Source organism: Roseovarius sp. D22-M7 (genome assembly GCF_037083785.1).
Lineage (GTDB): Bacteria > Pseudomonadota > Alphaproteobacteria > Rhodobacterales > Rhodobacteraceae > Roseovarius.
Genome location: NZ_JBAPKY010000001.1, coordinates 57672 through 170994 on the forward strand (window position 1 = coordinate 57672; position 113323 = coordinate 170994).

The window sequence follows — 113323 nt, forward strand, 5'->3', positions numbered from 1 at the left end:
CGGCCTGTTTCAGCACCGCCACCGTCTCGCGCACCGCCTCGGCCTCGTCCACGCCCGAGGCATAGACCATCAGCGCCGCGCCGGTGGCTTTCTTGGGCAGACCGTCGCCCGCCTTGCGGCCGATCTCGACGACGAGGGTATAGACCTGCTGGGGACGCTTGTCGGTGCTCATGCGCGGGCAATGCGCCGCCACGGGGTACAAAGTCAAGACGGGCGCGCGAACCGGGCCGCAACCGCGCGTCTTCTCAGCCCTGCGCGAAGACTTGGATGACGACGGCTCCGATATAGATCGCGAAAAGCAGCACGGATTCGATCCCGATCCCGCCCGGGCCGTCCTTCTGGCGCAGGATGAGCCCCCCGAGCAGGACCGAGGTCATCAGCAGCCCGACGGCGATCCAGAACACGTCGTCGGGCTGCATCGCGTGATAGATCGACCCGTCGCGATAGGCGATATCCGACAGCACCAGAAACAGCACGTCGAAGGTGTTGCCGCCGATGATCCCGCCCACGGCCAGTTGCAGCGCGCCGCGCCGGATCGCGGCCAGCGTCGTGACAAGCTCGGGCAGCGAGGTGACGACGGCGGTGATCAGCGCCCCCACGAGGCTGGAGCCGAGCTGATAGCGCTGGATCAGTTCCGCGCCGACCTGACTGATCGCGTAGCCCCCGGCCCCCATCAGGCATACCAGCGCGGCGAAGATCATCAGCGGCCCGGCAGCGGAACGGTGGCGCTCCGCGCCATCCTCGGGCTCGTCGTGCCGCGTCTGGCTGGTCTGCGTGGGCTTCCACATCGGCGTCTCGCGCATCTGCGCGCTTATTCGCACCGAGGTCGCGTAGACCAGGAACAACACCACCGAGACCGGGTGCAGCCCGGCGATCGCCACCTCCGGCCCGGTCATCGCCGCCAGCGGCAGGCTCAGCATGCCGATCAGCACCACGCATTGGAAAAGGTTCGCAGGCTCGGCCACCGCATGTTCGAGGTTGCCGCGGCGGTAGAGCAGATCGCCGAAGGCCAGGAACAGCGTCTGCGCCGCGATGCCGCCGATGGCGTTCGAGATCGCGAAGCTCGCATCGCCCTGGCTGGCCGCGGTGACCGAGACCACGGTGCCCGACAGCGACGTCGCCGCCCCAAGCAGCGTGCCGCCGATGATCGCCTCGCCCAGCCGGGTCCGGTCGGCGATGACATCGGCCAGCCCGGTCGCCCGCAGCGAGCAGACGATCACCACGCCCGCCGCGACGGCGAAGACCGCCATCAGCGGCGCGAAGGGCAGGGACGAGATCATGTGCAAACCCCGCGGCGGTATGAAGGATCAGCGCGTCCGGGCATGCCACGTCAACTGTCGCGGACTGCCCGGCTTTCAATTCAATCCCGAAGCAACTCGTTGATGCCGGTCTTCGAGCGGGTCTGCGCGTCCACGCGCTTGACGATCACCGCGCAGTAGAGGTTGAGGTTGTTCTTGGTGGGCATGCTGCCCGACACGACGACCGAGTAGGGTGGCACCTCGCCCATGAAGACCTCGCCGGTCTCGCGGTCGATGATCTTAGTGGACTTGCCGATATAGACGCCCATCCCCAACACCGATCCCTCGCGGATGATGCAGCCCTCGACCACCTCGGACCGCGCGCCGATGAAGCAGCCATCCTCGATGATCGTGGGGCCGGCCTGCATCGGTTCCAGCACGCCGCCGATGCCGACGCCGCCCGACAGGTGCACACCGCGACCGATCTGCGCGCAGGATCCGACCGTCGCCCAAGTGTCGACCATCGTGCCCTCGTCCACGTAGGCCCCGAGATTGACGAAGGACGGCATCAGCACAACGCCGGGTGCGATATAGGCCGAGCGGCGCACGACGCAGTTGGGGACAGCGCGAAAGCCCGCATTGCGCCATTCCTCGTCGCCCCAGCCCTTGAACTTGCTGTCGACCTTGTCCCACCAGCCTGCGCCTTGCGGCCCGCCGGGCTGGATCTCCATGTCCTTGATCCGGAAACCCAGAAGCACGGCTTTCTTGGCCCACTGGTTGACGTGCCAGTCGCCGTTTTCCTGCCGCTCGGCCACGCGCAGCTCACCGCTGTCTAGCGCGTCGAGCGTGGCCTCGATGGCCTCGCGCGTCTCGCCGCCGGTGGCGGGGGTGATCTGGTCGCGCGCCTCCCAGGCGGCTTCGATGGCGGTCTCAAGGGCGGTGTTCGACATTGGGGCGGTCCTTCCCTGCATGGTCTGCTTTCGGCATTGCCTATAGGGACAAGATGCGGCGGGATCAATGCGCAGGGCTTACCCTGCGCGGGTGTCAGCCGTCCGTGTCGCCGTGGACCGCAAACTGGTCCAGCGCCGCGTCCGTGGGCGCAATAAACCGGTATTGCTCGCGCACGCCCGCATCGGTCAATTCGCGCATGACCGTCAGGATGGTGTTGGGCGCGTGATCGGCGCAGATCTCCAGCATCTGCGCGATCTCTTCCTCGGCGACGGGGCGGGCGGCCTCGGGCGAGGGCGCGCCGTAGATCTCGACGAAATGCCGCGCGAGGGCTTGCGTCAGCGTCTCGACTTCGGCGGGCTCGACCCTCGTCACCGCGACGCAACTGACGCGTCCGAAAGTCTCCAGCCCCAGCCAGCCATTGGCGAAGGCCTGACGCGGCTTGCCGGTCAGATCGCCGTCGGTCCAGTTGGAAAACTCGAACCCGCCGGAGATGCACCACTCGCCGGTGCGCGCCGGGCTATGATACACACGCTGGTCGCTTTCGTCGAAATGGATCGCGCGGGCGAGCATCATTGCGGGGCCTCCAATCGGCTGCTGAGCGGGATGAGATGCGTGGCCTCGGCGTCGCGCAACAGCATGCCGAAACGGTCGTCGACCCCCAGAAAGGTGCCGGTGCGCCCGCCTTCGGTAACCCCAGACCCGATGCCGTGCGCAAGGCCTTCCCATGCGGCATGCAGCGCGCGCGGCCCCTCGTCTTCCCACCGGCTGATCCAGACAAGGGTGTGCCGCGCCCAGGCCTCCAGCAGGTCGGTCGCGTCCACCTCGGCGCAGCCTTCCTCGTATAGTGCGGTTCGGTCGGGCGTGTCGCCGGGGCTGTCGCCGACCGGCATCAGGTCGAGATCGAGCGCGACGACCAGCCAGCCCGGCATCGCCGCGGGATCGCTACCGCCGGCGGCGACGCGCAGCTGCCCGCAGATGGCGCCGTTGATCCGCAGCCCGCCATCCCATTGCAGATGCACCGCGACCTCGGGCGGGGACAGCGCGCCGAGCGCGTTCTGGAACCCCACCCCGCAGGCCGGCAGCATCGCCATTGCGTCCTCCAGCGGCACCTCCGGCGCCATCACCAGGGCCGCCATCAGCCTGTCGGCGGTGATGTTGTGCATGATCAGCCCCGCGTCGCAGCCCGCTTCGGCCTGCCTGCAGGCCTCGTCGAACGGGTGGGCGGTGCCAGTGACGGCCCGCCCCGACATCAGCGGCGGAAAGCGCGGCGCGTTCATGCCACGCCTTGCGCGATCATCTGGCGTGCCACGTCGCGAAAGGCCTGCGCCTGCGGACTGTCGGGCTTTGAGACGACGATCGGCGCGCCCCCGTCCGAGGCCATCCGGATATCGAGATGCAGCGGGATCTCGGCCATCAGCGGCACGCCCAGCTTTGCGGCCTCGGCCTGCACGCCGCCATGGCCGAAGATGTGCTCCTCGTGCCCGCAATTGGAGCAGATATGCGTGCTCATGTTCTCGATCATGCCCAGAACCGGCACCTTCAACTGCGTGAACATGTCGATCCCCTTGCGCGCGTCCAGAAGGGCGACGTCCTGCGGGGTCGACACGATGATCGCGCCATCCACCTGCGCCTTCTGCGCCAGCGTCATCGACACGTCGCCGGTGCCGGGCGGCAGATCGACCAGCAGGCAATCGAGCGCGCCCCATTGCACCTGCATCAGCATCTGCTGCAGCGCGCCCATCAGCATCGGCCCGCGCCAGACGACGGCCTGATCCTCGTTGGTCATCAGCCCGATCGACATCATCGTCACGCCGTGATTGCGCATCGGTAGGATCGTCTTGCCGTCGGGACTTGCCGGACGGCCCGAGACGCCCAGCATCCGCGGCTGCGAGGGCCCGTAGACATCCGCATCCAGCAGCCCCACGCGGCGGCCTTCGGCAGCGAGCGCACAGGCGAGGTTCGCCGACACCGTGGATTTGCCGACCCCGCCCTTGCCGGAGGCGATGGCGATCAGGTGATCGATGCCGGGCACGCGCTCGGGCCCCTTCGGCTCTGACGGGCGCGAGGGCTTCAGATCGGGCGGCGCCTTGGCGGCATGACCAGTCAGCACGACCGACACCGCCTCGGCGCCGGGCAGCGCCTTTACCGCCGCTTCGGCGGCGTCGCGCACGGGGGCGTAGGCCTCGGCCTTGCCCGGGTCGATTTCCAGCACGAAGCGCACCGCGCCGTCCTCGACCGACAGCGCGCGGGTCACGCCCGCGGCCACGATATCGGACCCGCTGGCCGGGTCGGTGATGCCCTTGAGCGCCGCGAGGACCGCGTCCCTGGTCAGTGCCACGTCAGTCCTGTCCCTTGATCGTGCCGGTGACCACGTGTTCGATGTCCAGCCCTTCCACGGTCAGCACCACCTTGGCCTCGAATTCCTGCCCGGCGGTCGCGCCTTTCTGGCGCAGCCCCTCCTCGATGGCCTGCTGCGAGGTGACGCCCACCTGCTTGAGGAACTTGCGCATCGACATGTTGAACTCTTCGATCATGGTGCCCTCCTGCTTTCATTGGATCGCGCGACGCAAGGCGTCATGCCGGCGCCGGCGATCCGCCCTCAGTGATCCTTGCGGCCGTTCAGGTAATCCTCGGTGGTGCGCACCCGCGGCCGGTCGCCCGCGGCAAAGGGATTGTCCGCGGAGTTGAACTGCGCGTTGATCCGGCAATCCTCGCACATCTGGATGGTGCGGGCGGCCTCCGAGGTGGTGAACATCGAATGCTTGCCGGCCAGCTTTTCGGTGATCCTTTGAATTGTGGATTTCGACCCGAAAAGCGTGCCGCATTCGATGCAGGCGAACGGCTCTTCCTCGTGCAGCACCACCTGGCTCAGCGCGCTGTCGGCCAGCGTCATGCGCGGCTCCAGCGTGATCGCGTTCTCGGGGCAGATGTTGGCGCAGATCCCGCATTGCAGGCACGCATCCTCCTGGAAACGCAGTTGCGGCTGATCGGCATTGTCCATCAGCGCGCCCGACGGGCACAGCGACACGCAGGACAGGCACAGCGTGCAGGCCTCGGTGTCGACATGCACCGCACCGTAAGGCGCGGCGTCGGGCAGCGGCAGCGTCGCGCCCTCGGGGTTGAGCGCCTTCGCGGAGAGGCGCGCGACCTGCCGGCGGCTGCCCATGGGCAGCACGGGCTCGGCCACCCCCTTTTCCGGCGCGGCACCGTATAGTGCATCGCACAGCGCATCCGGCTCCGCCGGCTCAAGCATCTCGATCGGGGCCTCGCCGGCCATCGCGCGGGCCAGCGGGATCTCGAGGTCCAGCGCGTCCCGCTCGGTGCGCGGCGCCAGCAGGATCGATACTGCCCCGAAGCCCGAGGCGAGCGCGGCGAGGATCTCGGCATTGCCGAATCCCGACAGCGCCGGAACTTCCAGCGGGATCACGTCGGCCGGCAAACCTGCCCCGTGGCGCGCGGCCAGCCGGATCATCTCGGCGCCGTGATCCGCGTCATGCACCAGCAGGCGCGGCGTGCTCCCGCCCGCGCGCAGATAGGCCGAGGCCAGCGTCTGGATGCGGCGGAATGTCATGTCCGGGGGCGGGGCGTCATAGCTGATCGCGCCCGACGGGCACACCGCGGCACAGGCCCCGCAGCCCGCGCAGATCATCGGGTCGACACTGACATGATCGCCGTCGGGAACGATCGCGCCCGTCGGGCACAGGTCGAGGCACTTGCTGCACCCACTCTGACCGGCCCGCGAATGCGCGCAAAGATGCGTGTCCAGCGCCACGTAAAGCGGCTTCTCGAACGTGCCGATCAGCTGTGCGGCCTCGAAGACCGCGTCCGCGACCGCCGGCAGGCTTCCGGGATCGGCGCGCAGGTAGCCCTCGCGCTTTTGCGGCGCGGGAAACATCGGCGTGCCGCCCGACAGATCGAGGATGATGTCGCACGCAGTTCGCCCGCCGTCGCGTGGCGCGGTCCAGCGCAGGGCACCGCGCCCCGCGGGATTGACCTGTTGCAACGCATCAATACGCAGATCGAACCCGCCGAGTGCACCCGTGGCCTGAACGATACGCCCCCGTATTGCGTCGAAGGTGCGGCTTTCGGGTGGGTCGACATCGTCGGTCAGCAGCACCGTGACGCCAAGCGTCCGTGCGAGCCTTTCGGCGGCGGGCACGGCCACCTCGGCTGCCCCGATGATCAGGCACACCCCCTCCGAAACCACGTCGCGGGTCTTCTCGGATGGCACGGGCAGGCTGGCCTCGGCCAACAACGCCGCCATCTTGGGGTGCTTCGACCTGGGGTCGTCGGACCAGCCGGCGCGGTCGCGCAGATCGATGCAGGCGGGGCTGTCGGCCCCAAGTTCAACCGCCAGATCCTCGAAGGTGCGCGCCTCCTGCGCGCAGCAGACGATCGCCTCGCCGTCCTCGATCGCCTTGGCTGCCGCGCCGATCTCGTCGGTGCAAAGCGCGCTGTGCAGCCTCGAGCACGCCAGTCCGGTGGCCGCCTCGAGCCCGTCGGCATCGACGCTCTGGGACGCGGCACAGTCGCATAACAGCAGTTTTGTAGACATGCACACTCCGGGATCTCGTCGCGGAAAAACGAGCGCATCGCCCTCGTTCAACAACCCGAACAGTAGACCCGATTGCAGGGTCGCGTAAACCGCCATTCGACCTGACCAATTCACGACTCTAACCGGGCCGGGCAGAGCCGCAATCCCGATTGATTCTGTTGGAAATCAGCGGGATGCATCGCCGCAGCGCAGCATGGTTTTCGATGAGTGGCCGGATTTTCCTTGCCTTTCTTGGGCCTGCAATTGGTGCAGGTGCAGCAATATCGGCCCGCGCGGGCACGGGGTCGCAGGCGCAAAAAAGGCTTTGTTTTGGTCACAAAATTGGACCACAATGAACTCACAAAGAGCAGGATTGGTAATCGCTTGACCGTTTCGCATGACAAAGAAGCGACGATGCCGCTCGGTATCGTGATCCGTAAGGCACCGGGAGGGACCCGGTGGGCGGCGTGGACGTGGCGGGCGGTGGCGGTTCTTCCCGGCGCCCCGGATGCGCACTGGCAGGAGTTGCGCCGCGACGGCGAGGTGATGGAATATCATGCCGCAACCGTGCCCCTGCACCTGCACCACACCCAGACAGAAGCATACCTGCAAGGACTGTCGGCGCGCGTGCCGTCGGTCTATGTCATCATGCGCCGTGGCGACGCGGCCAACCGCGACGGCGCGCCGCTCGATGTCGTTCTGGTCACCGCCTCGCCCTTCGAGGCGCAGGATTACGCCGATACTGGCGAGGAAATCGTCGAGAAGGTGCCGATGCCTGGCGGGTTGATCGCTTGGGTGCGCGACTTTGCCGCGGCGCATCACGAGCATGAAGATTTCAAGAAGCGCCGCCGCGACACGCACACGATCGGCGACGCGCAGGACGGGATCGGAGATCCGCGCATCCCGCAGATGCGCGACGTCTACCGCGCCCCCGGCCCGGCCCGTCGCGGAGGAGTGCAATGAGCCCGGTCCGCGATTTCTGGTCGCGCCGCCGCGCGCAGGTCGAGGCCGAAGCCCAAGAGCAGGCACGCGCAGCCGAGGCCGAGGCGCGCGCCGCACAAGAGGCCGAGCTGGCGGAAAGGACCGATGCCGAGCTTTGCGAGGATCTAGGGCTGCCCGATCCCGATGCGCTGCAGCAAGGCGACGATTTCAGCGCCTTCATGTCGAAGGCCGTGCCCGACCGGTTGCGCCGGCGCGCGCTGCGTCGCTTGTGGCGCAGCAATCCGGTGCTGGCCAATGTCGACGGGCTGGTGGATTACGGCGGGGATTTCACCGACAGCGCCACGGTGATCGAGAACATGCAGACCGCCTACCAGGTGGGCCGCGGCATGACCGCCCATGTCGACGAGATGGCCCGGCAGGCGGAGGCCGAAGCCGAAGAACGGATCGCTGCACAAAACGCGCCGAACTCCGAGGATGCCGACGGGGACGAGGCCGAACTGGCGGCGGCAGAAGAGCCCGCGCCCGAAACCGCGCAGCCCCATGTCTGGGACGACACGGCCCCATCCGAGTCCGACCTGCCGCCCCGCCGCCGCATGCGCTTTGCCTTCGATGATAGCGGGGTTCCGGCATGACCCGACAAGAGGCCCTCATGGATCAGCCCGCCGCCGCGCCGCGGATCGCCGAAGAGGACGCGCTGCGCGCCGATCTCTACGATTTTCTCGCGGCCCTCCTCGCGCGCCCGCCCGGCGCCGACCTGCTGCGCAAGACGGCGGCCCTGCACGGCGACGAGTCCGATCTGGGGCAGGCCATCGCGGCGCTCGCCCGGGTGGCTGCGGTCACCCGGGCCAGGGCGGCCGAGTCCGAGTTCAACGCGCTTTTCATCGGTCTGGGCCGCGGCGAGCTTCTGCCCTATGCCAGCTATTACCTGACCGGGTTCCTCAACGAGAAACCGCTGGCCGCGCTGCGCCGCGACATGGCGGCGCGCGGCATGACCCGCGCCGAGACCGTCTACGAGCCAGAGGACAACATCGCCTCGACAATGGAGATGATGGCGGGCCTTGTCCGCGGGCGCTTCGGCGCGCCGGCGCCGCTCGACGATCAGAAGCTGTTCTTCGGCAAGCATGTCGGCCCCTGGGCCGGGCATTTCTTCGCCGACCTCGAGGGCGCGCGGAACTCGGTCCTTTACGCCTCGGTCGGCGCCGTCGGCCGGATCTTCATGGAGATCGAGGCGCAGGGCTTTCGCATGAGCGCGGGATGATCCCGCACCACGACGGGCGGGGCCCCACCCGCCACCACAACAGGAGGGAAGTCGTCATGACACACAAACCCAAGGAGACCGCCACGCGACGGGATTTCCTGCGACTCGCCGCTACCGGCGCACCCGCGGTCGCAGTCGCCACCGCAATGACCGGGCGCGCCGCCGAGGCCGCCGAGCCGGACCTTGCATCCGACAAGATTCAGGACACGGCGCATACCCGCGCCTATCTCGACAGCGCCCGGTTCTAGAGCCCGGACGCGGTAACCGCCGCCGACGCAAGCGGGCACGAGGCCCGATCGTCTGCGGAGATCCCAGTACCCAGCCCGTGTTCGGGGCCGAGGGAGGAGACAAGAGACATGCTTAGGAAAAAGACCAACGGGGTTGCGCGACGCCCCCAGCGGACCGGGATCCTGTCCGAAACCGACGGGGCCTCGGTCGACCGGCGCGCCTTTCTGCGCGGCAGTGGCCTCGCCATCGGCGGGCTTGCGACGATGGGCGCCATGGGCGGCACCGTGACCCGCGCCACCGCCCAGAGCGCCGCCGGCGAGGCGGTGCAGACCGTGAAATCGGTGTGCACGCATTGCTCGGTCGGCTGCACGGTGGTGGCCGAGGTGCAGAACGGTGTCTGGACCGGGCAGGAACCCGGCTGGGACAGCCCCTTCAACCTCGGGGCGCATTGCGCCAAGGGCGCCTCGGTGCGCGAGCACGCGCATGGCGAGCGGCGCCTCAAGTATCCGATGAAGAAGGAAGGCGGCGAGTGGAAGCGCATCAGTTGGGAGCAGGCGATCGACGAGATCGGCGACGGCATGATGCAGATCCGCGAGGAAAGCGGCCCGGACAGCGTTTACTGGCTGGGCAGCGCCAAGCACAATAACGAGCAGGCCTATCTTTTCCGCAAGTTCGCGGCCTACTGGGGCACCAACAACGTCGACCACCAGGCGCGGATCTGTCACTCGACCACCGTGGCGGGCGTGGCCAACACATGGGGCTACGGCGCCATGACCAACAGCTACAACGACATCCACAATTCCAAGGCGATCTTCATCATCGGCGGCAACCCCGCCGAGGCGCATCCCGTCTCGCTGCTGCATGTGCTCAAGGCCAAGGAACAGAACAACGCGCCGCTGATCGTGTGCGACCCGCGCTTCACCCGCACGGCGGCGCATGCCGATGAATTCGTGCGCCTGCGGCCGGGCAGCGACGTGGCGCTCGTCTGGGGCATTCTGTGGCACATCTTCGAGAACGGTTGGGAGGATGAGCAGTTCATCCGCACCCGCGTCTGGGGCATGGACCAGATCCGCGACGAGGTCGACAAATGGACCCCCGAAGAGGTCGAACGCGTGACCGGCGCGCCGGGCAGCCAGCTGCGCCGCGTGGCGCGCACGCTGGCCAACAACCGCCCCGGCACGGTGATCTGGTGCATGGGCGGCACGCAGCACACCAACGGCAACAACAACACGCGCGCCTATTGCGTGCTGCAACTGGCGCTCGGCAACATGGGCACCGCGGGCGGCGGCACCAACATATTCCGCGGCCATGACAACGTGCAGGGCGCGACGGATCTCGGCGTGCTGTCGCACACGCTGCCGGGATATTACGGCCTGTCGAAAGGTGCCTGGGATCACTGGGCCCGCGTCTGGGGCGAGGACCCGCAATGGCTTGCCGACCGCTTCATCAAGGCGACCACCACCGACGGCGAGGATCAGCCGCTGCAATATCTCAGCGGGATCCCGGTCAGCCGCTGGATCGACGGCGTCCTCGAAGACCCCGAGAACATGGACCAGCCCAACAAGGTGCGGGCCATGGTGCTCTGGGGGCATGCGCCCAACAGCCAGACCCGTGGCCGCGAAATGAAGACGGCGATGGAACAGCTCGACATGCTGGTCGTGGTCGATCCCTATCCGACCGTCTCGGCGGTCATGCAGGACCGCACCGATGGCGTCTATCTTCTGCCGGCCTGCACGCAGTTCGAGACGCGCGGCTCGGTCACCGCCTCGAACCGCTCGCTGCAATGGCGCGACCGCGTGGTCGAACCGCTGTTCGAGAGCGTGCCCGACGAGGTCATCATCGCCAAGTTCGCCAACAAGTTCGGCTTCGCGGATCGCCTGTTCCGCAATATCGAGATGGACGACGCCGAGACCCCGAATGTCGAAAGCATCACCCGCGAATTCAACCGCGGCATGTGGACGATCGGCTATACCGGGCAGTCCCCCGAGCGGATGAAGCTGCACATGGCCAACCAGCACACCTTCGATCGCACGACGCTGCGCGCCAATGGCGGGCCGGCGGATGGCGAGACCTACGGTCTGCCCTGGCCGTGCTGGGGCCCGCCCGAGATGGGGCATCCGGGCACGCATATCCTCTATGACATGTCCAAGCCCGTCTCCGAGGGCGGCCTGACGTTCCGCGCGCGCTTCGGCGTGGAACGCGACGGCGACAACCTTCTGGCCGAGGGCGTGTATTCCGCCGGCTCGGACATCGAGGACGGCTACCCGGAATTCACCATGCAGATGCTGATGGATCTGGGCTGGGACGGCGAGCTTACCGACGAGGAACGCGAGATCATCGACGGCATCGCCGGGCCCGATACCAACTGGAAGACCGACCTTTCGGGTGGGATTCAGAGGGTGGCCATCGCGCATGAATGCGCCCCCTTCGGCAATGCCAAGGCGCGCGCAGTGGTCTGGACCTTCCCCGACCCGGTGCCGATCCACCGAGAGCCGCTTTACACCAACCGGCGCGATCTGGTGGCGGATTACCCGACCTACGAGGACCGGCACGCCTACCGCCTGCCGACAATGTACGCCTCGATCCAGAAGAACGACTTCTCGAAGGACTACCCGATCATCCTCACCTCCGGCCGGTTGGTCGAATACGAGGGCGGCGGCGACGAGACCCGGTCGAACCCGTGGCTCGCCGAGCTTCAGCAGGACATGTTCGTCGAGGTGAACCCGCGCGACGCCAACAATATCGGCATCCGCGACGGCGCGCAGGTTTGGGTCGAAGGCCCCGAAGGCGGGCGCGTCAAGGTGATGGCGATGGTGACCGAACGGGTGGGCGCGGGCGTGGCCTTTATGCCCTTCCACTTCGGCGGCCATTTCGAGGGGCGCGACCTGCGCGACAAGTATCCCGACGGCGCCGATCCCTACGTTCTGGGCGAGGCGAGCAACACCGCCCAGACCTACGGCTACGATTCCGTCACCCAGATGCAGGAGACCAAGGCGACTCTCTGCAAGATCGTTGCGGCATAAGGAGATCAAGACATGGCAAGAGCAAAGTTTCTGTGCGACGCCGAACGCTGCATCGAATGCAACGCCTGCGTCACCGCCTGCAAGAACGAGCACGAGGTGCCCTGGGGGATCAACCGCCGCCGGGTGGTGACCATCAACGATGGCAGCCCCGGTGAACGCTCGATCTCGGTGGCCTGCATGCACTGTTCGGACGCGCCCTGCATGGCGGTGTGCCCGACCGACTGCTTCTATCAGGACGAGGAAGGCGTGGTCCTGCATTCCAAGGACCTGTGCATCGGCTGCGGCTACTGCTTCTACGCCTGCCCGTTCGGGGCGCCGCAATTCCCACAGGCGGGCAATTTCGGCAGCCGCGGCAAGATGGACAAATGCACCTTCTGCAAGGGCGGTCCCGAGGAAAACCACAGCCAGGCCGAGTTCCAGAAATACGGCCGCAACCGGATCGCCGAGGGCAAGCTGCCGATCTGTGCCGAGATGTGCTCGACCAAGGCGCTTCTGGCCGGTGACGGCGATACCGTCGCCGACATCTACCGCGAACGTGTCGTGGCGCGCGGCTTCGGCTCGGGTGCGTGGGGCTGGGGCAGCGCCTACGGCCAGCAAAGCGGCGGCTGAAACGCGGATGCCGATGCCGGGTGCGCCGATGGCCGCCCGGCATCGGAAACTTTCAAAGTTTCCGATCCGATTCCCGTGACGGAAATCGGTCCCGGCCACGAACGACGACCACAATTTTCGAGGACATCATGCGCGCATTTCTCAGCCTCGCCTTGTGTTTCCTGCTCGCCTTGCCGGCCCTCGCGCAGGAGACGCCGGAGTCGTCCGGTCCGGACAGCGCCGCCACCGGCGGTGCGCAGACGCTCGAGGACATCCTCGCCCGCCAGCGGGGCGAGACGGTGGATGACCCGGCCCGTCGCGCTGCCACCGGCACTCCCGACGACGCGGCGGGTATGGCCGGACAACTGGGCACGCTCGGCGGTGCCTCGGATGCCGAGGTCTGGCGCGCGCTGCGCTACGGGCTCGACGACGTGACGGTGTCCTCGGGCGGGCCCGAGGCGCGGGTGCTCATCCAGGATGCCGGCATGTCATGGCTGGAATTCCGCAAGGGTCCGCTTTCGACCTACGGGGCGTGGCTTCTGGGGATCACGATTGCGCTTCTGGCGGTCTTTTACCTGCTGCGCGGCAAGATCCGCATCGACGGTAAAAAGACCGGCCGCACCGTGACCCGCTTCCAGGCGGTCGAACGCTTCGGCCACTGGCTGATGGCGGGGTCCTTCGTGGTGCTGGCGATCACTGGGCTGGTGGTGCTGTTCGGCCGGACGGTGGTGATCCCGCTTCTGGGACACGAGGCCTTCTCGACCGTCGCCGTGGGCTCGAAATGGGTGCATAACAACATTTCGTGGGCCTTCATGCTGGGCCTCTTGATGGTGTTCTTCATGTGGGTGCTGCACAACATCCCCAACCGGACAGACCTGAAATGGCTGGCCGTCGGCGGTGGCATGTTCAAGAAGGGCGTGCACCCGCCGGCGAAGAAATTCAACGCCGGGCAAAAGATGATCTTCTGGGCGACGATCATCTTCGGTGCGTCGATCTCGGCCTCTGGCCTGTCGTTGCTTTTCCCGTTCGAGCTGCCGATGTTCGCCAAGACGTTTCAGGCGCTCAACGACACCGGCCTGCCACAGCTCGTGGGCTACGGCGCGCTGCCCGAAACGCTCGCCCCGCACGAGGAGATGCAGCTTTCCACGCTCTGGCACAGCATCATGGCCTTCGTGCTGACCGCGATCATCATAGCGCATATCTATATCGGCTCTGTCGGGATGGAGGGCGCGTTCGACGCCATGGGCACGGGCGAGGTCGAGGAGCAATGGGCGCGCGAGCATCACGGGCTCTGGCTCGAAGAGCTGCAGGACAAGGGCCACGCCGCCGATCCCGCCAGGGCCCGCACGCCCGCGGAATAGCCATGCGCGCGGTGACACTCGGCCTGTGCATCCTCGGGCTCGCCGCGGCTGACAAGCTTTCGGCGCAGGGTTTCACCACGCTCAAGGGGCATGGCGGCCCGGTCATGGGCCTCAGCGTTCTGCCCGACAACGGCGCTGTCGTTTCGGCCAGCTTCGACAATTCCGTGGGCCTCTGGCAGGGGCGTGTCCCGCGCTGGTTCGAGGGGCACCGCGCGGCGGTCATCGCCGTGCACCCGCTGGGGCATGACCGGCTGGTCTCGGGCGGCGACGATCACGCGGTCATCATCTGGGATCGCGGCACCGGAACGGGCCGGCGGCTGGAAGGGCACCGCGGCAAGATCGCGGCGCTCGACGTGTCACCAGGCGGGAAATGGATCGCCTCGGCAAGCTGGGACGGCGCCATCGGTCTCTGGCCGACAGGCGACGGTGCCGCGCGCTTTCTCGACGGGCATGACGGCCCGGTGAGCGATGTGGCCTTCAGCGCCGAAGGCGACCTGCTCTATTCGGCCTCCGCCGATGGCACGCTGCGGGAATGGCGCTGGCGCGATGCGGATGCCGCGCCGCGCGTGCTGCTCGATCAGGGATTCGGCATCAACCGGTTGGTGCCTGGGCCGGACGACGCTTGGCTCGCCTATGGTGGCGTCGATGGCGCGACGCGGGTGATCGACCCCGAGACCGGGCGCGAGATCGCCGATTTCACGCTCGACCGCCGCCCGGTCCTGTCCATGGCCCATCATGCCGGGACCGGGCAGTTGGCGGTCGGCGACGGGCACGGCCACATCATGGTGATCGATACCGGCACCTGGCGGATCACCAGAGATTTCCGGGCCATGGCGCGCGGGCCGGTCTGGGCACTGGCATTCTCGCCCGATGGGGACGTGATCCATGCCGGGGGGCTCGACGAGGTCGTCTTCACGTGGCCCGTAGATCTTCTGGAAGACGCCGGACCCGCGGGCGAGACAGAGCATTCCTTCCTGCGTCCCGTCGAGGAGATGGGCAACGGCGAGCGTCAGTTCATGCGCAAATGCTCGATCTGCCACGCGCTGACACCGCCGCCTTCGCGCAAGGCCGGGCCGACGCTGCACGGGCTCTTCGGCCGCCGCGCCGGCACGGTTCCGGGCTATGCCTATTCCGAGACGCTGGACGGCGCCGAACTCGTCTGGACGGTGGACACGATAGATGCGCTGTTCGATATTGGCCCGGATCATTACATTCCCGGCTCCAAGATGCCGATGCAGAGAATCACCGCCACGCAGGACCGGCAGGACATGATAGACTATCTTCGCCGGGCCACAGAAACGGAAGGTAATTGAGACCATGAAAGCGATGATTGCGGCCTTCGTCGCCTGCGGCGTGATCGCGGCAGCCGCCCCCACTGTGTTGCACGAACTGGGCTACACGACCGCGGCGAAACGCGCCGGCGACGCCGTGCGCCTGGGGGACGCGACGCGCTGATCGTGCGGCCCCGCAGGGCCGCGTTCCCCCTGGATAAAAGGCAGGTTGAAAAGGCCGACCGGAAAGGGTCTGTTCCTGCCCATCTCGTCCCGAACTGAGTCGCGGAGGTTGTCATGCGCTCGATCCGTTTTCTTCTTGCCCTTGTGCTGGCCAGCCTACTCGCGATGCCCGCCGCGGCGTTCGAGACCAGCGCTCGCGCGGCCTATGTCATGGATATGACCACCGGCACCGTTCTGCTCGACAAGAACGGCGACACGCCCTTGCCGCCGGCCTCGATGTCGAAGCTGATGACGCTTTACGTCGCGTTCGAGGCGGTCCGCGAGGGCCAGCTTTCGCTCGACGAACGCCTGCCCGTGTCACAACACGCAATGAGCTATGGCGGCTCGACGATGTTCCTCGACACCACCGACCGCGTCCGGGTCGAGGATCTTCTGCGCGGCATCGTCGTGCTCAGCGGCAACGATGCCTGCGCCGTGATCGCCGAGGCGCTCAGCCCCGACGGCACCGAGGCCGGCTTCGCGCGCTTCATGACACAGCGCGGTCAGCGCATGGGCCTGACCGGTTCGGTGTTCAAGAATGCCAGCGGCTGGCCGGCCGAGGGCCATGTCATGAGCATGCGCGACCTCGTGGTCCTGTCGCAGCGGATCATCGAGGACTTCCCCGAATTCTACGAGATGTTCGCCGAACGCGAGTTCCGGTTCGACGGGCGTGCGCCCAGCAACATCTACAACCGCAACCCGCTTCTGAGCCTCGATATCGGCGTGGACGGGCTCAAGACCGGGCACACGCAAGAGGCCGGGTACGGGCTGACCGCCTCGGCCAGGCAGGGCGACCGGCGCGTGATCTTCGCGATCTCCGGGCTCGACTCGGCAAACGCCCGCGCCCGCGAGGGCGAATCGATCGTCAACTGGGCCTTCCGGCAGTTCACCCGCAGATCGGTCGCCAAGGCCGGCGCGGAAGTGGCTCGCGTCCCGGTCTTCATGGGCGAGGCGCGCAGCGTCGGGCTGGCCCCGAAAGAGGATATCGACACGCTTCTGCCGGTGCTCGGCGAGGAGACCGTCGCGGCCGAGGTGGTCTATACCGGGCCGGTGCACGCGCCGGTGACCGAAGGCGACAGGCTGGCCGAGCTGGTGCTCAAGCCCGAAGGCCTGCCCGAGACCCGCGTGCCGCTCTTTGCCGCCGAGGCCGTCGCGCAGGGCGGTTTCCTGCAGCGCCTCGGTATCGTGTCGGGCCGTCTGGCGCAGCGCCTGTGGAGCAATATCGAGGGGACGCTTTGAGCCGGCCCGGCCTTTTCGTCAGCTTCGAGGGGATCGACGGATCCGGCAAGTCCACCCAGGCCCGGCGCCTTGCCGCGGCGCTCATCGATGCGGGCCGCAAGGTCGTGCTGACGCGCGAGCCCGGCGGCAGCCCCGGGGCAGAAGAGATCCGCGCCTTGCTGCTCGAAGGGGCCACCGACCGCTGGTCGCCCGAGACCGAGCTTCTGCTTTTCACCGCCGCGCGCCGCGACCATGTCGAGCGGGTGATCGATCCCGCGCTCGCGGCCGGCGAGGTGGTGATCTGTGACCGCTTCGTCGACAGCACCCGCATCTACCAGGGGCTGGGGCGCGCCGATCTTCGCGTGCTCGTGGACCGCTTGCACGCCCTGATGATCGGGCGCGAGCCGGACCTGACCGTGCTCATCGACATCGCCCCCGATCTGGGGCTGGGCCGCGCGCTGGCCCGGTCCGGCGGCGAGGCGCGGTTCGAGTCCTTCGGCGAGGACCTTCAGACCCGGATGCGCGCCGGCTTCCTCGCGCTCGCCGAGGAATTCGCGCCCCGCTTTGCGGTGATCGACGGCGGCCGCGACATCGAGACGGTCGCGGCGGATGTCGCGCGCACGGTCGACGCAGCGCTGCCATGAGCGACGACGCCCTGCCAGGCCCCGACCGCGTCGAGGGCGCGCCGCATCCGCGCGAGACCGCGCGGCTGATCGGGCAGGGCGCCGCAGAGGCGGCGTTCCTCGACGCCGTCAACACCGGCCGGCTGCACCATGCGTGGCTTCTGACCGGGCCGCGCGGCGTCGGCAAAGCGACGCTGGCGTGGCGCATCGCGCGCTTCCTGCTGGCCCATCAGGAGGGACAGGACGACGGGCTCCTTGGTGCGCCGCCGCCGCCCGACACGCTGGACGTGGATCCCGAACACCCCGTCGCGCGCCGGGTGACTGCGATGTCGGAGCCGGGGATTTTCCTGCTGCGGCGCGGCGGCGTGGGCAGCACCGACAGCGACCGCGCAAGGGCCTTCGCCGAAGGCCGGTTCTCCAGCGATATCCGCGTGGACGAGGTCCGCGGGCTGGGACGGTTCATTCATCTCTCCTCGGCCGATGGCGGGCGGCGCGTGGTGATCGTGGACAGTGCCGACGATCTCAACACGCAAGCCGCCAACGCGCTTTTGAAGATGCTCGAAGAGCCGCCCGCGCGCACCGTGATGCTGCTGGTTTCGCACCAGCCCTCGGGGCTGTTGCCGACCATCCGGTCGCGCTGTCGCGTGGTGCGGCTGACCCCGCTGGGACCCGAGGACATGGCCGCGGCGTTGGAGCAGGCCGGGGTCACGCTCGAAGGCGATCCCCTGGCGCTGGCGGAACTGTCGGGCGGGTCGGTCGGCGCGGGGGTGCGGCTTCTGAACCTCGGCGGGCTTGGCACCTATGCCGAACTGGTGGGACTGCTCGACAGCCTGCCGCGGCTCGACCAGGCCCGCGCGCTGAAGCTCGCCGACAGTGCCGCCTCGCGCGGCGCCGAAGAGCGGCGCGACCTGCTCTTTTCGCTCGTCGATCTCTTCATGACGCGGCTGGCGCGCACCGGCGCGCTCGGCGCGCCGCCGGTCGTCGAGGCCGCGCCGGGCGAGGCGGCGCTGCTGGCGCGGCTTGCGCCAGACGCGGGCCGCGCGCGGGGCTGGGCCGACTGCGCGCAGGAGGTGGGTGCGCGCGCCCGGCATGGCCGGGCGGTCAACCTTGACCCTGCCAGCCTCGTCCTAGATACGGTGTTCAGGATTCAGCAAACCGCGAGGGGATAACCCCTGCGAGGGAGAGGCATGGACACCGGCATCCGCATCACAGACAGTCATTGCCATCTCGACTTTCCCGATTTCGACGACGACCGCGCGGACGTGCTACAGCGCGCCCACGACGCCGGCGTGCAGCGCATGGTGACGATCTGCACCAAGCTGCGGCAGGAGCCGCAGGTGCGCGCCATCGCCGAGGCGCATAGCGGGGTCTTCTACGCCGCCGGCACGCATCCGATGTCCGCGGCCACCGAGCCGATGGTCACCGTGGACGAGCTGGTGAAGCTGGCCGATCACCCGAAATTCGTGGGCATCGGAGAATCGGGGCTCGATTACCACTACACGGCCGAGACCGCCGAGGTGCAGCGGGACAGCCTGCGCGTGCATATCGCCGCCGCCCGCGAAACCGGCCTGCCGCTGATCATCCATGCGCGCGACGCCGACGAGGACATGGCGCGCATCCTGTCCGAGGAATACCGTCAGGGCGGCGCCTATACCTGCGTCATGCACTGCTTTTCCTCGGGGCCGGACCTCGCGCATGCCGCGCTCGACCTCGGGTTCTACCTGTCGATGTCGGGCATCGCGACCTTCCCCAAAAGCCAAGCGTTGCGCGACATCTTCTCCGCCGCCCCGGTGGACCGCATCCTTGTCGAGACAGATGCGCCCTATCTCGCCCCGCCCCCGCATCGCGGCCGCCGGAACGAGCCCGCCTACACCCTGCACACCGCCCGGAAGGGCGCCGAGATGTTCGGCATGGACTGGCCCGATTTCGCCGCCCAGACCGAGGCCAATTTCGAGCGGCTGTTTTCCAAGGCGGTGCTCTGATGGGCGAGATGCGGTTCACCATCCTCGGCTGTGGCTCGTCGGGCGGGGTGCCGCGGCTTGGCGGGCATTGGGGCGACTGCGACCCAGACGATCCGCGCAACGCGCGCCGCCGCTGCTCGATGCTGATTGAGCGCGAGACGAACGACGGGGTCACCCGCGTCCTGATCGACACCTCGCCGGACCTGCGCGCCCAGCTTCTGGATGCCGGGATCGGCGCGCTCGACGCGGTGGTCTACACGCATTCGCATGCCGATCACGTGCACGGCATCGACGATCTGCGGATGATCGTGTTCAACATGCGCGCCCGCCTGCCGGTCTGGGCCGATGGCGACACGCAGAACGCGCTTTATTCGCGTTTCGGCTACGCCTTCATGCAACCCGACGACAGCCCCTATCCCCCGATCCTCGACATGCACACCATCACCGGTCCGTTCGAGATCGAGGGCGCGGGCGGGGTGATCAGCCTCGATCCGTTCAAGGTCGCGCATGGCTCGATCGACGCGCTCGGCTTCCGGATCGGCGACCTGGCCTACCTGCCGGATGTCAACGAGATCCCCGAAGATGTGTGGCCCAAGCTGCAGGGCCTCGATTGCTGGGTGCTCGACGCGCTGCGGCGCACGCCGCACCCCACGCATGCGCATCTCGATCTGGCGCTCGAATGGATCGCGCGCGCAGCACCCCGCCGCGCCGTGCTGACGAACATGCATATCGACCTGGACCACCGGACCGTCGCCGACGAGACGCCCGCACATATCACCCCGGCCCATGACGGGATGACGCTGCACTACACGGTCTGACACGGTGCAGGCGCTGGTCGAGGTGATCCTGCCGGTCTTTCTGGTGATCGGGTTCGGATACCTCGCCGTCTGGCGCGGCTGGTTCAGCGATGCGGGCGTCGAGGGTCTGATGACCTTCACCCAGAAATTCGCCATCCCCTGCCTGCTTTTCGCGGCCATCGCGCGGCTCGATCTCGGGCAGAACTTCGAATGGCGGCTGCTGTCGAGCTTTTACGCCGGCGCCGTGTCGGGCTTCGTGCTGGGGCTTCTGGGCGGGCGGTACCTCTTTGGCCGCTCGTGGGAGGATGCGGTCGCCATCGGGTTCTGCGGGCTCTTTTCCAACTCGGTCCTGCTGGGGCTGCCGATCATGGAACGCGCTTATGGCGCGGATGCGCTGTCGCCCAGTTTCGCCATCATCGCGATCCATTCGCCGGTCTGCTACGGCATCGGGATCACCGTGATGGAGGTCGTCAAGGCGCGCGGGCAGGCGGGGCGGCACCTGCCGGGCAAGGTCGCGCGGGCAATGTTCTCCAACACGCTGATCATGGGCATCGCCGCGGGCTTCGCGGTCAACCTCTCGGGGCTGCCTCTGCCCGGGCCGTTCAACGCCGCGGTGGACCTGATGGTGCGCGCGGCGCTGCCTGCGGCGCTGTTCGGGTTGGGCGGCGTGCTGGTGCGCTACCGCCCCGAAGGCGACATGCGCACGATCCTCTATGTCTGTGCGGTGTCGCTGGTGGCGCATCCGTTGATCACCTACGGGCTGGGCCGCAGCCTCGGGCTGTCGGTCGACGCGCTGCGCGCGGCGGTGGTGACGGCGGCGATGGCGCCCGGCATCAATGCCTATATCTTCGCCAATATCTACGGCCATGCACGGCGCGTCGCGGCCTCCAGCGTGCTGATCGCCACCGGTCTGACGGTGATCTCGGCCTGGCTGTGGCTGCAGATCCTGCCCTGACCGCCAGCCCCCGCGCCGTCCTTCCTCAGACGCCCAGATACCGGTCGGCGAGCCGCGGGTCGTCTCGCAGGGTGTCGACGCCGATCACCGGGCCGTTGCGCCCGTTTTCCAGAAACGCCACCCGGTCCGCGACCGACAGCACGGCATCCACCCGGTGCTCGACCAGCAGAACCGCGACGCCGCGCGCGCGCATCGCGCGGATCACCTCGTGGATCGCGTCGACCATCGACGGCTGCAACCCTTCGGTCGGCTCGTCCAGCAGCAGCACGCGGGGCGCGAGACACAGCGCGCGCGCCATGGCGAGCATTTGCTGCTCGCCGCCCGACAGGCTTTGCGCGCGTTGCCGCAGGCGGTCACGCAGTCGCGGGAACAGATCGAGCACGTCGTCGCGCGAGGCGGCCCCCGCGCCGCCGGCCATCAGCCCGATCTCGAGGTTCTCCGCCACGCTGAGATCGGCGAACAGCCGGCGCCCCTGCGGCACGTAGCCGATGCCGGCGCGCGGCACCCTGTGCGCGGGCAGATCGCTCAAGCTCGTGTTCTCCAGCCGCACCGCGCCCGCGATCAGCGGCAACAGCCCCATGATCGCGCGCATCAGCGTCGTCTTGCCCGCGCCGTTGCGCCCCATCAGGCACAGGATCTCGCCGAAGCCCACCCGGATCGAGACGTCGCGCAGCACTTGCGCGCGCCCGTAGCCCGCGCCGACGCTATCGACGTGCAGCATCGCGCGACCCTCCCAGATAGGCGGCCTGCACGGCGGCGTCGGCATGGATCTCGTCCGGCGTCCCCTCTGCCAGCACGCGGCCCCGGTCAAGCACCGTGATTCGCTGCGCAAGCGCTGTGACCACGCGCATGTTGTGCTCGATCAGCAGGATCGTGGTGGTCCGCGCGAGTTCGCGGATCAGCGTCTCGAACCCGGCGATCTCGCCATCGGATAAGCCTTGCGTCGGCTCGTCGAGGATCAGCAGGCGCGGGCGCTGCGCGATCCCCATGGCCAGTTCCAGCAGCCGCTGGTGCCCGTAGGCCAGATCGCCCGCCTCGGCCCCGGCTTGCGCACTCAGCCCCACGCGCTCCAGTGCGTCCTCGACCTCTTGCCGCGCCGCGGCGCCGCGTCGGTGGCGGCGCGCGGCGAGGCCCACGTTCTCGGCCACGCTCAGCCGCCCGAAGACAGAGGTGATCTGGAACGTGTAGCCCATGCCAAGCGCGATCCGGCGATGCGCGGGCAGGCGGGTGACGTCGCGCCCGTCGAAGGTGACGCGCCCCGCGTCGGGGGAAACCCGCCCGGAGATCAGCCCGACCAGCGTGGTCTTGCCGGCGCCATTGGGGCCGATCAGCGCGCGGATCTCGCCCTCGGGCAGGTCGAGATCGACGCCCTGCACGGCATGCAGCCCCTCGAACCGCCTGGTCAGCCCGCGCGCCTGCAGCAGCATCACGGCATCCCTGTCCACAGCCGCCGCCGCACCTCGCCCATGATCCCCTGCGGGGCGAACAACGTCAGCAGCACCAGCGCGACCCCCGCGATCAGCATGTGCGCGGTGGTGATGTCGGAGCTCAGATCGATCAGGTAGAACATGAAGAGCGTCCCGATGAAGGGCCCCAGCACCGTGCCCGCGCCGCCCAGAAGAACGTAAAGCAGCGGCAGGATCGAATACTGCACCTCGGCGAAGCTCGCGCCCACGTAGCCGAAGAGCACGCCGTAGGCCGCCCCGGCCGCTGCCGCCATCGTGCCCGAGATCACCAGCGCGCCGTATTTGTGCGCGAAGGGGTCGTAGCCCAGCATCCGCACCCGCTCCTCGTTCTCGCGTATGGCGATCAGCACCCGTCCGAAGGGAGTACGCACCAGCCACAGGCTCAGGCTCAGGCAGACCGAGAACAGCACCAGCGCCGCGAGGTAGCGGATATCCGCATCGCTGAGGTCCAGCCCCCACAGCATGCGCCCGGCCTGCGGCATCACGAAGCCCTCGTCGCCACCCGTCCATTCGGAAAAATGCAAGATGGTCAGCGCGCCGGCCTGCGCGAACATCAGCGTCACGATCATGAAGGCGACGCCGCTGGTGCGCAGCGCGAGGAAGGCCAGCCCGCCCGAGACCCCGGCGCCCGCCGCCACGCCCAGGGCAAGTGCCGGCCCGGCGCCCCAGCCGAGATGCTCCACGGCCATCCCGGTGCCGTACATCCCGGCCGCGAAATAAAGCGCATGCCCAAGGCTCAGCAGGCCCGTGTAGCCGAACAGGATGTTGTAGCCCATGGCGAAGGACGCCAACACCAGGATCCGCGCTAGGTTGCCGTGATGGTAGTCGGGCAGCACGAAATGCAGCCCTAGCAGCGCCGCAAGCAGCGCCAGATGCAGCAGCCCGGCTCTCATGCCGGACGCTTTCCGAACAGCCCCTGCGGGCGGAAGACCAGCACCAGCGCGACCAGCAGCGTGGCCAGGATCTTGGCCAGCGTGGGTGAGAAGAACACCGAGATGATCCCGTCCGACAGACCGATCAGCACCGCCGCCAGCACCGTGCCGGGCAGGCTGCCAAGGCCGCCGATGATCACCACGATGAACGACAGAAGCAGCGGGTCGGCCCCCATCAGGTAATGCGCCTGCTGAATGGGCACGATCAGCACGCCCGCGAGCGCCGCAAGGCCCGCGCCCAGCCCGAAGGTCAGCGCGTAAACCCGTGCGACGGGGATGCCGAAGGCCGTGGCCATCTCGCGATCGGCTTGCGTGGCGCGCATCACGAGGCCGAACCGGGTGCGCGCCATCACCGCCCATATCGCGCACAGGATCGCCGTGGCCGCCCCGATCACCGCCAGCTTGTAGGACGTGGTGCCGAGCCCCCAGGGCCAGACGATCTGCCAGCCGTCGGGGCCGTGTTCCGGCCACGGGATCGCGAGACGCGTGTCGAACGGCGCCTCGACCGGGCGGGCCTCGGGGCCGAACCCCATGAGCGTCAGTTGCTGCAGGATGTAGAGCAGGCCGATGGTGGCGACGATGGTCCGTTCCGGGTCGTGATGCAGGCGTTTGAGGATCGTCACGTCGGCGGCCATCGCCAGCGCGCCGACGATCAGCGGCGCTCCGATCAGGGCGGCGGCGAAACCCCATGCGGCATGTCCGCCCACCATCTGCGCGATCCACCAGGCCAGCACCGCGCCCAGCATGAAGAACTCGCCATGCGCGATGTTGACCACCCGCATCACCCCGAACACCAGGCTGAGCCCCACGGCGGTCAGCGCCAGCACCGCCGCGGTCACGGCGCCCTCCAGCGTCGCGAGCATCAGGTAGGGGCCAAGATCCATCAGGCGGGCCGGATCATTGCGGCACGTATTCCCGCCCGGCCACCAGCAGGCGCTGATCATCGGTCACGGTCACGGTCTGGCCATGCGCGCGTTCCAGCTTGCGGGCCATTACGGCGCTGCGCGCTTCCCAGTCATACTCGTCGTCCTGCGCAGTGGGCACCCATGTCAGCCGCCCGCCCTCGCGCCAAGGATCGAGTACGATGCCCTTGTTGAAGCTGTCACCCTGCGCGCTGATGATGGCGGTGCTGTGTTCCAGCAGAAGGGCGTTGTCGGGATCGGCGATGGCGCGGTGCATCTCGAGCGTCTGGAACTCCTCGGCCTTCAGACGGTCCTCGATGTCGCGCGCCCAGTGCCAGCACAGACCGCGCGGCTTCAGCCCCATGTTGACCTTGGTGTTGTGCACGATCGGCGGGTCGGTGATCCGGTACTGGCGGGCCAGCGTTGCGGTATGGGTGTAGGTCACGCGCGCGGCGCGTGCGGCTTCCTCTGCGTCGACCTCCGGCCCGAGGGCGCGGATCGCAGCGGCAAGCCTGCTGACCTCGTCCGGCTGCGGCGGGGGCGGCGGCGCACCGCACGCCGCCAGCAGCAGCGCCGCGACAAGTGCGATACACCGCATGTCAGAACGGCCGCTGCGTGTAATCGACCGCATCGGGATAGATCGACGCGTCGATGGGGGTCGTGTGCACGCGCTTCAGATACCCGTCCTGCAACTGCGTGATGAACTGCCGCCCGAAGACCTGGTGCGTCCGGCCGTTGAACCGCTTGGGGCCCTGCGGATGATCGAGGCTTTCGGGGATCTCCTCCATCGCCTCGACCGCTTCGATCAGCGCCGCGCGGTCCTCTGGCCCGCGATACCCTGCGGCCTCCATGCCGGCCTTGATGACGTGCAGCGTCTCCCAGCAGCCGAACATGTGCCCGTAGGTCGACACATCCGCAGGATCGTTCACCGACGCGCCGCGGTCGTCCACGCCGACGGCGGCGCGGTACGTGGTCTCGTGCGGGCTTTCATCGGCCTGCTGGTGGCGGCACATGCCTTCCCAGAAATGGCTGCCCTCGAGGAATTCCAGCCCCGGGCTGTCGATCGCCACCGCCTCGAGACTGTCGATGAAGCCGAAAAGCTCGGGCCCGCGCCCGCCGAAGAACTCGCCCAGCTCCTTGACGAAGGTCAGCACCGCCGGCCCGACCATCACGTGATAGAGCACCTCTGTGTCGCGCGGGATCTTCGGGAAATAGCGGGTGAACGAGGTCTCCGAGGGCGGGATGGCGATCTTCGCCAGGATCTCGCCGCCCTGCGCCTCGATCGCCGGGCCAAGCGCGTCGCGGTGATCGTAGCCGAACCCGTAATCGGGAAAGATCATCGTCACCTTCTTGCCGAGCGTGCCGGTGATGAACGGCGCCATGGCGATGACCTGGCTTTTGACGTCGGTGATGCCGGGCTGCAGCGTGTAGCGGTTGAGCGCGCCCGAGGACACATGCGTGCCTTCCGAGACCACGAAATAGGGCATCTTCAACTCGCCCGCGCGCGGGGCCGATCCGGTCACGACATTGGAAAAAAGCGGCCCCAGCACGACGTCGCAGTTGTGGCGGTTGGCGAATTTCTCGACCACCTCGGCGCCGCGCTTGGGGTCGGTGCCGTCATCCTCGGCGATGATCTCGACGGGCCGGCCGCCTATGCCACCCTCGGCGTTGATCTTCTCCAGCGCGGCGTCGGTCGCGCGACCGTACCAACGCCCGTAGGCGGCGCCGATGCCGGTGCGGTGCTGCTGAAATCCGATCCGTATCGGGGCGGCACTCTGGGCATGGGTATAGCGCGCCGAAAGCGGCAGCGCGGCGGCCGCGGCGCCACCGGCCAGCGTCCCGAGAACGGCGCGCCGGGTCGGGGTTTTGAACTGCGTCATGACATGATCCTCCGATCGGTCAGGCGGGGCCCTTCTGGCCCGGTCGCGCGCAACTTGCGCAACAGGGGGGCGCATGTCCAGCCCCTTGACGCTCAGGCACCGCGCGGCGCGGCCAGAAGCCACAGTCCCAGCACGGTGTAGCCGATCATGAATACCGCCAGCGGCGCCTGCGACAGCGTGGCGCGCCAAGTGCCCCGGCCCGTGCGCACGGCGATGGCATGCGCCAGCAGGATGGCGATCACGTGGCCCGCGACCACGACCCCGGCCTGCGTCATCCAGATCGCCCGCACGGTTCCGGGCGTGGCGAGAAATCCCGCGCTGACATGCACATGGCCGGCACCAAGCGTGTCGGCCAGCCAGGCCAGCACGTATTGCCCGTCCATAAGGAAACTCGTGAGGTAATGCGAAATGTGATAGGCCAGAGAGATGGGCAGCATCGTCGGCGCATACCGGCATAGCAGCACCCGCAGCGGCACATGGCCGCCGGCCAGCCGGTCCCCCATCCACAGGAACCCCGCCAGCACCGCGACCAGCGCCGCGTTCGCCGCCATGAGGCCCAGCAGGTTGGGCCAGATCACCGCCGAGCGGCCGGGAAATTCCAGCGGGTTGTGGCCCAGCAGGCCGATCCACAGGAAGGTCTCGTTGAGGCCGTCGAAACTGCCGCTGGCAAGAAGCGCCAGCATCAGCACCGCCAATCCCAACGACGGAACCGGTGCCGCAAGGATCCGCCAGCCCGGCAGCCCGACCGCCAGCCGCCCGCGCGCGCGCCCGAAGACCCCCATCCGCGCATAGCTGCGCATCAGAAGCGTGATCCCCTCGGCGCGAACCAGCCACGGCGCGCCGAACAGCAGCACCGCGCCCATGGTAAGCGCCCAGTACCCGCCGACCGCCGCTGCCAGACGCGCAGGGTCGGCAGGCGCGGGATCGGCCAGCAGGAACCCTGCGAAGGCGAGGAATCCCCCCACGCCGGGCCAGTGTCCAAGGGCGCGCGGGTAGCGCAGCGGCGCGCGCCACCCGGTCATCCGGCGCACAAGCGCCGCGGCGCCGGTCCACGGGTTGAGGCTGCGCCAGAGATCGCCGAAGATCCCCTGCAGGCTGACCAGCGCGATCCAGAACACCACCCAGACCGACAGCGTCATCGGGTTGGCCATCGGATCGCGCGACGCGGCGAGGCCGCGCCAGATCAGCCAGAGAAGGATCGCGGTGACCAAAAGGCTGGTCGCGTGCCGCGGCGAGGCCGGACGGCGCGTCAACATGGCGGGCCGGAACAGCGCGCGCGCGACACCGGCAGGCAGCACTGCCAGCAGCGCCACGGTCAGCGCCACGGTGATCCCGCCGGCGGCGATGTAGACATCCGTCGGCAAAAGCAAGACGAAGCCCTGGTCGGCGGCATGCGCCCACGCGGCGCCTGCCGTCAGGGCCAGGAAGATGGCACCAATCCCCAGCCTTTGCATGTGATCGCCCCCGCCTTGCCGAACTGCGCGCAGCATGCCCCGGCATGACATCACGGAAAAGCCGCAATTCGTCGCGCAGGCAGGGCGTCGGGCGTCAGGGCAGGGCGCCCGGGTATCAGATGTCCAGCGCGTCCGGCGTGTCGAGCGGCAGCCGCATATGCGCCAGCGGCCCGAAATCGCGCGGCGCGTCGACATGCGGGAAAAGGCCCAGGAACTGCTCCAGCGTGGCCTTGTCGAGCCCGCGCTCGAAACCGGCCCCGGGGTGGAAGCTCTCGGTCTGCATGCCGTTGGCGCTGACGATCCCGTGGGTCTCGAGGCACAGGTGATAAAGCGTCACGGGATGCCGCGGGAAGACGTCGATGATCTGCATCCCGTCCTTCATCGCATGCGCCGGCGTCAGAACGGGATCGTTCCCGAACCGGGCGCGCAGATGGCGCGGATACGACAGGAACCGCGCCCCCGGCCCCACCATCAGGTCCGAGATCGGCCGCATCGCGTCGAAGGCATCCGTCATGATCCGCGTGAGGCGGCAGGGGCCGTCGGCCTGCCCCGTGGAGGCGGCCAGCGTCATCGACCCGATCCAGAGTACCGATTGCGCTCCGTGCTCGGCAGTGACCACCCGGTCGCCGGGCAGCAGGTCCTCGATGGCGATCGGCCCGCTTGCGGTGGTGATCAGCGTGCCGCGCGCGAAGGCCGAGTGTGCCGCGTCGAACAGAACGCTGGCCGGCGCGGTCTGCTCGGCCTCGTGGACATCGCCACGACTGTCGAGCCAGAGCGCGCGGAACTTGCGCGTCGGACCAAAGGACGGGATCTGCAGGACATCCCTGCGCAGCGATGTAGCCCGGCGTGGTGCGAAGCGTTCACTCGTCATGATATGTACCCCTTAAATTTCCGCATTCAAAACCTCGGCGGTGTGCGCCGGCAGCGACAGGTCGAACAGATCCCGCCGTTAGTGGTTCGAGAATCGCAGAAGGATCGCTATTGCGTCAAATTTTAGAGGATATTTGATCTATCCGGCGGATAATCACGGGTCGCCCCCGGTATCATGCGCCCGGCTCGAACAATCACGCCACAATCGCGCGCGTCCTGAATGCGCGGCATGCGGGCCGGATGACGATTCGATCCTGCCCCCGCCGCGTCACAGCCGAATGGCCGAGATCTGCCGCCCGTAATCGGCTTCGCCCGCATGGGTGGTGCGCCGGTAGGAATAGAACCGCGCCGCGTCCTCGTAGGTGCAATGGCGCGTCCACTCGGCCAGTCCCACCCCGGCCTGCCGCAAACGGTGCAGCCCGAAGGCGGGCAGATCGAACTGGTAGCGCCCGTCGCGGCCATTGGCGAAGAACCGCGCATTGTCGGGATCCGCGTCGAGGAACGCCTCGATGAACTCGGGGCCCACCTCGTAGGCCGCCTGGCTGATCGACGGGCCGATCACCGCGGTGATGTCGCCGCGAACCGCGCCCAGCCCCTCCATCGCCGCCACCATCGTCTCGAGCACGCCGTCGAGCGCCCCGCGCCAGCCGGCATGCGCGGCGCCGATGACCTGCGCGCGGGCATCGGCGAACAGCACCGGCTGGCAGTCGGCCGTCAACACACCAAGGGCCAGCCCCGGCGTCGCGGTGACCATCCCGTCGCAGCGCGGCCGCTCGGCCACCGGCCCGGTGAGGTGCACGACCTCGGCCGAATGCACTTGGTGCACGGTGACGATGTTGTCGGCGGCGACCTCCATGGCGCGGGCCACGCGGGCGCGGTTGATCATCACGATCTCGGTCTGGTCCGAGGATCCGAGCCCGCAATTCAGACCCGCGAACACCCCCGACGACGCCCCGCCGCGGCGGGTGAAAAAGCCATGACGCAGCGGCGCGAGGCTGTCAGAGGTCAGGATTTCCAGCGTCATGGGTCCGTTCCGGGCGGCGGTGCGGCCGCCGAGGGGTGAAGCGCGAGCACCTTGAAGAGCGTCCCCATTTCCGCCGGGTCGGTCAAGCGTCGAAACGCGGCGAGGTGGCTTTCGCGCGCCGCCCCGTCCAGGTTGCGCGCCAGCGCCTCGGCGCGCGCCGCGATCCCCAGCCGCGCCAGAAGCGCGCCCTGCGCGATCGGCGGCGCATGCGCGGCGGGTGCGGCGGCCTGCGCCAGCGCCTCGAAATCCACATGCGCGGTCAGGTCTGCCTCGCCCGGGCTCTCCAGCGGATCGGCGGGCGCCTGCTGCCGCACCGCCTGCAACGTATCGCCAAGCGACCGCCAGCCGCCGTAATCGACGATCAGCGCCGCGCCGCCATGCGCCGCGATGCGTCCGCCGATCTCGGCGGCGATGGCACAGCCCGGCGCACAGGTCTCGACGATGTCGCCGGGCTTCGTGTCGGCCACCCGATGGGCCAGGTCCGGCGGCGCCACCGGCGCGCCAAGCGCGAAGGTCAGGGCACCCTCGCGCAGCGCCACGAGGCGCTCGCGCCAGCCGTCGCCATCGCGCTGGAATTGGCGGATCGGCAACGCGTCGAAGAATTCGTTGGCGATCAGGTAAAGCGGCGCGTCGGGCAGATCCCCGACCGTGTCGTGCCATGTCACGTCGTCCCGTCCCAATGTCCGCGCCTGCACCGCGCGCAGGGCGCTCGACGTCTCGACCAGGTGCACGTGCGCCGCGGCGTGAAAGCCCGGCACGCCCTTCGTGGCGCGCAGGATATCGGCCATCAGCGTGCCGCGCCCCGGCCCCGGTTCCGCCAGCAGGAACGGCGCGGGCTGGCCCTGGTCCAGCCAGGTCTGCGCCAGGCACAGGCCGATCAGTTCACCGAACATCTGGCTGATCTCGGGCGCGGTGGTGAAATCGCCCTGCGCGCCGAACGGATCGCGCGTCGCGTAATACCCCATCTCGGGATGCATCAGGCAGGTCGCCATGTAGTCGGCGACGGTCATCGGCCCGGTGGCGGCGATCCGCGCCGCGATATGACGCCGAAGGGCGCTCACGCCGGTCGCGCCCGCCGCGCCCATGCGATCATCCCGATCCCGAACACGATCATCGGCAACGACAGGATCTGCCCCATGGTCAGCCCCCAGCCGCCGACATGCCACGCCAGCCCCAGCGGGTTGCCGGGGCCGATGAACTGCGCATCGGGCTGGCGCACGAATTCCACCGCGAAGCGCGCGACCCCGTAGCCGGCGAAGAACACGCCGGTCAGCGTGCCCGGAACCCGCAGCGCCCCGCGCCGCCAGCCCAGCCAGAGCAGCACCGCGCCCAGGATCAGCCCTTCAAGCGCCGCCTCGTATAGCTGCGAGGGATGGCGCGCGCACAGCCCCGCCACGCCGGGGCAATCCTGCGCCGCGGCTCCGGGAAACACCACGCCCCAGGGCAGGTCCGTTGGCCGGCCCCAAAGCTCTGCGTTGATGAAATTGGCGATCCGGCCCAGCAGCAGCCCGACGGGGGTGACCATGCACAGCACGTCGGCCACGCTCAGCCAGCGGATGCCGCGCCGCCACGAGAACGCGATCACCGCCAGCACAACGCCCAGAAGCCCGCCGTGAAACGCCATGCCGCCCTGCCAGACGGCCAGGATCTGGCCCGGATTGGCAAGGTAATAGCCCGGCTGGTAGAACGCCACATAGCCCAGCCGGCCCCCCAGGATCACGCCGACGATCACCCAGGTCAGCAGATCCTCGACCGCCCGTGCGTCCATCGGCGCGGTCTGGCGGGGCCACAGCACGGGACGGCGGACGCTTGCGGTCACCAGCCGCCAGCCGATGACGATGCCCACGATATAGGCCAGCGCGTACCAGCGCAACGCGAATTCCATGCCGAACAGCGAGATCGAGAAGATCTCGGGGGTCATCTCGGGAAAGGGGATCGCGGCCTGCATCGCCGCCTCTCTGCCCGTGCGCCGCGCGGAAAGTCAACCTTGTGAATCCCCGCCCCGACGCCATATGTTGGGACGTGAACCAATGACAGAGGCGACGCCATGCAGACCCGCAACAAGATGTTCGACGATATCAGCCAGTTGATGACCAATGCCATGGGCGTGGCGCAGGGCGCGCGCGACGAGGCCGAGACCGCGATGAAGTCGATGATCGACCGCTGGCTTGCCGATCGCGACTTCGTCACGCGCGAGGAATTCGACGCGGTGCGGGCGATGGCCCAGAAGGCGCGCGAGGAAAACGAGGCCCTCAAGGCGCGGATCGATGCGCTGGAAAAGGGCGCGTCCTGAACGCGACCCCGGCCTGATCCCCCGGGCCGTCCCGGGGCCATCCCGGGCTTTGCTCCGATAGAAAACGGCCCGCCGACGGTACCGTCGGCGGGCCGTTCTTTTCGTTTTTTTGCGCAATCAGTTCCCGTTGCCGCCCATCACCGACAGGCCGCGCAGGATATCCACGGCATAGGCCAGTTGGTAATCCTCTTCACGCAGCTTCGCCGCTTCCTCGGCCTGCTTTCGGTCCTCCTCGATCTGGCGCCGTTCCTCCTCGCTGAGGCTGTCGTTGCTCAGACGTCCGCGCAGATCGTTCTCGGACCGTCCGGGGCGCGGCGTCGTCTCTTCGTCTTCGGCGGTGTCGTCGCTGCGCGAGGGCTGCGTGACAAGGATGTCCGGGCTGACCCCGAGCGCCTGGATCGACCGGCCCGACGGCGTGTAGTACCGCGCCGTGGTCAGCCGGATCGCACCGTTGCCGCGCAGCGGCATGACCGTCTGCACCGATCCCTTGCCGAAGCTCTTGGTGCCCACGACGATGGCGCGATTGTGGTCCTGAAGCGCGCCCGCCACGATCTCCGACGCGCTGGCAGAGCCGCCATTGATCAACACCACGATGGGCTTGCCCTCGGCGAGGTCGCCGGGCGTGGCGTTGAACCGGTCGCCGTCCTGCGGCTCGCGGCCGCGGGTGCTGACGATCTCGCCCTTGTCGAGGAACGCGTCCGCGACCTTGATCGCCTGCGACAGAAGACCGCCCGGGTTGTTGCGCAGGTCAAGAACGACGCCGCTGACCTGGTCCATGCCGCCGATCTTCTCGACCTGCTCTTCAAGGCTCGATTCCAGGTTTGGATAGGTGTTGTCGTTGAACGTGGTGACGCGCAGCACGACCGTGTCGCGCTCGGTGCGCGCGCGCACCGCCGTCAGCTCGATCGTGTCGCGGATGATCGACACGTCGAACGGCTCGGCCCGGCCCTCGCGGACCACGGTGATCACGATCTCGCTGCCCACCGGCCCGCGCATCAGGTCGACCGCGTCGTTGAGGGTCAGGCCCAGCACGCTTTCGCCATCGACATGGGTGATGTAATCGCCCGCCTCGATCCCGGCCTGATCGGCGGGGGTGCCGTCCATCGGCGACACCACCTTGACGAAGCCGTCCTCCTGCGTCACCTCGATCCCGAGGCCGCCGAACTCGCCGCGGGTCTGCACCTGCATGTTCTCGGCGTCATCCGGCGACAGGTAGCTCGAATGCGGATCGAGCGAGGTCAGCATGCCGTTGATCGCCGCCTCGATCAGTTCGTCGGTCTCGACCTCCTCGACATATTGCGCGCGGATCCGCTCGAAGATGTCGCCGAACAGATCGAGCTGCTCGTAGACGCTGCTCGAGTCGTCGTTCTGCTGGGCAAGCAGCGGGGCCGCCACCTGCGTCGTCGCGACCGCCCCGGTCACGATGCCGATCGCTGCGGCCATCAGGAATTTCTTCATGTCTCACTCTTCCTTGTCGGGTGTCTTTTGGTCGGGCGTGAACCGTCTCGGGCCGGTCCACCGGTGAATCGACGCTTCCACGCGTGATATAGCACGTCCGGCGCTTTTGGGCACCCGCCGCCGGTGCGAGGGCGATCACCAATCGGGCCGTGCCGTCGTCGCCACCTTGCAAAGGGTATCGCGGCAATGCAAGCACCACCTCACGACAGCAGGCTCTCGCCGGTCATTTCCTCGGGCTGCGGCAGTCCCATCAGCGCCAGCAGGGTCGGCGCCAGATCGGCAAGCCGGCCGCCCGTCCGCAGCCGCGCGCCCGCGGGCCCGCCCACAAGGATGACCGGCACCGGATTCAGCGTGTGCGCGGTATGCGGCCCGCCGGTCTCGGGATCGACCATCACCTCGCAATTGCCGTGATCGGCGGTGACGATCATCGCCCCGCCCGCGTCCTCCAGCGCCTCCAGCGCCCGGCCGAGACCGGCATCCACCGCCTCGCAGGCGGCGATGGCGGCCTCCAGGTCGCCGGTATGGCCGACCATGTCGGGATTGGCGTAGTTCACCACGATCAGGTCGTAGCCGTCGGCGATCGCGGCGACCAGTTGATCGGTGACCTCGGCGGCCGACATCTCGGGCTGCAGATCGTAGGTCGCGACATCGGGCGAGGCGGCCATGTAGCGCGCCTCGCCCTCCTCGGGGGGCTCCTTGCCGCCATTCAGGAAGAAGGTCACATGCGGGTATTTCTCGGTCTCGGCGAGGTGGAACTGCCTCAGCCCGTGCCGCGCCACCCACGCCCCCAGCGTGTTGACGATGTCGCGCGGCGGAAACACCGTGTCGAACCACACGTCATGCGCGTCCGAATATTGCACCATGCCAAGCGTCGCGGCCCAGTCGGGCACCACGTCGCGCGCGAAGGCGTCGAAATCGGGATCGGCCATCGCCTGCAGGATCTCGCGCGACCGGTCGGCGCGGAAATTCAGGCAGAAGAGGCCATCGCCCGCCGCCACGCCGTCGTAATCTCCGATCACCGTGGCGGCGATGAACTCGTCACTTTCCGACCGCGCATAGGCGTTGGTCACAGCACTTCGGGCATCGCGGGCGCGCAGCCCTTTGCCGGCGACCATCGCCTCATAGGCCTCCTGCACGCGCGACCAGCGATTGTCGCGATCCATCGCGAAATAGCGCCCGGTCACGGTCACGATGCGCACGTCGTCGGGCAACGCCTCGATCAGCCCCGCGAGGTGGCTGCGCGCGGATCGCGGCGCGACGTCGCGCCCGTCGGTGATCGCGTGCAGCACCACCGGGACGCCGGCCGCGCGGATCTCCTTTGCGGCGGCGACGATATGCGCGACATGCCCGTGCACCCCGCCATCCGAGACCAGCCCCATCAGGTGCGCGCGCCCGCCGCTGTGCTGCAACTGCGCGATGAAGCGCTGCAGCGCGTCGCTGTCGGCAAAGCTGCCATCCTCGATCGCGAGGTCGATCTGGCCCAGGTCCATCGCCACCACCCGGCCCGCGCCGATATTGGTGTGGCCGACCTCGGAATTGCCCATCTGCCCGCGCGGCAGCCCGACATCGGGGCCGTGCGTGGTCAGCGTCGCCTGCGGGCAGGTCCGCATCAGCCGGTCGACATTCGGGGTCCGCGCCAGGTGCGGCGCGTTCGCCTCGCCGCGCTCGCTCAGGCCCCAGCCATCGAGGATGCAAAGGACAACGGGTTCGGGCATGGTCTCTCCTGCTTGCGGATGCGGCACGTGTAGCGCGTCGAACGCCAAGGGTGAAGCCGTCGCGGCCCCCCTCAGGGTGCCAGCACCCGGACACCGTCGATCCGCCGGATCTCGCCTATGTCGGCATCGTAGATCCCGGTCAGCCGGTCGATCACCGCGGCATCCCAGCCGGGCACGTCCAGCTCGATCTCGACCGCGTTCGCGTCCGCGTACTTGTCGAGAAAGGCGGCGATCACGCGCTGATCCTGCGCCTCGGTCATCCCGGGATGCGCGGTGCGGTATTCTTCGAGCCGCCGGAACCCTGCCGGCGTCATGATCTCCGACAGCAGCGCATCCGCGCCCTCGAGCCCCAAGGAGGCGTCGACCCCGGCGATCTCGCGCAGGATGCGGGCCCAGATCACCGGCGTGTCCTCGTTGCACCAGACGGTGATGTCCATGTCGGGAAACGCATCGCGGATCCGCGCCACGAGGTCCGACCAGCGCAGATCCTCCGGCGCGCCGCCGCGCATCAGCCCGTCGACATTGGCGAAGGGCGTGCCTTCCAGCAGCGCGGGCAGGAACATCGCCGGGTCGCGCAGCCCCAGAAACAGCGCCACCTCGTCGCCTTCGAAGACCTGCCGCAGAAGCCCCAGCCGCGCCTCGGCCGCGGGATAAAGCCGCGCCCCCGACAGCGCCATCTTCTCGGTGCCGAAGAAGCCTGGGTTCGACAGCACCAGCCGCGCCACGCCATCGGTTTCGCCGATCGCGTCGAGCACCATCTCGCGGGCCCCCGGCGCCAGCCCCGCCTCGCCGGCGCTGTTGAGAATGTCGCGCAACAGCTTGCGGTAGCTCGCCGGCGGCGGCACCCCGACCCCGGCGCGCGCCAGCGCGGACGTGTTCCTGCGCAGGCAGGCGATCAGCCTGTCCTCGTCGGTCGCGTGGGCCCCTGCGTGAAGTGCGATCTGCATGCCATTCCTGCGTTTTCATCCACCTATAGTCACCCCGCGCCCCCCGGCACAAGGCCGGCACCGTCGCGCGGCGCGGGCCCCGGCGGAGCGGATCGGCGATCTTTCACCGCCACACGCCGAATTGATGCCGCGGGCTGGTGAATTCCCGCGGGTGACGTCATATCTGAAAGTCATGAACATGATGCGAATCCTGACGGTCCCCGTGCTTCTGGCGGCGATGACCGTGCCGGCCGCGGCGCAAAAGCTGTCACTGGCCGAAATCTCGAATTATCTCAATGACCTCGAGACCGCCAAGGGCGAATTCACGCAGGTCAACGATGACGGCTCGCTCAGCACCGGGCAGATCCTGCTCAAGCGGCCGGGCCGCGTGCGGTTCGAATACGATCCGCCCAACGACGCGCTTGTCGTGGCCGATGGCGACACGGTGGGGATCATCGACCCGCGCTCGAACGAAAAGCAGGGCTACCCGCTGCACCGCACGCCGCTGAAGATCATCCTCGCGCGCAACGTGGACCTGACGCGAGAGCGGATGGTCGTCGGCCATGGCAGCGACGCCACCTCGACCACGGTGCGCGCGCAGGATCCCGACAACCCGGACTACGGCAGCATCGACCTGGTGTTCACCCGCGACCCGGTGGAGTTGCGGCAATGGGTGATTCATGACGGCAATGGCAGCAGCACGACCGTGATCCTCGGCGATCTGCAAACCGGCATGCAACTGTCGAACGACCTGTTCGAGATCCCCGGCAGGAATACCAGTCCGATCGACCGTTGATCCGACACGCAAGGTGCAGGCCGCGCGCGCCTTATTGCGGCTCGGGCACCAGCACCTCGCGCTTGCCGACATGGTTGGCGGCGCTGACGACGCCTTCGTCCTCCATCTGCTCGACCAGCCGCGCGGCCTTGTTGTAGCCGATGGCGAGCTTGCGCTGCACGTAGGAGGTCGAGCATTTGCGATCCTTGACGACGATCGCCACCGCCTGATCGTAAAGCGCGTCCTCGCCATCGGTGTTGCCGCCCGTCGACAGGCCCAGAACGGCGTCGACATTGCCGGCGTCGCCCTCCTTGGGGCCTTCCTGCACGCGATGCTCGTAAGAGGGCGGTCCGTAGGCCTTGAGGTGGCGCACCACGTCCTCGACCTCGTCGTCGCTGACGAACGGGCCGTGGCACCGCGTGATCTTGCCGCCCCCGGCCATATACAGCATGTCGCCCATGCCCAGTAGCTGCTCGGCGCCCATTTCACCCAGGATCGTGCGGCTGTCGATCTTCGAGGTCACCTGAAAGCTGATCCGCGTCGGGAAGTTCGCCTTGATCGTGCCGGTGATGACATCCACCGACGGGCGCTGCGTCGCCATGATCAGGTGGATGCCGGAGGCCCGCGCCATCTGCGCGAGGCGCTGGATGCAGGCCTCGATCTCCTTGCCGGCGACCATCATCAGGTCGGCCATCTCGTCGACGATGACCACGATGTAGGGCATCTTCTCGGGCGCGAATTCTTCCGTCTCGAAGACCGGCTCGCCGGTGTCGTCGTCAAAACCCGTCTGCACCGTGCGGCTGAACATCTCGTCCTTCTTCAGCGCCTCGGCGACCCGGCCATTGTAGCCGTCGATGTTGCGCACGCCCATCTTCGACATCTTGCGGTAGCGGTCCTCCATCTCGGCGACCACCCATTTCAGCGCGACCACGGCCTTCTTGGGGTCTGTCACGACCGGCGACAGCAGATGCGGGATTCCGTCATAGACCGAAAGTTCCAGCATCTTGGGGTCGATCATGATCAGCCGGCACTCGTCGGGCGTCAGCTTGTAAAGCAGCGACAGGATCATCGTGTTGATCGCCACCGACTTGCCCGAGCCGGTGGTCCCCGCGATCAGCAGATGCGGCATCTTGGCAAGGTTGGTGACCATCGGGTCGCCACCGATATCCTTGCCGAGCGCCAGCGGCAGTTTCTGCATGCCGTCACCATAGGCGCGGCTCGACAGGATCTCGCGAAAGCCGACCGTTTCGCGCTCGTCATTGGGCAGCTCGATCCCGATGATCGACCGCCCCGGCACGGTCGAGACGCGCGCCGACAGCGCCGCCATGGACCGCGCGATGTCATCGGCCAGCCCGATCACGCGCGACGCTTTCAGGCCCGGCGCGGGCTCCAGCTCGTACATGGTCACCACCGGGCCGGGGCGCACGCTGACGATCTCGCCCTTGACGCCGTAATCCTCGAGGACGTTTTCCAGCATCCGCGCGTTCTGCTCCAGCGCCTCGTCGCTCAGGTGATGGCGGGTGATATTGGCCGGATCGGCCAGCAGGGACAGCGGCGGCAACTCGTAGTCCGGCCCGTCATCCTCGGCAAATTTCAGGTCTGGCTGCGCCTCGGCCCGCGCGCGGGCCGAGGGCTGCGCCGGCTTGCGCGGCGGGTTCTGGACGACCTTGCGCGGCTCGGCGACGGGGGGCCGGATCTGCCCGGTCTCGGCCGGCGGGGCGTCCATGTCGTCCATGACCATGTCATCCTCGGCCTCGGGCTGCCACGGCGACACCTCGGCCACGTTCGCGGTCAGCGGCGGCTCGGGCGGCAGCGCATCATGCGCCGCACCGCCGAGGATCGTTGGATCGGGCCCGCGGCCGCGCCCCTTGGTCAGCGGTGCGATCTCCTCGGTGCGCAGGGCGGGGTTCTGCCGCGCCCGCGTGCGGATCACGTCCGATATCCGCGCCTTGATGCGGTCGGCCTCGGGCGGATCGGTCTCGCCCATGTACTCCCCGGTCTCGACCAGTTCCGGCTCTGGCAGGGGCTTGCGAAGCAGCCCCGGCATCCGCGACAGGAAGCCGCCGCGCTCGGCGTCGTCGTCCTGCGGGGCGGGCGCGCCGCCGGCGGCGGTGGTGCCGCGCAGGCTCGGCTCGGCGCGGCGCACGCGCGGGGCGTCGACCACGTCGTCGTCGAACACCGCATCTGCGGCCTGCGCGCGCCGCGCGGCGCGGCGGTCGCGCAGCTTCTGACCGACCCGCAAGGTGCCCTTCGCGCCAAGGCCAAGTCCCCGCAGCAGCCCGGCATAGGCGACCACCACCCCCAGCAGCAGGAACCGCCCGATGCGCTGCAGCTCGGGGCGGGTGAAGCCCAGCACGAAAGCGCCGAAGCCCACGACCGCGACGCCCATGATCCCCGACAAAAGCTTCAGCCCAAGGCCCGCGCCCACCGGCAGCACCCCCAGCACGGTACCCAGCACGGTATCCCCGAAGAGGCCCCCCAGCCCGAAACTGTGGCTCGCGGCCCACTCCGGCCCCGGGGCCAGCGTCGCGGCATACATCGACAGCAGCGCCAGCCAGATCGGCGCGAAGATCAGCCGGCCGGTGACCCGCGCCTCGCCCAGATGCGCGGCCAGCCGTAGCCCCCAGACCGCCGGCACCACCGCGAGGCCCCACGCCCCCCAGCCGAGGATCATGAAGAGAGGCGCCGCGATCGCGGCCCCGATGCGGCCCGTCAGGTTCTGCACGGGCGCGTCGGTCGCCGACATCCAGCTCGGATCCTCGGGCGTGTAGGACATCACCATCGCCGCTGCCGCCGCGCCGAGCGCGATCAGCACGAGGCCCAGCAATTCCTTGCCGCGCCTCTCGATCATCTGCGCGGTGCCGGGGTCCAGAAACGGGTCACGCCCGCGGGTCTGATATGCCATGTCGTCCCTCGTCCTCGCTCATCGGTAGAGACAGTCGCGCAAGGCGGTCAGCCCGCGCGCCATCTCGTCTTTCGGAGCCACCATCGCCACGCGGATATACCCGGCGCCGGGATTGACGCCCTCGACCGGCTGGCCAAGATATGCGCCGGGCAGCACCCGCACGCCGGTCTCTTGCCACAGCCGCAGCGCCGCCGCCTCGCCATCCGCGACCGGCAACCACAGGAAGAACCCCGCCTCGGGGCTCAGGTAGCCGGGAACGCCGCCCAGGATCTCGTCGGCCACCGCGTATTTCTCGGCATATAGCCGGCGGTTCTCGACCACGTGATCCTCGTCGGCCCAGACCGCGGCCGCGGCATGTTGCAGCGGCATCGGCAGCGGGCTGCCTGCGTAATTGCGCAGCTGCCTCAAAGCCGCGATGCTCTTGGGACCCGCCGCCACGAAGCCCGACCGCAACCCCGGCAGGTTCGACCGCTTCGACAGGCTGTGAAACGCCACGATCCGCTCGGGGTCGGCGCCCATCTCCTCGGCCACCTGCATGACACCCACGGGCGGCGTCTCGCGGTAGATCTCGGAATAGCATTCATCCGCGAAGATGCGGAAATCGTGGCGCTCGGCCAGCCCGATCAGATGCGCCCAGTAGGCGCGGCTGGCCACCGCCCCCTGCGGGTTCGAGGGCGAGCACAGGTAGACCACGCCCGTGCGGTCCAGCACATCCGCCGGCACCGCGTCGAAATCCGGCAGATGCCCGGTCGTCTCGGTGGCGTTCAAAAAGACCGGCGTCGCGCCCACGCTGAGGGCGGCTACCATGTAGACCTGGTAGAACGGGTTCGGCACCAGCACCAGCGGCGCCTGCCCGTTCTTCGTTTCGGGACAAAGCGCCATCATGGCGTTGTACAGCCCCTCGCGCGTCCCGTTCAGCGCCATCACCCGGCTTCCCGGATCCAGCGTCACGCCGTAGCGCCGTGCGATCCAGTCGGTGGCAGCCTCCAGCAGCGCCGGCATCCCCTCGTTGACGGGGTACTTGCCGAATCCTTCGGCGTTGCGGGCGATGATCTCGGTGATCCAGGGCGGGAAGGCGTGACGCGGCTCGCCGATGGTCATGTGCACGACATCGCCGCCGGGCACATGCGCGTCCAGCAGGGCGCGCAGGCGCGGAAACGCATAGGCCGGTAGGTTCGCAAACCGCTCGGGAAACATGTGATACTGCCTCTGGGTCGGGATCGTTGACGCCCCGTTTGGGACAAAGAGTACCCAAGCCCCCCTCTCGGGTCCAGTGAAACGAGGCCCTTGACAGGGACTATGTTGTATTTTTGACATTTTTTCGCGGGCTTGCAAGCCTGTGGGCGGCGGTCAGGCCAGGTCGGCGCGCCGGATGCGCCGACGATTTCTGCCCCACCGGGACACGCCACGTCTTTTCGCGGCGCCGGTCGCGCGCTATCTCGGCATTATGTTTCCGATCCGCGATCACAATCCATCCGGCACCACACCCTTCGTGACCTACGGGCTCATCGCGGTCAATATCGCGGTCTTCGCGGCGTACTGGCCGCTCTTCGGCAACGAGCGCGCGATCGCGATCTTCTTCCACAACTGGGCGATGATCCCCGCGCAGGTGACGCAGCAGGGCATCTATTCGGGCCTTCTGACCTCGCTTTTCCTGCATGGCGGCATCATGCACCTCGCAGGCAACATGCTGTTTTTGTGGATCTTCGGTGACAACATGGAGGACCGGATGGGCCATCTGCCCTATCTAGGGTTCTACCTCGCCTCGGGGCTGGCGGCGGGCGTGGCGCAGATCCTCGGCGCGCCCTTGTCCGGGGTGCCGATGGTTGGCGCGTCGGGGGCCATCGCCGGCGTGATGGGCGGGTACCTGTTGCTGTTTCCGCGGGCGCGGGTCGACGTGCTGCTGATCTTCATCGTGTTCTTCCGGGTGATCACCATCCCCGCGGCGCTGGTGCTGGTGCTGTGGTTCGCCTTCCAGGTCCTCGCCGGGCTGGGCAGCGACCCGGACATGGGCGGCGTCGCCTACTGGGCGCATGCGGGCGGCTTCGTGGCCGGCGGCGTGATGACCCTGCCGCTGTTCCTGCGCCTCGGCGGGCCGCGCTTCTGGGCGCTTCAGCCCGCCGTGCTGGACGGCACGGGCCGGGCGACCGGGGTGCGCCGCACCCCGATCCCGCGCGTCAGGCGGCGGCGATGACCTCGGTTCGGGTCACCTGCCATTGCGGCGCTGTCGAGCTGCGCGTGACGCTGCCCCGCGGCCTCGACACCGCGAGGCGCTGCGATTGCTCGTTCTGCCGCCGCCGCGGGGCCGCCGCGGTCTCGGCCCCGCTCGCCGATCTGGAGGTGCTGCGCGGGGCAGGGGACCTGACGCTCTACCAATGGGGCACCGGCACGGCGCAGCATTATTTCTGCCGGATCTGCGGCATCTACACCCACCACCGCCGCCGCTCGAACCCCGACGAGTACGGCGTCAATCTCGGCGCGATTGAGGGCGTCAACCCGCGCGACTGCGAGCCGATCGCGTGGGTCGACGGCGTCAATCACCCCTCGGATCGGTGACACTGGGGCGGCGTCCTGAAGTCGCGAGTTGTACGGATCACACAGATCGAATTCGGGAACCGGTTTTGAGCAGCGGGTTTGCACTGGGCAGCTTTCGGACGTTCCAGCCTTTCGATGCAAATGCAGCATGGGCTGACCTGAACTGCATTGGTGCGCGGAAGAAGTATTTTTCACACGATCGCGCATTTCCCCAAGACAACCAGTCCAGCCAAAACATCAGTCGGCGGCTTCAAGCCTGTTCTGTTGAAAAACTCGACGCTTCGGGCCAAGCAACTCGATGCTGGGAAAATTGCTACGGGCGACCGCTTCTCGGCGACTTTTGTTTGCCAAGACGGCCATGTCCAGAAAATGATCCCAAGCTATCAAGGCGATTTTTCCAGATCGCCTAAGCCGCGTTGCCATGACGATGACCGCCAATTTCTAGCGCATTGAACAGAATTCTTCGCATCCAATCCTTCTACTCGGGCGAAGACTCCCCGAAACACAGCCTTCGCCCGAGTTTTGTCACGCAATCAGGATTGCCGGCGCCGCAAACCAAGAAGCGCCCCAATAGCGCCCAGCAATAGCCACGCCGCAGCCGGGAGAGGAATGACGCTGGGGCCGGGCGGCGGCGGCGGCGCGATGAAGCCGTCGACCCGCACGACACGATCCCCGCCACCGAATGTCGAGAACAGGAAGTCCCCGGTCACGGGATCTATGAACGCACCCTCTGCGCCGCTAAGCCCGGTCAGAAAATCGCGTCGCGTCGGCACGAGCGGGTTACCGTCTCCATCCAGCTCGTAGGCAGACACGCGGTTTGCCGAGAAATCCGAGACCAGCATGCTATCGACGAAGAAGCCTGCATTCGAGTCGTCGATATAGACAAAACCCTCTGGCCCGCCCGGCAGGCTTTGCACGCCCGCATTATCGGGATCGAGATCGATCTGGGTCGCGCCGTCTATGTCGAACGTGCCGCTGCCGTCCGGGCTCAGCCCAATATCGTAGAAATTGCCCGAGGACCAACTGACGATCTTCGCCTTCCCGGCGCCCGCGAATTCCGGTGGAACGAAGGTGATCGCGGCAATCGAGGATCCGCCAACCCCGAAAGGGGCAAGGTCGTCGACCCGGTCCTCATCGGTGCTTCCCGGTCTGGTCTGTCCCAGATTGTTCACGTTCCATTGGGCCGTGAAAAGAACGCCGCCCGGGCCGTATGTCACGCCGCCGTCATTGTATTCTCCGACGTCACCGAATTGCAGCGCCGTGCCGTTGAAGCCCGTGATCGAATTTGTCGTGGCGTCGCGGTTTACACCAATTGAATAGAGCCGACCGGAGGACCTATTGGCATTGCCGCCGATCAGCAGCGTGTCGGTTGTTCCCGCAAGCAGGGTCAGACCCCCGTAAGGTCTCGGAAGGCCGGGCACCGCACCGAGATCGGTCACCGAGTAGTCGGGCGCGAAATCTGCGCCAAGTGTCAGGGCCTGCACGTCATTGGCAACCAGTGTTCCCCCGATCGTAAGGGCCAGCACCGCGCCCACGGAAAATCTATCGTTCATTCTATATCCTCCCAGTTTGATTGAGCCCGAGGTTACAAAAGGATTAATAGTCGACAAAGACAGAATTTATCTTCCCCCACAAAATTTTTTTGATGGGGCGCTTCCGCGGGACCAATCCGCTTTGCGCGCCAGCATTGTAAGCTGACATTCCCCAATTGGCCTGCCGAATGAGGGCACGGTTTGCTTATTTTTCTGCCGAAAAAGGTTTTTACCCTGCACGCCTCCTCTGTGATCGCGCGAATGATCTGCGTAGGATGGGTAGGGCCGTGAACCCGCATCAGTCTGTTTCGCCAGCGATGTCTTGCGCGCGGCAGGCAGAGTTTGGCTCTTTCGTTCAATTTGCTCCCGGATCCCGGTCGGGAGGAGTGGTATTGTCTGTAGACGCCGAGCCGTCATCAGACCTTTTCCGTCCGGCACGGCGCCGCGCGGCTCGGCCCGGGAGGTCATCCGTCTCGGCGCAACCCTACCCGATGATCTCGAACTGCGCGGCCCCCTGCGGCGTGGCGTCGGTCAGCGTGACCTCGCGGACCACCGCCGTCGGCGGCCCCTTGTGCAGCGCCGTGACCATGTCGTCGACGGCCTCGGACGCGCCCTCGAGATGGGCGGTGACGGTGCCGTCGGTCTCGTTGCGAACCCAGCCGGCAAGGCCGCGGCCCTGCGCCTCGACCTGCGTCCAGGCCCGGAAATTCACACCCTGTACCCGGCCCGAGATCCGGGCCTTCAGCGCCTTGCTCTGTGACATGCCGTTCTCCATCGCATATCGCCATTTGCGGGCGCGGCCCCGCGCCGCGACCGGCCCGACCGGCCGGAAGATGCCACCTTGACCACCCACCCAAACCCGGCCATATCCCCCGATCATGACACCACTTTCGCATATCCGCAATTTCTCGATCGTGGCGCATATCGACCACGGCAAATCCACGCTGGCCGATCGCCTGATCCAGATGACCGACACGGTGGCCGAACGCGACATGAAAGAGCAGATGCTCGACGCCATGGATATCGAGCGCGAGCGGGGCATCACCATCAAGGCCAACACGGTGCGCATCGACTACACCGCGCGCGATGGCCAGCAATACGTGCTCAACCTGATCGACACGCCGGGCCATGTCGACTTCGCCTACGAGGTCTCGCGCTCGATGCGCGCGGTCGAGGGCTCGCTGCTGGTGGTCGACAGCACCCAAGGCGTCGAGGCGCAGACGCTGGCCAACGTCTATCAGGCCATCGACGCCAATCACGAACTGGTCCCGGTGCTCAACAAGATCGACCTGCCGGCCTCGGACCTCGCCCGCACCGCCGAGCAGATCGAAGAGGTGATCGGCATCGACGCCTCGGGCGCCATCCCCGTCTCGGCCAAGACCGGCGAGGGCATCGTCGACACGCTCGAGGCGATCATCGAACACCTGCCCCCGCCCGAGGGCGACCGCGACGCACCCCTCAAGGCGATGCTGGTCGACAGCAAATACGACCTCTATCTCGGCGTCGTCGTGCTGGTGCGCATCATGGACGGCGTCATGAAGAAGGGCGACCGCATCCACATGATGCAGACCGACGCCACCTACAACGTCGAACGCATCGGCGTCTTCCGCCCCGCCATGACCGTGGTCGACGAGCTGGGCCCGGGCGAGATCGGCTTCATCACCGCCTCGATCAAGCAGGTCCGCGACACCCGCGTCGGCGACACCATCACCCATGACAAACGCCCCTGCGCCAAGGCCCTGCCGGGGTTCAAACCCTCGGTCCCGGTGGTCTTCTGCGGCCTCTTCCCGGTCGATTCCTCGCAATTCGGCGACCTGCGCGATTCGATCGAGAAACTCGCGCTCAACGACGCCTCCTTCAGCTACGAGATGGAAAGCTCGGCCGCCCTCGGCTTCGGCTTCCGCTGCGGCTTTCTCGGGCTGCTGCATCTCGAGGTGATCCGCGACCGGGTGGAGCGGGAATACGATATCGAGCTTATCACCACCGCGCCGTCGGTGATCTATCACCTCTACATGAAATCGGGCGACCGGATCGACCTGCACAACCCCGCCGACATGCCCGATCCCTCGACCGTCGACCATGTCGAGGAACCGCGCATCAAGGCCACGATCCTTGTCCCGGACGAGTTCCTCGGCGATGTCCTGAAACTTTGCCAGGACCGGCGCGGGCTGCAGCTTGACCTCACCTATGCGGGGTCCCGCGCGATGGTGGTCTACGACCTGCCGCTGAACGAGGTGGTGTTCGACTTCTACGACCGGCTGAAATCGGTGACGCGGGGCTATGCGTCCTTCGACTACCAGCTCGAAGGCTACCGCCCCGACAACCTCGCCAAGATGTCGATTCTGGTCAATGACGAGCCCGTGGACGCATTGGCGATGATGGTCCACCGCGACCGGGCAGAGGCGCGGGGCCGCGCCATGGTCGAAAAGCTGAAAGATCTCATTCCCCGCCACATGTTCAAGATCCCGATCCAGGCGGCGATCGGCGGCAAGGTCATCGCCCGCGAGACCCTGTCGGCGATGCGCAAGGACGTGACCGCCAAATGCTACGGCGGCGACGCCTCGCGCAAGAAGAAGCTGCTGGAAAAGCAGAAAGCCGGCAAGAAGAAGATGCGCCAGTTCGGCCGCGTCGAAATCCCGCAGGAGGCTTTCATCTCGGCATTGAAGATGGACGATTGAGACCGGTGGCCGCCCTGCCGCGACGTGCGCAACGTCACTTAGCTTGCCGCATGCTCCAGAAGTTACCGATGCTCTTGCGTCAGACGCGGTGACTTTCGGCATTTTGGACATCCATTACCGTTCGCTTAAGTTTCGAGCAAACGGGTTTGGCTTTCAGATCATTATCGGTTGCATGTAGTTTCAACGCAAAGTTAGCTAAAAAATGAGCCAATGACAGTATTCATAGATGGGGTGGCGGTCCAGTTCTACAGAGGGATTGGGTCAGAAATCCAATATATCGCGCCTTTTGCGCGAATGAACTTTTTTATAGGTGTGAACAACTCAGGAAAATCCATTGTTCTGAACCTTCTTGCGACCCGAGTGGCGTCAACGGCGAAGAGTCAACTAATGATTCAACTTACGGGATCGGAAGTCTATCGAGGGGAAAAGACTGGGCAGTTTCTTCTTGCGCTTGGAAGTAAAACTGAAGACGTTGCTGCACTAATTAAGGAAAAAATATCTGAGAAGGTAGGTAGACCGAGAGATCGTCTGCAGGGTACTTTAGAAGAAGACGTCGAGAAAGTCTGCGAAGGCTTATCAATAGAGGGAATCATTTGGTCTATCAAAAATGAGCGCACATGCGAATTATTAAATCCCGGCTTAGATTCTGAAACCGCGAGGACGTGGCTTCACAATTGGCAGAGGCTTTGGTCTTCTCTGACTAACCAACAATCCGGTGGTTACGAGGCACACTGGTACCCTGAAACACTTAGGTATGTTGCCAATAACTCATTTCCAAATGTTCCTGATATTCACTTAATTCCGGCGAAACGAGAGTTTGGCAAATCCGGTGAGGATTTTGACGATCTGAGTGGTAAGGGGTTGCTTAACCACCTGCAATCGCTACAAAATCCTGATTTTGACAAGCGTGACGACGAGAGCAAATTCGCGAGGATTAACAAGTTTCTGCAATCGGTTACCGACAAACCCGATGCACGATTGGAAGTCCCTAGCAACCTTGCTCATTTATTGATTCATATGGATAATAAAGTGTTGCCACTCGCGGCGCTTGGCACTGGCATCCATGAGGTCGTACTCATAGCTGCTTTTTGCACTATTCATGATGGAAGCATCATGTGCATTGAGGAACCGGAAATCCATCTGCATCCAGTTTTGCAACGGAAGTTAGTTCTGTATCTCTTGGAAAATACGAAAAGCCAATACTTCATTGCTACGCACTCGGCGGCGTTCATTGATACGCCGAATGCGAATGTATTTCACGTTGAGAATGATGGAGTTCAGACGCGTGTGAAATCGGCTTTGACAAAAAATTCACAGCGCAGGGTCTTGGATGATCTCGGATATCATGCATCAGACTTATTGCAGACGAATGCTGTGGTTTGGGTTGAGGGGCCATCAGACCGGATTTACCTAAACCATTGGATCAAGGCTATGGACAGCCGTTTGGTGGAAGGAGTTCACTATTCTGTTTTGTTTTACGGAGGGGCTTTGATTGCGCACCTTTCGGCTTCAGATGATGCTGTTACTGATTTCATCAAGTTACGAGACTTGAATCGCAATATGGCAATCCTCATGGATAGCGATCGTGCGAACAAAGACGCGGAGTTGAAACCTCACGTAAAGCGGATCTTAGATGAATTGCGCGATAGCAAGAGTGTTGCGTGGGTAACCCAGGGGCGCGAGGCGGAAAACTATTTGGATGGCCAAGAGTTGCAGAGTGCTCTCAAGAAATCACACCCGCGTATTTACGATGAACCATGTAGAACTGGGCCATATGATCACGCTTTCCACTTTATGCGCAAAATGGGGGGTGGACGCCGTGAAACCTACAAGCTTGGTGACAAAGTAGCCGCAGCCAACGTCCTATGCCAACAGCCTGCCAATCTGGATATCTTAGATTTGCGTGATCGGCTCTCAGAGCTGACAGCGATGATCTGTCAAGCAAACAATCTTGAAAGCAATTAGCGCATTTTGGATATGATCTCACGGCATCACTTGAGAACCATGCATTGAAAAAGATATGTTCCTGACGTTCGGGGTCGAGAACATCCCCCAAAGATTTCAACAAGCCATCGCTGAATTTTTTACTCAAAGCGCGCGCCACGGCTGGACCACGCGCCGGCCGGGTAGTCCTCCTGGCCTGCGGTGCGTCGCCGGATCAGTCCTCGAGCTTGAGGGACACCTTCAGCTTGGTGCGGTAAAGGCTGACCTTGCCGTTCTCGATTACCAGATCCTGTTCGACGACTTCGGCGATTCGCAGATCACGCAGCGTCCCTGACGCGCGCTCGATCGCGACCGCCGCCGCCTTATCCCAGGAGTCCGGGCTGGTTCCGACGATCTCGGTCACCTTGTAGACGCTATTATCAGCCATGTCTTTGCTCCCTTTTACGTGAACCTTGACCATAACGTGAAAGCGCGGCCCTGTCATCCGCAGTGCCGATCAACGCGTCGTCACCTGCTCGCGCGCCGCATGGCGGGCAGGCTCGGGAAGCTAGATCATGCATATGGAAAGGCTTGGCCGGACCCAAGTGGGCTTGGCCTCATGGATGCGTACATAACGCGCGTACAAAACGTACACCCTGTACGCAAACGCCCGGCCCGACCCCTTTCACAGGGCCGGTGCCGGGCGGTATCTGGTTACCCTTTTGCCGGGCCGATGGCTCAGGTGATCTCGACCACTTCGATGGCAAAGGTCAGGTCCTTGCCCGCCAGCGGGTGGTTGGCATCCAGCACTACCTGCTCGTCGGTCACCTCGACCACCGTCACCGGCATCACCTGCCCCTGCGGCGTCTGCACCTGCAATTGCGTACCCAGATCCAGCGGGATATCCTCGGGAATATCGCCCCGCGGCACCGCCTGCTGCGCGTTCGGATCGGGCTGGCCATAGGCCTGATCGACCGGCACCTCGACGGTTTTCTTGTCGCCGACGGCCATGCCCTCGACCGCCGTTTCCAGCCCGGGGATGATCTGGCCCGACCCGACGGTGAACTCCAGCGGGTCCTTTCCTTCACTGGAATCAAAGGTTTGGCCGTCGGTCAGCGTGCCCTTGTAATGTACGCGGACGGTGTCGCCCGATTTGACTTGCGTCATGAGATGTCCAATCTGTGTGGCAGCGTTTGAGTTTGCGAGGCCACGCTATCCGCGCGCGGGTGCTCGTGTGACTGTGGCAAATGTAATTCTCCGTGCCGGTATTTGCAAACCGATCATTGGCCGGCCGTGGCCCCTCTTGCGTCAAGGGGCTTTAACACCCGCGGGTTCCATGCCAGTCTTTGCCGCACCCCATCCAGGAGAGGTTTCATGGCGATCACAACTTGCGTCTTCGATGCGTACGGCACCCTCTTCGACGTCGCCGCCGCCGCCCGCCGCGCCGCGTCAGAACCGGGCCGCGACGCCTTCGCCGCCCACTGGCCCGCCATCGCCGAGAAGTGGCGCCAAAAACAGTTGCAATACACATGGTTACGCGCCCTCACAGGCGATCACGTGGGCTTCTGGCAGGTCACGCAGGACGGCCTCGACTGGGCGCTCGAGGCCGAGGGGCTGTCGGATGACACCGAGCTGCGCGCGCGGCTGTTGCAGTTGTACTGGGAACTGGACGCCTTCCCCGAGGTGAGCGACGTGCTTGCCGCGCTCCGGCAGACCGGCAAATCCACCGCGATCCTGTCCAACGGATCGCCCGACATGCTGGACGCGGCGGTACGGTCGGCGGGCTTGGGCGCGCTGCTCGACGATGTGCTGTCGGTCGAGAGCGTCGGCATCTTCAAGCCGGCCCGCGTCGTCTATGACCTTGTCGGCCAACGCTTCGGCTGCGCGCCCGAGGAGGTGCTCTTCGTGTCGTCCAACGGCTGGGATGCCTGCGCCGCGGCGGGCTACGGTTTCCAGACCGTCTGGGTCAACCGCGCGGGCGACCCCGTGGACCGCCTGCCCGCCGCCCCCCACCGGCAGATGTCCGACCTGCGCGGTCTCGTGGAGTTTTGCACCTGATGGCGCGCTTCACCACGTCCGACGGGCTGTCGCTCTACTACACCGATGCCGGCGAAGGCCCGGCCGTGCTGTGTCTGGCCGGTCTAACCCGCAACAGCGCCGATTTCAGCTTTCTGGCCCCGCATCTGACCGGGTATCGCATGATCTGCATGGATTATCGCGGCCGCGGGCAATCCGATAACGCACCCGATTTCATGTCCTACAATATCCTGCACGAGGGACACGACGCGATCGAGCTTCTGGATCACCTGCGCCTCGATCGGGTCACGCTGATCGGCACATCGCGTGGCGGGCTGATCGCCATGGCGCTCGCGCACGGGCATCCGGGCAGGCTGGTGGGGGTCGTGCTCAACGATATCGGCCCCGAGGTCGCCGACGAGGGTATCGCGCGGATCATGGATTATGTGGGCCGCACGCCGGACCTGCCCGATCTCGACGCGGCGGCGGGCGCCCTTGCGCATGTCAATGCATTGGCGTTTCACGGGGTTCCGCTGGCGCGGTGGCGCGCGCAGGCCGAATTCATGTTTCATGAGACCCCCGGCCGCGGGCTCGGCCTGCGCTATGATCCAAAGCTGCGCGACGCGCTGGTCGGACAGGCGGGGGCCGGCGAGGCGCCCGAGCTGTGGCAGATGTTCGACGCGCTGCGCGACATCCCCACGGCGGTGATTCGCGGTGAAAACTCCGATCTGCTCAGCGTCGAGACGCTCGCGGCGATGAAGGCCCGCAACCCCGACCTGATCACCACCACCGTGCCGAACCGGGGCCATGTGCCGTTCCTCGACGAGCCAGAGGCGTTGTCGGCGATCCGTACCGTGCTGGGCCGGGCGCAATGACCGACATCACCCTGATACGTGCCGCCGCCTCGCGCCTTGCCGGTCATGCGCGGCGCACGCCGCTTCTGTCGTCGCCGTTTCTCGACGAGATCGCCGGACGGCACGTGCTGGTCAAGCCCGAATGCCTGCAGCATACCGGCAGTTTCAAGTATCGCGGCGCGCGGTCTGCCCTTTCGGCGCTCGATCCCGATACGCGCGCAAACGGGGTTATCGCCTTTTCCTCGGGCAACCACGCGCAGGGTGTGGCGCTCGCCGCGCGAGAGTTCGGCGTGCCGAGCGTCATTATCATGCCTGCCGACGCGCCGCGCATGAAGATCGACAACACTCGCGCGCTCGGTGCCGAGGTGGTGCTTTACGACCGCACGGGCGAGGATCGCGACGCCATTGGCGCGCGGCTGAGCGCCGAGCGTGGCCTTATGCTGATAAAGCCCTTCGATGACCGCCAGGTGATCGCGGGGCAGGGCACGTCCGGGCTCGAGATCGCCGAGGATGCCGTGGCCCGCGGAATCGATACCGCTGACGTGCTGATCTGTTGCGGGGGCGGGGGCCTGACCTCGGGTATCGCGCTTGCGCTCGAGGCCGACGCGCCCGGCCTGCGCGCCCGGCCATGCGAGCCCGAGGGCTTCGACGACGTGGCCCGGTCGCTGGCGTCCGGCCGGATCATCCGCAACGCGCAAGGCGCGGGTGGGCTCTGCGATGCCATCGTCACGCCCCAGCCGGGCAAGATCACCTTTCCCATCATGCAGCGCCTGTGTGGTCCCGGCGTGGTGGTCACCGAGCACGAGGCGCTGCGTGCCATGGCGCTCGCCTTCTCTCGGCTCAAGCTGGTGGCCGAACCCGGTGGCGCGGTCGCCTTGGCCGCCGCCCTTTTTCACGGCGACGAGATCGAGGGCGAGACGGTGATCTGCACCATCTCGGGCGGCAATGTCGATGCTCGGGTCTTCGGCGACGGGCTGCGCCGGTTCGGCCAGTAATGCGCCCCCAACGCCCGGGCCCGCGACACACTTGCCACCCCGCGAGGAACCGGCTTGCACTCGCGCTCGAATCCGCCTCATCTGCCAACGAAATCCGGAGGTCCGAATGCGCACCATAAAAGCCGCCGTCTGCCACGAATTCGGCGCCCCCCTGGTGGTCGAGGACGTGCACCTTGCGGACCCGAAGGCCGGCGAAGTCGAGGTAGAGATCGCCGCCGTCGCGATCTGCCATTCCGACATCACCTATGCCGACGGGGGCTGGGGCGGCACGCTGCCGGCGGTCTACGGCCACGAGGCGGCGGGCCGGGTGCACGGCATCGGTGCCGGTGTCACCGGCCTGGCCGAGGGCGAGCCGGTGGTCGTCACCCTGATCCGCGCTTGCGGGCAGTGCCCCTCCTGCGCCGGCGGCAGGCCCACGGCATGCGAAACTCCGAGCGACGGCGATCATGGCCCGCTCAGCACGCGCAATGGCGGCACGCTCCATCAGGCGATGGACTGCGGTGCTTTCGCCGAGCGCGTCGTCGTGCATCACAGCCAGATCGTGAAGATCCCCGAAGGTATCGACATGGCTGCGGCCTCGCTGCTGGCCTGCGGCGTGATCACCGGCGTCGGGGCTGTGGTCAATGCCGCGGGATTACGCGCGGGACAGGACGTCGTGGTGATCGGCGCGGGCGGCGTGGGCCTTAACGCCATCCAGGGCGCACGCATCGCCGGCGCGCGGCGCATCGTGGCGGTGGACGTCACCGAGGAAAAGCTGGGCGTGGCGCGTGAATTCGGCGCGACGGATGGCATTCTCGCGACCGGGGAAAAACCGTGGCGCGCCGCCAAGGCGGTGATGGGGCGCGGCGCCGATGCCGTTCTGGTGACCGTCGGCGCGGCGCGCGTCTACGATTCCGCGCCGCGATACCTTGCCCCGGGAGGCCGGATGATCATGGTGGGCATGCCGCATGCCGGGGCAGAGAGCCGCTACGAGGCGGGCAGCTTCGCCGCCGCGGGACAGTCCATGATCGGCTCCAAGATGGGCGACGCCGTCATCCGCCGCGATATCCCCTGGATGATTGACCTCTATGCACAAGGCAGGCTGAAGCTGGACGAACTGATCTCGGGCCGCTGGCCGCTCGACCGGATCAACGCGGCGATTGCCGATACCAGATCAGGCGCGGCGCGGCGCAACGTCATCACCTTCCCATGAGCCTGCCCGCTTCATCTTTCCGCAAATACTCCGGGGAGCGCGAGGGGCAGCGCCCCTCGCCCCGGTCGGATCGCGCAGCGATCCGAACCCCCTGCACGGAGCGAACGGAATGAAACTGCAGGACCTCGACATCATCGTGACATCGCCCCCCGCGCCGGGCTGGGGCGGGCAGTACTGGATCCTCGTCAAGCTGACTACCGATGACGGTATCACCGGCTGGGGCGAATGCTACGGCACCAGCATCGGCCCGCAGGCGATGCGCGGCGTGATCGAGGATGTCTTCACGCGGCACATGCAGAACGAGACTCCCGAGGACATCGAGCTGATGTTTCGCCGCGCCTATTCCTCGGGGTTCACGCAACGCCCGGACCTGACCTTGATGGGCGCGTTCTCGGGGCTCGAGATCGCCTGCTGGGACATCCTCGGCAAGGCGCGGGGCCGGCCCGTCTGGGCCCTGCTGGGCGGACGGATGAACGATCGGATCCGCGCCTATACCTATCTCTACCCGCTGCCGCATCACGACCTCGCCGAGTTCTGGACCTCGCCCCAGATGGCCGCCGAAAGCGCGATCGACTGCGTGGCGCGCGGCTATACGGCCGTGAAGGTCGACCCCGCCGGGCCCTACACGATGCGCGGCGGTCACATGCCGGCGATGTCGGATATCTCGCTGTCGGTCGCGTTCTGCCGGGCGATCCGCGAGGCCGTGGGCGACCGCGCCGATCTCCTGTTCGGCACGCATGGCCAGTTCACCACCGCGGGCGCGATCCGCCTCGGCCAGGCGATCGAAGAGTTCTCGCCGCTCTGGTACGAGGAGCCGATCCCCCCCGATAACATTCCCGAGATGGCCCGCGTGGTATCTGCGGTGCGCATCCCCGTGGCCACCGGCGAGCGTCTGACCACCAAGGCCGAGTTCGCGGCGATCCTGCAGGCGGGCGCGGCGGCGATATTGCAACCCGCGCTCGGACGGTCCGGGGGCCTGTGGGAGACCAAGAAGATCGCCGCGATCGCAGAGGCGTATAACGCCCAGGTGGCGCCCCATCTTTACGCCGGGCCCGTCGAATGGGCCGCCAACATCCACCTCGCGGCCTCGATCCCCAACATCCTGATGGCCGAGACCATAGAGACGCCCTTTCACGACGCCCTCATCAAGGGCGGCATCCGGGCCGAGGCGGGGTTTGTCACGCCGCCCGAAACACCGGGTCTGGGCATCGAGGTGGACGAGGCTCTGGCGCGCGCGCACCCCTATCACGGCACCGGGTTGCACCTTGAAATGCAGGACGCGCCCTGTGATTACGTGCACGGCAACAGTTTCGCCGGGGGCGCCCCGCTCAAGACCTGAGCGCCTCCGGGGCGGGGTGGACTAGCGCGTGTACTTGATGAACGGTGTCAGCGTCCCGATCCGGTCGTAGAGCCGGCGTGCGGTCGTGTTGAAGTCCTGTGTCGTCCAGTAGACCGAGGGGCAGCCATCGCGATCCGCCCGCGCGTAGACCGCCTCGATCAGCGCGCGCCCCGCGCCGCAGCCGCGGGCCTCCGGTGCGACGTAGAGGTCCTGAAGGTAGCAGACCGGTTCGATCCGCCAGTTATGCGGATGATAGATGAAGTGCACGAGGCCCGCGGCCTGTCCGTCTTGCACGGCCAGCAACCCGTTCTGCGCGGGATGCTCGGGTGAGGTGAGCCGCGCGAAGGTCGTGTCCTGCACCGCATCGGGCACGCTCGTTTCGTAGAACACGAGGTAGTCGCGCCAGAGCGGTACCCATTCGCGCTTGTCGCCGGTCTCGATGGGGCGGATCTTCAGGGTCATCTGCGTCCTTTCGTAGCCGATATCACGCCTCTCGGCATCAAATCATCTTTCCCGTCATGCCCGACCGACCACGTGGCCTCCGGCATTTTTCGGCCGACGGGGTTGCCAGCCTTGCGCAACTTGCCCATTTGATGGGCTCGTTTATTGCAAAAGACCAACAGGAGTCGGACCTGATGACCTTCAAAACCACCCTCGCCGCGATCCTCGGCGCTGCCGCCCTCGCATTCGCCGCGCCCGTCATGGCGCAAGAGGGGCAGCCGGCGCAAATCGCCGCCGAGGATGTGACCGACGCACAGGTCGAGGCCTTCGTCGATGCCATCCTCGCGGTCGAAGAAGTCCGTGACGAATACGGTCCCACCATCGAGGCCGCCGAGGACGAAGCGGCCCAGCAGAAGCTGGTGCAAGAGGCCAACGAGGCCGCCTTTGCCGCCGTCGACGAGGTCGAGAACATGGATGTCGACACCTATGTTGCCATCGCCAACGCGGCCAGCGAGAACGAAGACCTGAACGAGCGCGTGATCGCGCGCCTCACCGAGATGCGCGAAGAGTGACAAGTCCCTCATCCTCGGCGGGCCATGACGCGATGAGGCCCGCCGCAAATGCGGCGCGCGCAGTTATTCTGCCGCGACGGCCCGTGTATCGGCGAGTGCGACGATATCCATCATGATGGTGTTCAGCTCGAAATCCTTCGGCGTGTAGACCCGCGCGACCCCCATCTGGCGCAGGCGCTTCGCATCATCCTCGGGGATGATGCCGCCCACGATCACCGGAACATCGCCGAGACCTGCTTCGCGCATCCGCTGCATCAGATCTTCCATCAGCGACATGTGGCTGCCCGACAGGATCGACAGGCCGACCACGTGAGCGCCTTCCTCGGCGGCGGCGCGAACGATTTCGTCGGGTGTCAGGCGGATGCCCTGATAGCCGATATCCATGCCGCAATCGCGCGCGCGGAACACGATCTGTTCGGCGCCGTTGGAATGGCCGTCGAGGCCGGGCTTTCCCAGCACGAATTTCAGGCGCCGGCCAAGCCGGTCGCTCACCGCATCGACCGCCGCGCGGATCTCCTCGAGGCCCTCGGTCATGTTCGAGGGGTTCGGTGACACGCCGGTCGGGCCGCGATATTCGCCGTACATCGCACGCATCTGCTCGGCCCATTCGCCGGTGGTCACCCCGGCGCGCGCGCAGTCGATCGAGGCGGGCATGATGTTGCGCCCCTCCTGCGCGGCGGCGCGCAATTCCGCCAGTGCAGCCGTCACGGCCGCGCCGTCGCGCGTCGCGCGCCATGCCTCCAGCCGCCCGATCTGCTCGGCCTCGACCTTGGGGTCGACGACCATGATGCCGCCATCCTCGGATTGCAGCGGCGACGGCTCGCCGGCCTGCCACTTGTTCACGCCGACCACGATGGTCTCGTTGCGCTCTATCCGGCCGAGGCGTTCGGCATTGCTGTCGACCAGCCGTGCCTTCATGTACTCGATCGCCGAGACCGCGCCGCCCATCCCGTCAAGCTTCGCCAGCTCGTGCCGCGCCTCGTCCTTCAGCGTCTCGACCTTCGCGTCGACGGCAGGGTTGCCGTCGAAGAGGTCGTCGAATTCCAGCAGGTCGGTCTCGTAGGCGAGGATCTGCTGCATGCGCATCGACCATTGCTGGTCCCACGGGCGCGGCAGGCCAAGCGCCTCGTTCCACGCCGGCAGTTGCACGGCGCGCGCGCGGGCCTTCTTCGACAGCGTCACGGCCAGCATCTCGATCAGGATGCGGTAGACGTTGTTCTCGGGCTGCTGCTCGGTCAGGCCGAGGCTGTTGACCTGTACGCCGTAGCGAAAGCGGCGGTATTTCGGGTCCTCTATGCCGTAGCGGTCCTGCAGGATCTCGTCCCAGAGGTCGACGAAGGCGCGCATCTTGCACATCTCGGTGACAAAGCGGATGCCCGCATTGACGAAGAAGGAGATCCTACCTGCGAGCACGGGGAAATCCTCGGCCGGGACGCGCGGCTGCAACTCGTCCAGAACCGCGACGGCCGTGGCAAGCGCGAAGGCCAGTTCCTGCTCGGGCGTCGCGCCGGCCTCTTGGAGGTGGTAGGAACAGACGTTCATCGGGTTCCATTTCGGCACGTGCTTGTAGCAGTATTCTGCCACGTCGCCGATCATCTTGAGGCTCGGCGCGGGCGGGCAGATATAGGTGCCGCGGCTGAGGTATTCCTTGATCAGGTCGTTCTGCACGGTGCCCTGCAGTTGCGTCGTGTCCGCGCCCTGTTCCTCGGCGACCGCGATATACAGCGCCAGAAGCCACGGCGCGGTGGCGTTGATCGTCATCGAGGTGTTCATCTGATCCAGCGGGATCTGGTCGAAAAGCGTGCGCATGTCGCCCAGGTGGCAGACCGGTACGCCAACCTTGCCGACCTCGCCGCGTGCGAGGACGTGATCGCTGTCATAACCCGTCTGCGTCGGCAGATCGAACGCGACCGACAGGCCCGTCTGCCCCTTGGCAAGGTTGCCCCGGTAAAGCGCGTTTGACGCCTCGGCGGTCGAATGACCCGCATAGGTCCGGATAAGCCATGGACGATCGGCCTGCCGACCGGTCGGACCGACCTGCGTGTCTTTCTGCGTCTGCGACATGAGCGAGCCTCGTGAATCGTTTGGCGTAATTTTGTTACGTTCGCTGCACATTACAAGTAACAAACTGGCGCTGTCAATTCGCCGCAATGCGGCGTCGCGCAGGAGGTTGTCTTGCCGGAGTCCGGACGATAGGTTTCACGCTTGATTGTTTACTAAGGAGGTTCATCGATGAAATCGAGCTTTCCAGTTATCGCTGTGGCAGTTTTCGTCTCGCTTGGCGCCTGCACAACCGAGCAGGTCACGGAAAATACCGGCGACGTCGTGTGGGGCGCCGGGCGCCTTGCCGCGAACACCGCCGTCGGCGCGACCAAGCTGGTCTACAAGGGCGCGCGCGGTACCTACCGCGCCGTGCAAGACGCCCGCAACCCCGAGGGCGAGCCGTTCCCGCCCGGCACCTTCCTGTGCACCGTCGGCGAGGGCGTCTTCGTCGAGGCCGAGCAGCGGACGGATGGCAGCTATACCTGCGACCACGTCTCCAAGTCGGGCGCGTAACCCCTAGCCGCCACACCAGATAGCCCAGAAGGGAGTTGGCATGTTTCAAACCGTCGAACTTCCGCTCTGGGCGCTGGTGCTGCTCATCGGATTCGCGACGGTCACCTTCGCCTCGCATTTCCTGTTCCCGTCTGTTCGTTGGTTCTTCCGGCGCCGGGTGGAACGGGCGGTCAGGAAGCTGAACGAGCGATTGCAACGCCCGATAGAGCCGTTCAAGCTGGCGCGGCGCTACGACATGATCCAGCGGCTGATCTACGATCCCGAGGTCAGCCGCGCCATCGTCGACCACGCCAAGGCGCAAGGCGTGCCCGAGAACGTGGCGTTCGCGCGGGCGCGCGGCTACGCGCGCGAGATCGTGCCCAGTTTTTCGGCCAGCGTGTATTTCGGTCTGGCGATACGCGTGGCGAAGTGGGTGAGCGAGGCACTCTACCGCGTGCGGCTGGGGCATTTCGACGATGACGCCCTGTCCGGGATCGATCGCGACGCGACGGTGGTTTTCGTTATGAACCACCGCTCCAACATGGATTACGTGCTGGTGACGTGGCTGGCCGCCGAACGCTCCGCGCTTAGCTATGCCGTGGGCGAATGGGCGCGCGTTTGGCCGCTGTCGCGGCTGATCAAGGCGATGGGGGCCTATTTCATCCGCCGCCGCGAGCGCGATGACCTCTACAGGCGCGTCCTCGCGCGCTATGTCGGCATGGCCACGGATGGCGGCGTGACGCAGGCCGTGTTCCCCGAGGGTGGGCTCAGCCTGACGGGCGCGCCGCAGCCGCCCAAGCACGGGTTGATCAAGTACATCGTCGAGGAACGCGAACCGCAGGCCCGCGATGTCGTCTTCGTCCCCGTGGCGCTGAATTACGACCGGGTGTTCGAGGACCGTCTGTTGATCGCCGCCGGTGAAAACGGAGGCCGCAAGTTTCCCGCACGGATCAGCGTGATCGCGCGATTCGTTGTCTGGCAGGCGTATCTGAAGCTGCGCGGGCGCTACCACAGGCATGGCCACGCGGCGGTCAGTTTCGGGGCCCCGATGTCGTTGCGCGCCTTTCAGGCCGATCATCCGGCCGCGGATGCGCGCGGGCTGACAAGGGCGCTGATGGCACGGATCCGCGCCGAGGTGCCGGTGCTTCCGGTGCCGCTCGTGGCGCGCGGGCTATTGTCGGCGGATCGCCCGCTTGACCACGATGCGCTCACCGTAGAGGTCGGGCGCATGATCGACGGGCTCTCTAAGGCCGAACATTACCTGCCGCTGGAGGACCCGGAAGAGGCCACGCGATTCGGCGTGCAGATCCTGCAGGGGCGCGGCCTGATCGAGGATCGCGGCGGCAGCCTCGCAGTGGTCGAGGCGGAACGTCCGATCCTCGCCTATTACGCGGCCTCGATCGCACATCTCTTTCGCGCGCGCAGCGGGGTTTGAACGGCCTTTCTGCACTTGCTCGGTCATAAAGTTACAATAATGCAGCCGAAGCTATTGCAATATTACCCCTCTGTTACTATCCCATACCGGATAAGCGCAATTTCTGCGGTGCGGCAACAAGGAACAGGAGGCTCACGATGGCACTGGATAAAGACACGGGCATCGCGCCCTATGACGCGCCTGAAAAGGATCTGTACGAGGTCGGCGAGATGCCGCCGCTGGGATATGTCCCCAAGCAGATGTATGCGTGGGCGATCCGCCGCGAGCGGCATGGCGAGCCGGAAAAGTCGTTCCAGCAGGAAGTTGTCGACACCTGGGAGATCGACAGCCACGAGGTGCTGGTCCTGGTGATGGCCGCGGGCGTGAACTACAACGGTGTCTGGGCCGGCCTCGGAGAGCCGATCAGCCCCTTCGACGGCCATGGCGCCCCCTATCACATCGCCGGGTCGGACGCGTCGGGGATCGTCTGGAAGGTTGGCGACAAGGTCAAGCGCTGGAAGGTCGGCGACGAGGTCGTGATCCACTGCAATCAGGATGACGGCGACGACGAGGACTGCAACGGAGGCGATCCGATGTTCTCGCCCTCGCAGCGCATCTGGGGCTATGAGACGCCTGACGGGTCCTTCGCGCAATTCGCGCGCGTGCAGGCGCAGCAGCTGATGCCACGCCCCGCGCACCTCACTTGGGAGGAAAGCGCGTGCTACACGCTGACGCTGGCCACCGCCTACCGGATGCTGTTCGGCCATGCGCCGCATGATCTGAAGCCCGGCCAGAACGTGCTGGTCTGGGGCGCGTCGGGGGGCCTCGGATCCTACGCGATCCAGCTTGCCAATACCGCCGGGGCCAACGCCATCGGCGTGATCTCCGACGAAAGCAAGCGGCAATTCGTGCTGGACCAGGGCGCCAAGGGCGTCATCAACCGCAAGGAGTTCGATTGCTGGGGGCAGTTGCCCAAGGTGAATACCCCCGAATACAACACCTGGCTGAAAGAGGCGCGCAAGTTCGGCAAGGCGATCTGGGAGATCACCGGCAAGGGCGTGAGCGTCGACATGGTGTTCGAGCATCCGGGCGAGGCGACGTTTCCGGTCTCGACGCTGGTCTGCAAGAAGGGCGGCATGGTAGTGATCTGCGCCGGCACCAGCGGGTTCAACTGCACCTTCGACGTACGCTACATGTGGATGCACCAGAAGCGCCTGCAGGGCAGCCATTTCGCGCATCTCAAGCAGGCGTCGGCGGCCAACAAGCTGATGGTCGAGCGGCGGCTGGACCCGTGCATGTCTGAGGTGTTCCCGTGGAACGAGATCCCGCAGGCGCACACCAAGATGCTGCGCAACGAGCACAAGCCGGGCAACATGGCGGTGCTCGTGCAGGCGCCGCGCACCGGTTTGCGCACCGTCGAGGACGTGATCGAGGCCGGCAAGTAACCCGCGCCCCGATCAATGCGAAGGCCCGCGGCAAGTGTCCCGCCCGCGGGCCTTCTTTTGCCGTTCCGGCCCGACCGGATCAGAGCGCGAGGTTGGGGATGATCTGTTTCTTGCGGCTCATCACGCCGGGCAGCACGACCGTGTCGCCGGCCACGCTGGCACCGAAACTTTTCTCGGCCAGGGTCTTGACCAGGTCGTTGGGCACCAGCAACGTCGCGTCCTCGCGAAGGATGTCGACGACGAACAGCAGAACCTGATCGACGCCGTCCTCGGCCGCCACCGTCGTCATCGCGCTCATCAGGCTGGCCTTGCGGTCGAGCACCATCCCGGGCGCCGTGGTCTCCAGCACGCTGACGCGGAACTTGGTGCCGCCGACCTCGTATTCCTTTGAATCCATCCGCAGCAATTCGGCGTCGGAAAAGGCCGACACGTCGGATTTCGCGGCGAACATCTCGGCCGCATAGTCCGGAATCGAGACGCCGAGATCCGCGGCGAGGCGCTCGGCCACGGCGGTGTCATGCGCGGTGGTGGTGGGCGAGCGGAATTCCAGCGTGTCGCTGAGAATGCATGTCAGCGCGGCCCCCTTCATCGCCTTGGGCATCTTCGCGGCGTCGTCGCCCATCAGGTCCAGCAGGATCGTCGCGGTGCAGGCCAGTGGGCGCACCGTGATGTCGATCGGGCCCTTGGTTTCCAGCCCGCCGACCAGCTTGTGATGGTCGATGATCGCCTGGACGTCGGCCTCGTTGATCGCCTCGGGCAGCTCGGCCGGGTTGTTGGTGTCGACGATGACGCAAGGCTGACCGGCCTCGACGCCGTCGATGATGCGCGGCTTGGGCAGGTCCCACTTTTCGAGCATGAACGCGGCCTCGCTGCTCGGTTCGCCCAGAAGCACGGGCTCGGCGTCGCTGCCCTTTACCTCGCTCAGATACCACGCCCAGAGGATCGGCGAGCCGGTGGAGTCGGTGTCCGGGGATTTGTGGCCAAAAACAAGAGTGCTCATGATCTGTGTCCTGTGTCGTGATGCGGTGTTTCGGCACATGCTATAGGGGCCGACAAGGCCGTTGTCACCCGTTGATGCCGCGTTGCCGCGAAAACCGGCGGCTATCCGAACAGGGCGACCGCTTGCACCACCAGTGCGGCCCCGGCCGCCACGAGCATGTAGCCCACCAGCATGAACAGCCCGTCACGTGCGAACAGCCCGATGGCGAACAGGGTCATCGCCGAGGCCAGCGTCGAGGTCAGGAAGGGCACGAACTCGATCAGCGGCATCAGGAACGACACCGCGCAGAAGATCAGCAACGCCGGCACGCTCGCCGGTTTGCTCGCCAGCCAGGTCATCCGCTCGTTGATCCACGGGTCGATCAGCGCGACCGGCCGCCGCAGGTAGCGGACCGCCCGGCGCAGGCGTTTCGCGTCGATCGCGCGGTCCAGCAGGAACCTCGGCAGCCAGATGCGCGTCTGGCCGAACAGCATCTGCACCGCGACGAGACCCACGAGCAGCGACAGGAAGCTTGGCACGCCCGGCACCGCCGAAACCGGCGAGACGAGCGCGAGGCACGGCACCAGAAGCATCGGGGTAAAGGCGCGGGGCCCCAGAAGCGCCAGCACGTCGCGGACCGACACCTGCTCGTCGCCCGTCTCACGCTCCAATTGATCCAGCAGGCGCATCAGATTGTCCCGCCGCGTCGCGGGCATCGATGGGGCAGGCTTGGCGTTGTTGCGTATTTGACTCACGCGCTAGGACTTAGGGCAGTCAGCGGGCGATTGCCATGCCGCAGAACATGACATTCCGGTGACGCTTGCGGGCCTGCCATAATGTGTCTCGGGCGTCATGCTAGCGCCTTGACATCAACTTTGGGCGTACATATTACAGTGGCTGTTAGCACTCACTATGTACGAGTGATAACGATCCCCGGGTCGGGGATTACCAAGGGAAACTTTGAGCCAAGGAGCCTCAGAGATGGCATTTAAACCGCTGCATGACCGCGTGCTTGTTCGCCGCGTTGAAAGCGAAGAGAAAACCGCCGGGGGTCTGATCATCCCCGAAACCGCCAAGGAAAAGCCGCAGCATGGCGAGGTCGTCGCCGTGGGCGACGGTGCGCGCAAGGAGAACGGCGAACGGATCGAGATGGCCGTCAGCGCCGGCGATACCGTTCTGTTCGGCAAGTGGTCCGGCACCGAGGTCACGATCGACGGCGAAGAGCTGCTGATCATGAAGGAAAGCGACATCCTCGGGATCATCGACGACGCCAAGGAAGTGAAAGCTGCCTGAAGCCGCGTCCCGTCTGAGATCCCGGAAACCATAACAAGGAGCATCTGAACATGGCTGCCAAAGACGTACGTTTCGATACCGACGCCCGCAACCGCATGATGAAGGGTGTCAACATCCTTGCCGACGCGGTGAAGGTGACGCTTGGCCCCAAGGGCCGCAATGTGGTGCTGGAAAAGAGCTTCGGCTCGCCGCGCATCACCAAGGACGGTGTGTCTGTCGCCAAGGAAATCGAACTGGAAGACAAGTTCGAGAACATGGGCGCGCAGATGGTGAAAGAAGTCGCCAACCGCACCAATGACGAGGCCGGCGACGGCACCAGCACCGCAACCGTTCTTGCGCAAGCCATCGTTCGCGAGGGCATCAAGGCCGTGTCCGCGGGCATGAACCCGATGGACCTCAAGCGCGGCATCGACCTGGCCACCACCAAGGTCGTCGCGCACATCAGGGCCGCGGCCCGCAAGGTCGAGAATTCCGACGAGATCGCACAGGTCGGCACCATCTCGGCCAACGGCGAAGCGGAAATCGGCCGTCAGATCGCCGACGCGATGCAGAAGGTCGGCAACGAGGGTGTCATCACCGTCGAGGAGAACAAGGGCCTCGAGACCGAGACCGACGTGGTCGAGGGCATGCAGTTCGACCGCGGCTATCTCAGCCCCTACTTCGTGACCAACTCCGACAAGATGATCGCGGAGCTTGATGACTGCCTCATCCTGCTCCACGAGAAGAAACTGTCGAGCCTTCAGCCGATGGTGCCGCTGCTCGAGCAGGTGATCCAGTCGCAGAAGCCGCTGCTGATCATTTCCGAGGATGTCGAAGGCGAAGCCCTGGCAACCCTCGTGGTCAACAAGCTGCGTGGCGGTCTCAAGATCGCGGCCGTCAAGGCGCCGGGCTTTGGCGATCGGCGCAAGGCCATGCTGCAGGACATCGCCGTCCTGACCGGCGGTCAGGTGATCTCCGAAGACCTCGGCATGAAGCTCGAATCCGTGACGATGGACATGCTCGGCTCGGCCAAGACCGTGAATATCACGAAAGACGAGACCACCATCGTCGACGGCCACGGTGACAGCGCCGAGATCGAGGCACGGGTCGCCCAGATCCGCACCCAGATCGAGGACACCACGTCCGACTACGATCGCGAGAAGCTGCAGGAACGCGTCGCCAAGCTGGCCGGCGGTGTGGCTGTCATCCGCGTCGGCGGCATGACCGAAACCGAGGTGAAAGAGCGTAAGGACCGCGTCGATGACGCGCTGAACGCCACTCGGGCTGCCGTGCAGGAAGGCATCGTCGTCGGCGGTGGCGTCTCGCTCGTGCAGGGGGCCAAGTCGCTCGAAGGTCTGACCGGCGAGAACACCGATCAGAACGCCGGCATCATGATCGTGCGCAAGGCGCTCGAGACGCCGCTGCGCCAGATCGCCGAGAATGCCGGTGTCGACGGCTCGGTCGTGGCGGGCAAGATCCGCGAAAGCGACGATCTGAAGTACGGCTACAACGCGCAGACCGACGAATATGGCGACATGTTCAAGTTCGGCGTGATCGACCCGGCCAAAGTCGTGCGCACCGCACTCGAGGATGCATCCTCGATCGCCGGCCTGCTGATCACCACCGAAGCGATGGTCGCCGACAAGCCTCAGAAAGAGGGTTCCGGCGGCGGTGGCGGCGGCATGCCCGACATGGGCGGCATGGGCGGCATGATGTAATCTGCCGGCACATTCGCCGAACCACTTGGAGGGCCGCGTTTTTCGCGGCCCTTTTCTTTTGGTGCGCCTCGGACGCGCGGAGGTTCCGGAATAGCAGCGCCGGCCTCAGCCCTCTTCGGCCAGAAGCGCGCGCAACCCGCTGCGATAGTCGGGATGTTCGAGTTCGACGCCAAGCCGGTCGCGGATGCGCCGGTTCGAGATGCGTTTGGATTCCGAGTAGAACGAGCGCGCCATCGGCGACAGGTCGGCCGCGTCGAACGCGACTTCCTCGGGCACGGGCAGCCCCAGCAGTTCCGCGGCGTACGCTATCACGTCCTGCGGCGGGGCGGGATCGTCATCGCAGACGTTATACACGGTGCCGGGGCAGGGCGCGTTGATCGAGGCGTCGAGCACCTGCGCGATATCATCCACGTGAATGCGGCTGAATACCTGTCCCGGCTTGATGATCCGGCGCGCCGTGCCGTTGCGCACCTTCTCGAACGGTCCGCGACCGGGCCCGTAGATTCCGGCGAGCCTGAATATGTGCAGTGGCAGGCCGGGGATGGCCTGCCATTCCGCCTCGGCGGCCAAGCGCAACTTGCCGCGCCGCGTCGACGGGGTCAGGGGTGTCGTCTCGTCGACCCAACCGCCCTGATGGTCGCCATAGACGCCCGTAGTGGAAAGATACCCGGCCCATGACAGGCGCGGCGCGATGCGGGCGATCTCGTCCCCGTGATGCGCAAGCACCGGGTCACCATCCTCGTTCGGGCCGATGGATGAGAGCAGGTGCGTGGCCTCCGACAGGGCGGGCCCGAAATCGTCGTCTTGCCACAGAAGCGGAGTGACACCTTCGGCGCGCAACGCCTCTGCCTTGGCGGGATCGCGTGTCGACCCGAAGATGCGCCAGCCCCGCGGCAGAAGCCGCCGCGCCAGCGCGCGTGCCGAATAGCCATGCCCGAAAGAGAAAAGAACCTTGTCCATGCGCGTGTTCATGGCGCACCATCCGCGGCTTGGCAAGGGATCGTCGGGACGGTTTCAGGGTCGCCGGTCAGCTGGCGTAATCCGCCCCTTCGGCATCCAGCAGGGCCTTGATTTCGGACAGGTGCCTGTCGGACTGCTCGGGATAGCCGTCGAGTTCCTGCGCCGTCTTCTCGGCCACATCGTCGGACAGGACCCGCAACGGCCGCCCGGTTTGCAGGGCGCGGATGTAGTTCTCTGCCGCGCGCTCGAAGTAATAGAGACGGTTGAAGGTGTCGGCCACGGTGTCGCCGATGACCATCACACCGTGATTGCCCATGACCATGACCTTCTGGCTGGGGTCATGGAACAGCCGCGCGCAGCGTTCGCCTTCCTCCTCGAAGGCCAGCCCGCCATATCCCTCGTCGACCACGTGCCGGTCGAAGAACATCGCGCTGTTCTGATCGATGGCGGGCAGCCGGCTGTCAGCGAGGCTGGCGAGTACGGTGGCATGGATCGAATGCACGTGCATCGCGCAGCGGGCATGCGGGCAATGCCGGTGAAGCCCCCCATGCAGCCCCCAGGCCGTGGGGTCGGGCGCGTCAGGGCGGCTGAGGGTGTCGGGATCGTTGGCGTCGACCACGATGAGATCGCTGGCGCGAATGCGCGCGAAGTGCATCTGGTTAGGGTTGATCAGGAACTGCGTACCGTCGTCGTTGACGGTCAGGCTGAAGTGATTTGCGACCGCCTCGTGCATGTTTAGCCGGGCAGTCCAGCGAAACGCTGCCGCGAGATCCACCCGATCCTGCCAGTTTTCCATGTTTGGTTTCAGGTTCGTCACGCTCATGTCGTTTCCTTTCGCTCTGGTCCCGGCATCGAGGCCTGCCGTCCACGCGCAGATCGATACCGTAACGCTCGGATGCGATCAACTTGATCGCACGCTCGGCCCATGTCAACGTGACGCTTGAGCAGGGGTCGCAGGACAAAAGCATGACAGAGACCGAACGCACAGGCCCGATCCGGACCCCCGAACTGCCGGGGCCGGAGGACTTCATCGAGGCGCGTGCCGCGGTCGACCGGCTTTGCCTGCTTTACGATACCGCGGTGCGCTTCCTGTGCGAGACCTTCGTCAACGCCCTCGACGGAGAGATCCCCACGTCCCGCGTCCGGGCGTTCTATCCCGAGATCCGTCTGACCACGGGCACCTACGCCAAGATCGACAGCCGGCTGAGCTTTGGTCACGTGTCATCGCCCGGTATCTACGCGACGACGATCACCCGGCCCAGGCTCTTTCGCGCCTATCTCGAACAGCAGATCGGGTTGTTGATTGAAAACCATGGCGTACCTGTCCGCATCAGTGTCTCGGAGACGCCGATACCGGTGCATTTCGCTGTGGCTGCCGAGGCCGGCTTGACCGTGCCGCAGGACGGCGCGGCAGAGTTCACCCTGCGCGATCTCTTCGATGTCCCCGACCTCGCGACCACCAATGACGACATCGTCAACGGCACCTGGGACCGCGCGCAGAACGGCACAGCGCCGCTGGCGCCCTTCACCGCGCAACGCGTGGATTACTCGCTCGCACGGCTGGAGCATTACACCGCCACCGATCCCGCGCATTTCCAGAATTACGTGCTGTTCACCAACTACCAGTTCTACTTTACCGAGTTCGAGGCATTCGCGCGCCGTGCGCTCGCCGCCCCGGACAGCGGCTATACCGAGTTCGTGAGTACCGGGAATGCCCGGATCACGGGTCCCGACGACCCGCTTGCCACGCCCGACCGGTTGCCGCAAATGCCCACCCATCACCTCAAGCGCGCGGATGCCTCCGGAATCACGCTGGTCAATATCGGCGTGGGGCCCTCGAACGCCAAGACCGCGACCGATCACATCGCCGTGCTGCGCCCGCATGCCTGGGTGATGGTCGGGCATTGCGCGGGGCTGCGAAATTCGCAATCGCTTGGCGATTTCGTACTTGGGCATGCCTACCTGCGCGAGGACCGGGTGCTAGATGCGGATCTGCCGGCATGGGTTCCCATACCGGCGCTCGCGGAAATCCAGATCGCCTTGCAAGAGGCGGTGGCGGAGGAAACGAAGCTCGAAGGGTTCGAGCTCAAGCGCGTGATGCGCACGGGCACCGTGGCCAGCGTCGACAATCGCAACTGGGAATTGCGCGACCATAGCGGCCCGGTGCAGCGCCTGTCGCAATCGCGGGCCATCGCGCTGGACATGGAAAGCGCGACGATAGCCGCCAACGGATTCAGGTTCCGCGTGCCCTATGGCACGCTGCTTTGCGTGTCCGACAAGCCGCTTCAGGGTGAGTTGAAACTGCCCGGAATGGCGTCGGATTTCTACCGTTCGCAGGTTGCGCGGCATCTGATGGTCGGGATCCGGGCGATGGAATTGCTGCGCCGGATGCCGCTGGAGCGTATCCACAGCCGCAAATTGCGCTCCTTTGAAGAGACAGCCTTCCTCTGATCGGCAATGATCGGCAAAAATCCCGCACAAAATACGGGAAAATCGATCGCATCACCCCACCAGACGTTGTGTTTGAACACATAATGACGTTAAATCCACGTCACCGGCCCCAAGAGACGGGCAGTTCAAGGAGACCAAGAAATGGCAAAACCCATGACAAAAACGCAACTCGTGACCGCTCTGGCCGAGGAAATGGGCAGTGACAAGAAAACCGCGGGCAGCGCGCTCGACGCGGTCATCAACGTCATCACGCGCGAAGTGTCCGAAGGCGGCGCCGTGACGCTGCCGGGTGTCGGCAAGATCTATTGCCGCGAGCGCCCCGAACGCATGGTGCGCAACCCCGCCACCGGCGAGCAGATGCCCAAGCCCGCCGACCGCCAGGTCAAGGTGACCATCGCCAAGGCCCTGAAGGACAGCGTGAACGGCTGATCCCGCCCGCAGGGTGTCGCGACGGGCCGTCCCCGCGGGCGGCCCCATCGGCGTTGTGCTGGGTGCAGGCGTGTGAAACGCAGTACAGCCGCGACACGCATCAAGGGCAGGAGCGCGCATGGATATCCGGGCGATCTTGATGGGGCTGGCCTTTGCCGTGATGTGGTCTTCGGCCTTCACCTCGGCCCGGATCATCGTGGCCTCGGCCCCACCGCTGACGGCGCTCAGCCTGCGGTTCCTGCTTTCGGGAATCCTCGGGGTGCTGATCGCCCGCGCGATCGGGCAAAGCTGGCACCTGACACGGGGACAATGGCGCGCGACGATCGTTTTCGGCGTATGCCAGAACGCGCTTTATCTCGGTCTCAATTTCGTCGCCATGCAGACCGTCGAGGCGGGGCTCGCTGCGATCATCGCCTCGACGATGCCGCTGCTCGTCGGTTTAGCCGGCTGGCTGATCTTCGGCGAGCGGATCGGCGCGATGGGGATCCTCGGCCTCGTGGCGGGAATCGCCGGTGTGATCATCATCATGGGCGCGCGGCTGAACGGCGGGGTCGATCTCTATGGGGTCGGTCTGTGTGTGGCCGGTGTCGTCGCGCTGACCTTCGCCACGCTGGCGGTGCGCGGGGCCACATCGGGGGGCAATTTCCTGATGGTGGTGGGTCTGCAGATGCTGGTGGGCAGCCTAGTGCTGGGGATCGCCGCGGTGCCGCTGGAGACATTCGCGGTCGACTGGTCGTGGACGCTGGTCGCCGCCTTCGCCTATACCACGCTGGTGCCGGGACTGGCGGCGACGCTGACATGGTTCTGGCTGGTGAACCGGATCGGCGCGGTGAAGGCCGCGACCTTCCATTTCCTCAACCCGTTTCTTGGCGTGGCGATCGCGGCGGTGGTGCTGAGCGAAACCCTGAGCAAGCAGCACCTCGTCGGCGTCGCGGTGATCATGCTGGGCATTCTGGCGGTGCAACTGTCCCGGCAGAAGCGCGTGATTTGAGGGCGGATGGGGCCGCGTCACCCGATCCGGCCGCGCGGGCCGTCGCCCACTTGGCCGCGATGCAGCAGCAGGTGGTCGAGGATCACGCAGGCCATCATCGCCTCGGCCACGGGGACTGCGCGGATGCCCACGCACGGGTCATGCCGGCCCTTGGTGACGACCTCGGTCGGGGCGCCGTCCACGGTGATCGAGCGGCGCGGGGTCAGGATCGAGGAGGTTGGCTTGACCGCGAAACGTACCACGACATCCTGCCCTGTCGAGATCCCCCCGAGAATGCCGCCCGCGTGGTTCGAGCCGTATTCGGGGCCGTCGGCGCCCATGAAGATCTCGTCGGCATTGGCACTGCCGCCGAGTGTGGCCGCCGCCATCCCCTCGCCGATCTCGACGCCCTTCACCGCGTTGATCGACATCATCGCGGCCGCGAGATCCGTGTCGAGCTTCGCATAAATCGGTGCGCCCAGCCCGGCGGGGACCCCGCGCGCGACGACCTCGATCATCGCGCCGACCGAGTCGTGGCGTTTGCGCACATTCTGCAGGTAAGCCTCCCAGTCGGCCACGGCCGCGGCATCGGGCAGCCAGAAGTCGTTGGCATCTATGGCGTCCCAGTCGAACCGGGTGCGGTCAAACTTCATTTCGCCCATGGCGACCATGTAGCCCTTGACCTCTAACGCGGGGGCAAGCTGGGCGAGGGCAGCCCGCGCCACCCCGCCCGCGGCTACCCGCGCCGCCGTTTCGCGCGCCGAGGAGCGCCCGCCGCCGCGCGGATCGCGCAGCCCGTATTTCAGATGGTAGGTGATATCGGCATGACCGGGCCGGAAGGTCCGCGCGATATCGCCGTAGTCGCGCGACCGCTGATCGGTGTTCTCGATCATCAACTGGATCGGCGTGCCGGTGGTCTGCCCTTCGTAGACGCCCGAGAGGATACGGACCGCGTCCGCCTCCTGCCGCTGCGTGGTGTTCTTGTTCTGGCCCGGACGGCGCTTGTCGAGCCAGAGCTGCAGCATCGCCTCGTCGAGGTCCACGCCCGGCGGACAGCCGTCGACGGTGGCCCCGAGGGCGGGTCCGTGGCTTTCGCCCCACGTGGTGAAGCGGAACATTCGACCGAAGGTATTGAGGCTCATGCGCGAACTCCTTTGACGATGACCTAGCCGGGCGGGGTGCGCGCCTCAAGCGGTTTTGCGGATGTGGCGCGCAGGCGCGGCGTGAGGGCCTCTCCTACTCGGATGCGGGTCTGAGCACCGTCACGCCCACCGAGGCCGCCCGCGCAAGCCCGGGATCGAGCGACATCGGGATGTATTCCCCGCGGCGCCACAGCTCTGCGAGGTTGTCGTAAAAGCGGCTGAGGAAATGCCCCGACTGACCGGTCGAGATGATGAACACGCTGCTGTCGGGATCGGCGAAATCGTAGACGCCCCGATAGCCCGCGCCATGCACGTTCTCGAACGGGTTCGGCCCGTCACCGCCGCGCGTGCGGCCGCGCATCAGCGTGTTGTCGCCGCCCGACGTGGATTGCCGTATGTTGACGAAGTAGCGCAGAAGCGGCACCTCGCCCAAGGTCTGGTGGTCATGCGTGGCCTGATGCGCGTCGCCCCACCGCAGGCTCTCCAGCGAGGACCCGTAGCGTTCCGTGATCCAGAGAAGCGCGTCGTCGAGCGCCCTGCGCGCGATGTCCGAGCAGCGTTCCGTCGCTGCCGATTGGCGCACGTCGCACCACGCCGATGCGCCGTTCACGTTGCGAAAGACGCGTTCGATGAAGATCGGGTCGGGATGATCGAATTCCCGCGACAGCGGGCCGAGATCGTCGCGGATCAGCCGGTCCATCAGCGCGCGCATCCACGCGACATATATCAGCGGTTCCGGCAAATGCTCGTTCATCTCGCCATTCCAGTCGGCCAGCAGATCCAGCGCGCGCCGGCGCAGACGCTCGGGCGTGCCTTCGGCGGCGGCCTCTCCGGTGAACCACAGATCCGCGCCGATCAGCGGCAGCAGGGACCGCGCCGTGTAGCTGACCGTGTCGAGCTGCGCCTCGATGAAGCTGTCGCGCGTATGCCCCTCGCGGTCCTGCATCAGCTTGCGCCAGCGGTTGACGCGCTGCGTGTCGCCCCACCAATGGCTGACATGCATCGGAAACGGCCTGTCCACCACCTTGTTGTTGGTGTTGCCAAGGATGCCGCCCTTGGGGGCGACGAATTCGGGATTGGCGGCATGCGGCAGCCGGCCCTGCCAGCGGTTCTCGGGCACCCATCCGCGCGACGGCATGCGGCCCTCGCTTTCATGGCGGGCGGTGCGGCGCGGCATCGCGCCGATCGTGCGCATGGCGATGGTGTCCTGGTCGACCAGCACGAGGTTCTGAGAGGGGGCGATGAAATCGCGGCTGAGCTCGAGGCCCTCTTGCACGGTGCGGGCCTGCATCAGCGCCATGGCCGCGCTCATTGTCGTGTCCTGGCCGCTGAGCGCGGTCCAGGCGACAGAGGCCACGTGGCCTTGCGGGGTCACGTCCTCGAGATTGTAGTGGCTGCCCGGCAGCACGGGACCGTTCTCGGTCCAGCGCAGCGTGAGCGTGATCGGATCGGCGTCCTTGATTTCGATGATCGAGCGCGCGGTGCGAAACGGTGCCCAGCCATCCGGGCTGCGGTATTGGTCGGTATTCTCGGGATTGACCTCTTCGATGTAGACATCCTGATCGTCGAGATACGAGGATGTGATCCCCCAGCCCAGATCCGCGTTGCGTCCGGTGAGAATGGCGGGGATCCCCGGGATGGTCCCGCCGATCACCCCGCCGTTTTCCATCTCGAGCCGGGCAAGGTACCAGATTCCGGGAGCCGAAAACCCCAGATGCGGATCATTGGCCAGAAGCGTGCCACCGGAGGCGGAACGCGAGGCATCGGCCACGAAGGCGTTCGAGGCCCCGGCGAAGGCGCGCGCCCTGAAGGGTGAAAGCGGATGACGGGTTTCGTTTTCCGTGTTGCGAGCGGTGCGGGTGAACCCGGCTTCGGGAAAAAGGCTTGCATATTCGGGCAGCGCCGCAGTTCCGCCCCCCGGTGCCAGCGGCATGATGTCGTCGAGCCGCGCGGGGTCGTCGAGTGCCAGCGAGGTGCGCGCGAACAGCACCTCGTTGGCGAGATGCCCCGAAAGTTGCACCGCCATCAGCTTGATCAGCGCGATGGAATCGGCGGGCTGCCAGGGCGCGATCGGGGCGTTGAACAGGAACTGCTCGGGCGCGCCGCGGCCAAGCGCGTCGCGGTTGATCTCGGTCAGGCGCGCGTTGACCCCGTCGGAATAGGCCCGTAGAGCGGCTTGCGTCCGCGCGTCCTGCGCCGCGACCGATTGGCGGGCCAGCGTGTAGAGGCCGAAGCGTCGAAGCGTGGTGTCGATCTTGACGGTGCGCTGCCCGAACACCTCCGACAGCCGGCCCTGAGCGGTGCGTCGCATCGTCGTCATCTGCCACAGCCTGTCCTGTGCATGGGCATAGCCGAGCCCGAAGAAGGTGTCGGTGTCGTTTTTCCCGAAGACATGCGGCACGTTCGACGTGTCGCGCACGATCTCCATCGGCGCATCGATGCCCCCGACCGCGAGCTCCTTGTCGTAATCCGGCAACGAACGCGACAACAGCACGTATCCCGCAAGCAAGGCCAGCAGCACGAGCAGCACCGATGCCCCCGCCGCCCGCAACAGCCATTTGATCACCACCGCCACAGGCCCCGCCCTTTCAGAGTTTCCGCTTGCATCCCCCGCGGGGATAGTCAGAAATCGCGGACGAGACAATGCAAACGCACGACAGAAGGAGGGTTGTAATGGCAAAGCTTGCATTTCTGGGGCTCGGTGTCATGGGCTACCCGATGGCCGGGCATCTTCAGGCGGCGGGGCACGATGTCTGCGTCTTCAACCGGACGGCCTCGAAGGCGGAGGCCTGGGTCGCACAGCATGGCGGACGGCACGCGCCCACCCCGCGCGAGGCTGCGGCCGGGGCAGAGTTCGTGCTGGCCTGTGTCGGCAACGATGACGATCTGCGCAGCGTGTGCCTTGGCGAGGACGGGGCGTTCGCGGGCATGTCCGACGGCGCGACCTTCGTCGATCACACCACGGTGTCGGCGAAAGTGACCGAAGAACTTTATGCCGGCGCGCGCGCGCAGGGGCTGAGCTTCGTGGACGCGCCGATCTCCGGCGGTCAGGCCGGCGCCGAGAACGCGCAGCTTTCGATCATGTGCGGCGGCGACAAGGATGCGTATGACGCGGCCGAGCCGATCATGACCACCTATGCCAAGCTGTGCCGCCGGATCGGCGACAGCGGCGCGGGGCAGATGACCAAGATGTGCAACCAGATCGCCATTGCCGGTCTGGTGCAGGGCCTGTCAGAGGCGCTGCATTTCGCGGAAAAGGCCGGCCTCGACGGCCGCGCCGTGGTCGAGGTGATCAGCCAGGGGGCGGCGGGATCTTGGCAGATGGCGAACCGCTACGAAACGATGCTCGACGACAAGTGGGAGCATGGCTTTGCCGTGAACTGGATGCGCAAGGATCTGGGTATCTGTCTGTCGACTGCGGACGAGACCGGCGCGAGCCTGCCGGTCACTGCCCTCGTCGATCAGTTCTACAAGGACGTGCAAAAGATGGGCGGCGGTCGGTGGGACACATCGAGCCTGATGGCCCGCCTGCGCAAGCTGGGCTGACAGTTTCGAGCGCGGGCCTCGGAAAAAGGCCCACGCCCGCGGCTTTTCACGCCTCCCGGGGGCGCATCACGAGCCAGATCAGCGCCGCGCCCGCCAGCATCAGGAACGGCGCCATTGCGATGTTGACGGCCGCCCATCCCATCTGCGCGCTGCTGCCCGAGCAGTTCATCAACCCGCCCGAGGCGAGCGAGGCGAAGGTCACGCCACCGAAGACCAGAAGGTCGTTGAGGCCCTGCATGCGGCCACGCTCGTGCGGGGCGTGGGCCCCGGCCAGCATCGTCGTCGCGCCGATGAAGCCGAAGTTCCACCCGATCCCGAGCAGGATCAGCGCGACGAAGAAATTGCCCAGATCGACACCCTGCAAGGCCACCGCGCCGGCCGCGGCAAGTATCACAATGCCGGTGGCCACGATCCGCTCGACCCCGAACCGCGCGATCAGGTGCCCGGTGAAGAAGGACGGGATATACATCGCCAGCACATGCGCGGTCACCACGTCCGCCGCGCGGCTCTCGGTAAAGCCGCAGCCGACCACGGCCAGCGGTGTCGAGGTCATCACGAGGTTCATCAGCGCGTAGGACACCATCGCGCAGATCACCGCCACAGCGATGCGCGGGGTCTTCAGAAGCTCGATCCGCGTGCGTCCGCGCGGCGCGTCCTCCGACGGCATCGGTGGCTTCGGGATGTCGAGCATCAGAAACAGCAGTGCCCCCACAAGGTTGAGCGCGATCACCGCCAGGTACGTCCCGAAAAACGGGATCACCATCGCCTGCGAGGTGATCTTGACCAGTTGCGGCCCGATGATCGCGCTCAGCAGCCCGCCGGCCATGACATAGGAAATCGCCTTTGGCCGGAACGTGTCGCTCGCCGTGTCGGCGGCGGCGAAGCGGTAGAAGCCCTGCGCTGACATGTAGGTGCCGGTGATCAGGCTGCCCGCCAGGAAGACCGGGAAGGACGCCACATAAAGCCCGTACGCCCCGACCGCCCCGCCGAGCGCCCCGGCCATCGCGCCGATCGTGAAGCCCGTCCGCCGGCCGTAGCGTTGCATCAGGTGCGAGATCGGCGTGGCCGACAGCATCGATCCCAGCACGATCAGCGAGATCGGCAGGGTCGCGAAACAGGGGTTGGCGGCCAGGGATTGCCCCGCCAGACCGCCGACCACGAAGATCATCGGCATCTGCGCGCCGAGGATCGCCTGCGCGGCCACCAGGACGGCCACGTTGCGCTTGGCTTGACTGTCATCATGGTGGAGGGCGGTCTCGGTCATGCCGACGTGCTAGCCTTGGCCCCGGGTGGGTGCAAGCGCGATGTCACCTCTTGGAGTTCGGCATGAAGCCTAATAGCGTGCGGATATGAGCGGACGTATCATCAAGACCGAAAGCGACGTGGCCGAGGGGGCAGAATACCTCGCCCGGCATTGCCCGCGCATGGCGCATGCGTATTCAATCACCGGGGATCTGCCGCTGCGGCGCCGCGCGGACGGGTTCGCGGAACTCTTGAACGCGATAATCAGTCAGCAGGTCAGTGTCGCCTCGGCGGGTGCCGTGCAGGGCCGCATGGAAGCGGCGGGCCTGACAGAGCCATCGACGATCCGCGCGGCGGGCGACGACGACTTGCGCGCCGCCGGCCTCAGCCGGCAGAAGGCCCGTTATGCCCGCGCGCTTGCGGACGCGGATATCGACTATGCCGCCCTACGCAGTGCGCCGGATGACGAGGTTGTGGCCACGCTCACGCAAGTGCCCGGGATCGGTGTCTGGACGGCGGAAATCTATGCGATGTTCAGCCTCGGGCGCGCCGATATCTTTGCGCCCGGCGATCTGGCGATGCAGGAATCCGCACGCCTTCTCTTCGATTTGCCCGAGCGCCCGAATCCCCGCGCCTTTCGTGAGATGGCGCAGTCTTGGTCGCCCTGGCGCGCGGTTGCCGCGCGTCTTCTCTGGGCGTATTACCAAAAGGTCAAGGACAGGGAAGGGATCAGATGACACGGGTATTGACCGCGAACCGCCGGGCGCCGCAATCCGGGGAAACCCGCTCGGCGGTGGTGTTCCTGCACGGCTACGGCGCCAATGGGGCGGACCTGATCGGGCTCGCGGATCCCTTGGGAGAACATCTGCCGGATACGCTTTTCGTTGCCCCCGATGCGCCCGAGATCATCCCCGGCATGCCGGTGGGCCTGCAATGGTTCCCGATCCCCTGGATCGACGGGTCGAGTGAGGAAGAGGCCGAGCGCGGGATGGTCGCCGCTGCCGCTGATCTCGACGCCTTTCTCGATGCGTTCATGGTGGACGAGGACCTGTTGCCCGAACAGGTGGTGCTGTTCGGGTTCTCGCAAGGCTCGATGATGGCGCTGCACGTCGCGCCGAGGCGCGAGGACGAGGTCGCGGGCGTCGTGGCGTTTTCGGGCCGGTTGCTGGCGCCCGATATGCTCAAGGACGCCACGCGCAGCCGTCCGCCGGTCCTGCTGGTGCATGGCGATGCCGATGACGTGGTGCCGCCGCAATCCATGCCCGAAGCCGCCGAGGCCCTTCAAGAGGCCGGCTGGAAGGATGTCTATGCGCATATCATGAAGGGTACGGGTCACGGGATCGCACCCGACGGGTTGAACGTGGCCCTCGCCTTCATGCGCGACAAGCTGGGCCTTTGAGACACAAACGCTCAACGCGATCTGTCAAAGCCACGTTTTTCCGGCCCGTTATCACAAGTCCGTGAATTGACTTTTCCAAGTGCCGAGGCTTAGTGTGCGCGCCTGCTGCGTCAAACCGCCTCGCCGGAAAACGCCCGTGAACCATGCGTGTCGGAGGCTCGTACACCTACCACGGTGCCAAGACGGGCATCGCCGAAACGTATGCTCAAAAGGAGTTCATCGAATGCTTCGCAGAACCTGTATAGCCCTTGCAACCGCAACCATGATGGCGGGCCCGGCCTTTGCCGACGAACACTCCAAGGACATCGTCGATATCGCGGCCGGCAACGAGTCGTTCTCGACCCTCGTCGCGGCGGTCAAGGCCGCGGATCTCGTCGACACGTTGAAGGGCGAAGGCCCGTTCACGGTCTTCGCGCCCACGAACGACGCGTTCGCGGCGCTGCCCGAAGGCACTGTCGAGACTCTTCTGATGCCCGAGAACAAGGACCAGCTGGTCTCGATCCTTACCTACCACGTCGTGCCGGGCAAGGTGATGTCGGGCGATCTTTCCGACGGCATGATGGCCGGTACCGTGAACGGCGCCGAAGTGACAATCGGCACCACGGACGGCGTCACCGTCGACGGCGCGAACGTGGTCGACGCCGATATCGAGGCCAGCAACGGTGTCATTCACGTGATCGACGCCGTGATCATGCCCGAGTGATCAGGCCGATCAGCCGCAAATCGAAGGGGCGGTCCTTGCGGGCCGCCCCTTTCAGTGCAGATCGGGTCATGTGCGGGATCAGACGCCGACGTCGATCATCGCGCGCGCCAGGATCGGGACGGTACGGTCATTGAGCCCGGCGATGTTGATCCGGCTGTCGCCGACCATGTAGATCCCGTGCTCTTCGCGCATCTTTGCGACCTGTTCGGCTGTGGCCCCGAGCCGCGAGAACATGCCGCGATGCTGGGCGATGAAGCCGAACCGGTCCGATCCCGACAGCTTCTGCAACTCGCCGGCCAGTTGCTCGCGCAGTTTCAGCATGTTCAGGCGCACGTCCTCCAGCTCGGCCTGCCAGTCGGCGCGCAGCTCGTCATCGGTCAGCACCATGCCCACCAGCCGCGCACCGTGATCGGGCGGGAAGGAATAGTTCTGCCGGTTGAGATAGGCGAGGTTGCCCTGCGTGATCTTCTTGGTGGCCTTGTCCTGCGCCACGGCCATCAGGATGCCCGTGCGCTCGCGGTAGATGCCAAAATTCTTCGAACAGCTCGCCGCGATCAGCGTCTCGGGACAGTGCGAGGCGACGTAGCGCACCGCCGCCGCGTCATCCTCGAGCCCGTCGCCGAAACCCTGATAGGCGATGTCGATCATCGGCATGGCGCCCTTGGCGTTCAGCAACTCGACGGTGGACTGCCATTCGGCCATGTTCAGGTTGGCCCCGGTCGGGTTGTGACAGCAGCCATGCAACAGCACAACGTCGCCGGCGCGCACGCCTTCGAGATCGGACAGCATGCCGGCGAAATCGACAGCGCAGGTTGTGCTGTCGAAATAGCGATAGGGGACCATCTCCATCCCCATATGCGCGAGGATGCTCAGGTGGTTGGGCCACGTCGGGTCGGACACGAAGACGCGCGCGCCCGGATTGACCATCTTGACCAGTTCGAACGCCTGCCGCACCGCGCCGGTGCCGCCGGGCGTGGCGATGGTCGAGACCTGGTCGCGCGCCACCGCGTCGCCCAGCACCAGCCCGACCATCGCGTCGGTGAACAACGGATCGCCCGCAAGCGCCGTGTAGGCCTTGGTCGTCTCGGCCTCCCAGAGCTGCTTTTCGGCCGTCTTGACAGCGCGCATGATCGGCGTCACGCCCTCGGGTGTCTTGTAGACGCCGACGCCGAGATCGATCTTGGTGTCGCGCGGGTCATCGCGGTAGGCCTGACCCAATGCGATGATCTTGTCGGCGGGCTTTTCCTTGAGATGTTCGAACATCATGCCTCTCCTGTGGCGACGGGCAACGCCTGCGACGCGCCCCATTCGGTCCATGACCCGTCATAAAGGGCGTGATCGGTCTTGCCGATCCGTTCCAGTGCCAGATTGATCACCGCGGCGGTCACACCCGATCCGCAAGAGGTGATCACCGGCTTGGCCATATCGACCCCGGCCGCGGCAAAGACGGCGCGCAGGCTGTCGGGGTCCTTCATCGTCTTGTCGTCGTTCAACAGCGCCGTATAGGGCACGTTCCGCGCACCCGGAATATGCCCGGCGCGCAGCCCATCGCGCGGCTCCGGCGCGTCACCGCGAAACCGCGCGGCGGCGCGGGCATCGAGGATCTCGTGATCGCCCAGCTTGGACGCCGCCGAGACCTGCGTGACGTCGCGCACCATGTGGTTCTGCCGGCGCACTGTCATGTGGCGGTCGCGTATCATCGGGGGCAGGTCCTCGATCGGGCGCCCCTCGGCCTGCCACTTGGGGAAGCCGCCATCGAGCACCGCGATATTGTCCTGCCCCATCAGGCGGAACAGCCACCAGACCCGCGCCGCGGAAAACAGTCCCTTGGCGTCGTAGACCACCACCTGATGACCGTCGCCGACCCCCATGGCGCGCAGGCGCGACATGAATTTCTCGACCGGCGGCACCATGTGCGGCAATTCGGAGCGGGCGTCGCTGATGGCGTCGATATCGAAGAAGCGCGCGCCGGGGATATGCGCGGCCTCGTATTCAGCGCGTGCGTCGCGGCCCTCGTCGGGCATGAACAGCGTGCCGTCGAGGATCCGCAGATCCGGATCCTTCAGATGGGCCGCCAGCCAGTCGGTGGAAACGAGCGTCTTGGGATCATCAGTTGCCATCGGCACCCCCCGGTTTCGGACAGTCCAGTGCTACCGCGTGGGGCTGCGAAGGGCAAGGCCGGAGCCTGCCGCCCCCGGCCCGCGCGGCGCTCATCTGAAAAGCGTGCCACGGATCGCGGCGACGACCAGAAGGATCACCGCCCCACCGATGCCGCCGATGATGAACGGGCCCATGATCGCGCCGATCTCGCCGATCTGTCCGCCCCCGGCCAGTCGGGCCAGCGTCGTCGCCCCCAGCATCGACAGGCCCTGCGCGGCAAGCCCGCCGCCGACCACGCCGGCCAGCGAGTTGCCGACCCAGCCGAGGCTACGGGTCTTCATCAGACCCCCGGCGACGTTGCCGCCGATGGCCCCCGCGATCAGGCTGATGATGAGTTCCATGATCTCCGATCATCCGTTGCCGGGCAGGCCGCGCCGCGTCACTCGCGCTGTTTCAGAAGCCTCTGCTTTTGACGGTTCCAGTCGCGCTCTGCCTCGGTGTGGCGTTTGTCGTGCTTTTTCTTGCCCTTGGCGATGCCGATCTTGATCTTGGCGATGCCGCGGTGATTGAAATACAGGACCAGCGGCACCAGGGTCATGCCCTTGCGTTGCGTCGCGTTCCACATCCGGGCCAGTTCGCGGCGCGAGGCCAGCAGCTTGCGCCGCCGCCGCACATCATGCCCGAAGGTCTTGGCCTGCTCGTAGGGCGCGATGTAGGAATTCACGAGCCAAAGCTCGCCATGCTCCACCGCCGCGTAGCTTTCGGCGATGTTGGCACCGCCGCCGCGCAGCGACTTGACCTCCGAACCTGCGAGGATGATCCCGCACTCGAGATCCTCCTCGATGGCATAGTCGTGCCGCGCGCGCCGGTTCTCGGCGACCACCTTGTAGTTCGGATTGGCCTTTTCCTTGTTCATCCCGCCCCTCTATCGCCGCGCCCCGACCCTGTCCAGCGGCCGTCCCGCTCAGGCCAGCGGGTCGGGGGCGATGTTGCCGCCGCAAACCAGCGCCGCCACCCGTTCATCCGCCACCGGTACGTAAGCACCGCGGATCAGCGCGGCAAGCGCGGTCGCGCCCGCCGGTTCCACCAGTTGCCGCAATTCGCGCCACAAAAGCGCCTGTGCCTCGAGGATCGCGGCATCCGGCACCAGAACGCTCTCCACCTCGAACTCTCGGGCCAGTCCGAAGCAGATACCCCCGATGCGCTTTGCCCCGAGCGCGTTGGCGGCGATGCCCGACACCTCGACGTCGCGCGGTGCGCCGCCCTGTAACGCGGCGTGCAGTGCGCAAGAGGTTTCCGGCTCGACCGCGATGACCTTGCGCCGCCCACCAAGCCAGCCGAGCGCCCCGGCGATCAGGCCGCCGCCGCCCACGGCGATCAGCACGGTGTCGGCGTCGAGCCCCTGATCCTCCCATTCGGCCATCAGGGTGCCCTGTCCGGCGACCGTCGTCTCGCCGTCATAAGGATGGATCTGCGCGGCGCCGGTGGCGGCCTGCCATTCGGCGGCGCGCGCGGCGGCCTCGCCATAGGCGCCGGGGACGACCTGAAGATCGGCGCCTTGCGCGCGGATCAGGCCGATCTTGGCTGGGCCTGCGATCTCGGGGACGTAGATGCGCGCCTTGTGCCCGAGCGTGGCCGCCGCATGCGCCACCGCCGCCCCGTGATTGCCGCCCGAGGCCGCGACGATCCCGGCCTCGGGCACGTCGAGCTGCAGTAGCGTGTTGAACGCGCCGCGGGTCTTGAAACTGCCGGTATGCTGCATCTGCTCGAGCTTGAGCGCCACCTCGCGCCCGCCGACCCCCATGGACGTGACCGGCGTGCGTCGGACATGGCCCGCGATCCGCGTGCCGGCCTCTGAAATCGTCGTCTGCCACGGCATGGCGCGCACCTCTTAGCCTTTTCTTGTCATGTCAAAGACTATACGCCTGTATGTCCAGACCCAAGCAAGGATCGCCCGCGATGGATGACGACCGCCTGAGCCAGTTCCGCGACGCCCAATCGGACCGGTCGACTGCCGAACAGGTGCCCGACACGGCCCAGACCCGCGCGCCCGCCTATCGCCTTGCCTTCGCCGATGACGATTTCCTCTGCCGCGACGAACTGCGCCCCGTACGCCTGCAGCTTGAACTGCTGAAACCGGAAATGATTCTGAACGAGCGCGGCATCCAGAGCACAGTGGTGCTCTTCGGCGGCTCGCGCATCCCGGAACCCGCGCAGAAGGCCACGGCCCGGACCGAAACGCTGGCAAACCTGTCGCAGTACTATGACGAGGCCCGCAAGTTCGCCCGTCTGATGACCGAGAAATCCATGGCCAGCTACGGGCGCGAGAACGTGATCGCGACGGGTGGCGGTCCGGGCGTGATGGAGGCGGGCAATCGCGGGGCCGCCGATGCGGGCGGCGCATCGATCGGGCTCAACATCGTGCTGCCGCACGAGCAGGCGCCGAACGAATACGTGACGCCGGGGCTGTGCTTCAACTTTCACTATTTCGCCATTCGCAAGATGCATTTCCTGATGCGGGCCAAGGCGGTCTGCGTCTTCCCGGGCGGCTTCGGCACGCTGGACGAAACCTTCGAGGCGCTCACCCTGATCCAGACGGACCGCATGAAGAAGATGCCGTTCCTGCTGTTCGGAGAAAAGTTCTGGCGCTCGATCATCAACTGGGAGGCGCTTGCCGAAACAGGGACGATCAGTGAAGAGGATCTCGACCTGTTCCGGTTCGTGGAGACCGCGGATCAGGCGATGGACGTGATCGAGAACTGGACGGAGGTCTGACGCGCCTCGTGGATCCTATTTCGACGACCGCCCCGAGATATGCTTGCGCAGGCTGGAGGGTCCCGGCTTTTTCTTGGCCTTGTAGGGGTTCTTCGCCGACTGGCTGCGCATGTGCAGGCGGATCGGCGTGCCGGGCATGTCGAAATCCTCGCGCAGCCCGTTGACCAGGTAGCGCGTGTAGCTTTCGGGCAGCTTGTCGGGATGGCTGCACATCGCCACGAAGCCCGGTGGGCGGGTCTTGACCTGCGTCATGTAGCGGAGCTTGATCCGGTGGCCGCCGGGGGCCGGGGGCGGGTGCTGCTCGATCATTCCGACAAGCCAGCGATTGAGCTGCGCGGTCGTGATCCGGCGGTTCCAGACGTCATGGGCCTTGTCGATGGCGATACGCAGCCGGTCGAGGCCGCGCCCGGTCTTGGCCGAGACGGTCACCAGCGGCGCCCCGCGCAGTTGCGGCAGCAGGCGCTCGAACGCCTCGCGCAGATCGTTCAGTTTACGGGTCTTGTCGGTTTCCACATCCCACTTGTTGACCGCGAGCACCACCGCGCGACCCTCGCGCTCTGCCAGGTCCGCGATGCGCAGGTCCTGCTGTTCGAACGGGATGGCCGCGTCCAGAAGCACAACGACCACCTCGGCGAATTTCACCGCGCGCAGCCCATCCGAGACCGACATCCTTTCCAGCTTTTCCTGGACCCGCGCCTTTTTGCGCATGCCTGCGGTATCAAAAATCCGCATGGGCAGCCCGTCCCAGTCGATCCGCAGCGAGATCGCATCGCGGGTGATCCCCGGCTCGGGGCCGGTCAGCAGGCGGTCCTCGCCGAGGATCTTGTTGATCAGCGTGGATTTTCCGGCATTGGGCCGTCCCACGACGGCGACCTGAAGCGGGCGCGCATTGGTCGGGCTGTGGTCGCGCGCATCGACGGTTTCGCCCTCTTCGGTCACGGGGATGTCGGTTTCCGGGGCCTCGGCCTCGGCCCGGCTCTCGAACGCGTCTGCGAGCGGCATCAGTTGTGCGTAGAGGTCGTTGAGCCCCTCGCCGTGCTCGGCCGACAGGCGGATCGGCTCGCCAAGGCCCAGACCCCAAGCCTCGATCACCCCGGCATCGGCGGCCGCCCCTTCGGCCTTGTTGGCGCCGAGGATCACGTGACCCGACCGTTTGCGCAGGATCTCGGCGAAAATCTCGTCTGTGGGGGTGATCCCGGTGCGCGCGTCGATCATGAAAAGGCAGACATCCGCCATGTCGACCGCGTGCTCGGTCAGCCGCCGCATCCGCCCCTGCAGGCTGTCGTCGCGCGCATCCTCCAGCCCGGCGGTGTCGACCACCGTGAACCGCAGATCGCCCAACCGCGCCTCGCCTTCGCGCAGGTCACGCGTGACACCGGGCTGGTCGTCCACCAGTGCCAGGCGCTTGCCGACAAGTCGGTTGAACAGCGTGGATTTGCCCACGTTCGGGCGTCCCACGATGGCGAGGGTGAAGGACATGGATCAGGCTCCGCTCCGGCGTCAAGCCGGTGTGGTACAGGATAGCGCCGTCAACGGAAAGCGAGCAATTGCCCGTTTTTCGACACGACATAAAGCGTGCCCCCCGCGACCACCGGGTTCGTCGTAGCCCCGCCTGGCAGGTCGATGGCACGGGTCAGGCCGCCCGAGGCCGGGTCGAAGAACCGCAACCGCCCGTCGCCCGAGGCAAGGATGAGGCGCCCGCCGGCGATGATCGGGCCGAAATGGCCGACGATCTCTGCCTGCCGTTTCGGCCGGTTCGCCGTGAACAGCGGCAGCGGATGCCCCCAGATGCGGGTGCCGTCCCCGGCGTCGAGCCGCACCAGTTCGTTGCGGTCCGTCACCATGAAAAGCGACCCGCCGGCCGGCCAGACCGGGTTCAGCGGGCCCTCGTTCGCGGTCCATATGCGATTGCCGCTGCCAAGCCTCAGCGCCACGATGCGCCCCGCATGGCTGCCGGTGAAGATACGGTCGCCCACGACCACCGGATCGCCGGTGATGTCGAGCACCCGCGCGCTTGCCAACCCGTCACGCTGGCCGGCGATCTGCGCATCCCACAGGCGCAGGCCGCCCTTGCGGAAGGCACCCTGCAATTCGCCGGCACCGAAGGCGAAGATCGCGTAGGTGTCGGTGAGCGCCGGGGCCGGGCCGCCGAGCACGTTATGGATGTCGGGCGTGGCGCTCAACTGCCACTCGATGCGGCCTGTCGCGGTATCCAGAACCCAGGCGACGTCGTCTCCCGCCACCACGTAGACCCGGCCGTCGATGACCGCGGGCGTGCCAGTCCCCGGCGCCCCGAGGTCCTGTTGCCACAGCCGCGCCCCGGTCTCGGGGTCGAGGGCGGTCAGCACACCGAACCCCGACGACACGAAAAGCCTGTCGTCGCCATAGGCGAGACCGCCGCCGCTGGCGTCGCTCGACCGGTCGCGCGGCGGAGTAAGATCGGTTGTCCACAAGAGCGATCCGGAGGTCGAGACCGCCGCGACACTCGCCTGAGCGTCGAGGGTGAAGACACGTCCGCCCCCGACCACGGGATCGGCGGTGATGCGCACGCGCTTGCCATCACCCGCACCGATATTCACCGACCATGCCAGATCGGGCGAAGCGGAGAGGGCGGGATGGGCCGTGCGGGTCGATGGCGTGCCGATCCGCTGCGTCCACTCGGCGTTGACGGTCGCGGGCGGCAGGGCGACCGGCACGACGCGGTTGGGCGGTGTCTCGGCGACCTGCGCACGGCGGGCCTCGCTTCGCAGGACCTTGCGGATGCCTTCGCGCTCTCCGGTCAGGATCGGTTCGCTTTGCGAGCAGGCCGCGAGGGCCAGGGCTGCCGCCAGCCCGGTCATGATCTTTCGTGCCCTCACCGCTTCGCCCTCGCTTGTCGCCGTTTGCCGTCTGACCGGCGGCTGTTGTTATTGCAGTACGCCCGCCGCGCCGGGTGTGGCCCTTTGTAAGTCCGGCGGCTCTTCGCCAAGGGCCACAATCACTTGTGTGGCGCGCCGACGCAAGCCCGCTGTCGCCTCGGCATCGGAGGTGATCGCGGTCAGGCGTTCGAGGGCCGCGCTTCGGTCGCCTGTCTCCAGCGCGATCAGGGCAAGCTGTTCCTCTGCCAGAAGCCGCACGATGCCACCGGCACCGACAAGCCCTTCGAGGCCCTGCCGCCGCGCGTCTGTGCCCAGCCCCGATCCAGGCAGGGTGACGGCCTTGAGTGTCGCGATCTGTCGGTAGACCTCAGCTGTCTCCGGGCGATCTGCGATCTCGAGAAGGCGAGCCGCGGCGGCCTGAGGATCACCCTCCGCCCGTTCCGCGGCTGCCAAGAGGTCGACGACCGCCGCGGCCTCCGTGTTGGGGGGCTCGATCTCGGCGAGGGCCGAGGCGCGCGCGGCGCGATCCGGCTCGGACAGGGCGGCGAGGATGCTGTCGCCAAACTGCTGGGCCTCGGCCTGTGCCTGCGATTTGCGCCATTCGTTCCAGGCCGCACCGCCGACGAGCAGAAGGATCAACAAGATCGCGATCCAGCCATAGCGCCGCATCAGCCTGAAAAGCCGGTCGCGCCGCACCTCCTCGGTGACTTCCTCGATGAAACTGTCGGTGTCGCTCACGCGTTCGGCCTCTCATGGACATTCTCGCGTCTCTTAGCGCGAAGGCGGTCCGCTGCCAAGGGCAGGGTTTCCCGCGCTGTGTCGCGCTTGCGGTGCTGGATTGAAAGGATTAATCTGCGCGCATGGGTCTAGCGTATCTCATTGTTAAATGATCCTGCCCGAGAGAAAGTGCGTCCATGCGCATCGTCCCGATCCTGATGGCCGTGCTGGTCTCTGCACTTATCTACGCGTTCGTGTTCGAGCGGTCCCGCCTCGCGAACATGTTGCCGGATAATCCTCAGGACGCGGCAGAGGCCGCGCAGATCGACGAATCGCCGCAGTTGGCGGACGAGCCCATGCGCGTGGTCGTCCAGCGCTCGTCCGCGCGCGAGGTCGAAAGCACCGTGACATTGCGCGGCCAGACCGAGGCCGACCGCGTCGTGGAATTGCGTGCGGAAACATCCGGCCTTGTGACCTCAGAACCCGAGCCCAAGGGAAGCCTGGTGGAGCGCGGCGAGGTGCTGTGCCGTCTGGACCCCGCCGCGCGCGAGGCAGCCCTGCAAGAGGCCCGCGCGCGGCTGTCAGAGGCCAAGGCCCGCGTACCCGAGGCCGAGTCGCGGCTGCAAGAGGCTCGCGCACGGCGCGAAGAGGCCGAGATCAACTACAGCGCCGCCGAAAACCTCGTGGGCGAGGGTTTCACTTCGCAAAGCCGTCTGGCCGCGACGCGCGCCGCGCTCCGATCGGCCGAGGCCGCCGTGCAATCGGCAAAGTCCGGGGTCGAGGCCGCCCGCGCCGGGATCGAGGGCGCGCGTGCGTCGGTCGCCAGTGCCGAGAAAGAGATCGAGCGGCTGCGCATCACCGCCCCGTTCCGCGGCGTTCTCGAAACCGACACCGCGGAAATCGGCAGCCTGCTGCAACCCGGCGGGCTGTGCGTCACGGTGCTTCAGCTGGACCCGATCACGCTTGTCGGCTTCGTGTCGGAATTGCAGGTCGCGCGTGTGGCCCTCGGGGCGCCGGCAACGGCGCGCACCGCGTCCGGTCGCACCGTGTCGGGCGAGGTGAGCTTCCTGTCGCGCTCGGCCGATCAGACGACGCGCACCTTCCGCGTGGAAATTCGCGTTCCAAACCCGGACCTGACCCTGCGCGACGGCGAAACCGCCGAGATCACCGTCGAGGCCGAGGGAAAGGCGGCGCATCTGCTGCCGCAATCCGCCCTCACGCTCGATGATGCGGGCACGCTCGGGCTGCGTTTGGTGGAGGACGACCGGCGGGTCACCTTCGTTCCGGTGACGCTGCTGCGCGATACGCCAAACGGCGTGTGGCTGACCGGCCTGCCTGACGCGGCTGACGTGATCGTCATCGGCCAGGACTACGTCACCGAAGGCGTGCGCGTCCGGCCGGTCTACCAGGAGCTTGGGCAATGATCGGGATCGTGGACTGGGCCGCTTCCCGCGCGCGGATGGTCATGGCCTTCATCGTCCTGTCGATCGGTGTGGGGGCCGTTGCCTATGTCGGACTGCCCAAGGAGGGAGAGCCCGACATCGAGGTGCCCGCGCTGTTCATATCGGTGCCGTTTCCCGGCATCTCCGCCGAGGACAGCGAGAAACTGCTCGTCAAGCCGATGGAAGCCGAGCTGAGCGATCTCGACGGGCTCGACAAGATGACGGGCACCGCGGCCGAGAATTACGGCGGCGTCGCGCTGGAATTCGAGTTCGGCTGGGACAAGACCCAGATCCTCGCCGATGTCCGCGACGCGATGGACACCGCAGAGGCCGAATTCCCAGAGGGCTTCGAGAAATACACCCTGAACGAGGTGAATTTCAGCGAGTTCCCGATCATCATCGTCAACCTTTCCGGGCCGGTCCCAGAGCGCACCATGTCGCGTCTCGCGCAGGATCTTCAGGACACGCTCGAGGGGCTCGAGCCGGTGCTCGAGGCCGGCATTGCGGGCAATCGCGAGGAGATGGTCGAGGTGGTGATCGACCCGCTGAGGCTGGAGGCCTACAACGTCACCGCCGCCGAACTGGTCAACGTGGTGCGCAACAACAACCAGTTGATCGCGGCCGGCGAGGTCGACAGCACGCAAGGCACCTTCGCGGTGAAGATCGCGTCATCCTTCGAGGAGACGCGCGACATCTATGCGCTGCCGATCAAGACCAATGGCGGTCGCGTCGTGCGGCTCGGAGATCTGGCGACGATCAACCTGACCTTCGAGGACCGCACGGGCACCGCGCGCTTCAACGGCGAGACGACGGTCGCGCTTCAGGTTGTCAAGCGCAAGGGCTTCAACATCATCGACACCGCCGATCTGGTGCGTGAAACCGTGGCCGAGGCAGAGCGCGACTGGCCCGAGGAATTGCAGGTGGCGGTAAGCGTCGGCACCTCCAACGACCAGTCGAGCACCGTGGACTCGATGGTCACGCAGCTTGAAGGCTCGGTGCTGACCGCAATCGCGCTGGTGATGATCGTGGTGCTGGCTGCACTTGGCATCCGTCCGGCGCTGCTGGTGGGGTTCGCGATCCCGACCTCGTTCCTGCTGTGCTTTGCGCTGCTGGCGGTGATGGGCGTGGCGGTCTCGAACATCGTGATGTTCGGGCTTATCCTCGCGGTTGGCATGCTGGTCGATGGGGCGATCGTCGTCGTCGAGTATGCCGACAAGCGCATCGCCGAGGGCGACGGCCCGATGCACGCCTATGTCGGCGCCGCCAAGCGGATGTTCTGGCCGGTCGTCAGTTCGACAGCCACCACGCTCTGCGCTTTCCTGCCGATGCTGTTCTGGCCCGGCATTCCGGGCGAGTTCATGGGCATGCTGCCGGTCACGCTGATCTTCGTGCTGTCGGCGTCGCTGCTGGTGGCGCTGGTCTACCTGCCGGTGCTGGGCGGCGTGACCGGCCGACTGGAACGCTGGTGCAACGCGGGCATGGACCGGATCGCGCAGGGGTTCTGGCTGTGGCACGTGCTGATATTCCCGCTGGCCGTGGGCGCGGTCGTGCTGGCGGGGCAGGCGGCGCCCGTGCTTTTAGATGCGGTCGCCGCGCAATTCGCCGGGATGGACGGCGGGCGCATCCTCGGCTCTGTCGTGCCGGTTTTGGCGAGCGTGTTCGTCCTGCTTCTGGGGGTCGTGGCGCTTGTCGCCGTCGGAGTGGGAAGCGTCTTGCTGTGCCTTCTGGGCCTGCTGGCGATCCCGCGGCGGTTGGGCAACCGGGTGCGCGCGCTCGCGACAGCCCTGCGGCCCCGGCGCGCTGCGCGGGTGCGTGCGGGCTACCACCGTTCCCTGTTCGGGCGTGTCATCCACGCGGTGGTCGGCAACCCGGTGATGCCGCTGGTGGCGTTCGGCGCGATCTTCGTGATCGTCGGGTCGGTGCTGACCTTCTACATGTCCAACAACAACGGCACCGAGTTCTTCGTCGACAGCGAACCCGAACAGGCGATCGTCTACGTGCGCGGACGCGGCAACCTGTCGCTCGACCAGAAGGACGCGCTGGTCGAGCAGGTCGAGGATATCGTGCGCGCGCATCCCGGGGTCGAGACGGCCTTCGCCTTCGCGGGCGAGGGCGGGCTCGACAACAATACCGGGGGCGCGCAGCCGCCGCGCGACACGATCGGGCAGGTGCAGTTCGAGACCATCCCGTGGGAGGACCGGCCGCGCAGCAAGGAAACGTGGTTCACGCTTCCCGTGCTTGACGTGGCGGTCCGCCGCGACGTCGTCACCCCGGCCTACGAGGGCGACGCGGTGATCGCGGACCTGACACGGCAACTGGAACGGGTCCCCGGCATCCGTATCGAGATCCTTGCGCAGGCGCGGGGCCCCGCCTCGGCCAAGCCGGTGCATCTGCGCATCAAGGGCGATGACTGGCAGGCGCTTCAGGTCTTCACCCGGCAGGCACGAGAGCGCTTCGAGGCCACCCGCGGCCTGCGCCAGATCGAGGACACGCTGCCGTTGCCGGGCATCGACTGGCAGATCGATGTGGATGTCGAACAGGCCGGACGCTTTGGTGCGGATGTTGCGACGGTCGGCGCCATGGTGCAGCTTGTCACGCGCGGTATCCGGCTGGACACGATGCGGGTGGAGAGCAGCGACGAGGAGATCGACATCCGCGTGCGCCTGCCGGACGAGGATCGTGTCCTCTCGACGCTGGACAGTCTCAAGGTGCGCACGGAAAACGGCCTCGTGCCGCTGTCGAACTTCATCACGCGACAGCCGGTCCGGCAACTGGCGCAGATCGACCGGATCGACCAGACGCGATTCTTCGACGTCAAGGCGGCGGTGGCCGAGGGTCTGACGCGTACGATCGCCGGAGATGACGGTACGGAACAGACCGTCCCGATCAACGCCAACGAACGGATCGAGCGATTGACGGAGTGGCTCGACTCCGGAGTCGTGCCCGCCGGGATCAGCTACGAATGGACGGGCGACGCGCAGGATCAGGCCGAATCAGGCGCGTTCCTGCAAAAGGCGTTCGCAGGGGCGCTCGGGCTGATGTTCATCATCCTGCTGGCACAGTTCAACAGCGTCTATAACGCGGTCCTGGTGCTTCTGGCGGTGGTGCTGTCGACCACCGGCGTGCTGATCGGCATGCTGGTGATGAACCAGCCGTTCTCGATCATCATGACCGGCACCGGGATCGTCGCGCTAGCCGGGATCGTGGTGAACAACAACATCGTGCTGATCGACACCTATCAGGACTATGCCCGCTACATGCCGCGCATATCGGCTATCACGCGCACCGCGCAGGATCGTATCCGTCCGGTGCTTCTGACGACGATCACCACGATGGCCGGCCTTGCGCCGATGATGTTCGGGCTCAGCCTCGACTTCTTCAACGGGGGGTATTCTTTCGACAGCCCGACTGCCCTTTGGTGGAAGCAGCTGGCGACGGCGGTGGTCTTCGGCCTTGGCGTCGCGACGGTGCTGACGCTCGTTTTCACGCCCGCGATGCTGGCGCTTCGGGTCTGGACAAGCACCTACCTGATCTGGGCCGCGCGCCTGCTCGAGACGCTGTCCATGGGACGGTCGAGCCGCGCCGCCCGGGACTGGGCGCTTGCTCACGCGACGCGGCACATGGGGCGCGAGGAAATAATCTGGCCGGATGAAGAGGATATGACGCTGATGGCGGAGGCTGAAAAAGGCGCATCCGGCGCGCCGCAGATCGAGCACCTGAAGCGCGCCTTGAAGGACCGCCAGCCGCCACATCCTCTACGCGCAGCGGAATGACGTGCGCGCTGATTTCGAAAGGCGACGGTTTTCGGGCCTGCGCGCTCTGGCGTCAGGTGTCGCGTCTGAGGCGTATCACGACGTCGACCGCGCTGATCCGCGCCCCGTCGGGGGCGCGTGGCAGCCGCGCGATCTCGAGGTCTTCGGCGGGCGCGTCGCTCAGCCGGTTTTCGTCTTCCCAGTAGAAATGCGGGTGATCATGCGTGTTCGTGTCGAAATGGCTCTTGGCGCCGTCGACCATGACTTCCTGAAGCAGACCTGCATCGCAGAACGCGCGCAACGTGTTGTAGACGGTCGCGAGTGACACGCGTTCACCGTGACTTTGCACATCCGAAAACAGGCTTTCGGCGGTGACGTGGCGATGCTGACCGTCGCCGATAAGGAGCTGCGCCAAGGCAATGCGCTGCCGCGTCGGTCGCAATCCAGCGCCGCTTAGCCAATTCGCTGCCAAGGTTTTTGTCTGGTCTGTCATGTTCGACCTCTTTAAGCTTGCCATGTATATAAGGTGCCGCGACGCCTGATTTCAAATAAAATCCATGCGGTGCGGATCACCGCGCCGGGGACGTCACATGCTTGCACGCGCCTTTTTCACAATGTTACACGCGATGAAACCGACGGTTATCTTGAACCAGCCATGAAAGGGCCACGCGGATGGCCGACTATCCACGCAGTTTCGATCGTGACGACCTGCTGAAATGCGCACGCGGAGAGCTTTTCGGGCCCGGCAATGCCCAATTGCCGGAACCGCCCATGCTGATGATGGACCGCATCACCGACATCTCGGGGGACGAGGGCACGCATGGCAAGGGCCATGTCACGGCCGAATTCGACATCCACCCGGATCTGTGGTTCTTCAAATGCCACTTTCCGGGGAATCCGATCATGCCCGGCTGCCTTGGTCTGGATGGCTTGTGGCAGTTGACGGGGTTCAACCTCGGCTGGCGCGGCTGGCAGGGGCGCGGCTACGCGCTTGGCGTGGGCGAGGTCAAGCTGACCGGCATGGTGCGGCCCGACCGGAAGATGCTGACCTATCACGTGGATTTCACCAAGGCCGTCCAGTCGCGGCGCCTGACGATGGGCGTGGCCGACGGCACCGTCGAAGCCGATGGCGAGGTGATCTACCAGGTGAAGGACCTGAAGGTCGCGCTGTCCGAAACGTGACGCGGCCCTAGGCAACGCTCGGCTTGACCGTGCCACGCCTAACCGCTTGCCCCGTATGATGTGCTGTCCTACACACGCTGCAAGGGCAATGAAGGAGAGTGCCTATGCGTCGTGTCGTCGTCACCGGTCTGGGGATCGTCTCCAGCATCGGCAACAACGCGGAAGAGGTCCTGGCCTCGCTGAAGGAAGGGCGATCGGGAATCTCCGCCAACGCGGAAATGGCAGAGCATGGCTTTCGCAGCCGCGTCGCGGGCGCGGTAAAGCTCGATCTGGCCGATCATGTCGACAAGCGCACGCTGCGCTTCATGGGGCCGGGGGCGGCCTATGCCTATATCGCCATGGATCAAGCGATCGCCGATAGCGGGCTTGAAGCCTCTGATATCGTGAACCCGCGCACGGGGCTTGTCGCGGGCTCCGGCGGGCCGTCGACCAGCGCCATGCTGGCTGCACACCAGACCGTGCTGGAAAAGGGCAGCCCTAAGCGGATCGGTCCGTTCGCCGTGCCGAAATGCATGTCGTCGACGATTTCGGCCAACCTGTCGACCGCCTACCAGATCAAGGGGATCAACTATTCCATCACCTCGGCTTGTTCGACCAGCCTGCACTGCATCGGCAACGCCGCAGAGCAGATCATGATGGGCAAGCAGGACGTGATGTTCGCCGGGGGTGGCGAGGAGCTTGACTGGACGCTCTCATGCCTTTTCGACGCAATGGGCGCGATGTCGTCGCATTACAACGACACCCCCGAGCGCGCGAGCCGGGCCTTCGACGAGGGCCGCGACGGGTTCGTGATCTCGGGCGGCGGCGGTATCCTGGTCCTCGAAGAACTTGAGCGTGCCCGCGCGCGCGGCGCCAAGATCTACGCGGAGGTGACGGGCTACGGGGCGACTTCCGACGGGTCGGACATGGTCGCGCCCTCGGGCGAGGGTGGCGAGCGGGCGATGCGCGTGGCCCTCTCGACCCTGCCAGAGGATCGCCGCGTCAGTTACATCAACGCCCACGGCACCTCGACCCCGGTCGGCGACGTGGGCGAGGTCGAGGCCGTACGGCGCATCTTCGGCAAGGGATCGACGCCGCCGATCAGCTCGACCAAGTCGATGACCGGCCACAGCCAGGGCGCCACCGGCGCGCAGGAGGCGATCTATTGCCTGCTGGCCCTGCAAGATGATTTCATCATCCCGTCGATCAATGTCGAAACCCTCGATCCGGCGCTCGAGCCGGGAGAGATCGCCACCGAACGGGTGGATGCCGCCAGGCTCGACACGGTGATGACCAACTCCTTCGGCTTCGGCGGCACCAATGGCTGCATGTTGCTCAGCAGATATGACGGGTGAAGTGGCGATGACGAATTCGATGCAGGGCAAGCGCGGACTGATCATGGGGGTCGCCAATGATCGCTCCATCGCGTGGGGTGTCGCGCAGGCCCTGCATGCGGCGGGGGCGGAACTGGCGTTTTCCTACCAGGGCGAGAATTTCGCCAAGCGGGTCGAGCCGCTCGCGGCGAGCGTCGGGTCCGAGATCCTGCTCGACGTGGATGTCAGCGACGATGCCTCGCTCGATGCCGCGTTCGAAAAGCTTGGCGCGCGGTGGCCGACGATCGATTTCGTGGTTCATGCCATCGCCTATTCCGACAAGTCGGAACTGACGGGGCGCTTCATCAATACCAGCCGCCACAACTTCAAGCATTCGCTGGACATCTCGGCCTATTCCTTCATCGAGGTCGCGCGCCGGGCCCATCCCCTGATGCGCGACAATGGCGGCTGCCTGCTGACGCTGACCTACCAGGGCTCCAACAAGGTGGTGCCGAATTACAACGTCATGGGCGTGGCCAAGGCGGCGCTCGAGGCGACGACGCGGTACCTTGCCAATGATCTCGGCCCCGATGGGATCCGGGTGAATGCCATCTCGCCGGGGCCGATGCGGACCCTCGCCGGCGCGGCGATCGGCGGGGCGCGCAAGACCTTCAAGCACACCGAGATGAACGCGCCGCTGCGCGCCAACGCCACGCTCGAGGCGATCGGCGGCACGGCGGTCTACCTCGCCTCGGATGCAGGCGCGTTCACCAGCGGCGAGATCATCCATGTCGATGGCGGCTATCACGTCCTCGGCATGCCGCAGGCCGAGAACCTGTAAGACGCGGGTCCATGCCGCGCCGCGAACGTGTCGCGGTGAAAATGTGATCGGGTGCGAGCCACGCCCGGCTTGATGAAATTTCAGCCGCTTCCCATTTTTGTGTCATGACTTGGCAGGAACCTTCCCAGAATCGTGATCACCCGAACGTGCCGGGGGTCGATCAATCGGATCGCACCGTCCCGGTCAACCTGCGGCAATCCGGGCCGACGCCGGTGCAGATGCTGATCTCGACCCGGGTGCGCAAATCCCCGTTCTGGCATCTGTCGGTCGAGGCGGGCGCGTGGCGTGCGACCGTCTACAACCGGATGTATCACCCGCGCGGCTATGTGAAACCCGAGGATGGCGGCGCGATGGCCGAATACCGCGCGCTGGTCGGCGGTGTCACGCTGTGGAACGTCGCCGTCGAGCGGCAGATCCGCGTCAAGGGTCCGGATGCCGAGGATTTCGTCAACACGGTGATCACCCGCGATGCCACGCGGATCAAGCCGATGGCCGGGAAATACTGCATCCTGTGCAACGACAAGGGCGGGATCCTGAACGACCCGGTGCTGCTGCGGCTGGCGCGCGACGAATTCTGGTTCTCGGTCTCTGACAGCGACCTGATGCTCTGGCTTCAGGGCGTGAACACGCCGCGCCGGTGGCAGGTCGAGATCGAGGAGATCGACGTCGCGCCGCTGCAGATTCAGGGACCGTTGTCCGAGGATCTGATGGCGGATCTGCTCGGCGAGGACCTGCGCGGGATTCCCTATTACGGGCTGATGGAGACCGAGATCGCTGGCTGTCCCGTGGTCGTCAGCCAGACCGGCTTTACCGGCGAGAAGGGGTACGAGGTCTATGTCCGTCACGCGTCCGAGACGGCCGAACCAGTTTGGTACGCCCTGCGCGGGATCGGCGCGCGTTACGGTCTGCGGGTCATCGCCCCGGCACATCACCGGCGCATCGCCGCGGGCATCCTCAGTTGGGGTCAGGACATGGACGCCGAGACATCGCCCTTCCAGGTCAACCTTGCCTACCAGGTGCCACGCCGCAAGACCGCCGACTATATCGGCAAGACCGCCCTTGAAAAGCAGCGCGCGCAGATCGACGCCGGCGGGTATCCGTTCAGCCTGAAGCTTGTGGGGCTGAAGCTGGGCGGTCTGCCGATCACCGATTATGCGCCCGACTTCTGGCTGATCCAGACCGAGGACGGCATAAGGCGCGGCTATGTCACGTCGCCGTGGTGGTCGCCCGAGTTGGAGACAAATATCGCCCTTGGCTACGTGCCGTGGACCCATGCGGCCTTTGGCACGCGGCTTTATGTCGAACTGCCGGCAACGTATTGCGCCGATCCCGAACACCCGGTCCCGGCCGAGGTCGTCGAGGTGCCCTTCCGGCCGTCGGTCCACCCCAGTGCGCGTGAGCAGGCGCGAGATCGTGGGCGCGACAGCGGCGATTAGCGCCGTCACGTCTCAACTGTATCGCACGTGGCTGTCGAACCGTGCGAGCGATGCGCGCAGATCGTGGGTCAGAAAGTCCCGCGCGCATTCGGCGATGTCGGCGGGCACGCCGTGGCGCGCCTCCGCGACGGCACCCGCGATACAGGCCAGCGTGTCGGTATCCCCGCCAAGCCCGACCGCGCGACGCACGGCGCTTTCCCAACTGTCGGCCTCGAACGCGGCGGCAAGCGCGGGCGGCACGGTGCCGGCGGTCGAGATGTCGAAGCCACCCTCGGAGAATGCCGCGCGCGGGTCGAGGTCATATCCGAAAGCGCGTTCCAGATCCGCGCGCAGGCGCGTCACGTCGCCGCCCTTGCGCAGCGTGAGGATGGCGCGTGCCACGGCCTGCGCGCCGGCGACCGCATCGGGGTGATCGTGGCTGACCTCGGCCTGCGCCGCGGCCTGCTTGTCCGCCTTTGCCTCGTCATCGGTCAACCAGCCGACGGCCGCGACGCGCATCGGGGCGCCGTTGCCCCAGCTGCCGTATCCGCTGCGGCGATCCGACATCGCCCATCGTCGGAACATACCGCCATAGCCGCGCGACGGATGCCGCCGGACGAAGGTCTTGAGCGTGCCGGCGAAATCGCCGCCGTCCATCAGTGCCTCTGCCACGGCGATGCTGCACACCGTGTCGTCGGTGAACCGGCATGCGGCATCGAAAAGCGCAAACCCCGGATCCGGGGCCGGGCCGCCCTCGAAGCGCGAGCCGACGATGTCTCCTGCGATTGCTCCGATCATGTCTCGGTCCTTTCGTGGTCGATGTGATTGCCAGTCCCGGTATCGACCTGCGGCGGAGCCCGGGCGGGCGTCAGAACCATTGCCCGGGTTCCATAAGCCCCAACTCCAGAAGTTGCTGCGAGTGCCACTCGAACGGCGTGGAGTTCTGCCATTGAAAGCTGTCGATGTCGAAGGTCGAGCCCGGGTTGCGTTTCAGCGCCTTGGCGGTGCGGAAGGAGGCGATCACCGCCGTCAGGTTGTTGTGCCAGGGACAGGCGTAGGTGTTGTATTCCTCGTCCGAGAACGTGTGGTTCTCTTGCAGCCGCAGTCCCGGCTTGGCCCTGAAAAGCGCGATGCGGTCGATCCTGCGGCGATCGGCGGGGATGTGTTCCTCGAAGCGCCACCGCAGCCCGCCGTAGAAATCGAGCTGCCTTTCCTTCGGATGACCGGCCTTGCCGGGATCGGGCCGGGCAAGCGCGTAATATCCCGACCTGTCGAGATGCGCCTGACGCAGCGAGACGGCGTCTGGATGGCGGGCCAGGTCCGGGGCGTAAAGATCGATCACGTAGGTCAGCATCGCGTCGCGCCGTTCCTCGGCATGAAAGCGCAGCAACTCGCCCACGCTGCGGGTCTCGCGGAACGGATGAAAGAGGTATTCAGCGTTGTAGCAGTAATACATCCAAAGCCCCGGCGCCGAATCGATCACCGCGTTGACGGCCTCTGTCAGGCTGTCGCCGCTGGCGAGGTCGTGTGAGATCCGGTGCAGCGCGGGGTCCTCGGCCAGATCCGGGGGCAGACCGAACGCATCGGGCGCGAACAGCAGGATCGACCGGAACCCCGACGCGAGGTGATGCCGAAGGGTCGAGGCAAGCTCGACCTCGTCCTCGGCGAATACAAGCGCGATCGGCCCGCTGGCAAGGGCGGGGCCGGGTGCGGCAAGAAACGCCTTCAGGGCTGGCGCCGGCATCGCATGCTCCTCTTGGGGTTGTGGCCGAGGGTCCGACAAACGGGGGGTCATTGCAAGTGCCCCCGCGGGTGATATAGGTCCTGAGCTGAACTCTGAGGCGGGGACCCGGCACATGGCGGATGTCAAAAAACTTTACGTAAAGACATACGGATGTCAGATGAACGTCTATGACAGCGAGCGCATGGTCGAGGCCATGGGGGGCGCGGGCTACACCGAGACGCAATGCCCCGACGACGCTGACATGATCCTGCTCAACACCTGTCATATCCGCGAAAAGGCGGCCGAGAAGGTGTATTCCGAGCTTGGCCGCTTTCGCCACCTCAAGGAGGCCAATCCCGACCTGAAGATCGGCGTCGCCGGCTGCGTGGCGCAGGCCGAGGGCGAAGAGATCATGCGCCGTCAGCCGCTTGTCGATCTGGTGGTCGGCCCGCAAAGCTATCACCGCCTGCCCGATCTCGAGGCGCGTGCGCGCACCGGGCAAAAGGCGCTTGATACCGACTTCCCGCCCGACGACAAGTTCGAGACGCTGCGCACGCGTCCCAAGGCGCCCCGTGGCCCAACGGCGTTTCTGACCGTGCAGGAAGGCTGCGACAAGTTCTGCGCGTTCTGCGTTGTTCCCTACACGCGCGGGGCCGAGGTCAGCCGCCCCGCGGACCGTGTGCTCGAAGAGGCGCGGGATCTGGTGGAGCGCGGCGTGCGCGAGATCACCCTGCTGGGGCAGAACGTCAACGCCTATCATGGCGCCGGTGCGGACGGCGACTGGAGCCTCGCGCGCCTCATCCGGGCGCTGAGCGAGATCGACGGCTTGCAGCGCATCCGCTTTACCACCAGCCATCCCAACGACATGACCGACGACCTGATCGCGGCACACGGGACTTGCGAAAAGCTGATGCCGTACCTTCACTTGCCCGTGCAGTCGGGCAGCGACCGCATCCTCAAGCGGATGAACCGCAGTCATACCGCCGAAAGTTACCTGCGCCTGATCGAGCGTATCCGCGCCGCGCGGCCCGACATCCTGATCTCGGGCGATTTCATCGTCGGCTTTCCCGAGGAAACCGAAGAGGATTTCCAGGCGACCATGGACCTGATCGAGGCGGTGGGTTATGGCTATGCCTTCTCGTTCAAGTATTCCACGCGCCCCGGAACCCCCGCCGCGGAACGCGCGCAGGTCGAGGAGAGCGTCAAAAGCGACCGCCTGCAGCGCCTTCAGGCGCTTTTGACGCAACAGCAGCGCGCCGCACAGGACGCGATGGTCGGACAGCGCGTCGGCGTCCTCTTCGAGAAACCGGGGCGGATGGCAGGGCAGATGGTCGGAAAGTCCGACCATCTGCACGCGGTGCACGTCACCAATGCCGATGTGAAGCCCGGCGATCTGCGGCAGGTCGAAATCGTCGAGAGCGCCGCCAACTCTCTTGCCGGTCGCATCGTACCGGATGCCTCTGCATGATGCGTCCCGCGAAGGCGTGCTCGCACCGCGCACATTCACGTTAAACAAGACGCAACCTCATATAAATCGCGTTATACGGGCATTTTTGTTGATGTCTTCGTGTCAATATCGTGGCAGCGTTCATTTGAATGCAAAAGTTATCCGGAAATCGGGGGACCGCGGCAGTGACACGAATTTGCGATTTGATGGCGGGTTTGGCCAAGGCGGGGTGCGTGGCGGTTTTTTGGCTTGTCGTGACATCCCTTGCCGGAGGCGCGCAGGCGCAAGATCAGGAGGCGGGCGCGGAAAGCTACGTGGCGACCGTGTGGATCGATCCGGATGGCTGTGAACATTGGGTGATGGATGACGGGGCCGAAGGCTACATGTCGCCGCACCTGACCCGCGACGGCACACCCGTGTGCCACGAGCGGGACCTGTGCGCCGACATCAACACCGATCAGATGTTCCGCCCCGACAGTTCCGAGATCGACCCCGCCAGCCGGGAGCGGCTGCGCGATTTCTTCCGGCGGATGGGCGCGGTCTCGTACACGGTCGAGGGGCACACGGATAGCCGTGCCTCGGATGCCTACAACATGCGCCTGTCGCAGCGCCGGGCCGAAGCCGTCGCCGGTATCGCGCGGTCCGAGGGCGCGCGCGTCTCTGATGTGCGCGGATACGGCGAACGCAAACCCAGGGCATCGAACGAGACCGCGGCCGGCATGGCGCAGAACCGCCGTGTCGAAATCCAGTGCTGGCGTTGAAGGAGCAAGGTCATGAATGTTTTCAGAATATCGCTGGCATTGCCTGTCATCGGATTTCTGTCGGCCTGCGCAGGCGAACCCGTCGGGGGGGACAAGACCCGCGACCGGGGGATCGACTCCAAGCCGCTGAGCGATCTTCAGGCCGGCATCTGGGTGGATCCCAACGGCTGCGATCACTGGATCATCGATGACGGGATGGAAGGGTACATGTCGCCCCGGCTCGATAGATCCGGCAGGCCCGTATGTTCAGGCATGGCCCCGCCGAACACCGCCACCGGAGATTTCAAGACGGGAAGCGGATTTGCGGACCTCCTCTGAGGTGCCCGGCGGGATCCTTGGGCGCTTGCCGCCAGTCCTGCGGCGTGCGTTTGGTCATCGCGGTGGCGATTGCTTGACCGACGTCCTTGCGCCCGACGCTGCAACTTGGCATGCTTCGCGCATGCAGCACGTAGTTGGAGATATGCTTGGTTCATAGCGCACCGCCCCCGGAGGCCGAGACGGGCCAAGGCCATCAGACACTCGTCGAATTTCCGGATAATCGTCTGCTGATCGACCTTTGCGGTGAATACGACCGTAATCTCGTGGATATAGAGAAAACCCTCGGCGTACAGATCCTGCGCCGCGGCAATCAACTGGCCGTGGTCGGTGAGCCTGCGGCACGGGAAGAGACGGCAGAGGTGCTCGAGGCGCTTTACGAGCGGCTGGAGAACGGCAAGGCGGTCGAATCGGGGGATGTGGACCGAGAATTGCGGATGGGGCAGTCCGACGCGCCGCAGGGCGACGGCGATCAACTCGAGATGTTCAAGGGCGGCAAGATCGAGATCAAGACCCGCAAGAAACTGATCGAGCCGCGCACGGATGCGCAGAAATCCTATGTCAAATCGTTGTTCGCCCACGAGCTTGCGTTCGGGATCGGCCCGGCGGGCACCGGCAAGACCTACCTCGCCGTCGCCGTCGGCGTGAACATGTTCATGGAAGGCCATGTCGATCGCATCATCCTCGCCCGTCCTGCAGTCGAGGCGGGCGAAAAGCTGGGCTATCTGCCGGGCGACATGAAGGACAAGATCGATCCCTACATGCAGCCGCTCTATGACGCGCTGAACGATTTCATCCCGGCAAAGCAACTTGCCCGGCTGATCGAGGAAAAGCGGATCGAGATCGCGCCCCTCGCCTTCATGCGCGGCCGCACGCTGGCCAATGCCTATGTCGTTCTCGACGAGGCGCAGAACGCCACCTCGATGCAGATGAAGATGTTCCTTACCCGCCTGGGCGAAGGCTCCCGCATGGTGATCACCGGCGATCGCACCCAGATCGACCTGCCGCGCGGCGTGCCGTCGGGGCTGTCGGATGCCGAGCGTCTTCTGAAGTCCATCCCGCAGATCAGCTTCAACTATTTCACGGCCGCCGACGTGGTGCGTCACCCCCTCGTCGCCGCGATCATCGAAGCCTACGAGGCCGATGGCTGAGCACCGATGCTGATCGAGGTTATGATGGAGGATGACCGCTGGCAAGACGCCGGCCTTGCACCCTTGGCCGAGACCGCTGCTGCCGCGACGCTGTCCCATCTCGGCCTCGACCCTGCCGACTGGGCCATCAGCATTCTGGCCTGCGACGACGCCCGGATCGCGGAACTCAATGCCGAGTTCCGCGACAGGCCGACACCCACCAACGTGCTGAGCTGGCCGAGCGCGGCGCGCGAGCCGCAAACCCCCGGCACGCGCCCGGATCTGCCGGTGCCCGGCCCTGATCCGGAGCTGGGGGATATCGCCATCGCCCATGGCACCTGCGCGCGCGAGGCCGAGGCGGCCGGAAAGTCGTTCGAGGATCACGTGACGCATCTCGTCGTGCACGCGGTGCTGCACTTGTTGGGCTACGATCACGTCCGTGACCGGGATGCCACTGTGATGGAGGCCACGGAAATCGAGATACTTGGCAAGCTGGGTATCGCTGACCCATATTAGGCGCAGGCGGGGCGACGGACCCGGTGATCTGGAAAGAGTGGAATGGGCGACAGCATAGACGGATCTTCTAGCGCGGCGCAGGGCGCGCAGGCTGAAGGCCATACGGAAACGGACGAGAGCAACGGCTTCTTTCGTCGGGTCATGGATATCTTTACCCCCGACGACGAAAAGCACGGGAACGATGACGAGAACGAACAGCGCGTGGATGGCGCGCCCGGGATAGGCAACCTGCGTCACATGGCGGTCGAGGATGTAGCCATTCCCAAGGCAGAGATCGTGTCGGTCTCCGTCGACCTCGGACTGGATGAACTTGTGCACGTGTTCCGCGACAGCGGCATGACGCGGCTGCCGGTCTACGAGGGCACGCTCGACACGCCGATCGGCATGATCCATCTGAAGGATTTCGCGCTCAAGCACGGGTTCAACGGCAATACCACCGAGTTTTCCCTCAGGCAGATGCTTCGGCCGCTTTTGTTCGTGCCGCCATCGATGCCCATCGGGGTTCTGTTGCAGAAGATGCAGGCTGAGCGGCGGCACATGGCCCTCGTGATAGACGAGTATGGCGGGGTGGACGGCCTCGTGACCATCGAGGACCTCATCGAGCAGGTCGTCGGCGAGATCGAGGACGAGCACGACATCGACGAAGGCACCTACTGGACCGAGGAAAAGCCCGGCTGCTACGTGGCCCTTGCCAAGACCCCGCTGGAGGAATTCGAGACCGAGATCGGGCAATCGCTCACCGACGTGGACGAGGTCGACGAGGAAGAGATCGACACGATCGGCGGGTTGGTCTTCATGCTTCTGGGCCGCGTGCCGGTGCGCGGCGAGGTGATCGAGCATCCCTCGGGCCCCGTGATCGAGGTGATAGAGGCCGATCCCCGCCGGATCAAGCGCGTGCGCGTGCGTCTGGTCGAGCCTGCGAGTGGCTGACGGCCGCCGCGTCTCGCAAGCGGTGAACCGTGTCCTGGCGCTGTCGCGATGGAGGCGGGCCGGGGTACTGATCGCACTTGGGGCCCTCGCTGGATTGGGCCAAGCCCCTGTTGGGGCGTGGCCCCTGACGCTGGTCGCCCTTGCCGTGGTCTTCGGCCTTTTTCAGCGCGTCGAGGGCTGGCGCGGGGCGGCATGGCTGGGCGGGGCCGTCGGCACCGGGTATTTTTTCATGGCGCTCAACTGGATCGTCGAGCCGTTCTTTGTCGACCCGAACCGACATGGCTGGATGGCGCCGTTCGCCCTTCTGGGCTTGTCGGGCGGCATGGCGCTTTACTGGGCCGGCGGATTGGCTCTGGGCCGGGCCCTCGGCGGCGGCTTGCCGGGCTTCGTGGGCGGCATCGGCCTGGCGGAACTGGCACGCGGCTATTTCTTCACCGGCTTCCCTTGGGCGCAGCCCGGGCATGTGCTGATCGACACGGCCGTCCTGCACTGGGCCTCGTGGCTCGGGGCGCCGGGGCTGACGGCGCTCGTGCTGATCGTCTCGGTGGCGCTCTGGTGGGCGGTGGTGGCGCGGCAGGTGGCATCGGTGCTGACGCTCGCCGCGGCAGCGGTGCTTTGGCCGATCGCCCTGTGGGTGACGCCCGAGGCGGGTGCGATGCCGGATGCGCCGGTCGTGCGGCTGGTCCAGCCCAATGCGCCGCAGCACGAGAAATGGGACCCCGCCAAGATCCAGAAGTTCTATGAACGGCAGCTGGCCTTCACGGCCGCCGGCGCGGGCACACGTCCCGATCTTGTGGTCTGGCCCGAAACGGCCGTTCAGGTCTGGCTCAACAATGCCGGTCCGGCGCTTGCAGAGATATCCGACGCCGCGAGTGCGCCGGTGGTCGTTGGGCTGCAACGCTATGACGGACCACGATTTTTCAACTCGCTCGTGCATGTCGAGACAGGGGGCACAGTCTCTGCAGTCTACGACAAGCATCACCTCGTGCCGTTTGGAGAGTTCATGCCCTTCGGCAATCTTCTGGCCCGATGGGGCATTCACGGCCTCGCCTCGAATGCCGGGCGGGGCTATTCCGCGGGGCCCGGCGCGCGGGTGATCGACATGGGCGATCTGGGGCAGGCACTGCCGCTGATCTGTTATGAGGGGGTTTTCGCGCGGGATCTGCGCGCCGCGCCCGAGCGCGCCGATTTCCTGCTGCTCATCACCAATGACGCGTGGTTCGGCAAGATTTCCGGTCCTTATCAGCACCTTGCCCAGGCCCGTCTGCGCAGTGCCGAGATGGGGCTGCCGATGATCCGGGTGGCCAATACCGGCATTTCGGCGATGATCGACGCGACCGGGCGCGTCACCGCGTCCATCGGGATGGGAGAGGCCGACTGGCGCGACGCGCCCCTGCCGCCCGCCTTGCCGCCCACGCTTTACGCGCGCTTCGGCGACGCGCCGATGATCGTTGTTTTCCTTGGATTATTGGGGGTCTCGCTTTTGCGGTACCGCGGGCGCGGCCTGCATCCACATATCCGTTGACGCGGCGCGCGCGGGAGCGTATCGACGCAGGATTCCCGGCACAACGGCTTCCTGGCGTGTCGGAGGACCCAATGGAGCGTTCTCATGGCACGACCGAACTATCTTTTCACCTCCGAATCTGTTTCGGAAGGGCATCCCGACAAGGTTTGCGACCGAATATCGGATGCGATCCTCGACGCGTTCCTCGCCGAGGAGGAGAACGCGCGCGTCGCTGCCGAGACATTCGCGACCACCAACTGCGTCGTGGTGGGCGGCGAGGTGGGGCTTTCGGATCCCGACAGGTTGCGCAAGGTGATGGGCGGGGTCGAGCAGATCGTCCGCGATTGCGTGCGCGACATCGGCTACGAACAGGACGCGTTCCACTGGAACACTCTGAATTTCCAGAATTTCCTGCACAAGCAGTCGGCCCATATCGCGCAAGGCGTGGATCGCGACGGGGCAGGCGACCAAGGGATCATGTTCGGCTACGCGGTGGACGAGACGCCCGAACTGATGCCGGCGCCGATCCTGCTGGCGCATGCGATCCTCAAGAGGCTGGCCGAGGTGCGCAAATCCGGAACCGAGCCGACGCTTGGCCCGGACGCCAAGTCCCAGCTGACCCTGCGCTACGAGGATGGCAAGCCGATCGAGGTGATGCAACTTGTGCTGTCGACGCAGCACAATGATGCGGCCCAGACCAGCGCCGACATCCGCGCGATGGTCGAGCCCTACATCCGGGAAGTCGTTCCAGAACGATGGCTTACAGATAAAACGGAGTGGTGGGTGAACCCCACCGGCACCTTCGTGATCGGCGGGCCGGACGGCGATGCCGGGCTGACCGGGCGCAAGATCATCGTGGACACCTATGGCGGTGCTGCCCCGCACGGGGGCGGCGCGTTTTCCGGCAAGGATCCGACAAAGGTAGACAGATCAGCGGCTTACGCGGCGCGCTACCTCGCCAAGAACGTCGTGGCGGCGGGGTTGGCCGGCAAATGCACGCTGCAACTGAGCTATGCGATCGGCGTGGCGCGGCCGCTTTCGATCTACGTGGACACGCATGGTACCAGCCAAGTCACTGAAGTTGAGATAGAAAAAGCGATCGCCAAGGTGGTGGACCTGACCCCGCGCGGCATTCGCGAGCATCTGGGCCTGATGCGCCCGATCTACGCGCGGACCGCGGCCTACGGCCATTTCGGGCGCCCACCGGAGGCCGATGGCGGCTTTTCCTGGGAGCGGACGGACCTTGTCGAGGCGTTGAAAAAGGCCTTATGATCAGAGGGTTGAAGAAAGACTGCCCCGGACAGGTGATGCCCGATGAGCGCTGATCGCGACACCAAGACCCCGCCATGGCGTAACTTTCATGGCCGGACGAAAGGCAAGGCGTTGCGGCCCAGCCAGGAGGTGTACCTGGCCGAGGATCTGGACAAACTGTCCCCGGGTCCGGTCGATTGGGATGTCAATCCCGAGCGTCATCCGCTTGATCTGAAAGGTCTTTTCGGGGATTGCGAGGTCTGGCTGGAGATCGGGTTCGGCGGTGGCGAGCACATGGTGCATCAGGCCAGCCTCAACCGCGAGGTCGGGATCATCGGCTGCGAGCCCTATATCAACGGCGTGGCGATGCTTCTGGGCAAGATCCGCGCGGCAGAGACACATAATGTTGCGGTCTATCCCGGTGATGTCCGCAACATGTTTGACGTGTTGCCGGAAAATTCCATTGCCCGCGCCTTCCTTCTATATCCCGATCCGTGGCCCAAAACCCGCCATCACAAGCGCCGCTTCGTGACCGCCGAACACCTGGTGCCGTTGGCCAAATGCCTGAAATCAGGCGCTATTTTCCGCGTGGCGACGGATATTCCCGATTACGTGCGCCAGACGCTGGAGGAGGTGCCGCGGCATGGGTTTGACTGGCTGGCCGAGGGGCCCGGGGACTGGCGCAATCCATGGAATGACTGGATTTCAACGCGTTACGAGCAGAAGGCGCTGCGCGAGGGGCGCGTGCCGCATTACCTGACCTTTCGCAAGAGGTGATGTGTACATCCGGTACGTTGCGTACGCGGGTTGTGTACGCAGATCATGCAGGAGGCCGGATCAGGCCGGTTCGCCGCCGAAATGCGCCCAGAACTCGTCCCGGTGATGGCTGCGCGGAAACGGCGTGTCGGGCACCGGCACGTCGAGAAACTCGCAAAGCGGGCCCCAACCCTCTGTCGCCTGAAAGACCAGCAGACGATCGGCCGGGACCTGTTCGCGCACCGCGGCATTGTTCCGGCGATAGGCGGCGATGGCGCAGTCGCGGTCGGTGTGGTCGGTGAAGGTCTCTTTCATGAACCAGCCCGACATGGTGTCGAAGATTGCGTGGATATGCGGCGGCAGGTCCATCGTCGGGGCGTTGGTCATGAACTTGCCGATGGTGGTGTTGAAGCTGCCCCACCAGTCAGTCTCGGCGCGCTCGGTATGGATGACCTTCGCGTCCGGAAAGGCCTGCATCGTCTGTTGCCAGACCGCCGCACCGGGCCAGTCGACCTGCGAGTTGAATCCGTCGAAGACCGCGTCCCAGTCCACCGGCTCGCCGGCGGCGATGGCGGACCAGTGGGCAGGCTGTTCGGGGCGCTGCATGACCTCGGTCATGTGGTGGCAGGGGCCGAAGCCCAGCTGTTCGAGCGCCAGCTTGGTCGACATTGTGCCGGTGCGCCCGAAACCCGATCCGATAACCTTGAGTGCCATGCCGTCCCCCATATGCGCCCTCGGCCACTATGGGATGGCCGGGCGGATGCGGTCGAGCATATGTCAGGTCGGGCCGTTCTCCTAGCGAAAGTGATGCGTCGCCGCGACGGACAACGCCATCAGGCGGCGAGCTTGTCGCCGAGGCGGCCCAGCATGTCGAGGCATTGCTGCAACTGATCGAGCGAGACGTATTCGTCGGGCTTGTGCGCCTGCTCGATCGAGCCGGGGCCGCAGACGACCGCGGACATGCCGTAATTCTGGAAGAGCCCCGCCTCTGTGCCGAAGGGGACCAGTTCGGCACTGTTGCGACCCGTAAGCTCCATCATGATATCGCGGGCCTCGTTGACATCGGTGGGCTCCAGCCCGTCGACCTCGCCGATCACCTCGGTGGTGATGCTGGCCTCGGGGTGGATCTTGCGCATCCGCGGCAGCAGCATCTCTTGGCAGTAGCGGCGCAGATCCTCCTTGACGAACTGCGCGTCGGCGCCCTGCACCGGGCGCATTTCCCATTCGATGGTGGCGTTCGAGGCGATCACGTTATGCGCCACGCCGCCCTTGAGCGAGCCGGTATTGATCGTCGTCCAGGGCGGATCGAACCGGCTGGTCTCGGGGGCGCGGGCGCGCAGCGCCTCTTTCAGCTCCAGCAGGCGGTTGACGTAGCGCACCGCGTATTCGACCGCGTTCACCCCGCGCGACGGCGCCGAGCCGTGCCCGGCCAGGCCGCCGAAATGGGTGGTGTATTCGTAACAGCCCTTGTGCCCCTCGATGACGCGCATCGAGGTCGGCTCGCCGATGATCGCCACGCCGGGGCGGATGCCGCGTTTGCGCAGGCTTTCGACCAGCGCCTGGCCGCCGAAACAGCCCACCTCCTCGTCATAGGTGAAGGCGAAATGGATGGGGCGGTCGCGCACCTGTTCGGCAAAGATCGGGGCCATCGCGCAGGCGGCGGCGATGAAGCCCTTCATGTCGCAGGTGCCGCGCCCGTAGAGATGCGCGTCATGCTCGATCAGTTCGAACGGGTCGCTGGACCAGTTCTGTTCCGTCACCGGGACCACGTCGGAATGCCCCGACAGCACGATCCCGCCATCGACCTCTGGGCCGATGGTGGCAAAGAGGTTGGCCTTGTGCCCGATCTCGTCGTGGAAGATGTCCACCCGCGCGCCATGGGCTTCCAGCCGGTGGGCGAGAAAGCCGATCATGTCGAGATTGCTGTATTCCGAGATCGTCGGGAACGCGATCAGGTCGCGCAGCAGGGAAACGGTATCGGCAAGTTTTGTGCTCACGTGGTGGATCCTCGGGACGTCGAAGGTGTTTGGGGTGCGCGACCGCATGACCATGTGAAGGCGGGTCGGTAACGTCAAGACCTTGTAAGGTGTTTTCTGCCACCATGACGGAGATGGGCACCGGACAGGGCGTGCCTGCCCATGCACTGGGCGGCCGGTGTCGATCACGGGGTAGGGCGCGTGGGGGTCACGGGGCTTCGGGACGGGGATGTTTTCGGGCGGTCTCGTCACCAGATACAGGAATGAAGGATGCAGAATCAACGAAGGAGGCCGCGATGACCCTGTCTGCATACCGCGCACCCGGCGCGGCCCTGCGCCCGGCGGCCGGGCAGTGGCCTGACGTGATGCAAGTGTCACAGCGATGGCGAGGCATGACCGCTAACGCGTTTTTGAATTCCAACGTCGCGCCGGGCGCGGCATCATCCGGCCCTGTGCCGCAGAGTGAACCGAAAAGGATGGACCGATGAAGCGACGCCACATGATCGCCGGCGGATTGGGCGCGTTGGGCTCTGGCCTTGTGCCGGGGCTTGCGCGGGCCGTCGAGCTGCCGCCGAAATTCACGCCGCAGGAGGTGACGTTCGATCCCGCATACGAGGCCGGGCGGCTGGTCGTGCTGCCGCGCGCGCATTTCCTCTACCTGGTGACCGAACCGGGCCGCGCGCGGCGCTACGGCGTCGGCGTCGGGCGCGCGGGGCTGGAATTCAGCGGCACCGCGACGATCGCCGTCAAGAAGAAATGGCCCACATGGCGGCCGACCGACGAGATGATCGAGCGCGAGCCGCAGACCTATGCGCGCTTCAAGGGCAACGATTACGTGCAGCCCGGAGGGCCGGAAAATCCGCTTGGATCGCGGGCGCTCTACCTGTTCCAGAACGGGCGCGACACCTATTACCGCATCCATGGCACCAACCAGCCGGCCTCTGTCGGGCGGTCGGTGTCCAACGGCTGCATCCGGATGATCGACGCGCATGTGAAGGACCTGTACGAGCGCGTCCCCATCGGCACCGTCGTCACCGTGCTGTGACGACGGCGGGTCCGGGTGTGGCGGCAGGGTGCCGAAACCCGCCACGCACCGCTGTCTTTGCCCTTGATTTTCGCAATGTCGCGAGTCATATTTTTCTCGCGACGTTAAGGCTATCGACCATCTGCTGATCTTTCACGACTCAGTCACTCGATCCTGCATGACAGAGCCGGGCTGCCGCAGCTCCGCGGGCAGCGACACACAAAGGGAGATCAGAGCGATGGCTTCTGGCACAGTGAAATGGTTCAATTCCACCAAGGGCTACGGCTTTATTGCGCCTGACGGCGGCGGCAAGGATGTGTTCGTCCACATCTCCGCGGTCGAGCGCGCCGGGCTGACCGGTCTGGCCGATAACCAGAAAGTGAATTTCGACGTCGAAGCTGGCCGTGACGGCCGCGAATCGGCGGCCAATCTCAGCCTCGCCTGAGAGACGTACGAAACCAAGCGACACGATCGAGGGCCCCGGCGGGGCCCTTTTTCATTGCGCTATCATTGCACGCGTTCGATCAACCGGCGCACATGCTGGCCCAGATCCTCGACGATGCGGTCCACGCCTTGGGCATTGGGGTGGATGCCGTCGGGCTGGAAATATTTCTGCAGCTCCGAGGGGCTGCCCGCGCCGAGCCCGGCGAAGAAATCCGGGGCGTAGAGCGTGTCGTATTCCTGTGCCAATTCGGGGTAGATCGCGTCGAATTCGCGCTTGTAGGCGGCGCCGTAATTGCCCGGCGCGTCCATGCCGACGAGCAGCACCGCGACATCGTTTTCTTGCGCGGCCTGCAGGATCGCTTCGAGATTGGCGCGGGCGACGCCGGGATCGATGCCGCGCAACAGGTCGTTGCCGCCGAGCGCGACGATCATCGCGTCGATCTCGGGGGTCAGGCTCCAATCGACGCGGGCCGCGCCGCCGGCGGTGGTGTCGCCCGAGACGCCCGCATTGACGAGTTCGGCGTCGATGTCCTGATCCGTCAGCCAGTCGCGCAAGGTCGGAACGAATCCCTCCTCTGCGGGCAGGCCGTAGCCCTGGGTCAGGCTGTCGCCGAGGGCCAGCACCGTGACCGGGTCGTCGGCGCGGGCCGGGCCTGCGAGGCAGAGCATGACCGCGAAGGCCTTGCCCAGTCCCGGCAATGCCCCATATGTCGAAAAACCTTTCGGGATCAGGCACAAACGCATGACATCTCCTCTCTTGTCGCTGAATGACGCGAGCCTCGCGCTGGAGGGGAACGCCGGTCTTGTGCGGATACTCCACGGGATCACGCTGGATGTCCACCGCGGCGAGCTGGTCGGCCTTGTGGGGCCGTCGGGATCGGGCAAATCCTCGCTGTTGATGCTGATGGGCGGGCTGGAACGCGCGACGGATGGCACCGTGCAGGCGCTGGATCACGATCTGGGCAAGATGGACGAGGACCAGTTGGCGCGGCTGCGGCGCGACAATTTCGGGGTGGTGTTCCAGTCCTTCCACCTGATCCCGACGATGACGGCGCTGGAGAACGTGGCGACACCGCTGGAACTGGCCGGGATCCGCGATGCCAAGGCGCGCGCACGGGCGGAACTGGCAGCGGTCGGGCTGGCCGATCGCGCCGGGCATTACCCGTCGCAACTGTCGGGCGGCGAGCAGCAGCGCGTGGCGCTGGCGCGCGCCGCCGCACCCCGCCCGGCGATCGTGCTGGCCGACGAGCCGACCGGCAATCTCGACAGCGCGACCGGGGCGGGGATCATCGACCTGCTGTTCGGCTTGCGCGACCGGCATGGCGCGACGCTGGTGCTGGTCACCCATGACCCCGAGATCGCGGCGCGCTGCGACCGGGTCATCAGCCTGCGCGACGGCCGTCTGGAGGCCGCCGCATGAGCGTATCCGTCGCGGCGAAATTTGCCCGGCGCGAGTTGCGCGGGGGCCTGCGCGGGTTCCGCATCTTCTTGGCCTGCGTGATCCTCGGTGTCGCGGCCATCGCCGCCGTGGGCACGTTGCGCGAAAGCGTGCGCGCGGGGCTGGCCGACCAGGGCGCGGCGCTGCTGGGCGGTGATGCCGAGATCGAGCTGACCTACCGATTTGCCGACGAGGCCGAGCGCGACTGGATGGAGAGCGTGGCAGACGCGGTGTCGGAGATCGCCGATTTCCGGTCGATGGCGCGCACGGATGAGGGCGCGCGCGAACTGACGCAGGTCAAGGCCGTCGACGACGCCTATCCGCTGGTGGGCGAGGTGGAACTGTCGCCCGATATCGGGCTGGAGGCCGCGCTGGCCGGCGCGGGCGACCGCCCCGGCGTGGTGATGGAGCCGCTGTTGCTGAAGCGTCTGGGGATCGAGGTCGGCGATACCGTGCGCCTCGGCGACCGGGCGTTCCGGGTGATGGCCGAACTGGTGCGAGAGCCCGACCCGTCGCGCGCGGGCTTCGGTCTGGGGCCGCGCACCATCGTGGCGCGCGAGGCGCTTGACGGGTCCGGGCTGCTGTCCGAGGGCTCGCTTTTTTCGTCGAAATACCGGCTGGACCTGCCGCCCGGCACCGACCTGTCGGCGCTGCAGACCCGCGCGATGGAGGAGCTGGAGAGCAGCGGCGCGCGCTGGACCGATGCGCGCAACGCGAGCCCGCGCGTCGAGGAATTCGTCACCCGGCTGGGCGCGTTCCTGGTGCTGGTGGGGTTGTCGGGGTTGGCCGTGGGCGGTGTCGGCATCTCGGCGGCGTTGCGCAGTTACCTGGCCGGCAAGGTACAGGTGATCGCCACGCTGCGCAGCATCGGCGCGGATCAGCGGACGATCTTCCTGACCTATTTCTTTCAGGTCGGCGTGCTGGCGGTGCTGGGCATCATCGGCGGGCTGATCCTCGGCGTCGGATTGCCGATCGCCCTCGGCCCGGTGATCTCGGCAAGGCTGCCGGTGCCGGCGGTCTTTGCCGCGTACCCCGCGCCGATGATCGAGGCAGCACTTTACAGCGTGCTGAGCGTGCTGATCTTCACACTCTGGCCGCTGGCCCGCGCGCGCGAGGTGCGTGCGGCCGCACTTTACCGCGAGGCGGCGGGCGGGCGGCATGGCTGGCCCGGCTGGCGCTACGTGGCCGCCACCTTGGGGCTGCTGGGGCTGCTACTACTGGCCGCCGTGCTGTTTTCCGGCAATCTGCGCCTGACGCTGTGGACGGCGAGCGGCATCATCGGCGCGCTGGCGCTTCTGACGCTGGCCGCGATGGCGGTGCAGCGCGCGGCGCGGCTGCTGCGGCCGCGTGCCGCGGGGCATCCGCCGCTGGGCTGGGCCTTGGGCGCCATCGGCGGGCCGGGGACGACCGCCGGGCCGGTGATGCTGTCGCTGGGGCTGGGGCTGTCGGTGCTGGCCGCCGTGGGCCAGATCGACGGGAACCTGCGCCAGGCCATCGCCGGCGACCTGCCAGAGCGCGCGCCCTCGTTCTTCTTCGTCGACCTGCAGAAGGACCAGATGCCGTGGTTCCTGGACCGGCTGGACGGTGATCCGGCCGTGAGCCGCGTCGACAACGCGCCGATGCTGCGCGGGATCATCGCCCGGATCAACGACCGCCCCGCGCGCGACGTGGCGCCGGGGCAC

General features: G+C 66.2%; 111 protein-coding genes and 1 riboswitch (2 of these 112 only partly in view). Of the genes, 59 read left to right on the forward strand and 52 right to left on the reverse strand.

Features of this window, described 5'->3' with window-relative positions; translation table 11 throughout:
- The 8 genes from V8324_RS00245 to V8324_RS00280 all read right to left on the reverse strand — a co-directional run.
- Nucleotides 1-172, reverse strand: partial view of a hypothetical protein gene (locus V8324_RS00245; protein ID WP_336417900.1) — the 5' portion only. 152 nt of this gene lie to the left of the window's left edge; only the first 172 of its 324 coding nucleotides appear in the window; the start codon lies at nucleotides 170-172; its stop codon lies beyond the left edge, outside the window.
- A 73-nt stretch (nucleotides 173-245) separates the two neighbouring features.
- Nucleotides 246-1280: a sodium:calcium antiporter gene (locus tag V8324_RS00250; RefSeq protein ID WP_336417901.1), complete on the reverse strand. Its 1035-nt coding sequence runs from the start codon at nucleotides 1278-1280 to the stop codon at nucleotides 246-248.
- 80 nt (nucleotides 1281-1360) lie between these two features.
- A complete protein-coding gene (gene dapD, locus V8324_RS00255; protein ID WP_336417902.1) occupies nucleotides 1361-2188 on the reverse strand; it encodes a 2,3,4,5-tetrahydropyridine-2,6-dicarboxylate N-succinyltransferase in 828 nt (275 codons plus the stop codon).
- Nucleotides 2189-2282: 94 nt separating this feature from the next.
- Nucleotides 2283-2762, reverse strand: coding sequence for a DUF6505 family protein (locus tag V8324_RS00260; protein ID WP_336417903.1), 480 nt, complete (start codon nucleotides 2760-2762; stop codon nucleotides 2283-2285).
- A complete protein-coding gene (locus tag V8324_RS00265) occupies nucleotides 2759-3466 on the reverse strand; it encodes a biotin/lipoate--protein ligase family protein (protein ID WP_336417904.1) in 708 nt (235 codons plus the stop codon). The genes V8324_RS00260 and V8324_RS00265 overlap by 4 nt, the downstream gene beginning before the upstream one ends.
- Nucleotides 3463-4527 carry an Mrp/NBP35 family ATP-binding protein gene (locus V8324_RS00270; RefSeq protein ID WP_336417905.1) on the reverse strand — a complete coding sequence of 355 codons (1065 nt, stop codon included), beginning with the start codon at nucleotides 4525-4527 and terminating at the stop codon, nucleotides 3463-3465. Before V8324_RS00270 ends, V8324_RS00265 begins: the two co-directional genes overlap by 4 nt.
- A gap of 1 nt (nucleotide 4528) precedes the next feature.
- Nucleotides 4529-4723 (reverse strand): DUF6494 family protein, encoded by a 195-nt coding sequence (locus V8324_RS00275; protein WP_336417906.1) that lies wholly within the window; start codon nucleotides 4721-4723, stop codon nucleotides 4529-4531.
- A gap of 65 nt (nucleotides 4724-4788) precedes the next feature.
- Complete coding sequence (locus tag V8324_RS00280) at nucleotides 4789-6744, reverse strand: 4Fe-4S binding protein (protein WP_336417907.1); 1956 nt, start codon at nucleotides 6742-6744, stop codon at nucleotides 4789-4791.
- Between the two features lie 207 nt (nucleotides 6745-6951).
- Between V8324_RS00280 and V8324_RS00285 the strand changes: the two genes are divergently transcribed.
- The 15 genes from V8324_RS00285 (at nucleotide 6952) to V8324_RS00355 (ending at nucleotide 21170) form a co-directional block, all read left to right on the forward strand.
- On the forward strand, nucleotides 6952-7686 hold the full coding sequence (locus V8324_RS00285) for a DUF3305 domain-containing protein (protein WP_336417908.1): 735 nt from the start codon (nucleotides 6952-6954) through the stop codon (nucleotides 7684-7686).
- Nucleotides 7683-8297: a DUF3306 domain-containing protein gene (locus V8324_RS00290; protein WP_336417909.1), complete on the forward strand. Its 615-nt coding sequence runs from the start codon at nucleotides 7683-7685 to the stop codon at nucleotides 8295-8297. The genes V8324_RS00285 and V8324_RS00290 overlap by 4 nt, the downstream gene beginning before the upstream one ends.
- Nucleotides 8294-8923 carry a TorD/DmsD family molecular chaperone gene (locus V8324_RS00295; protein ID WP_336417910.1) on the forward strand — a complete coding sequence of 210 codons (630 nt, stop codon included), beginning with the start codon at nucleotides 8294-8296 and terminating at the stop codon, nucleotides 8921-8923. The genes V8324_RS00290 and V8324_RS00295 overlap by 4 nt, the downstream gene beginning before the upstream one ends.
- Before the next feature lie 56 nt (nucleotides 8924-8979).
- On the forward strand, nucleotides 8980-9171 hold the full coding sequence (locus tag V8324_RS00300) for a ubiquinol-cytochrome c reductase iron-sulfur subunit N-terminal domain-containing protein (RefSeq protein WP_336417911.1): 192 nt from the start codon (nucleotides 8980-8982) through the stop codon (nucleotides 9169-9171).
- 108 nt (nucleotides 9172-9279) lie between these two features.
- Nucleotides 9280-12174, forward strand: a complete 2895-nt coding sequence (locus tag V8324_RS00305) for a formate dehydrogenase subunit alpha (RefSeq protein ID WP_336417912.1) — start codon at nucleotides 9280-9282, stop codon at nucleotides 12172-12174.
- Nucleotides 12175-12186: 12 nt separating this feature from the next.
- Nucleotides 12187-12783 carry a formate dehydrogenase FDH3 subunit beta gene (gene fdh3B, locus V8324_RS00310; protein ID WP_336417913.1) on the forward strand — a complete coding sequence of 199 codons (597 nt, stop codon included), beginning with the start codon at nucleotides 12187-12189 and terminating at the stop codon, nucleotides 12781-12783.
- Between the two features lie 128 nt (nucleotides 12784-12911).
- On the forward strand, nucleotides 12912-14123 hold the full coding sequence (locus tag V8324_RS00315; RefSeq protein WP_336417914.1) for a formate dehydrogenase subunit gamma: 1212 nt from the start codon (nucleotides 12912-12914) through the stop codon (nucleotides 14121-14123).
- Nucleotides 14124-14125: 2 nt separating this feature from the next.
- On the forward strand, nucleotides 14126-15436 hold the full coding sequence (locus V8324_RS00320) for a c-type cytochrome (RefSeq protein ID WP_336417915.1): 1311 nt from the start codon (nucleotides 14126-14128) through the stop codon (nucleotides 15434-15436).
- Between the two features lie 4 nt (nucleotides 15437-15440).
- Nucleotides 15441-15578, forward strand: coding sequence for a hypothetical protein (locus V8324_RS00325; protein WP_336417916.1), 138 nt, complete (start codon nucleotides 15441-15443; stop codon nucleotides 15576-15578).
- A 113-nt stretch (nucleotides 15579-15691) separates the two neighbouring features.
- The gene (locus V8324_RS00330; RefSeq protein WP_336417917.1) at nucleotides 15692-16855 is read left to right on the forward strand and encodes a D-alanyl-D-alanine carboxypeptidase family protein; all 1164 of its coding nucleotides are present in this window, start codon (nucleotides 15692-15694) and stop codon (nucleotides 16853-16855) included.
- Nucleotides 16852-17478, forward strand: coding sequence for a dTMP kinase (gene tmk, locus V8324_RS00335; protein ID WP_336417918.1), 627 nt, complete (start codon nucleotides 16852-16854; stop codon nucleotides 17476-17478). Before V8324_RS00330 ends, tmk begins: the two co-directional genes overlap by 4 nt.
- Entirely contained in the window at nucleotides 17475-18626 is a 1152-nt protein-coding gene (locus tag V8324_RS00340) for a DNA polymerase III subunit delta' (RefSeq protein ID WP_336417919.1), read from the forward strand. Before tmk ends, V8324_RS00340 begins: the two co-directional genes overlap by 4 nt.
- An 18-nt stretch (nucleotides 18627-18644) precedes the next feature.
- Nucleotides 18645-19439 carry a TatD family hydrolase gene (locus tag V8324_RS00345; protein WP_336417920.1) on the forward strand — a complete coding sequence of 265 codons (795 nt, stop codon included), beginning with the start codon at nucleotides 18645-18647 and terminating at the stop codon, nucleotides 19437-19439.
- Nucleotides 19439-20236 carry an MBL fold metallo-hydrolase gene (locus V8324_RS00350; protein ID WP_336417921.1) on the forward strand — a complete coding sequence of 266 codons (798 nt, stop codon included), beginning with the start codon at nucleotides 19439-19441 and terminating at the stop codon, nucleotides 20234-20236. Before V8324_RS00345 ends, V8324_RS00350 begins: the two co-directional genes overlap by 1 nt.
- Nucleotides 20237-20240: 4 nt before the next feature.
- Nucleotides 20241-21170, forward strand: a complete 930-nt coding sequence (locus V8324_RS00355; protein WP_336417922.1) for an AEC family transporter — start codon at nucleotides 20241-20243, stop codon at nucleotides 21168-21170.
- Between the two features lie 25 nt (nucleotides 21171-21195).
- Here V8324_RS00355 and V8324_RS00360 read toward each other — a convergent pair whose 3' ends face one another.
- The 11 genes from V8324_RS00360 to lgt form a co-directional block, all read right to left on the reverse strand.
- A complete protein-coding gene (locus V8324_RS00360) occupies nucleotides 21196-21891 on the reverse strand; it encodes an ABC transporter ATP-binding protein (RefSeq protein ID WP_336417923.1) in 696 nt (231 codons plus the stop codon).
- Nucleotides 21875-22600, reverse strand: coding sequence for an ABC transporter ATP-binding protein (locus V8324_RS00365; RefSeq protein WP_336418040.1), 726 nt, complete (start codon nucleotides 22598-22600; stop codon nucleotides 21875-21877). Before V8324_RS00365 ends, V8324_RS00360 begins: the two co-directional genes overlap by 17 nt.
- Complete coding sequence (locus V8324_RS00370; protein ID WP_336417924.1) at nucleotides 22597-23529, reverse strand: branched-chain amino acid ABC transporter permease; 933 nt, start codon at nucleotides 23527-23529, stop codon at nucleotides 22597-22599. The genes V8324_RS00365 and V8324_RS00370 overlap by 4 nt, the downstream gene beginning before the upstream one ends.
- A complete protein-coding gene (locus V8324_RS00375; protein ID WP_336417925.1) occupies nucleotides 23526-24452 on the reverse strand; it encodes a branched-chain amino acid ABC transporter permease in 927 nt (308 codons plus the stop codon). The genes V8324_RS00370 and V8324_RS00375 overlap by 4 nt, the downstream gene beginning before the upstream one ends.
- 13 nt (nucleotides 24453-24465) lie before the next feature.
- Nucleotides 24466-25068: a hypothetical protein gene (locus V8324_RS00380; protein WP_336417926.1), complete on the reverse strand. Its 603-nt coding sequence runs from the start codon at nucleotides 25066-25068 to the stop codon at nucleotides 24466-24468.
- 1 nt (nucleotide 25069) lies between these two features.
- Nucleotides 25070-26350: an ABC transporter substrate-binding protein gene (locus tag V8324_RS00385; RefSeq protein WP_336417927.1), complete on the reverse strand. Its 1281-nt coding sequence runs from the start codon at nucleotides 26348-26350 to the stop codon at nucleotides 25070-25072.
- A gap of 92 nt (nucleotides 26351-26442) precedes the next feature.
- The gene (locus V8324_RS00390) at nucleotides 26443-27804 is read right to left on the reverse strand and encodes a hypothetical protein (protein WP_336417928.1); all 1362 of its coding nucleotides are present in this window, start codon (nucleotides 27802-27804) and stop codon (nucleotides 26443-26445) included.
- 115 nt (nucleotides 27805-27919) lie between these two features.
- Entirely contained in the window at nucleotides 27920-28675 is a 756-nt protein-coding gene (locus tag V8324_RS00395) for a Hint domain-containing protein (protein WP_336417929.1), read from the reverse strand.
- A gap of 267 nt (nucleotides 28676-28942) precedes the next feature.
- Nucleotides 28943-29698, reverse strand: coding sequence for a peptidoglycan editing factor PgeF (gene pgeF, locus V8324_RS00400; RefSeq protein ID WP_336417930.1), 756 nt, complete (start codon nucleotides 29696-29698; stop codon nucleotides 28943-28945).
- On the reverse strand, nucleotides 29695-30759 hold the full coding sequence (locus tag V8324_RS00405) for a class I SAM-dependent methyltransferase (protein ID WP_336418041.1): 1065 nt from the start codon (nucleotides 30757-30759) through the stop codon (nucleotides 29695-29697). Before V8324_RS00405 ends, pgeF begins: the two co-directional genes overlap by 4 nt.
- Nucleotides 30756-31646 (reverse strand): prolipoprotein diacylglyceryl transferase, encoded by an 891-nt coding sequence (gene lgt, locus V8324_RS00410; RefSeq protein WP_336417931.1) that lies wholly within the window; start codon nucleotides 31644-31646, stop codon nucleotides 30756-30758. Before lgt ends, V8324_RS00405 begins: the two co-directional genes overlap by 4 nt.
- A gap of 99 nt (nucleotides 31647-31745) precedes the next feature.
- Here lgt and V8324_RS00415 point away from each other — a divergent pair, with 99 nt between their 5' ends.
- Nucleotides 31746-31991 (forward strand): accessory factor UbiK family protein, encoded by a 246-nt coding sequence (locus tag V8324_RS00415; RefSeq protein ID WP_336417932.1) that lies wholly within the window; start codon nucleotides 31746-31748, stop codon nucleotides 31989-31991.
- Nucleotides 31992-32108: 117 nt separating this feature from the next.
- On the opposite strand, the gene V8324_RS00420 is transcribed toward V8324_RS00415, so the two are convergent.
- The 3 genes from V8324_RS00420 to V8324_RS00430 form a co-directional block, all read right to left on the reverse strand.
- Complete coding sequence (locus V8324_RS00420) at nucleotides 32109-33449, reverse strand: S41 family peptidase (RefSeq protein WP_336417933.1); 1341 nt, start codon at nucleotides 33447-33449, stop codon at nucleotides 32109-32111.
- A 200-nt stretch (nucleotides 33450-33649) separates the two neighbouring features.
- Nucleotides 33650-35164 (reverse strand): 2,3-bisphosphoglycerate-independent phosphoglycerate mutase, encoded by a 1515-nt coding sequence (gene gpmI / locus V8324_RS00425; RefSeq protein WP_336417934.1) that lies wholly within the window; start codon nucleotides 35162-35164, stop codon nucleotides 33650-33652.
- Nucleotides 35165-35235: 71 nt separating this feature from the next.
- The gene (locus V8324_RS00430) at nucleotides 35236-36111 is read right to left on the reverse strand and encodes a hypothetical protein (RefSeq protein ID WP_336417935.1); all 876 of its coding nucleotides are present in this window, start codon (nucleotides 36109-36111) and stop codon (nucleotides 35236-35238) included.
- Nucleotides 36112-36283: 172 nt separating this feature from the next.
- Here V8324_RS00430 and V8324_RS00435 point away from each other — a divergent pair, with 172 nt between their 5' ends.
- Entirely contained in the window at nucleotides 36284-36886 is a 603-nt protein-coding gene (locus tag V8324_RS00435; protein WP_336417936.1) for a LolA family protein, read from the forward strand.
- Between the two features lie 31 nt (nucleotides 36887-36917).
- On the opposite strand, the gene V8324_RS00440 is transcribed toward V8324_RS00435, so the two are convergent.
- On the reverse strand, nucleotides 36918-39770 hold the full coding sequence (locus V8324_RS00440; protein WP_336417937.1) for a DNA translocase FtsK: 2853 nt from the start codon (nucleotides 39768-39770) through the stop codon (nucleotides 36918-36920).
- Between the two features lie 18 nt (nucleotides 39771-39788).
- Entirely contained in the window at nucleotides 39789-40967 is a 1179-nt protein-coding gene (locus V8324_RS00445; protein WP_336417938.1) for an aminotransferase class I/II-fold pyridoxal phosphate-dependent enzyme, read from the reverse strand.
- Nucleotides 40968-41217: 250 nt separating this feature from the next.
- On the opposite strand from V8324_RS00445, the gene V8324_RS00450 reads away from it, so the two are divergent.
- Together V8324_RS00450 and V8324_RS00455 are read left to right on the forward strand one after the other, a co-directional pair.
- Nucleotides 41218-41964 carry a rhomboid family intramembrane serine protease gene (locus tag V8324_RS00450; RefSeq protein WP_336418042.1) on the forward strand — a complete coding sequence of 249 codons (747 nt, stop codon included), beginning with the start codon at nucleotides 41218-41220 and terminating at the stop codon, nucleotides 41962-41964.
- Nucleotides 41961-42326: a GFA family protein gene (locus tag V8324_RS00455; protein WP_336417939.1), complete on the forward strand. Its 366-nt coding sequence runs from the start codon at nucleotides 41961-41963 to the stop codon at nucleotides 42324-42326. The genes V8324_RS00450 and V8324_RS00455 overlap by 4 nt, the downstream gene beginning before the upstream one ends.
- Nucleotides 42327-42542: 216 nt before the next feature.
- Here the strand turns inward: V8324_RS00455 and V8324_RS00460 are convergent, their stop codons facing one another.
- The 3 genes from V8324_RS00460 to V8324_RS00470 all read right to left on the reverse strand — a co-directional run bounded on the left by V8324_RS00460 (nucleotide 42543) and on the right by V8324_RS00470 (nucleotide 44600).
- On the reverse strand, nucleotides 42543-42743 hold the full coding sequence (locus V8324_RS00460; RefSeq protein WP_336417940.1) for a hypothetical protein: 201 nt from the start codon (nucleotides 42741-42743) through the stop codon (nucleotides 42543-42545).
- A gap of 95 nt (nucleotides 42744-42838) precedes the next feature.
- Nucleotides 42839-43858, reverse strand: a complete 1020-nt coding sequence (locus V8324_RS00465; protein ID WP_336417941.1) for a VPLPA-CTERM sorting domain-containing protein — start codon at nucleotides 43856-43858, stop codon at nucleotides 42839-42841.
- 463 nt (nucleotides 43859-44321) lie between these two features.
- Nucleotides 44322-44600, reverse strand: coding sequence for an acylphosphatase (locus tag V8324_RS00470; RefSeq protein WP_336417942.1), 279 nt, complete (start codon nucleotides 44598-44600; stop codon nucleotides 44322-44324).
- A gap of 115 nt (nucleotides 44601-44715) precedes the next feature.
- On the opposite strand from V8324_RS00470, the gene lepA reads away from it, so the two are divergent.
- Entirely contained in the window at nucleotides 44716-46515 is a 1800-nt protein-coding gene (lepA, locus tag V8324_RS00475; RefSeq protein WP_336417943.1) for a translation elongation factor 4, read from the forward strand.
- Nucleotides 46516-46725: 210 nt separating this feature from the next.
- Nucleotides 46726-48480, forward strand: a complete 1755-nt coding sequence (locus tag V8324_RS00480) for an AAA family ATPase (protein WP_336417944.1) — start codon at nucleotides 46726-46728, stop codon at nucleotides 48478-48480.
- Nucleotides 48481-48673: 193 nt separating this feature from the next.
- Here V8324_RS00480 and V8324_RS00485 read toward each other — a convergent pair whose 3' ends face one another.
- Entirely contained in the window at nucleotides 48674-48886 is a 213-nt protein-coding gene (locus tag V8324_RS00485) for a dodecin family protein (protein WP_336417945.1), read from the reverse strand.
- Between the two features lie 290 nt (nucleotides 48887-49176).
- A complete protein-coding gene (locus V8324_RS00490; protein ID WP_336417946.1) occupies nucleotides 49177-49605 on the reverse strand; it encodes an FKBP-type peptidyl-prolyl cis-trans isomerase in 429 nt (142 codons plus the stop codon).
- 207 nt (nucleotides 49606-49812) lie between these two features.
- Between V8324_RS00490 and V8324_RS00495 the strand changes: the two genes are divergently transcribed.
- The 5 genes from V8324_RS00495 to V8324_RS00515 all read left to right on the forward strand — a co-directional run bounded on the left by V8324_RS00495 (nucleotide 49813) and on the right by V8324_RS00515 (nucleotide 54834).
- Nucleotides 49813-50496: a haloacid dehalogenase type II gene (locus tag V8324_RS00495; protein ID WP_336417947.1), complete on the forward strand. Its 684-nt coding sequence runs from the start codon at nucleotides 49813-49815 to the stop codon at nucleotides 50494-50496.
- Complete coding sequence (locus V8324_RS00500) at nucleotides 50496-51329, forward strand: alpha/beta fold hydrolase (protein ID WP_336417948.1); 834 nt, start codon at nucleotides 50496-50498, stop codon at nucleotides 51327-51329. Before V8324_RS00495 ends, V8324_RS00500 begins: the two co-directional genes overlap by 1 nt.
- Nucleotides 51326-52303: a threonine ammonia-lyase gene (locus V8324_RS00505; protein WP_336417949.1), complete on the forward strand. Its 978-nt coding sequence runs from the start codon at nucleotides 51326-51328 to the stop codon at nucleotides 52301-52303. Before V8324_RS00500 ends, V8324_RS00505 begins: the two co-directional genes overlap by 4 nt.
- 106 nt (nucleotides 52304-52409) lie before the next feature.
- Complete coding sequence (locus V8324_RS00510) at nucleotides 52410-53495, forward strand: zinc-binding dehydrogenase (protein ID WP_336417950.1); 1086 nt, start codon at nucleotides 52410-52412, stop codon at nucleotides 53493-53495.
- A gap of 109 nt (nucleotides 53496-53604) precedes the next feature.
- On the forward strand, nucleotides 53605-54834 hold the full coding sequence (locus V8324_RS00515) for a mandelate racemase/muconate lactonizing enzyme family protein (protein WP_336417951.1): 1230 nt from the start codon (nucleotides 53605-53607) through the stop codon (nucleotides 54832-54834).
- A 21-nt stretch (nucleotides 54835-54855) separates the two neighbouring features.
- Here V8324_RS00515 and V8324_RS00520 read toward each other — a convergent pair whose 3' ends face one another.
- Nucleotides 54856-55296 carry a GNAT family N-acetyltransferase gene (locus V8324_RS00520; RefSeq protein WP_336417952.1) on the reverse strand — a complete coding sequence of 147 codons (441 nt, stop codon included), beginning with the start codon at nucleotides 55294-55296 and terminating at the stop codon, nucleotides 54856-54858.
- A 173-nt stretch (nucleotides 55297-55469) separates the two neighbouring features.
- Here V8324_RS00520 and V8324_RS00525 point away from each other — a divergent pair, with 173 nt between their 5' ends.
- Nucleotides 55470-55847 carry a DUF4168 domain-containing protein gene (locus V8324_RS00525; RefSeq protein WP_336417953.1) on the forward strand — a complete coding sequence of 126 codons (378 nt, stop codon included), beginning with the start codon at nucleotides 55470-55472 and terminating at the stop codon, nucleotides 55845-55847.
- 63 nt (nucleotides 55848-55910) lie between these two features.
- On the opposite strand, the gene V8324_RS00530 is transcribed toward V8324_RS00525, so the two are convergent.
- The gene (locus V8324_RS00530) at nucleotides 55911-57911 is read right to left on the reverse strand and encodes a protein meaA (protein WP_336417954.1); all 2001 of its coding nucleotides are present in this window, start codon (nucleotides 57909-57911) and stop codon (nucleotides 55911-55913) included.
- Between the two features lie 168 nt (nucleotides 57912-58079).
- On the opposite strand from V8324_RS00530, the gene V8324_RS00535 reads away from it, so the two are divergent.
- From V8324_RS00535 to ccrA, 3 genes are all read left to right on the forward strand, one after another.
- On the forward strand, nucleotides 58080-58403 hold the full coding sequence (locus V8324_RS00535) for a hypothetical protein (RefSeq protein WP_336417955.1): 324 nt from the start codon (nucleotides 58080-58082) through the stop codon (nucleotides 58401-58403).
- A gap of 40 nt (nucleotides 58404-58443) precedes the next feature.
- A complete protein-coding gene (locus V8324_RS00540; protein WP_336417956.1) occupies nucleotides 58444-59817 on the forward strand; it encodes a 1-acyl-sn-glycerol-3-phosphate acyltransferase in 1374 nt (457 codons plus the stop codon).
- A gap of 137 nt (nucleotides 59818-59954) precedes the next feature.
- Nucleotides 59955-61241, forward strand: coding sequence for a crotonyl-CoA carboxylase/reductase (ccrA, locus tag V8324_RS00545; RefSeq protein ID WP_336417957.1), 1287 nt, complete (start codon nucleotides 59955-59957; stop codon nucleotides 61239-61241).
- 79 nt (nucleotides 61242-61320) lie between these two features.
- Here ccrA and V8324_RS00550 read toward each other — a convergent pair whose 3' ends face one another.
- Both V8324_RS00550 and V8324_RS00555 read right to left on the reverse strand, forming a co-directional pair.
- Nucleotides 61321-62241, reverse strand: coding sequence for a manganese-dependent inorganic pyrophosphatase (locus tag V8324_RS00550; protein ID WP_336417958.1), 921 nt, complete (start codon nucleotides 62239-62241; stop codon nucleotides 61321-61323).
- Nucleotides 62242-62342: 101 nt separating this feature from the next.
- A complete protein-coding gene (locus V8324_RS00555) occupies nucleotides 62343-62909 on the reverse strand; it encodes an exopolysaccharide biosynthesis protein (protein WP_336417959.1) in 567 nt (188 codons plus the stop codon).
- A 292-nt stretch (nucleotides 62910-63201) separates the two neighbouring features.
- Here V8324_RS00555 and groES point away from each other — a divergent pair, with 292 nt between their 5' ends.
- Both groES and groL read left to right on the forward strand, forming a co-directional pair.
- Nucleotides 63202-63513 (forward strand): co-chaperone GroES, encoded by a 312-nt coding sequence (gene groES / locus V8324_RS00560; protein ID WP_336417960.1) that lies wholly within the window; start codon nucleotides 63202-63204, stop codon nucleotides 63511-63513.
- 50 nt (nucleotides 63514-63563) lie between these two features.
- Nucleotides 63564-65210 (forward strand): chaperonin GroEL, encoded by a 1647-nt coding sequence (groL, locus tag V8324_RS00565; RefSeq protein WP_336417961.1) that lies wholly within the window; start codon nucleotides 63564-63566, stop codon nucleotides 65208-65210.
- A gap of 105 nt (nucleotides 65211-65315) precedes the next feature.
- Here groL and V8324_RS00570 read toward each other — a convergent pair whose 3' ends face one another.
- Together V8324_RS00570 and V8324_RS00575 are read right to left on the reverse strand one after the other, a co-directional pair.
- A complete protein-coding gene (locus V8324_RS00570) occupies nucleotides 65316-66170 on the reverse strand; it encodes an SDR family oxidoreductase (RefSeq protein ID WP_336418043.1) in 855 nt (284 codons plus the stop codon).
- A 67-nt stretch (nucleotides 66171-66237) separates the two neighbouring features.
- Nucleotides 66238-66993, reverse strand: coding sequence for a class II aldolase and adducin N-terminal domain-containing protein (locus tag V8324_RS00575; protein WP_336417962.1), 756 nt, complete (start codon nucleotides 66991-66993; stop codon nucleotides 66238-66240).
- A 143-nt stretch (nucleotides 66994-67136) separates the two neighbouring features.
- Between V8324_RS00575 and V8324_RS00580 the strand changes: the two genes are divergently transcribed.
- From V8324_RS00580 to V8324_RS00590, 3 genes are all read left to right on the forward strand, one after another.
- Nucleotides 67137-68621: an AMP nucleosidase gene (locus V8324_RS00580; protein WP_336417963.1), complete on the forward strand. Its 1485-nt coding sequence runs from the start codon at nucleotides 67137-67139 to the stop codon at nucleotides 68619-68621.
- A 141-nt stretch (nucleotides 68622-68762) separates the two neighbouring features.
- On the forward strand, nucleotides 68763-69050 hold the full coding sequence (locus V8324_RS00585; protein WP_336417964.1) for an HU family DNA-binding protein: 288 nt from the start codon (nucleotides 68763-68765) through the stop codon (nucleotides 69048-69050).
- Between the two features lie 118 nt (nucleotides 69051-69168).
- Nucleotides 69169-70041: a DMT family transporter gene (locus V8324_RS00590; RefSeq protein ID WP_336417965.1), complete on the forward strand. Its 873-nt coding sequence runs from the start codon at nucleotides 69169-69171 to the stop codon at nucleotides 70039-70041.
- A 17-nt stretch (nucleotides 70042-70058) separates the two neighbouring features.
- Here V8324_RS00590 and aroC read toward each other — a convergent pair whose 3' ends face one another.
- Both aroC and V8324_RS00600 read right to left on the reverse strand, forming a co-directional pair.
- Nucleotides 70059-71162, reverse strand: a complete 1104-nt coding sequence (gene aroC / locus V8324_RS00595) for a chorismate synthase (RefSeq protein WP_336417966.1) — start codon at nucleotides 71160-71162, stop codon at nucleotides 70059-70061.
- Between the two features lie 94 nt (nucleotides 71163-71256).
- On the reverse strand, nucleotides 71257-73737 hold the full coding sequence (locus tag V8324_RS00600) for a penicillin acylase family protein (RefSeq protein WP_336417967.1): 2481 nt from the start codon (nucleotides 73735-73737) through the stop codon (nucleotides 71257-71259).
- Nucleotides 73738-73835: 98 nt separating this feature from the next.
- Between V8324_RS00600 and V8324_RS00605 the strand changes: the two genes are divergently transcribed.
- The gene (locus V8324_RS00605) at nucleotides 73836-74708 is read left to right on the forward strand and encodes an NAD(P)-dependent oxidoreductase (protein ID WP_336417968.1); all 873 of its coding nucleotides are present in this window, start codon (nucleotides 73836-73838) and stop codon (nucleotides 74706-74708) included.
- Between the two features lie 46 nt (nucleotides 74709-74754).
- Here V8324_RS00605 and V8324_RS00610 read toward each other — a convergent pair whose 3' ends face one another.
- Complete coding sequence (locus V8324_RS00610; protein WP_336417969.1) at nucleotides 74755-75972, reverse strand: MFS transporter; 1218 nt, start codon at nucleotides 75970-75972, stop codon at nucleotides 74755-74757.
- An 85-nt stretch (nucleotides 75973-76057) separates the two neighbouring features.
- Here V8324_RS00610 and V8324_RS00615 point away from each other — a divergent pair, with 85 nt between their 5' ends.
- From V8324_RS00615 to V8324_RS00625, 3 genes are all read left to right on the forward strand, one after another.
- Entirely contained in the window at nucleotides 76058-76687 is a 630-nt protein-coding gene (locus V8324_RS00615; RefSeq protein WP_336417970.1) for a DNA-3-methyladenine glycosylase family protein, read from the forward strand.
- Entirely contained in the window at nucleotides 76684-77349 is a 666-nt protein-coding gene (locus V8324_RS00620) for an alpha/beta hydrolase (protein WP_336417971.1), read from the forward strand. Before V8324_RS00615 ends, V8324_RS00620 begins: the two co-directional genes overlap by 4 nt.
- Nucleotides 77350-77572: 223 nt before the next feature.
- Complete coding sequence (locus tag V8324_RS00625; protein WP_336417972.1) at nucleotides 77573-78052, forward strand: fasciclin domain-containing protein; 480 nt, start codon at nucleotides 77573-77575, stop codon at nucleotides 78050-78052.
- A gap of 78 nt (nucleotides 78053-78130) precedes the next feature.
- Here the strand turns inward: V8324_RS00625 and V8324_RS00630 are convergent, their stop codons facing one another.
- From V8324_RS00630 to V8324_RS00650, 5 genes are all read right to left on the reverse strand, one after another.
- On the reverse strand, nucleotides 78131-79315 hold the full coding sequence (locus tag V8324_RS00630; RefSeq protein ID WP_336417973.1) for an amino acid aminotransferase: 1185 nt from the start codon (nucleotides 79313-79315) through the stop codon (nucleotides 78131-78133).
- The gene (sseA, locus tag V8324_RS00635) at nucleotides 79315-80172 is read right to left on the reverse strand and encodes a 3-mercaptopyruvate sulfurtransferase (RefSeq protein WP_336417974.1); all 858 of its coding nucleotides are present in this window, start codon (nucleotides 80170-80172) and stop codon (nucleotides 79315-79317) included. Before sseA ends, V8324_RS00630 begins: the two co-directional genes overlap by 1 nt.
- A 90-nt stretch (nucleotides 80173-80262) precedes the next feature.
- Nucleotides 80263-80553, reverse strand: coding sequence for a hypothetical protein (locus tag V8324_RS00640; protein WP_336417975.1), 291 nt, complete (start codon nucleotides 80551-80553; stop codon nucleotides 80263-80265).
- Nucleotides 80554-80591: 38 nt separating this feature from the next.
- Nucleotides 80592-81068: an SsrA-binding protein SmpB gene (gene smpB, locus V8324_RS00645; protein WP_336417976.1), complete on the reverse strand. Its 477-nt coding sequence runs from the start codon at nucleotides 81066-81068 to the stop codon at nucleotides 80592-80594.
- Between the two features lie 48 nt (nucleotides 81069-81116).
- The gene (locus V8324_RS00650; RefSeq protein WP_336417977.1) at nucleotides 81117-82031 is read right to left on the reverse strand and encodes a threonine/serine dehydratase; all 915 of its coding nucleotides are present in this window, start codon (nucleotides 82029-82031) and stop codon (nucleotides 81117-81119) included.
- An 80-nt stretch (nucleotides 82032-82111) separates the two neighbouring features.
- On the opposite strand from V8324_RS00650, the gene V8324_RS00655 reads away from it, so the two are divergent.
- Nucleotides 82112-82927 (forward strand): LOG family protein, encoded by an 816-nt coding sequence (locus V8324_RS00655; protein WP_336417978.1) that lies wholly within the window; start codon nucleotides 82112-82114, stop codon nucleotides 82925-82927.
- A gap of 15 nt (nucleotides 82928-82942) precedes the next feature.
- On the opposite strand, the gene der is transcribed toward V8324_RS00655, so the two are convergent.
- The 3 genes from der to V8324_RS00670 form a co-directional block, all read right to left on the reverse strand.
- Nucleotides 82943-84406, reverse strand: a complete 1464-nt coding sequence (gene der, locus V8324_RS00660) for a ribosome biogenesis GTPase Der (RefSeq protein ID WP_336417979.1) — start codon at nucleotides 84404-84406, stop codon at nucleotides 82943-82945.
- Between the two features lie 50 nt (nucleotides 84407-84456).
- The gene (locus V8324_RS00665; RefSeq protein ID WP_442970435.1) at nucleotides 84457-85767 is read right to left on the reverse strand and encodes an outer membrane protein assembly factor BamB family protein; all 1311 of its coding nucleotides are present in this window, start codon (nucleotides 85765-85767) and stop codon (nucleotides 84457-84459) included.
- Between the two features lie 66 nt (nucleotides 85768-85833).
- Nucleotides 85834-86523, reverse strand: a complete 690-nt coding sequence (locus V8324_RS00670) for a tetratricopeptide repeat protein (RefSeq protein ID WP_336417981.1) — start codon at nucleotides 86521-86523, stop codon at nucleotides 85834-85836.
- Nucleotides 86524-86699: 176 nt separating this feature from the next.
- Between V8324_RS00670 and V8324_RS00675 the strand changes: the two genes are divergently transcribed.
- Together V8324_RS00675 and V8324_RS00680 are read left to right on the forward strand one after the other, a co-directional pair.
- Entirely contained in the window at nucleotides 86700-87926 is a 1227-nt protein-coding gene (locus V8324_RS00675; protein ID WP_336417982.1) for an efflux RND transporter periplasmic adaptor subunit, read from the forward strand.
- Nucleotides 87923-91717, forward strand: coding sequence for an efflux RND transporter permease subunit (locus V8324_RS00680; RefSeq protein WP_336417983.1), 3795 nt, complete (start codon nucleotides 87923-87925; stop codon nucleotides 91715-91717). Before V8324_RS00675 ends, V8324_RS00680 begins: the two co-directional genes overlap by 4 nt.
- A gap of 52 nt (nucleotides 91718-91769) precedes the next feature.
- Here V8324_RS00680 and irrA read toward each other — a convergent pair whose 3' ends face one another.
- Entirely contained in the window at nucleotides 91770-92189 is a 420-nt protein-coding gene (gene irrA / locus V8324_RS00685) for an iron response transcriptional regulator IrrA (RefSeq protein ID WP_336417984.1), read from the reverse strand.
- Nucleotides 92190-92368: 179 nt separating this feature from the next.
- On the opposite strand from irrA, the gene fabA reads away from it, so the two are divergent.
- The 4 genes from fabA (at nucleotide 92369) to V8324_RS00705 (ending at nucleotide 96447) form a co-directional block, all read left to right on the forward strand.
- Nucleotides 92369-92878: a bifunctional 3-hydroxydecanoyl-ACP dehydratase/trans-2-decenoyl-ACP isomerase gene (gene fabA / locus V8324_RS00690; protein ID WP_336417985.1), complete on the forward strand. Its 510-nt coding sequence runs from the start codon at nucleotides 92369-92371 to the stop codon at nucleotides 92876-92878.
- A gap of 104 nt (nucleotides 92879-92982) precedes the next feature.
- Entirely contained in the window at nucleotides 92983-94212 is a 1230-nt protein-coding gene (gene fabB / locus V8324_RS00695) for a beta-ketoacyl-ACP synthase I (protein ID WP_336417986.1), read from the forward strand.
- A 7-nt stretch (nucleotides 94213-94219) separates the two neighbouring features.
- Nucleotides 94220-95011, forward strand: a complete 792-nt coding sequence (locus V8324_RS00700) for an enoyl-ACP reductase FabI (protein WP_336417987.1) — start codon at nucleotides 94220-94222, stop codon at nucleotides 95009-95011.
- Nucleotides 95012-95157: 146 nt separating this feature from the next.
- Nucleotides 95158-96447 carry a glycine cleavage T C-terminal barrel domain-containing protein gene (locus V8324_RS00705; protein WP_336417988.1) on the forward strand — a complete coding sequence of 430 codons (1290 nt, stop codon included), beginning with the start codon at nucleotides 95158-95160 and terminating at the stop codon, nucleotides 96445-96447.
- A gap of 12 nt (nucleotides 96448-96459) precedes the next feature.
- Here V8324_RS00705 and V8324_RS00710 read toward each other — a convergent pair whose 3' ends face one another.
- Nucleotides 96460-97224 (reverse strand): ADP-ribosylglycohydrolase family protein, encoded by a 765-nt coding sequence (locus V8324_RS00710; RefSeq protein WP_336417989.1) that lies wholly within the window; start codon nucleotides 97222-97224, stop codon nucleotides 96460-96462.
- Nucleotides 97225-97294: 70 nt separating this feature from the next.
- The gene (locus tag V8324_RS00715; RefSeq protein WP_336417990.1) at nucleotides 97295-98170 is read right to left on the reverse strand and encodes a hypothetical protein; all 876 of its coding nucleotides are present in this window, start codon (nucleotides 98168-98170) and stop codon (nucleotides 97295-97297) included.
- 112 nt (nucleotides 98171-98282) lie between these two features.
- Here V8324_RS00715 and miaB point away from each other — a divergent pair, with 112 nt between their 5' ends.
- From miaB to trmB, 9 genes are all read left to right on the forward strand, one after another.
- Nucleotides 98283-99617 (forward strand): tRNA (N6-isopentenyl adenosine(37)-C2)-methylthiotransferase MiaB, encoded by a 1335-nt coding sequence (gene miaB, locus V8324_RS00720; protein ID WP_336417991.1) that lies wholly within the window; start codon nucleotides 98283-98285, stop codon nucleotides 99615-99617.
- 185 nt (nucleotides 99618-99802) lie between these two features.
- A complete protein-coding gene (locus V8324_RS00725; protein WP_442970436.1) occupies nucleotides 99803-100357 on the forward strand; it encodes an OmpA family protein in 555 nt (184 codons plus the stop codon).
- Between the two features lie 12 nt (nucleotides 100358-100369).
- On the forward strand, nucleotides 100370-100675 hold the full coding sequence (locus V8324_RS00730; protein ID WP_336417992.1) for a hypothetical protein: 306 nt from the start codon (nucleotides 100370-100372) through the stop codon (nucleotides 100673-100675).
- Between the two features lie 146 nt (nucleotides 100676-100821).
- Nucleotides 100822-101823: a PhoH family protein gene (locus tag V8324_RS00735; protein ID WP_336417993.1), complete on the forward strand. Its 1002-nt coding sequence runs from the start codon at nucleotides 100822-100824 to the stop codon at nucleotides 101821-101823.
- 6 nt (nucleotides 101824-101829) lie between these two features.
- On the forward strand, nucleotides 101830-102318 hold the full coding sequence (gene ybeY / locus V8324_RS00740) for an rRNA maturation RNase YbeY (RefSeq protein WP_336417994.1): 489 nt from the start codon (nucleotides 101830-101832) through the stop codon (nucleotides 102316-102318).
- 42 nt (nucleotides 102319-102360) lie between these two features.
- Nucleotides 102361-103248, forward strand: a complete 888-nt coding sequence (locus V8324_RS00745) for a hemolysin family protein (RefSeq protein WP_336417995.1) — start codon at nucleotides 102361-102363, stop codon at nucleotides 103246-103248.
- Complete coding sequence (gene lnt / locus V8324_RS00750) at nucleotides 103241-104773, forward strand: apolipoprotein N-acyltransferase (RefSeq protein WP_336417996.1); 1533 nt, start codon at nucleotides 103241-103243, stop codon at nucleotides 104771-104773. The genes V8324_RS00745 and lnt overlap by 8 nt, the downstream gene beginning before the upstream one ends.
- A gap of 32 nt (nucleotides 104774-104805) precedes the next feature.
- Nucleotides 104806-104852, forward strand: a riboswitch (SAM-SAH riboswitch).
- Nucleotides 104853-104857: 5 nt separating this feature from the next.
- The gene (gene metK / locus V8324_RS00755) at nucleotides 104858-106024 is read left to right on the forward strand and encodes a methionine adenosyltransferase (RefSeq protein WP_336417997.1); all 1167 of its coding nucleotides are present in this window, start codon (nucleotides 104858-104860) and stop codon (nucleotides 106022-106024) included.
- 42 nt (nucleotides 106025-106066) lie between these two features.
- Nucleotides 106067-106780, forward strand: a complete 714-nt coding sequence (gene trmB, locus V8324_RS00760; protein ID WP_336417998.1) for a tRNA (guanine(46)-N(7))-methyltransferase TrmB — start codon at nucleotides 106067-106069, stop codon at nucleotides 106778-106780.
- A gap of 60 nt (nucleotides 106781-106840) precedes the next feature.
- On the opposite strand, the gene V8324_RS00765 is transcribed toward trmB, so the two are convergent.
- Both V8324_RS00765 and argE read right to left on the reverse strand, forming a co-directional pair.
- A complete protein-coding gene (locus V8324_RS00765; RefSeq protein WP_336417999.1) occupies nucleotides 106841-107473 on the reverse strand; it encodes a sulfotransferase family protein in 633 nt (210 codons plus the stop codon).
- 119 nt (nucleotides 107474-107592) lie between these two features.
- Entirely contained in the window at nucleotides 107593-108756 is a 1164-nt protein-coding gene (gene argE / locus V8324_RS00770) for an acetylornithine deacetylase (protein WP_336418000.1), read from the reverse strand.
- A 463-nt stretch (nucleotides 108757-109219) separates the two neighbouring features.
- On the opposite strand from argE, the gene V8324_RS00775 reads away from it, so the two are divergent.
- Together V8324_RS00775 and V8324_RS00780 are read left to right on the forward strand one after the other, a co-directional pair.
- Complete coding sequence (locus V8324_RS00775; RefSeq protein ID WP_336418001.1) at nucleotides 109220-109780, forward strand: L,D-transpeptidase; 561 nt, start codon at nucleotides 109220-109222, stop codon at nucleotides 109778-109780.
- 217 nt (nucleotides 109781-109997) lie between these two features.
- Complete coding sequence (locus tag V8324_RS00780) at nucleotides 109998-110204, forward strand: cold-shock protein (protein WP_336418002.1); 207 nt, start codon at nucleotides 109998-110000, stop codon at nucleotides 110202-110204.
- A 62-nt stretch (nucleotides 110205-110266) separates the two neighbouring features.
- Here the strand turns inward: V8324_RS00780 and V8324_RS00785 are convergent, their stop codons facing one another.
- Nucleotides 110267-110947, reverse strand: coding sequence for an arylesterase (locus tag V8324_RS00785; protein ID WP_336418003.1), 681 nt, complete (start codon nucleotides 110945-110947; stop codon nucleotides 110267-110269).
- Here V8324_RS00785 and V8324_RS00790 point away from each other — a divergent pair.
- Both V8324_RS00790 and V8324_RS00795 read left to right on the forward strand, forming a co-directional pair.
- Nucleotides 110946-111623, forward strand: coding sequence for an ABC transporter ATP-binding protein (locus V8324_RS00790; RefSeq protein WP_336418004.1), 678 nt, complete (start codon nucleotides 110946-110948; stop codon nucleotides 111621-111623). The genes V8324_RS00785 and V8324_RS00790 overlap by 2 nt on opposite strands.
- Nucleotides 111620-113323: the 5' portion of an ABC transporter permease gene (locus tag V8324_RS00795; protein WP_336418005.1), read on the forward strand. It continues 819 nt past the right edge of the window; the window shows 1704 of its 2523 coding nt (coding positions 1-1704); the start codon lies at nucleotides 111620-111622; its stop codon lies off the right edge, out of view. The genes V8324_RS00790 and V8324_RS00795 overlap by 4 nt, the downstream gene beginning before the upstream one ends.

Coding starts and splice junctions, on each gene's coding strand:
- V8324_RS00360 (WP_336417923.1), bottom strand. CDS start 21,891: ATGCTGCACGTCGATAGCGTCGGCGCGGGCTACGGGCGCGCGCAAGTG.
- ybeY (WP_336417994.1), top strand. CDS start 101,830: ATGCTGATCGAGGTTATGATGGAGGATGACCGCTGGCAAGACGCCGGC.
- V8324_RS00450 (WP_336418042.1), top strand. CDS start 41,218: ATGTTTCCGATCCGCGATCACAATCCATCCGGCACCACACCCTTCGTG.
- V8324_RS00515 (WP_336417951.1), top strand. CDS start 53,605: ATGAAACTGCAGGACCTCGACATCATCGTGACATCGCCCCCCGCGCCG.
- V8324_RS00490 (WP_336417946.1), bottom strand. CDS start 49,605: ATGACGCAAGTCAAATCGGGCGACACCGTCCGCGTACATTACAAGGGC.
- V8324_RS00765 (WP_336417999.1), bottom strand. CDS start 107,473: ATGGCACTCAAGGTTATCGGATCGGGTTTCGGGCGCACCGGCACAATG.
- V8324_RS00465 (WP_336417941.1), bottom strand. CDS start 43,858: ATGAACGATAGATTTTCCGTGGGCGCGGTGCTGGCCCTTACGATCGGG.
- V8324_RS00395 (WP_336417929.1), bottom strand. CDS start 28,675: ATGACGAGTGAACGCTTCGCACCACGCCGGGCTACATCGCTGCGCAGG.
- V8324_RS00745 (WP_336417995.1), top strand. CDS start 102,361: ATGGGCGACAGCATAGACGGATCTTCTAGCGCGGCGCAGGGCGCGCAG.
- V8324_RS00675 (WP_336417982.1), top strand. CDS start 86,700: ATGCGCATCGTCCCGATCCTGATGGCCGTGCTGGTCTCTGCACTTATC.
- V8324_RS00470 (WP_336417942.1), bottom strand. CDS start 44,600: ATGTCACAGAGCAAGGCGCTGAAGGCCCGGATCTCGGGCCGGGTACAG.
- metK (WP_336417997.1), top strand. CDS start 104,858: ATGGCACGACCGAACTATCTTTTCACCTCCGAATCTGTTTCGGAAGGG.
- V8324_RS00610 (WP_336417969.1), bottom strand. CDS start 75,972: ATGACCGAGACCGCCCTCCACCATGATGACAGTCAAGCCAAGCGCAAC.
- V8324_RS00345 (WP_336417920.1), top strand. CDS start 18,645: ATGGACACCGGCATCCGCATCACAGACAGTCATTGCCATCTCGACTTT.
- V8324_RS00590 (WP_336417965.1), top strand. CDS start 69,169: ATGGATATCCGGGCGATCTTGATGGGGCTGGCCTTTGCCGTGATGTGG.
- V8324_RS00440 (WP_336417937.1), bottom strand. CDS start 39,770: ATGGCATATCAGACCCGCGGGCGTGACCCGTTTCTGGACCCCGGCACC.
- V8324_RS00420 (WP_336417933.1), bottom strand. CDS start 33,449: ATGAAGAAATTCCTGATGGCCGCAGCGATCGGCATCGTGACCGGGGCG.
- groL (WP_336417961.1), top strand. CDS start 63,564: ATGGCTGCCAAAGACGTACGTTTCGATACCGACGCCCGCAACCGCATG.
- V8324_RS00435 (WP_336417936.1), top strand. CDS start 36,284: ATGAACATGATGCGAATCCTGACGGTCCCCGTGCTTCTGGCGGCGATG.
- V8324_RS00300 (WP_336417911.1), top strand. CDS start 8,980: ATGACACACAAACCCAAGGAGACCGCCACGCGACGGGATTTCCTGCGA.
- irrA (WP_336417984.1), bottom strand. CDS start 92,189: ATGACAGACCAGACAAAAACCTTGGCAGCGAATTGGCTAAGCGGCGCT.
- V8324_RS00380 (WP_336417926.1), bottom strand. CDS start 25,068: ATGCGGTGTATCGCACTTGTCGCGGCGCTGCTGCTGGCGGCGTGCGGT.
- ccrA (WP_336417957.1), top strand. CDS start 59,955: ATGGCACTGGATAAAGACACGGGCATCGCGCCCTATGACGCGCCTGAA.
- V8324_RS00700 (WP_336417987.1), top strand. CDS start 94,220: ATGACGAATTCGATGCAGGGCAAGCGCGGACTGATCATGGGGGTCGCC.
- V8324_RS00655 (WP_336417978.1), top strand. CDS start 82,112: ATGGATGACGACCGCCTGAGCCAGTTCCGCGACGCCCAATCGGACCGG.
- V8324_RS00550 (WP_336417958.1), bottom strand. CDS start 62,241: ATGAGCACTCTTGTTTTTGGCCACAAATCCCCGGACACCGACTCCACC.
- V8324_RS00385 (WP_336417927.1), bottom strand. CDS start 26,350: ATGACGCAGTTCAAAACCCCGACCCGGCGCGCCGTTCTCGGGACGCTG.
- gpmI (WP_336417934.1), bottom strand. CDS start 35,164: ATGCCCGAACCCGTTGTCCTTTGCATCCTCGATGGCTGGGGCCTGAGC.
- groES (WP_336417960.1), top strand. CDS start 63,202: ATGGCATTTAAACCGCTGCATGACCGCGTGCTTGTTCGCCGCGTTGAA.
- V8324_RS00495 (WP_336417947.1), top strand. CDS start 49,813: ATGGCGATCACAACTTGCGTCTTCGATGCGTACGGCACCCTCTTCGAC.
- V8324_RS00330 (WP_336417917.1), top strand. CDS start 15,692: ATGCGCTCGATCCGTTTTCTTCTTGCCCTTGTGCTGGCCAGCCTACTC.
- V8324_RS00730 (WP_336417992.1), top strand. CDS start 100,370: ATGAATGTTTTCAGAATATCGCTGGCATTGCCTGTCATCGGATTTCTG.
- V8324_RS00250 (WP_336417901.1), bottom strand. CDS start 1,280: ATGATCTCGTCCCTGCCCTTCGCGCCGCTGATGGCGGTCTTCGCCGTC.
- V8324_RS00580 (WP_336417963.1), top strand. CDS start 67,137: ATGACAGAGACCGAACGCACAGGCCCGATCCGGACCCCCGAACTGCCG.
- V8324_RS00430 (WP_336417935.1), bottom strand. CDS start 36,111: ATGCAGATCGCACTTCACGCAGGGGCCCACGCGACCGACGAGGACAGG.
- V8324_RS00620 (WP_336417971.1), top strand. CDS start 76,684: ATGACACGGGTATTGACCGCGAACCGCCGGGCGCCGCAATCCGGGGAA.
- V8324_RS00665 (WP_442970435.1), bottom strand. CDS start 85,767: ATGACCGGGCTGGCGGCAGCCCTGGCCCTCGCGGCCTGCTCGCAAAGC.
- V8324_RS00650 (WP_336417977.1), bottom strand. CDS start 82,031: ATGCCGTGGCAGACGACGATTTCAGAGGCCGGCACGCGGATCGCGGGC.
- V8324_RS00350 (WP_336417921.1), top strand. CDS start 19,439: ATGGGCGAGATGCGGTTCACCATCCTCGGCTGTGGCTCGTCGGGCGGG.
- V8324_RS00280 (WP_336417907.1), bottom strand. CDS start 6,744: ATGTCTACAAAACTGCTGTTATGCGACTGTGCCGCGTCCCAGAGCGTC.
- V8324_RS00375 (WP_336417925.1), bottom strand. CDS start 24,452: ATGGATCTTGGCCCCTACCTGATGCTCGCGACGCTGGAGGGCGCCGTG.
- sseA (WP_336417974.1), bottom strand. CDS start 80,172: ATGGCAACTGATGATCCCAAGACGCTCGTTTCCACCGACTGGCTGGCG.
- V8324_RS00775 (WP_336418001.1), top strand. CDS start 109,220: ATGAAGCGACGCCACATGATCGCCGGCGGATTGGGCGCGTTGGGCTCT.
- V8324_RS00390 (WP_336417928.1), bottom strand. CDS start 27,804: ATGCAAAGGCTGGGGATTGGTGCCATCTTCCTGGCCCTGACGGCAGGC.
- V8324_RS00680 (WP_336417983.1), top strand. CDS start 87,923: ATGATCGGGATCGTGGACTGGGCCGCTTCCCGCGCGCGGATGGTCATG.
- fdh3B (WP_336417913.1), top strand. CDS start 12,187: ATGGCAAGAGCAAAGTTTCTGTGCGACGCCGAACGCTGCATCGAATGC.
- V8324_RS00480 (WP_336417944.1), top strand. CDS start 46,726: ATGACAGTATTCATAGATGGGGTGGCGGTCCAGTTCTACAGAGGGATT.
- V8324_RS00630 (WP_336417973.1), bottom strand. CDS start 79,315: ATGTTCGAACATCTCAAGGAAAAGCCCGCCGACAAGATCATCGCATTG.
- der (WP_336417979.1), bottom strand. CDS start 84,406: ATGTCCTTCACCCTCGCCATCGTGGGACGCCCGAACGTGGGCAAATCC.
- V8324_RS00260 (WP_336417903.1), bottom strand. CDS start 2,762: ATGATGCTCGCCCGCGCGATCCATTTCGACGAAAGCGACCAGCGTGTG.
- V8324_RS00445 (WP_336417938.1), bottom strand. CDS start 40,967: ATGTTTCCCGAGCGGTTTGCGAACCTACCGGCCTATGCGTTTCCGCGC.
- V8324_RS00790 (WP_336418004.1), top strand. CDS start 110,946: ATGACATCTCCTCTCTTGTCGCTGAATGACGCGAGCCTCGCGCTGGAG.
- V8324_RS00505 (WP_336417949.1), top strand. CDS start 51,326: ATGACCGACATCACCCTGATACGTGCCGCCGCCTCGCGCCTTGCCGGT.
- V8324_RS00540 (WP_336417956.1), top strand. CDS start 58,444: ATGTTTCAAACCGTCGAACTTCCGCTCTGGGCGCTGGTGCTGCTCATC.
- V8324_RS00415 (WP_336417932.1), top strand. CDS start 31,746: ATGCAGACCCGCAACAAGATGTTCGACGATATCAGCCAGTTGATGACC.
- V8324_RS00510 (WP_336417950.1), top strand. CDS start 52,410: ATGCGCACCATAAAAGCCGCCGTCTGCCACGAATTCGGCGCCCCCCTG.
- V8324_RS00585 (WP_336417964.1), top strand. CDS start 68,763: ATGGCAAAACCCATGACAAAAACGCAACTCGTGACCGCTCTGGCCGAG.
- V8324_RS00275 (WP_336417906.1), bottom strand. CDS start 4,723: ATGATCGAAGAGTTCAACATGTCGATGCGCAAGTTCCTCAAGCAGGTG.
- V8324_RS00575 (WP_336417962.1), bottom strand. CDS start 66,993: ATGAGCGTGACGAACCTGAAACCAAACATGGAAAACTGGCAGGATCGG.
- V8324_RS00290 (WP_336417909.1), top strand. CDS start 7,683: ATGAGCCCGGTCCGCGATTTCTGGTCGCGCCGCCGCGCGCAGGTCGAG.
- lgt (WP_336417931.1), bottom strand. CDS start 31,646: ATGCAGGCCGCGATCCCCTTTCCCGAGATGACCCCCGAGATCTTCTCG.
- V8324_RS00530 (WP_336417954.1), bottom strand. CDS start 57,911: ATGTCGCAGACGCAGAAAGACACGCAGGTCGGTCCGACCGGTCGGCAG.
- V8324_RS00325 (WP_336417916.1), top strand. CDS start 15,441: ATGAAAGCGATGATTGCGGCCTTCGTCGCCTGCGGCGTGATCGCGGCA.
- V8324_RS00535 (WP_336417955.1), top strand. CDS start 58,080: ATGAAATCGAGCTTTCCAGTTATCGCTGTGGCAGTTTTCGTCTCGCTT.
- V8324_RS00305 (WP_336417912.1), top strand. CDS start 9,280: ATGCTTAGGAAAAAGACCAACGGGGTTGCGCGACGCCCCCAGCGGACC.
- V8324_RS00485 (WP_336417945.1), bottom strand. CDS start 48,886: ATGGCTGATAATAGCGTCTACAAGGTGACCGAGATCGTCGGAACCAGC.
- V8324_RS00725 (WP_442970436.1), top strand. CDS start 99,803: ATGGCGGGTTTGGCCAAGGCGGGGTGCGTGGCGGTTTTTTGGCTTGTC.
- V8324_RS00605 (WP_336417968.1), top strand. CDS start 73,836: ATGGCAAAGCTTGCATTTCTGGGGCTCGGTGTCATGGGCTACCCGATG.
- V8324_RS00520 (WP_336417952.1), bottom strand. CDS start 55,296: ATGACCCTGAAGATCCGCCCCATCGAGACCGGCGACAAGCGCGAATGG.
- V8324_RS00785 (WP_336418003.1), bottom strand. CDS start 110,947: ATGCGTTTGTGCCTGATCCCGAAAGGTTTTTCGACATATGGGGCATTG.
- V8324_RS00715 (WP_336417990.1), bottom strand. CDS start 98,170: ATGCCGGCGCCAGCCCTGAAGGCGTTTCTTGCCGCACCCGGCCCCGCC.
- aroC (WP_336417966.1), bottom strand. CDS start 71,162: ATGAGCCTCAATACCTTCGGTCGAATGTTCCGCTTCACCACGTGGGGC.
- V8324_RS00555 (WP_336417959.1), bottom strand. CDS start 62,909: ATGCGCCTGCTGGATCAATTGGAGCGTGAGACGGGCGACGAGCAGGTG.
- V8324_RS00640 (WP_336417975.1), bottom strand. CDS start 80,553: ATGGAACTCATCATCAGCCTGATCGCGGGGGCCATCGGCGGCAACGTC.
- V8324_RS00525 (WP_336417953.1), top strand. CDS start 55,470: ATGACCTTCAAAACCACCCTCGCCGCGATCCTCGGCGCTGCCGCCCTC.
- V8324_RS00625 (WP_336417972.1), top strand. CDS start 77,573: ATGCTTCGCAGAACCTGTATAGCCCTTGCAACCGCAACCATGATGGCG.
- V8324_RS00615 (WP_336417970.1), top strand. CDS start 76,058: ATGAGCGGACGTATCATCAAGACCGAAAGCGACGTGGCCGAGGGGGCA.
- pgeF (WP_336417930.1), bottom strand. CDS start 29,698: ATGACGCTGGAAATCCTGACCTCTGACAGCCTCGCGCCGCTGCGTCAT.
- V8324_RS00340 (WP_336417919.1), top strand. CDS start 17,475: ATGAGCGACGACGCCCTGCCAGGCCCCGACCGCGTCGAGGGCGCGCCG.
- V8324_RS00320 (WP_336417915.1), top strand. CDS start 14,126: ATGCGCGCGGTGACACTCGGCCTGTGCATCCTCGGGCTCGCCGCGGCT.
- fabB (WP_336417986.1), top strand. CDS start 92,983: ATGCGTCGTGTCGTCGTCACCGGTCTGGGGATCGTCTCCAGCATCGGC.
- V8324_RS00570 (WP_336418043.1), bottom strand. CDS start 66,170: ATGGACAAGGTTCTTTTCTCTTTCGGGCATGGCTATTCGGCACGCGCG.
- V8324_RS00370 (WP_336417924.1), bottom strand. CDS start 23,529: ATGAGAGCCGGGCTGCTGCATCTGGCGCTGCTTGCGGCGCTGCTAGGG.
- trmB (WP_336417998.1), top strand. CDS start 106,067: ATGAGCGCTGATCGCGACACCAAGACCCCGCCATGGCGTAACTTTCAT.
- V8324_RS00315 (WP_336417914.1), top strand. CDS start 12,912: ATGCGCGCATTTCTCAGCCTCGCCTTGTGTTTCCTGCTCGCCTTGCCG.
- V8324_RS00710 (WP_336417989.1), bottom strand. CDS start 97,224: ATGATCGGAGCAATCGCAGGAGACATCGTCGGCTCGCGCTTCGAGGGC.
- smpB (WP_336417976.1), bottom strand. CDS start 81,068: ATGAACAAGGAAAAGGCCAATCCGAACTACAAGGTGGTCGCCGAGAAC.
- V8324_RS00500 (WP_336417948.1), top strand. CDS start 50,496: ATGGCGCGCTTCACCACGTCCGACGGGCTGTCGCTCTACTACACCGAT.
- V8324_RS00265 (WP_336417904.1), bottom strand. CDS start 3,466: ATGAACGCGCCGCGCTTTCCGCCGCTGATGTCGGGGCGGGCCGTCACT.
- fabA (WP_336417985.1), top strand. CDS start 92,369: ATGGCCGACTATCCACGCAGTTTCGATCGTGACGACCTGCTGAAATGC.
- V8324_RS00295 (WP_336417910.1), top strand. CDS start 8,294: ATGACCCGACAAGAGGCCCTCATGGATCAGCCCGCCGCCGCGCCGCGG.
- dapD (WP_336417902.1), bottom strand. CDS start 2,188: ATGTCGAACACCGCCCTTGAGACCGCCATCGAAGCCGCCTGGGAGGCG.
- V8324_RS00455 (WP_336417939.1), top strand. CDS start 41,961: ATGACCTCGGTTCGGGTCACCTGCCATTGCGGCGCTGTCGAGCTGCGC.
- V8324_RS00780 (WP_336418002.1), top strand. CDS start 109,998: ATGGCTTCTGGCACAGTGAAATGGTTCAATTCCACCAAGGGCTACGGC.
- miaB (WP_336417991.1), top strand. CDS start 98,283: ATGGCGGATGTCAAAAAACTTTACGTAAAGACATACGGATGTCAGATG.
- lepA (WP_336417943.1), top strand. CDS start 44,716: ATGACACCACTTTCGCATATCCGCAATTTCTCGATCGTGGCGCATATC.